Origin of the sequence: Rhodococcus kronopolitis, assembly GCF_042654025.1 — a bacterium.
GTDB lineage: Bacteria > Actinomycetota > Actinomycetes > Mycobacteriales > Mycobacteriaceae > Rhodococcus_G > Rhodococcus_G kronopolitis.
In genome coordinates this window covers 57,672-170,467 of record NZ_JBHSFO010000002.1, presented here as the reverse complement: position 1 = coordinate 170,467, position 112,796 = coordinate 57,672, and the positions used below count along the sequence as shown (strand labels likewise).

General features: G+C 70.4%; 106 protein-coding genes, 7 tRNA genes and 2 pseudogenes (1 of these 115 only partly in view). 60 read left to right on the top strand and 55 right to left on the bottom strand.

From position 1 onward, the window contains the following. Positions 1 to 362 carry the 3' end of a bifunctional acetate--CoA ligase family protein/GNAT family N-acetyltransferase gene (locus tag ACFO6S_RS03955; RefSeq protein WP_378414354.1) on the top strand. 2,320 nt of this gene lie to the left of the window's left edge, so only the last 362 of its 2,682 coding nucleotides appear in the window; the start codon falls outside the window, past its left edge; the stop codon is at positions 360 to 362. Positions 363 to 457: 95 nt separating this feature from the next. Here ACFO6S_RS03955 and ACFO6S_RS03950 read toward each other — a convergent pair whose 3' ends face one another. From ACFO6S_RS03950 to ACFO6S_RS03940, 3 genes are all read right to left on the bottom strand, one after another. After that, the gene (locus ACFO6S_RS03950) at positions 458 to 1,429 is read right to left on the bottom strand and encodes a sigma-70 family RNA polymerase sigma factor (RefSeq protein ID WP_378414352.1); all 972 of its coding nucleotides are present in this window, start codon (positions 1,427 to 1,429) and stop codon (positions 458 to 460) included. Positions 1,430 to 1,571: 142 nt separating this feature from the next. Next, the gene (locus ACFO6S_RS03945; protein WP_378414350.1) at positions 1,572 to 3,077 is read right to left on the bottom strand and encodes a DUF7782 domain-containing protein; all 1,506 of its coding nucleotides are present in this window, start codon (positions 3,075 to 3,077) and stop codon (positions 1,572 to 1,574) included. 37 nt (positions 3,078 to 3,114) lie between these two features. Continuing rightward, positions 3,115 to 3,483, bottom strand: a complete 369-nt coding sequence (locus ACFO6S_RS03940) for a DUF3099 domain-containing protein (protein ID WP_378414348.1) — start codon at positions 3,481 to 3,483, stop codon at positions 3,115 to 3,117. Between the two features lie 80 nt (positions 3,484 to 3,563). Between ACFO6S_RS03940 and ACFO6S_RS03935 the strand changes: the two genes are divergently transcribed. Continuing rightward, positions 3,564 to 3,800, top strand: coding sequence for a DUF3039 domain-containing protein (locus tag ACFO6S_RS03935; protein ID WP_378414346.1), 237 nt, complete (start codon positions 3,564 to 3,566; stop codon positions 3,798 to 3,800). On the opposite strand, the gene ACFO6S_RS03930 is transcribed toward ACFO6S_RS03935, so the two are convergent. Then, positions 3,773 to 4,846, bottom strand: a complete 1,074-nt coding sequence (locus ACFO6S_RS03930) for a YihY/virulence factor BrkB family protein (protein WP_378415209.1) — start codon at positions 4,844 to 4,846, stop codon at positions 3,773 to 3,775. The genes ACFO6S_RS03935 and ACFO6S_RS03930 overlap by 28 nt on opposite strands. A 405-nt stretch (positions 4,847 to 5,251) precedes the next feature. Here ACFO6S_RS03930 and ACFO6S_RS03925 point away from each other — a divergent pair, with 405 nt between their 5' ends. Continuing rightward, on the top strand, positions 5,252 to 6,946 hold the full coding sequence (locus tag ACFO6S_RS03925; RefSeq protein WP_378414344.1) for a DEAD/DEAH box helicase: 1,695 nt from the start codon (positions 5,252 to 5,254) through the stop codon (positions 6,944 to 6,946). A gap of 91 nt (positions 6,947 to 7,037) precedes the next feature. Here the strand turns inward: ACFO6S_RS03925 and ACFO6S_RS03920 are convergent, their stop codons facing one another. After that, positions 7,038 to 7,238 (bottom strand): DUF7455 domain-containing protein, encoded by a 201-nt coding sequence (locus ACFO6S_RS03920; RefSeq protein ID WP_378414342.1) that lies wholly within the window; start codon positions 7,236 to 7,238, stop codon positions 7,038 to 7,040. A gap of 219 nt (positions 7,239 to 7,457) precedes the next feature. On the opposite strand from ACFO6S_RS03920, the gene ACFO6S_RS03915 reads away from it, so the two are divergent. The 3 genes from ACFO6S_RS03915 (at position 7,458) to ACFO6S_RS03905 (ending at position 9,625) form a co-directional block, all read left to right on the top strand. Then, positions 7,458 to 7,814, top strand: coding sequence for a DUF952 domain-containing protein (locus ACFO6S_RS03915; RefSeq protein WP_378414341.1), 357 nt, complete (start codon positions 7,458 to 7,460; stop codon positions 7,812 to 7,814). A gap of 64 nt (positions 7,815 to 7,878) precedes the next feature. Beyond that, the gene (locus ACFO6S_RS03910; protein ID WP_378414339.1) at positions 7,879 to 8,361 is read left to right on the top strand and encodes a cation:proton antiporter regulatory subunit; all 483 of its coding nucleotides are present in this window, start codon (positions 7,879 to 7,881) and stop codon (positions 8,359 to 8,361) included. Positions 8,362 to 8,413: 52 nt separating this feature from the next. Further along, positions 8,414 to 9,625, top strand: a complete 1,212-nt coding sequence (locus ACFO6S_RS03905; RefSeq protein ID WP_378414337.1) for a cation:proton antiporter — start codon at positions 8,414 to 8,416, stop codon at positions 9,623 to 9,625. A 21-nt stretch (positions 9,626 to 9,646) separates the two neighbouring features. Here ACFO6S_RS03905 and ACFO6S_RS03900 read toward each other — a convergent pair whose 3' ends face one another. The 3 genes and pseudogenes from ACFO6S_RS03900 to ppgK form a co-directional block, all read right to left on the bottom strand. Next, positions 9,647 to 11,626, bottom strand: coding sequence for an alkaline phosphatase D family protein (locus tag ACFO6S_RS03900; RefSeq protein ID WP_378414335.1), 1,980 nt, complete (start codon positions 11,624 to 11,626; stop codon positions 9,647 to 9,649). Positions 11,627 to 11,782: 156 nt separating this feature from the next. Then, positions 11,783 to 13,222, bottom strand: a pseudogene (locus ACFO6S_RS03895) (RNA polymerase sigma factor); the annotation flags it as partial. A gap of 136 nt (positions 13,223 to 13,358) precedes the next feature. Then, positions 13,359 to 14,123, bottom strand: a complete 765-nt coding sequence (gene ppgK, locus ACFO6S_RS03890; protein WP_378414334.1) for a polyphosphate--glucose phosphotransferase — start codon at positions 14,121 to 14,123, stop codon at positions 13,359 to 13,361. 197 nt (positions 14,124 to 14,320) lie between these two features. Between ppgK and ACFO6S_RS03885 the strand changes: the two genes are divergently transcribed. Beyond that, positions 14,321 to 15,166: an inositol monophosphatase family protein gene (locus ACFO6S_RS03885; RefSeq protein WP_378415207.1), complete on the top strand. Its 846-nt coding sequence runs from the start codon at positions 14,321 to 14,323 to the stop codon at positions 15,164 to 15,166. 16 nt (positions 15,167 to 15,182) lie between these two features. On the opposite strand, the gene cei is transcribed toward ACFO6S_RS03885, so the two are convergent. Continuing rightward, positions 15,183 to 15,878, bottom strand: coding sequence for an envelope integrity protein Cei (gene cei, locus ACFO6S_RS03880; RefSeq protein ID WP_378414332.1), 696 nt, complete (start codon positions 15,876 to 15,878; stop codon positions 15,183 to 15,185). 452 nt (positions 15,879 to 16,330) lie between these two features. On the opposite strand from cei, the gene ACFO6S_RS03875 reads away from it, so the two are divergent. Then, a complete protein-coding gene (locus ACFO6S_RS03875) occupies positions 16,331 to 16,633 on the top strand; it encodes a DUF4193 domain-containing protein (RefSeq protein ID WP_072843989.1) in 303 nt (100 codons plus the stop codon). 159 nt (positions 16,634 to 16,792) lie between these two features. Here ACFO6S_RS03875 and ACFO6S_RS03870 read toward each other — a convergent pair whose 3' ends face one another. Continuing rightward, positions 16,793 to 17,326, bottom strand: coding sequence for a DUF3093 domain-containing protein (locus ACFO6S_RS03870; protein WP_378414331.1), 534 nt, complete (start codon positions 17,324 to 17,326; stop codon positions 16,793 to 16,795). Here ACFO6S_RS03870 and dut point away from each other — a divergent pair. Both dut and ACFO6S_RS03860 read left to right on the top strand, forming a co-directional pair. After that, positions 17,306 to 17,842 (top strand): dUTP diphosphatase, encoded by a 537-nt coding sequence (gene dut / locus ACFO6S_RS03865; RefSeq protein ID WP_378414329.1) that lies wholly within the window; start codon positions 17,306 to 17,308, stop codon positions 17,840 to 17,842. The two genes, ACFO6S_RS03870 and dut, sit on opposite strands and share 21 nt — an antisense overlap. Next, a complete protein-coding gene (locus tag ACFO6S_RS03860; RefSeq protein ID WP_378414328.1) occupies positions 17,842 to 18,693 on the top strand; it encodes a DUF3710 domain-containing protein in 852 nt (283 codons plus the stop codon). The genes dut and ACFO6S_RS03860 overlap by 1 nt, the downstream gene beginning before the upstream one ends. Positions 18,694 to 18,702: 9 nt before the next feature. Here ACFO6S_RS03860 and ACFO6S_RS03855 read toward each other — a convergent pair whose 3' ends face one another. Next, positions 18,703 to 19,425, bottom strand: coding sequence for an alpha/beta fold hydrolase (locus tag ACFO6S_RS03855; RefSeq protein WP_378414326.1), 723 nt, complete (start codon positions 19,423 to 19,425; stop codon positions 18,703 to 18,705). A gap of 134 nt (positions 19,426 to 19,559) precedes the next feature. Here ACFO6S_RS03855 and ACFO6S_RS03850 point away from each other — a divergent pair, with 134 nt between their 5' ends. Together ACFO6S_RS03850 and ACFO6S_RS03845 are read left to right on the top strand one after the other, a co-directional pair. After that, a complete protein-coding gene (locus tag ACFO6S_RS03850) occupies positions 19,560 to 19,937 on the top strand; it encodes an OB-fold nucleic acid binding domain-containing protein (protein ID WP_378414324.1) in 378 nt (125 codons plus the stop codon). A gap of 12 nt (positions 19,938 to 19,949) precedes the next feature. Next, entirely contained in the window at positions 19,950 to 20,705 is a 756-nt protein-coding gene (locus ACFO6S_RS03845; protein WP_378415205.1) for a DUF3159 domain-containing protein, read from the top strand. Positions 20,706 to 20,846: 141 nt separating this feature from the next. On the opposite strand, the gene ACFO6S_RS03840 is transcribed toward ACFO6S_RS03845, so the two are convergent. Together ACFO6S_RS03840 and ACFO6S_RS03835 are read right to left on the bottom strand one after the other, a co-directional pair. Continuing rightward, positions 20,847 to 21,515: a potassium channel family protein gene (locus tag ACFO6S_RS03840; RefSeq protein WP_378414322.1), complete on the bottom strand. Its 669-nt coding sequence runs from the start codon at positions 21,513 to 21,515 to the stop codon at positions 20,847 to 20,849. 61 nt (positions 21,516 to 21,576) lie between these two features. Continuing rightward, complete coding sequence (locus ACFO6S_RS03835) at positions 21,577 to 22,242, bottom strand: potassium channel family protein (protein ID WP_378414320.1); 666 nt, start codon at positions 22,240 to 22,242, stop codon at positions 21,577 to 21,579. Positions 22,243 to 22,433: 191 nt separating this feature from the next. On the opposite strand from ACFO6S_RS03835, the gene ACFO6S_RS03830 reads away from it, so the two are divergent. Both ACFO6S_RS03830 and ACFO6S_RS03825 read left to right on the top strand, forming a co-directional pair. Next, the gene (locus ACFO6S_RS03830) at positions 22,434 to 24,446 is read left to right on the top strand and encodes an APC family permease (protein ID WP_378414318.1); all 2,013 of its coding nucleotides are present in this window, start codon (positions 22,434 to 22,436) and stop codon (positions 24,444 to 24,446) included. Beyond that, positions 24,447 to 25,715: a class I SAM-dependent RNA methyltransferase gene (locus tag ACFO6S_RS03825; RefSeq protein ID WP_378414316.1), complete on the top strand. Its 1,269-nt coding sequence runs from the start codon at positions 24,447 to 24,449 to the stop codon at positions 25,713 to 25,715. Positions 25,716 to 25,779: 64 nt separating this feature from the next. On the opposite strand, the gene ACFO6S_RS03820 is transcribed toward ACFO6S_RS03825, so the two are convergent. Continuing rightward, entirely contained in the window at positions 25,780 to 26,724 is a 945-nt protein-coding gene (locus ACFO6S_RS03820; protein WP_378414314.1) for an esterase/lipase family protein, read from the bottom strand. Positions 26,725 to 26,946: 222 nt separating this feature from the next. On the opposite strand from ACFO6S_RS03820, the gene ACFO6S_RS03815 reads away from it, so the two are divergent. Both ACFO6S_RS03815 and ACFO6S_RS03810 read left to right on the top strand, forming a co-directional pair. Further along, the gene (locus tag ACFO6S_RS03815; protein WP_378414312.1) at positions 26,947 to 27,435 is read left to right on the top strand and encodes a MarR family winged helix-turn-helix transcriptional regulator; all 489 of its coding nucleotides are present in this window, start codon (positions 26,947 to 26,949) and stop codon (positions 27,433 to 27,435) included. Between the two features lie 53 nt (positions 27,436 to 27,488). Continuing rightward, the gene (locus ACFO6S_RS03810) at positions 27,489 to 29,021 is read left to right on the top strand and encodes an MDR family MFS transporter (RefSeq protein WP_378415203.1); all 1,533 of its coding nucleotides are present in this window, start codon (positions 27,489 to 27,491) and stop codon (positions 29,019 to 29,021) included. Between the two features lie 71 nt (positions 29,022 to 29,092). Here the strand turns inward: ACFO6S_RS03810 and ACFO6S_RS03805 are convergent, their stop codons facing one another. The 4 genes from ACFO6S_RS03805 to glsA form a co-directional block, all read right to left on the bottom strand. Further along, a complete protein-coding gene (locus tag ACFO6S_RS03805) occupies positions 29,093 to 29,734 on the bottom strand; it encodes an SIMPL domain-containing protein (protein ID WP_378414310.1) in 642 nt (213 codons plus the stop codon). Between the two features lie 4 nt (positions 29,735 to 29,738). Further along, entirely contained in the window at positions 29,739 to 30,578 is an 840-nt protein-coding gene (locus tag ACFO6S_RS03800; RefSeq protein WP_378414309.1) for an ABC transporter permease, read from the bottom strand. Further along, complete coding sequence (locus tag ACFO6S_RS03795; RefSeq protein ID WP_378414308.1) at positions 30,575 to 31,558, bottom strand: ATP-binding cassette domain-containing protein; 984 nt, start codon at positions 31,556 to 31,558, stop codon at positions 30,575 to 30,577. The genes ACFO6S_RS03800 and ACFO6S_RS03795 overlap by 4 nt, the downstream gene beginning before the upstream one ends. 73 nt (positions 31,559 to 31,631) lie before the next feature. Beyond that, positions 31,632 to 33,482 carry a glutaminase A gene (gene glsA / locus ACFO6S_RS03790; RefSeq protein ID WP_378415201.1) on the bottom strand — a complete coding sequence of 617 codons (1,851 nt, stop codon included), beginning with the start codon at positions 33,480 to 33,482 and terminating at the stop codon, positions 31,632 to 31,634. 218 nt (positions 33,483 to 33,700) lie between these two features. On the opposite strand from glsA, the gene dxs reads away from it, so the two are divergent. Then, a complete protein-coding gene (dxs, locus tag ACFO6S_RS03785) occupies positions 33,701 to 35,638 on the top strand; it encodes a 1-deoxy-D-xylulose-5-phosphate synthase (protein WP_378414306.1) in 1,938 nt (645 codons plus the stop codon). Positions 35,639 to 35,641: 3 nt separating this feature from the next. Here the strand turns inward: dxs and ACFO6S_RS03780 are convergent, their stop codons facing one another. The 7 genes from ACFO6S_RS03780 to ACFO6S_RS03750 all read right to left on the bottom strand — a co-directional run bounded on the left by ACFO6S_RS03780 (position 35,642) and on the right by ACFO6S_RS03750 (position 45,960). Next, the gene (locus ACFO6S_RS03780; RefSeq protein ID WP_378414305.1) at positions 35,642 to 37,087 is read right to left on the bottom strand and encodes a sugar porter family MFS transporter; all 1,446 of its coding nucleotides are present in this window, start codon (positions 37,085 to 37,087) and stop codon (positions 35,642 to 35,644) included. Between the two features lie 121 nt (positions 37,088 to 37,208). Further along, entirely contained in the window at positions 37,209 to 38,216 is a 1,008-nt protein-coding gene (locus tag ACFO6S_RS03775) for an iron-siderophore ABC transporter substrate-binding protein (RefSeq protein WP_378414303.1), read from the bottom strand. Between the two features lie 108 nt (positions 38,217 to 38,324). Beyond that, positions 38,325 to 39,389, bottom strand: coding sequence for an alpha/beta hydrolase (locus ACFO6S_RS03770; protein WP_378414301.1), 1,065 nt, complete (start codon positions 39,387 to 39,389; stop codon positions 38,325 to 38,327). Positions 39,390 to 39,678: 289 nt separating this feature from the next. Continuing rightward, positions 39,679 to 41,784 (bottom strand): 3-hydroxyacyl-CoA dehydrogenase NAD-binding domain-containing protein, encoded by a 2,106-nt coding sequence (locus tag ACFO6S_RS03765; RefSeq protein WP_378414299.1) that lies wholly within the window; start codon positions 41,782 to 41,784, stop codon positions 39,679 to 39,681. After that, positions 41,784 to 43,001: a thiolase family protein gene (locus tag ACFO6S_RS03760; protein ID WP_378414297.1), complete on the bottom strand. Its 1,218-nt coding sequence runs from the start codon at positions 42,999 to 43,001 to the stop codon at positions 41,784 to 41,786. Before ACFO6S_RS03760 ends, ACFO6S_RS03765 begins: the two co-directional genes overlap by 1 nt. A gap of 132 nt (positions 43,002 to 43,133) precedes the next feature. Further along, complete coding sequence (locus tag ACFO6S_RS03755; protein ID WP_378414294.1) at positions 43,134 to 44,393, bottom strand: HRDC domain-containing protein; 1,260 nt, start codon at positions 44,391 to 44,393, stop codon at positions 43,134 to 43,136. 124 nt (positions 44,394 to 44,517) lie between these two features. Next, positions 44,518 to 45,960, bottom strand: coding sequence for a WS/DGAT/MGAT family O-acyltransferase (locus tag ACFO6S_RS03750; protein ID WP_378414292.1), 1,443 nt, complete (start codon positions 45,958 to 45,960; stop codon positions 44,518 to 44,520). A 206-nt stretch (positions 45,961 to 46,166) separates the two neighbouring features. Here ACFO6S_RS03750 and ACFO6S_RS03745 point away from each other — a divergent pair, with 206 nt between their 5' ends. After that, positions 46,167 to 47,432: an alpha/beta hydrolase fold domain-containing protein gene (locus tag ACFO6S_RS03745; RefSeq protein WP_378414290.1), complete on the top strand. Its 1,266-nt coding sequence runs from the start codon at positions 46,167 to 46,169 to the stop codon at positions 47,430 to 47,432. On the opposite strand, the gene ACFO6S_RS03740 is transcribed toward ACFO6S_RS03745, so the two are convergent. Beyond that, positions 47,381 to 47,965, bottom strand: coding sequence for a DUF3000 domain-containing protein (locus tag ACFO6S_RS03740; protein WP_378414288.1), 585 nt, complete (start codon positions 47,963 to 47,965; stop codon positions 47,381 to 47,383). The two genes, ACFO6S_RS03745 and ACFO6S_RS03740, sit on opposite strands and share 52 nt — an antisense overlap. Positions 47,966 to 48,125: 160 nt before the next feature. On the opposite strand from ACFO6S_RS03740, the gene hemE reads away from it, so the two are divergent. The 3 genes from hemE to hemQ are packed head-to-tail and all read left to right on the top strand — an operon-like array spanning position 48,126 to position 51,266. Then, a complete protein-coding gene (hemE, locus tag ACFO6S_RS03735; protein WP_378414286.1) occupies positions 48,126 to 49,223 on the top strand; it encodes a uroporphyrinogen decarboxylase in 1,098 nt (365 codons plus the stop codon). Next, positions 49,220 to 50,566 carry a protoporphyrinogen oxidase gene (locus ACFO6S_RS03730; RefSeq protein WP_378414284.1) on the top strand — a complete coding sequence of 449 codons (1,347 nt, stop codon included), beginning with the start codon at positions 49,220 to 49,222 and terminating at the stop codon, positions 50,564 to 50,566. Before hemE ends, ACFO6S_RS03730 begins: the two co-directional genes overlap by 4 nt. 4 nt (positions 50,567 to 50,570) lie before the next feature. Further along, positions 50,571 to 51,266, top strand: coding sequence for a hydrogen peroxide-dependent heme synthase (gene hemQ / locus ACFO6S_RS03725; RefSeq protein ID WP_378414282.1), 696 nt, complete (start codon positions 50,571 to 50,573; stop codon positions 51,264 to 51,266). A gap of 32 nt (positions 51,267 to 51,298) precedes the next feature. On the opposite strand, the gene ACFO6S_RS03720 is transcribed toward hemQ, so the two are convergent. Continuing rightward, positions 51,299 to 53,791, bottom strand: coding sequence for a hypothetical protein (locus ACFO6S_RS03720; protein WP_378414280.1), 2,493 nt, complete (start codon positions 53,789 to 53,791; stop codon positions 51,299 to 51,301). A gap of 345 nt (positions 53,792 to 54,136) precedes the next feature. On the opposite strand from ACFO6S_RS03720, the gene ACFO6S_RS03715 reads away from it, so the two are divergent. After that, entirely contained in the window at positions 54,137 to 55,483 is a 1,347-nt protein-coding gene (locus ACFO6S_RS03715) for a serine hydrolase domain-containing protein (protein WP_378414278.1), read from the top strand. Between the two features lie 11 nt (positions 55,484 to 55,494). Here ACFO6S_RS03715 and msrB read toward each other — a convergent pair whose 3' ends face one another. The 4 genes from msrB to ACFO6S_RS03695 are packed head-to-tail and all read right to left on the bottom strand — an operon-like array spanning position 55,495 to position 59,564. Continuing rightward, entirely contained in the window at positions 55,495 to 55,917 is a 423-nt protein-coding gene (msrB, locus tag ACFO6S_RS03710) for a peptide-methionine (R)-S-oxide reductase MsrB (protein ID WP_378414276.1), read from the bottom strand. Further along, positions 55,914 to 57,179: a glycosyltransferase family 87 protein gene (locus tag ACFO6S_RS03705; RefSeq protein WP_378414274.1), complete on the bottom strand. Its 1,266-nt coding sequence runs from the start codon at positions 57,177 to 57,179 to the stop codon at positions 55,914 to 55,916. The genes msrB and ACFO6S_RS03705 overlap by 4 nt, the downstream gene beginning before the upstream one ends. Before the next feature lie 56 nt (positions 57,180 to 57,235). Then, entirely contained in the window at positions 57,236 to 58,786 is a 1,551-nt protein-coding gene (locus ACFO6S_RS03700; protein WP_378414271.1) for an alpha/beta hydrolase, read from the bottom strand. Between the two features lie 22 nt (positions 58,787 to 58,808). Next, the gene (locus ACFO6S_RS03695) at positions 58,809 to 59,564 is read right to left on the bottom strand and encodes a pyrimidine reductase family protein (RefSeq protein ID WP_378414269.1); all 756 of its coding nucleotides are present in this window, start codon (positions 59,562 to 59,564) and stop codon (positions 58,809 to 58,811) included. Positions 59,565 to 59,598: 34 nt separating this feature from the next. On the opposite strand from ACFO6S_RS03695, the gene zapE reads away from it, so the two are divergent. Continuing rightward, positions 59,599 to 60,612, top strand: a complete 1,014-nt coding sequence (zapE, locus tag ACFO6S_RS03690; protein ID WP_378414267.1) for a cell division protein ZapE — start codon at positions 59,599 to 59,601, stop codon at positions 60,610 to 60,612. A gap of 60 nt (positions 60,613 to 60,672) precedes the next feature. Here zapE and ACFO6S_RS03685 read toward each other — a convergent pair whose 3' ends face one another. Genes ACFO6S_RS03685 through ACFO6S_RS03675 form a run of 3 tightly spaced genes read right to left on the bottom strand, consistent with a single transcriptional unit; the run spans position 60,673 to position 62,908 of the window. Beyond that, positions 60,673 to 61,203 (bottom strand): GNAT family N-acetyltransferase, encoded by a 531-nt coding sequence (locus ACFO6S_RS03685; RefSeq protein ID WP_378414265.1) that lies wholly within the window; start codon positions 61,201 to 61,203, stop codon positions 60,673 to 60,675. Next, a complete protein-coding gene (locus ACFO6S_RS03680; protein ID WP_378414263.1) occupies positions 61,200 to 61,652 on the bottom strand; it encodes a hypothetical protein in 453 nt (150 codons plus the stop codon). The genes ACFO6S_RS03685 and ACFO6S_RS03680 overlap by 4 nt, the downstream gene beginning before the upstream one ends. Positions 61,653 to 61,681: 29 nt before the next feature. Then, positions 61,682 to 62,908, bottom strand: a complete 1,227-nt coding sequence (locus ACFO6S_RS03675) for an MFS transporter (protein WP_378414262.1) — start codon at positions 62,906 to 62,908, stop codon at positions 61,682 to 61,684. 97 nt (positions 62,909 to 63,005) lie between these two features. On the opposite strand from ACFO6S_RS03675, the gene ACFO6S_RS03670 reads away from it, so the two are divergent. After that, positions 63,006 to 64,385: a GH1 family beta-glucosidase gene (locus ACFO6S_RS03670; RefSeq protein ID WP_378414260.1), complete on the top strand. Its 1,380-nt coding sequence runs from the start codon at positions 63,006 to 63,008 to the stop codon at positions 64,383 to 64,385. A 32-nt stretch (positions 64,386 to 64,417) separates the two neighbouring features. Then, a complete protein-coding gene (locus ACFO6S_RS03665; protein WP_378414258.1) occupies positions 64,418 to 65,476 on the top strand; it encodes an alpha/beta hydrolase in 1,059 nt (352 codons plus the stop codon). A 25-nt stretch (positions 65,477 to 65,501) separates the two neighbouring features. Here the strand turns inward: ACFO6S_RS03665 and ACFO6S_RS03660 are convergent, their stop codons facing one another. The 8 genes from ACFO6S_RS03660 to ACFO6S_RS03625 form a co-directional block, all read right to left on the bottom strand. After that, on the bottom strand, positions 65,502 to 65,978 hold the full coding sequence (locus tag ACFO6S_RS03660) for an RDD family protein (protein ID WP_378414256.1): 477 nt from the start codon (positions 65,976 to 65,978) through the stop codon (positions 65,502 to 65,504). After that, positions 65,975 to 66,694, bottom strand: a complete 720-nt coding sequence (locus tag ACFO6S_RS03655; protein ID WP_378414254.1) for a hypothetical protein — start codon at positions 66,692 to 66,694, stop codon at positions 65,975 to 65,977. Before ACFO6S_RS03655 ends, ACFO6S_RS03660 begins: the two co-directional genes overlap by 4 nt. 164 nt (positions 66,695 to 66,858) lie before the next feature. Next, positions 66,859 to 66,933: transfer RNA gene (locus tag ACFO6S_RS03650), tRNA-Val, on the bottom strand. Positions 66,934 to 66,948: 15 nt separating this feature from the next. After that, positions 66,949 to 67,019, bottom strand: a tRNA-Cys gene (locus ACFO6S_RS03645). Positions 67,020 to 67,042: 23 nt separating this feature from the next. After that, positions 67,043 to 67,115: transfer RNA gene (locus tag ACFO6S_RS03640), tRNA-Gly, on the bottom strand. 370 nt (positions 67,116 to 67,485) lie between these two features. Beyond that, positions 67,486 to 67,560, bottom strand: a tRNA-Val gene (locus ACFO6S_RS03635). A gap of 17 nt (positions 67,561 to 67,577) precedes the next feature. Next, a tRNA-Cys gene (locus tag ACFO6S_RS03630) sits at positions 67,578 to 67,648 on the bottom strand. A gap of 23 nt (positions 67,649 to 67,671) precedes the next feature. After that, positions 67,672 to 67,744 (bottom strand) — tRNA-Gly (locus ACFO6S_RS03625). A 577-nt stretch (positions 67,745 to 68,321) separates the two neighbouring features. Between ACFO6S_RS03625 and ACFO6S_RS03620 the strand changes: the two genes are divergently transcribed. From ACFO6S_RS03620 to ACFO6S_RS03555, 14 genes are all read left to right on the top strand, one after another. Beyond that, positions 68,322 to 68,393, top strand: a tRNA-Val gene (locus ACFO6S_RS03620). A gap of 142 nt (positions 68,394 to 68,535) precedes the next feature. Further along, complete coding sequence (locus ACFO6S_RS03615; protein WP_378415199.1) at positions 68,536 to 68,919, top strand: TIGR02611 family protein; 384 nt, start codon at positions 68,536 to 68,538, stop codon at positions 68,917 to 68,919. Beyond that, positions 68,916 to 69,716, top strand: a complete 801-nt coding sequence (locus ACFO6S_RS03610) for a hypothetical protein (protein WP_378414253.1) — start codon at positions 68,916 to 68,918, stop codon at positions 69,714 to 69,716. The genes ACFO6S_RS03615 and ACFO6S_RS03610 overlap by 4 nt, the downstream gene beginning before the upstream one ends. Positions 69,717 to 69,805: 89 nt before the next feature. Then, entirely contained in the window at positions 69,806 to 71,857 is a 2,052-nt protein-coding gene (gene thrS / locus ACFO6S_RS03605) for a threonine--tRNA ligase (protein WP_378414252.1), read from the top strand. Next, complete coding sequence (locus ACFO6S_RS03600) at positions 71,854 to 72,420, top strand: ATP adenylyltransferase (protein ID WP_378414250.1); 567 nt, start codon at positions 71,854 to 71,856, stop codon at positions 72,418 to 72,420. The genes thrS and ACFO6S_RS03600 overlap by 4 nt, the downstream gene beginning before the upstream one ends. Next, positions 72,421 to 73,077, top strand: a complete 657-nt coding sequence (pgsA, locus tag ACFO6S_RS03595) for a phosphatidylinositol phosphate synthase (RefSeq protein ID WP_378414248.1) — start codon at positions 72,421 to 72,423, stop codon at positions 73,075 to 73,077. Next, positions 73,074 to 73,976: a phosphatidylinositol mannoside acyltransferase gene (locus ACFO6S_RS03590; RefSeq protein WP_378414247.1), complete on the top strand. Its 903-nt coding sequence runs from the start codon at positions 73,074 to 73,076 to the stop codon at positions 73,974 to 73,976. The genes pgsA and ACFO6S_RS03590 overlap by 4 nt, the downstream gene beginning before the upstream one ends. A 1-nt stretch (position 73,977) precedes the next feature. Continuing rightward, a complete protein-coding gene (locus tag ACFO6S_RS03585; protein WP_378414245.1) occupies positions 73,978 to 75,105 on the top strand; it encodes a glycosyltransferase family 4 protein in 1,128 nt (375 codons plus the stop codon). Further along, positions 75,105 to 76,160 (top strand): NUDIX hydrolase, encoded by a 1,056-nt coding sequence (locus ACFO6S_RS03580; protein WP_378415197.1) that lies wholly within the window; start codon positions 75,105 to 75,107, stop codon positions 76,158 to 76,160. Before ACFO6S_RS03585 ends, ACFO6S_RS03580 begins: the two co-directional genes overlap by 1 nt. Positions 76,161 to 76,290: 130 nt before the next feature. Beyond that, the gene (pdxS, locus tag ACFO6S_RS03575; protein WP_378414243.1) at positions 76,291 to 77,193 is read left to right on the top strand and encodes a pyridoxal 5'-phosphate synthase lyase subunit PdxS; all 903 of its coding nucleotides are present in this window, start codon (positions 76,291 to 76,293) and stop codon (positions 77,191 to 77,193) included. Positions 77,194 to 77,202: 9 nt separating this feature from the next. Beyond that, positions 77,203 to 77,877 (top strand): AzlC family ABC transporter permease, encoded by a 675-nt coding sequence (locus ACFO6S_RS03570; protein ID WP_378414241.1) that lies wholly within the window; start codon positions 77,203 to 77,205, stop codon positions 77,875 to 77,877. Further along, positions 77,874 to 78,182 (top strand): AzlD domain-containing protein, encoded by a 309-nt coding sequence (locus ACFO6S_RS03565; RefSeq protein WP_378414239.1) that lies wholly within the window; start codon positions 77,874 to 77,876, stop codon positions 78,180 to 78,182. The genes ACFO6S_RS03570 and ACFO6S_RS03565 overlap by 4 nt, the downstream gene beginning before the upstream one ends. Positions 78,183 to 78,309: 127 nt before the next feature. Next, entirely contained in the window at positions 78,310 to 79,131 is an 822-nt protein-coding gene (locus ACFO6S_RS03560) for an acyl-CoA thioesterase (RefSeq protein ID WP_378414237.1), read from the top strand. A gap of 186 nt (positions 79,132 to 79,317) precedes the next feature. Beyond that, a complete protein-coding gene (locus ACFO6S_RS03555) occupies positions 79,318 to 79,779 on the top strand; it encodes a hypothetical protein (RefSeq protein ID WP_378414235.1) in 462 nt (153 codons plus the stop codon). 140 nt (positions 79,780 to 79,919) lie between these two features. Here ACFO6S_RS03555 and ACFO6S_RS03550 read toward each other — a convergent pair whose 3' ends face one another. Then, positions 79,920 to 81,653, bottom strand: coding sequence for an APC family permease (locus ACFO6S_RS03550; protein WP_417714997.1), 1,734 nt, complete (start codon positions 81,651 to 81,653; stop codon positions 79,920 to 79,922). A gap of 257 nt (positions 81,654 to 81,910) precedes the next feature. On the opposite strand from ACFO6S_RS03550, the gene ACFO6S_RS03545 reads away from it, so the two are divergent. The 12 genes from ACFO6S_RS03545 (at position 81,911) to ACFO6S_RS03490 (ending at position 94,520) form a co-directional block, all read left to right on the top strand. Then, positions 81,911 to 82,375, top strand: coding sequence for a YbaY family lipoprotein (locus ACFO6S_RS03545; RefSeq protein WP_378414231.1), 465 nt, complete (start codon positions 81,911 to 81,913; stop codon positions 82,373 to 82,375). A gap of 65 nt (positions 82,376 to 82,440) precedes the next feature. Next, positions 82,441 to 83,064 carry a pyridoxal 5'-phosphate synthase glutaminase subunit PdxT gene (pdxT, locus tag ACFO6S_RS03540; protein WP_378415196.1) on the top strand — a complete coding sequence of 208 codons (624 nt, stop codon included), beginning with the start codon at positions 82,441 to 82,443 and terminating at the stop codon, positions 83,062 to 83,064. A gap of 80 nt (positions 83,065 to 83,144) precedes the next feature. Further along, positions 83,145 to 83,897: a YebC/PmpR family DNA-binding transcriptional regulator gene (locus ACFO6S_RS03535; RefSeq protein WP_378414229.1), complete on the top strand. Its 753-nt coding sequence runs from the start codon at positions 83,145 to 83,147 to the stop codon at positions 83,895 to 83,897. A 168-nt stretch (positions 83,898 to 84,065) separates the two neighbouring features. Further along, entirely contained in the window at positions 84,066 to 84,650 is a 585-nt protein-coding gene (ruvC, locus tag ACFO6S_RS03530; RefSeq protein ID WP_378414227.1) for a crossover junction endodeoxyribonuclease RuvC, read from the top strand. Next, entirely contained in the window at positions 84,647 to 85,258 is a 612-nt protein-coding gene (gene ruvA, locus ACFO6S_RS03525) for a Holliday junction branch migration protein RuvA (RefSeq protein ID WP_378414225.1), read from the top strand. Before ruvC ends, ruvA begins: the two co-directional genes overlap by 4 nt. A gap of 2 nt (positions 85,259 to 85,260) precedes the next feature. Next, positions 85,261 to 86,388: a Holliday junction branch migration DNA helicase RuvB gene (ruvB, locus tag ACFO6S_RS03520; protein WP_378414223.1), complete on the top strand. Its 1,128-nt coding sequence runs from the start codon at positions 85,261 to 85,263 to the stop codon at positions 86,386 to 86,388. A gap of 73 nt (positions 86,389 to 86,461) precedes the next feature. Beyond that, a complete protein-coding gene (gene yajC / locus ACFO6S_RS03515; RefSeq protein WP_378414221.1) occupies positions 86,462 to 86,875 on the top strand; it encodes a preprotein translocase subunit YajC in 414 nt (137 codons plus the stop codon). 113 nt (positions 86,876 to 86,988) lie between these two features. After that, positions 86,989 to 88,707: a protein translocase subunit SecD gene (secD, locus tag ACFO6S_RS03510; protein WP_378414219.1), complete on the top strand. Its 1,719-nt coding sequence runs from the start codon at positions 86,989 to 86,991 to the stop codon at positions 88,705 to 88,707. 3 nt (positions 88,708 to 88,710) lie between these two features. Continuing rightward, entirely contained in the window at positions 88,711 to 89,889 is a 1,179-nt protein-coding gene (secF, locus tag ACFO6S_RS03505; RefSeq protein WP_378414218.1) for a protein translocase subunit SecF, read from the top strand. 4 nt (positions 89,890 to 89,893) lie between these two features. After that, positions 89,894 to 91,585, top strand: a complete 1,692-nt coding sequence (locus ACFO6S_RS03500; protein WP_378414216.1) for an ABC transporter substrate-binding protein — start codon at positions 89,894 to 89,896, stop codon at positions 91,583 to 91,585. Further along, positions 91,567 to 92,118, top strand: a complete 552-nt coding sequence (locus ACFO6S_RS03495) for an adenine phosphoribosyltransferase (protein ID WP_378414215.1) — start codon at positions 91,567 to 91,569, stop codon at positions 92,116 to 92,118. Before ACFO6S_RS03500 ends, ACFO6S_RS03495 begins: the two co-directional genes overlap by 19 nt. Positions 92,119 to 92,189: 71 nt before the next feature. Then, the gene (locus tag ACFO6S_RS03490) at positions 92,190 to 94,520 is read left to right on the top strand and encodes a RelA/SpoT family protein (RefSeq protein ID WP_378414213.1); all 2,331 of its coding nucleotides are present in this window, start codon (positions 92,190 to 92,192) and stop codon (positions 94,518 to 94,520) included. 233 nt (positions 94,521 to 94,753) lie between these two features. Here the strand turns inward: ACFO6S_RS03490 and ACFO6S_RS03485 are convergent, their stop codons facing one another. Beyond that, positions 94,754 to 95,548, bottom strand: a complete 795-nt coding sequence (locus tag ACFO6S_RS03485; protein WP_378414211.1) for a peptidylprolyl isomerase — start codon at positions 95,546 to 95,548, stop codon at positions 94,754 to 94,756. After that, positions 95,545 to 96,399, bottom strand: a complete 855-nt coding sequence (locus ACFO6S_RS03480; RefSeq protein WP_378414209.1) for a peptidylprolyl isomerase — start codon at positions 96,397 to 96,399, stop codon at positions 95,545 to 95,547. Before ACFO6S_RS03480 ends, ACFO6S_RS03485 begins: the two co-directional genes overlap by 4 nt. 160 nt (positions 96,400 to 96,559) lie before the next feature. Between ACFO6S_RS03480 and ACFO6S_RS03475 the strand changes: the two genes are divergently transcribed. From ACFO6S_RS03475 to ACFO6S_RS03465, 3 genes are read left to right on the top strand one after another with little or no spacing between them, the layout of a single operon-like run. Continuing rightward, a complete protein-coding gene (locus ACFO6S_RS03475; protein WP_378414207.1) occupies positions 96,560 to 97,240 on the top strand; it encodes an MBL fold metallo-hydrolase in 681 nt (226 codons plus the stop codon). 34 nt (positions 97,241 to 97,274) lie between these two features. Further along, on the top strand, positions 97,275 to 98,555 hold the full coding sequence (gene hisS / locus ACFO6S_RS03470) for a histidine--tRNA ligase (protein WP_378414206.1): 1,281 nt from the start codon (positions 97,275 to 97,277) through the stop codon (positions 98,553 to 98,555). Beyond that, entirely contained in the window at positions 98,542 to 99,180 is a 639-nt protein-coding gene (locus ACFO6S_RS03465) for a hypothetical protein (protein WP_378414204.1), read from the top strand. The genes hisS and ACFO6S_RS03465 overlap by 14 nt, the downstream gene beginning before the upstream one ends. Positions 99,181 to 99,235: 55 nt before the next feature. Here the strand turns inward: ACFO6S_RS03465 and ACFO6S_RS03460 are convergent, their stop codons facing one another. Further along, the gene (locus ACFO6S_RS03460; RefSeq protein WP_378414202.1) at positions 99,236 to 99,388 is read right to left on the bottom strand and encodes a hypothetical protein; all 153 of its coding nucleotides are present in this window, start codon (positions 99,386 to 99,388) and stop codon (positions 99,236 to 99,238) included. Positions 99,389 to 99,540: 152 nt separating this feature from the next. After that, positions 99,541 to 100,986 carry an HNH endonuclease signature motif containing protein gene (locus ACFO6S_RS03455; RefSeq protein WP_378414201.1) on the bottom strand — a complete coding sequence of 482 codons (1,446 nt, stop codon included), beginning with the start codon at positions 100,984 to 100,986 and terminating at the stop codon, positions 99,541 to 99,543. A 133-nt stretch (positions 100,987 to 101,119) separates the two neighbouring features. Here ACFO6S_RS03455 and ACFO6S_RS03450 point away from each other — a divergent pair, with 133 nt between their 5' ends. Further along, a complete protein-coding gene (locus ACFO6S_RS03450) occupies positions 101,120 to 101,770 on the top strand; it encodes a class I SAM-dependent DNA methyltransferase (RefSeq protein WP_378414200.1) in 651 nt (216 codons plus the stop codon). A 33-nt stretch (positions 101,771 to 101,803) separates the two neighbouring features. Here the strand turns inward: ACFO6S_RS03450 and ACFO6S_RS03445 are convergent, their stop codons facing one another. Continuing rightward, complete coding sequence (locus ACFO6S_RS03445) at positions 101,804 to 102,226, bottom strand: HIT family protein (RefSeq protein ID WP_378414198.1); 423 nt, start codon at positions 102,224 to 102,226, stop codon at positions 101,804 to 101,806. Between the two features lie 4 nt (positions 102,227 to 102,230). Further along, the gene (locus ACFO6S_RS03440) at positions 102,231 to 102,911 is read right to left on the bottom strand and encodes a TetR/AcrR family transcriptional regulator (protein WP_378414196.1); all 681 of its coding nucleotides are present in this window, start codon (positions 102,909 to 102,911) and stop codon (positions 102,231 to 102,233) included. Between the two features lie 150 nt (positions 102,912 to 103,061). Here ACFO6S_RS03440 and ACFO6S_RS03435 point away from each other — a divergent pair, with 150 nt between their 5' ends. Both ACFO6S_RS03435 and ACFO6S_RS03430 read left to right on the top strand, forming a co-directional pair. Then, entirely contained in the window at positions 103,062 to 104,546 is a 1,485-nt protein-coding gene (locus ACFO6S_RS03435; protein WP_378415194.1) for an HD domain-containing phosphohydrolase, read from the top strand. 51 nt (positions 104,547 to 104,597) lie between these two features. Further along, positions 104,598 to 104,978: a DsrE family protein gene (locus tag ACFO6S_RS03430; protein WP_378414194.1), complete on the top strand. Its 381-nt coding sequence runs from the start codon at positions 104,598 to 104,600 to the stop codon at positions 104,976 to 104,978. Between the two features lie 137 nt (positions 104,979 to 105,115). Here ACFO6S_RS03430 and ACFO6S_RS03425 read toward each other — a convergent pair whose 3' ends face one another. Beyond that, complete coding sequence (locus tag ACFO6S_RS03425) at positions 105,116 to 105,496, bottom strand: hypothetical protein (protein WP_378414192.1); 381 nt, start codon at positions 105,494 to 105,496, stop codon at positions 105,116 to 105,118. 164 nt (positions 105,497 to 105,660) lie between these two features. Between ACFO6S_RS03425 and ACFO6S_RS03420 the strand changes: the two genes are divergently transcribed. Both ACFO6S_RS03420 and ACFO6S_RS03415 read left to right on the top strand, forming a co-directional pair. Continuing rightward, on the top strand, positions 105,661 to 106,086 hold the full coding sequence (locus ACFO6S_RS03420) for a DUF6325 family protein (protein WP_378414191.1): 426 nt from the start codon (positions 105,661 to 105,663) through the stop codon (positions 106,084 to 106,086). Positions 106,087 to 106,100: 14 nt separating this feature from the next. Continuing rightward, a complete protein-coding gene (locus ACFO6S_RS03415; protein ID WP_378414189.1) occupies positions 106,101 to 106,478 on the top strand; it encodes an SHOCT domain-containing protein in 378 nt (125 codons plus the stop codon). 25 nt (positions 106,479 to 106,503) lie between these two features. On the opposite strand, the gene ACFO6S_RS03410 is transcribed toward ACFO6S_RS03415, so the two are convergent. Then, entirely contained in the window at positions 106,504 to 106,761 is a 258-nt protein-coding gene (locus tag ACFO6S_RS03410) for a hypothetical protein (protein WP_378414187.1), read from the bottom strand. Between the two features lie 102 nt (positions 106,762 to 106,863). After that, complete coding sequence (locus ACFO6S_RS03405) at positions 106,864 to 108,537, bottom strand: hypothetical protein (RefSeq protein WP_378414185.1); 1,674 nt, start codon at positions 108,535 to 108,537, stop codon at positions 106,864 to 106,866. Positions 108,538 to 108,700: 163 nt separating this feature from the next. Between ACFO6S_RS03405 and ACFO6S_RS03400 the strand changes: the two genes are divergently transcribed. Next, positions 108,701 to 109,594: a DUF5677 domain-containing protein gene (locus ACFO6S_RS03400; RefSeq protein WP_378414183.1), complete on the top strand. Its 894-nt coding sequence runs from the start codon at positions 108,701 to 108,703 to the stop codon at positions 109,592 to 109,594. 275 nt (positions 109,595 to 109,869) lie between these two features. On the opposite strand, the gene ACFO6S_RS03395 is transcribed toward ACFO6S_RS03400, so the two are convergent. The 3 genes and pseudogenes from ACFO6S_RS03395 to ACFO6S_RS03385 form a co-directional block, all read right to left on the bottom strand. Continuing rightward, positions 109,870 to 110,403 (bottom strand): HEPN domain-containing protein, encoded by a 534-nt coding sequence (locus tag ACFO6S_RS03395; protein WP_378414181.1) that lies wholly within the window; start codon positions 110,401 to 110,403, stop codon positions 109,870 to 109,872. 51 nt (positions 110,404 to 110,454) lie between these two features. After that, positions 110,455 to 111,129: pseudogene (locus ACFO6S_RS03390) on the bottom strand (ApeA N-terminal domain 1-containing protein); the annotation flags it as partial. A 256-nt stretch (positions 111,130 to 111,385) separates the two neighbouring features. Further along, positions 111,386 to 112,348 carry a hypothetical protein gene (locus ACFO6S_RS03385; RefSeq protein WP_378414179.1) on the bottom strand — a complete coding sequence of 321 codons (963 nt, stop codon included), beginning with the start codon at positions 112,346 to 112,348 and terminating at the stop codon, positions 111,386 to 111,388. Positions 112,349 to 112,796 lie beyond the last annotated feature (448 nt).

The following is a 112,796-nucleotide window of genomic DNA, read 5'->3' as shown; positions in this document are numbered from 1 at the left end:
AGGACCCGTCCTTCGGTTCGCTGATCTCCTTCGGGCTGGCGGGCGTGATCTCGGACCTGCTCGGCGACCGGGCCTACCGGGTGCTGCCGGTGACCGAGGACGAGGCCGTCGAGCTGATCGACGCGCCGAAGGCCGCGCCGCTGCTGTCCGGGTACCGCAGCGCGCCGTCGGTGGACAAGGCCGCGCTGGTGGATCTGGTCCAGCGGATCTCCGCGCTCGGGGACGACCTGCCGGAGGTTCGTGAGCTGGTGTGCGAGCCGGTGCTCGCCAGCGCGGTGGGGGCGTCGGTCACCGACTCCCGGATCCGGCTCGCACCGGAGCCCACCAGCCGGGTGGACCTGGGGCCGCGCCGGCTGCGCTGACGCCAGGCGCCGGCGGCCGGACCGGCAGCGGGCAGGAACAAGGACGGCGGGCCGGTGACTGTGAAGTCACCGGCCCGCCGTCCTGCCGGGAGGAGTCAGCTGGCGTAGGACCGCAGCCGCTCGGCGCGCTCGCCCTGGCGCAGCTTGACCATGACCTCGCGTTCGATCTGCCGCACCCGCTCGCGCGAGAGGCCGAAGATCTTGCCGATCTGGTCGAGGGTGCGCGGCTGGCCGTCGTCGAGCCCGTACCGCAGCCGGATCACCTGCTGCTCACGCTCGTCGAGGGTGCCCAGCACGCTGCGGATGTCGCTGTGCAGCAGGCCCGCGATGACGGTGTTCTCGGCGGAGGTGGCCTCGGAGTCCTCGATGAAGTCGCCGAGCGGCGCCTCCTCGTCGCTGCCGACCGGCATGTCCAGGCTCACCGGGTCGCGGCTGTGGTCGAGCAGGTCGGCGATCTTCGCGACCGGGATGCCCGACTCGCTCGACAGCTCGTCGTCGGTGGCCTCGCGGCCGAGCTGCTGGTGCAGTTCCCGCTTGATCCGGGCCAGCTTGTTGACCTGCTCGACCAGGTGGACGGGCAGCCGGATGGTGCGGGACTGGTCGGCCATGCCGCGGGTGATCGCCTGGCGGATCCACCAGGTGGCGTACGTGGAGAACTTGAAGCCCTTGGCGTAGTCGAACTTCTCCATCGCGCGGATCAGGCCGAGGTTGCCCTCCTGGATCAGGTCCAGCAGCGGCATGCCGCGGCCGGTGTACCGCTTGGCCAGGGAGACGACCAGACGCAGGTTGGCCTCGAGCAGGTGGCTGCGGGCCGCCTGGCCCTGCCGCACGATGGTGGCGAGGTCACGCTTCTTGGCGGCCGTCAGGCGCTTGCGGGTCTCGAGCACGTGGGCCGCGAACAGCCCCGCCTCGATGCGCCTGGCCAACTCGACCTCGTCCGCCGCGGTCAGCAGTGCGGTGCGCCCGATCCCGTTCAGGTACACACGGACCAGGTCTGCGGCGGGGCTCTGGGCGTCCAGGTCCTCGGCGGTGGGCCGTGCTCGTTCGGTGGTGGTGGGGCTTGTCATGGCCTGCCTCCTCATCGGCGTCTCTCATATGGCTCAACGTCGAATGAGGAGGCAAAGTTCCCGTGAGACGTGGGTCACAATGTCTCTGACCTGCAACGATTGGGGGCCCGGCCTGAGAACTTGCTGAGAAGGCGCGCGTGCGCTATTCGGTGGGGAACCGCCCCGGTCGCAGCTCGTCCGGCAGTACCAGGCCGTGCCGCACCAACGAGTGCACGAGCGGGACGGCCGTCGCCGCGAGCTGCTCGGGGTCCTCGCCGTGGGCGGCCGCGAGCAACTCGACCAGCTCGTTCAACACGAGCCCGCCGGGCAGCATTCCGCCCAGCAGCGCCGCGGCCAGGTCGTCCACCTCGTGCTGCCAGCTGGGCCCGTCGCCGCGGTGCACCCGTGCCACCACCTGGCGCCAGCCCTCGTCGCCGGGCAGGTACACCCGTTCGAGCGCGGTCGCGTCCGCCACCACGAAGCGCTGTTCGAGGACGTCCCGGTCGTGCAGCCAGCGGACCCGGTCGAAGTAGCCGAGCGCCTCGTCGCCGAGCGGGTCGGTGAAACCGTGCCGCAGGTCCTCGGCGAGCACGTCGCTGGCCTCGTCGGTGCGCCGCAGGTAGACGAAGCCGAAGCCGATGCCCTCGACGTCGCTGTCCGCGAAGTGCGCGAGCCAGGCCTCCGCCTGGGCGGCGGTCGCGGGGTCCCGCGGGTCAAGGCCGGCGTCGCGCATCCAGGTGCCGACGTACAGCGCCGGGTCCGCGACGTCGCGCTGCACCACCCAGGCGTCGACGCCGTGCGCGGGCAGCCAGGACGCGACCCGGGCCTGCCAGTCCTGCCCGGCGACGTGCACCCAGGACGCCAGCATCGAGGCGGTGCCGCCCGGCGCGAGGTGGTCGAGGGTCCGCGAGATCATCAGCTCGCTGGCGCCGTCCAGGTCCAGCCCCGAGTCGCGGTAGGTGTGCTCGACGCGGGCCCGGCCGACCACGAACGGGGGGTTGGCGACGACGCGGTCGAAGCGCCGACCCGCGACCGGCTCGTACCAGGAACCGGCGAGCAGCTCGACGTCCACCTCGTTGAGCGCGAAGGTCGCCGCGGAGAGCTCCAGCGCCCGCAGGTTGACGTCGGTCGCGGTCACCCGCGTCGCGTACCCGGCGGCATGCAGTGCCTGGATGCCGCAGCCGGTGCCGATGTCGAGGACCGAGCCGGTCGGCGTCGTGGGGGTGCCGCGCAGCAGCGACAGCGACGCGTGCCCGACGCCGAGCACGTGGTCGGCGGCGGTCTGCCGCGGCCGCAGGGCGCCGTCCAGGTCGGAGACCACCCAGCGGTTGCCCGCGCCCAGGTCCATCGGGCGCAGGTCCAGCGCCGCCCGGACCGCGGAGCCGTCGCGTTCGAGCAGTCCCGCCGCGACGGCCTGGTCCAGGTCGACGGGCGCGAGCGCGGCCGCCACCTCGGCGGCCGGGCAGTCGTCGCCGAGCAGGAACAGCCTGGTCAGCACCCCGAGGTCGCCGGCGTCGCGGGTCGCTCGCCGGACCGGCACCGGCTCGCTGCGGCCCAGTGCCGCATGCGCCTGCTCGCCCAGCATGTCGAGCAGGGCGTCGGCGGTGTACTCGGTGCGGTGCAGGGCCTCGCGGAGCGGGCCGCACACGGAGAGCAGTTCGGGGTTCACCCGGACAGTTTCGCAGCCGCGGGCAGGCCCGAGGTGCTCAGCCCTCGATGGTGTGCCGGTCCGGGGGTTCGATCTGGGGCGGGGTCGGGGCGCGGTGGTCGTACCGGCGGGGCTCGTCCGAGCGGCGGGGCGGTCGGTCGTTCGCGACCAGCACCGCGATCCAGGGCAGCGGAATGGAGACGCCGATGATCAGCAGGCTGATCCAGCCGTTGTGCCACTCGCCGTACGCGATCGCGGCGAGGACCAGTGCGGGGATCCGGAAGGCCATCAGGATCGTGTACTTGCGGATCCGGGCGCGCTGCTGGTCCTGGAAGGACTGCGCCGCGTCGGTGATCAGGACCGGATTCTGGGCCGAGTCGTCGTCGCCGGGGTCGGTCTGTCGGAAGAATCCCGAACTCGATGCCATGGCTCCAGCCTTCCACTGCGGCGGCCCGAATGCACGACCGGGTCTCGCGGACTCGGGTGCGAATGCGTCATCATGGAGTGGTGAGCACTCAGACCAAGGAACGTCCCGACACCACCACCGACGAGTCGACCGACGACGACTCGCCCAAGGTCTTCCACTACGTGAAGAAGAACAAGATCGCCGAGAGCGCGGTCATGGGCACCCATGTCGTCGCGTTGTGCGGCGAGGTCTTCCCCGTGACGAAGTCCGCGAAGCCGGGTTCGCCGGTGTGCCCGGACTGCAAGAAGGTCTACGAGGGGTTGCGCGCCGGCGAATGAGTCGGTGACGGCGTCGCCGACGGCTCGGGCGGGTCGTCCGCGTCCGGTGCGGCGTTCGTCGGGCCGGACCCGTCGGCCCGGCTGGGCCCGGCCGCCAACCGCCAGGTGAGGTTGGTCACCGCGCCGGCCACCGGGCCTGCGGGGGTGCCCGGGGTGTTCGCCGCCGCGGCGGCCTGTCCGGCCAGCCATTCCCGCACCTGCTCGATTCGGGTGGCCCGGGCCGGCCAGAACTCCTGGATGGTGGCGTTGAACTGGGCGCCCAGCACCACCGCGAAGCCCAGGAAGAACGTGAACAGCAGGAACGCGATGGGCGCGGCCAGTGCTCCGTAGGTGTACCCGGTCCCGGTGATCCACGTCAGGTAGCGGCGCAGCAACGCGCTCGCGATCATGAAGAACACCCCGGCCAGCAGCGAGCCGCCGAGCAGTCGGTGCCAGGGCAGCGACCGGGGCAGCGCGACCTTGTAGAGCGTGGTCAGGCCGGCGATCAGCAGCAGGCCCACCGCCGGGTAGTAGAAGGTGTCGATGGCCTGCGAGCCGACCTCGTACCAGGCCTCGGGCAGCGCCCGGCCGATCAGGGTCGGGCCCAGCGCCACCAGCGGCAACACGAACATCGACACGATGAGAAACATCACGTAGAGCAGCAGCGCGAAGATTCGCTGCCACACCGGGTGGCGGGCGTCCTTCTGCCCGTGCGCCTCGACTATCGAGTCCACGAACGTCGAGATCGCCGACGACCCGGCCCACAGCGAGAGCAGGAAGCCGGCGGAGATGATCTCGGGGCGGCCGCGTCCGAGCACGTCGGTCACCGTCGGCCTGATGATCTGGTCGACCACGCTCTCGCTGAACGCGGTGCTGCTGAAGGCGATGATCTTGCCCTCGATGATGTCCACCGTGCCCGGCCCGAACCAGTCGCCGACGTAGCCGAGCATCCCCAACAGGCCGAGGAGCAGCGGTGGGAGCGAGAGCGTCTGCCAGAACGCCGCGGTCGCAGCCTTGCCGAAGATCGAGTCGCCCCAGGCCTTGACGGCGGTCCGCGAGATCACCATCCACACCAGTCGCGGCGCGCTCGCGTCGGCCACGGAGGCCGCCGCGGGTGCCCGGACCGGCGCGGCGGGCTCGGGCTCCGCGCGCTCCAGCGGGTTCGAATCGATCATGGTCGGTCCAGCATTCCCCACGGCCGGGCGGGGCCGCCGGTGCTGGCGGCCGTGTCGGAGGAATTCTGCCACCGCGGCCGCCGAGAACCCGTCAAGGGCGTGTCGGGGATGCGGGGAAGGTCGGTGCTCAGGGTTAGGCTCGTCCGCGACAGTTACGCAGCCGAGGACTGTCATGGATACGAAGAAGGAGCGGTAGCGACAGTGCTCACGGGTAACGCCGAATCGCTCACAGGCAACACCGGATCTAACACAGACAACGCAGCATCTGGGCCACCCGCCGCCGCCTCGTCGGCGCCGGTGGCCACCCTTCGAGCCTGGCAGCGTCGGGCCCTGGCGAAGTACCTCTCGACCAAGCCGCGGGACTTCCTGGCCGTCGCGACGCCCGGCGCAGGCAAGACGACCTTCGCCCTGCGGGTGGCCGCGGAACTGCTCGGTGACCGCACGGTCGACGAGATCACCGTCGTCGCGCCGACCGAGCACCTCAAGCACCAGTGGGCCGAGTCCGCCGCCCGGATGGGCATCGCGCTGGACCCCAACTTCTCCAACTCCACCGGTCAGACGTCCTCGGACTTCCACGGCGTGGTGGTGACCTACGCCCAGGTCGCCTCCCACCCGACCCGGCACCGGGTCCGGACCGAGAACCGACGCACCCTGGTGATCCTCGACGAGATCCACCACGGCGGTGACGCCAAGAGCTGGGGTGAGGCGATCCGGGAGGCCTACGACCCGGCGACCCGACGCCTCGCGCTCACCGGCACCCCGTTCCGCAGCGACGACAGCGCCATCCCGTTCATCTCCTACGAGCCGGACCGCGAGGGCCTGCTGCGGTCCAAGGCCGACCACGCGTACGGCTACTCCGACGCGCTGGCCGACGGCGTCGTGCGGCCGGTGGTGTTCCTGGCCTACTCCGGGGAGGCGCGCTGGCGCACCAACGCCGGCGAGGAGTTCACCGCCCGGCTCGGGGAACCGCTGAACGCCGAGCAGACCGCCCGCGCCTGGCGGACCGCGCTGGACCCGGCGGGGGACTGGATCCCGTCGGTGCTGACCGCCGCCAACACCAGGCTCGGCCAGCTGCGGGCCGGCGGCATGCCGGACGCAGGCGGACTGGTCATCGCCACCGATCAGACGGTGGCCCGCGCCTACGCCAAGATCATCGAGACGCTCACCGGCACGACACCGACCCTGGTGCTCTCGGACGACCCGACGGCCTCCAAGCGGATCGCCGAGTTCAGCGCCAGCACCGACGCCTGGATGGTGGCGGTGCGGATGGTGTCCGAGGGCGTCGACGTGCCCCGCCTCGCGGTCGGCGTGTACGCCACCAGCGCCTCGACGCCGCTGTACTTTGCCCAGGCCATCGGCCGGTTCGTGCGGATGCGCCGCAAGGGCGAGACGGCGAGTGTCTTCGTCCCCTCGGTCCCGGTCCTGCTCGACCTCGCCAGCCAGCTCGAGGTGCAGCGCGACCACGTGCTCGGCAAGCCGCACCGGGAGAAGGACGGTCTCGACGACGACCTGCTCGCCGACGCCAACAAGCAGAAGGACGAGGCGGGGGAGGAAGAGAAGGCCTTCACCTCGCTGGGCGCCGACGCCGAACTCGACCAGGTGATCTACGACGGTTCCTCGTTCGGCACCGCGACCTTCTCGGGCAGCGACGAGGAGGCCGACTACCTGGGTCTGCCGGGTCTGCTCGACGCCGACCAGATGCGGGCGCTGCTGCGCGAGCGTCAGGCCAGCCAGCTCGACAAGGCCGCCGCCCGCCAGGCCGCGCAGCCGGCCAGCGTGCCGGTCGCGGTGGCGGAGCGGGTGGCGTCGGCGGGGAAGCTGGCGGAGCTGCGCAAGGAGCTCAACGGGCTGGTCGGGATGGTCCACCACCGGACCGGCAAGCCGCACGGCTGGATCCACGGCGAGCTGCGTCGGGTCTGTGGCGGTCCGCCGACCGCGATCGCGACCATGGATCAGTTGACGGAACGGATCGCCGCACTGCGCAAGTGGTAGGTCACCGAATGCAGCAGGAGCCCGCACCGATCGGTGCGGGCTCCTGCTGTTGTCCTGCGGGGCCTCGGCGGCACCCGGCGGCGCTGCCGGCCTAGATAGTCGCCTCGTCGAGGACGCCGGTGACGATCGTGGCGTTCATCGAGCGGAGTCGATCTTCGTGTTCGTTGGCGTGGTGCTGGCAGAAGAGAAGCTCACCACCAGAGGAGAGCACCGCGCGCACGCGGGCTCCTGCGCTGCACCGGTCGCACCGGTCGGCAGCGGTCAACGGGGGGCTGGTCAGTGTTCCGGGCATGACTCCTCCGTACTGGCTTCCGGTCCTAGCCGGATGCCTGGGGCCTGGTCCGCCGCGTCGGGTTGGCGCGGTGAATCCACTCTGTCAGACGTTTGGCGATACGTCGTTGTTCCCGGCCCGGTTTCGCTGTGGTTTCACTAACAGGGGAAACGCGCCGTCGCGGTGTCCGACCTCACACCCCGGACCGCCCGGTCGGTGGGTCGGCGATAGCGTCGGGGGATGACGGCACCGACGGGCACCCTGGTACACATCTGCACCGACGACCAGTGGCGGGCGGCGCGGGCGGCCGGCACCCGGATTCCCGAGACCTACGACGCGGACGGCTTCGTGCACCTGTCGACCACCGAGCAGGTGCACCTGCCCGCGAACCGGTGGTACGCCGGGAGCACCGACCTGGTGCTGCTGTACCTGGACCCGTCCCGGCTGGGGGCCGAGGTCCGCTGGGAGCCGGGGGTGCCCGGCGATCCCGACGCAATGCTGTTTCCGCACCTGTACGGGCCGATCCCGGTGGCCGCGGTGACCGCGGCGCGCAGCTACCGGCCCGACGACACGGGGGTGTTCGGGCCGCCGCGATAGCCGGTGCCGACCGCGATGGGGAGTCGGCGCCCTCCGGCGGCGGGACACGGTTACCGTGGGTGTCATGAACGTGGAAGTGACCCCCCTTCCGGGGATCGGGATCCGCAAGGACTTCGAGACCACCACCGGGCGCCGCCTCGGCGTCGTCACCCATCGGGACGGCGAGACCGAGCTCATCATCTCCAAGCGGGACGACCCGGACGCCTGCATGGCGTCCATCCCGCTCACCAGCGACGAGGCGGGGGTGCTGGCGAACCTGCTCGGCGCTCCGCAGTTGGTCGCGCAGCTGCGTGAGGAACACCGCGAACTCGACGGGATCAGCACCCGGCAGCTGCCGATCGTCGACGACTCGCCCTTCGACGGCCGGACGCTGGGCGCGACGGCACTGCGGACCCGGACGGGGGTGTCCGTCGTCGCGGTGATGCGCGCCGGGCACGCGTACCCGTCGCCGAGCCCGGACTTCAACCTCACCGCCGGCGACCTGCTGGTGGCCGTCGGCACCAGCGACGGCCTGGACAGCGCGACGAAGATCCTCCATCACGGATGAGCCTCGGGTACCGACAGCACCCCGCGGGCGCCGCAACGGCCAGTAGCGCGCCGTGACCGGCACCTCGCTGGCCCTGATCCAGCTGGGCGCGGTGTTCTTCGCCCTCGGCGTGCTCGGTCGGTTGGCCGGCCGGATCGGGCTCTCCCCGATCCCGCTCTACCTGATCGGCGGCCTCTGCTTCGGCGAGGGCGGATTCCTCCAGCTCGGAGACATCGGTTCGTTCTCGCACCTGGCCAGCGAGATCGGCGTGGTGCTGCTGTTGCTGCTGCTCGGTCTCGAGTACACCGCATCCGAACTGGTCACCGGCCTGCAGAAGTCCTGGATGGGCGGCGTGCTGGACCTGGTGCTGAACGCGACCCCCGGCGCGGTGGTCGCGCTGATGCTCGGCTGGGGACCGGTCGGGGCGATGGTCCTGGCGGGCGTCACCTACATCTCCTCGTCCGGGATCGTCGCGAAGGTGCTCGGCGACCTGGGTCGGCTCGGCAACCGGGAGACCCCCGTGGTGCTGTCCATCCTGGTCTTCGAGGACCTGGCGATGGCCGTCTACCTGCCGATCCTCACCGCACTGCTCGCGGGGGTGAGCCTGCTCGGCGGCCTGAAGGCGGTCGGCATCTCGCTGTGCGTGGTCACCCTGGTGCTCGTCATCGCGCTCAGGTACGGCCACGTCGTGTCGGCGATCGTCGACAGCAGCGACAAGGAGGTGTTCCTGCTCAAGCTGCTCGGCGCCGCGCTGCTGGTCGCGGGCCTGGCCTCGGCGATGCAGGTCTCCGCGGCCGTCGGGGCGTTCCTGCTCGGCATCGCGATCTCGGGCTCGACCGCCAGGAACGCGACCAAGGTGCTCGAGCCGCTGCGGGACCTGTTCGCGGCGATGTTCTTCGTGGTGTTCGGCCTCAACACCGATCCCCGGACCATTCCGCCGGTACTGGGCTGGGCGATCGTGCTGGCGGTGGTCACGACGGTCACCAAGGTGTTGACGGGTATGTGGGCCGCGCGGCGGCAGGGGATCGCCCGGATGGGCCAGGCCCGCGCCGGGGCCGCGCTGGTGGCCCGCGGCGAGTTCTCGATCGTCATCGCGGGTCTCGCCGTCGCGGCCGGTGCCGTCGCGGGGGAGCTGGCCGCGCTGGCCACCGCCTACGTGCTGCTGATGGCGGTGCTGGGTCCGGTCGCCGCCCGGGTGGTCGAGCCGGTGACCAGGCTGGTGCTGCCGGGCCCGCCCCGCGCGCCGGGCGGCGCCGGGACCGCCGTGGTGTCGGTCCGCGACTGACGGCCGGTCCCACCCGTCGGGTCAGTCCTCCGGCGGGAACCACGGCGCCGGCGGGCCGTACGGCGCCCCGGCGGTCGGCCCGTACGGCAACCCGTGCAGCTCGACGGCGTCGATCTGGTCCCGGAACCGCGGCGGCACCGCCGCTCGGTCCTCCTCGGCGAAGGCCACCATCTGGTGGCCGAGGACGTCCGGCGAGCGCGGCGTCTGCTTGTCCTGCCACCAGAACTCGAAGACGGCGCGGTCGCGGTCGAGGTCGATGATCCCGTAGCCGTGGTCGACCCACTCGACGAACTGGGCGTTGCGGTTGAGCGTGAGGATCGCAGCCTCGGCGGCGCGCGCGATCTCGGTCGACTCCGCCCGCCCGAGGCCGGTGGCCCCGCGGATCATGTCGTCGGCGCCGCCGCGCCCCATCGAGGTGGGGGAGAACTCGACGCCGACCGACAGGCCACGGACGTCGGCGGGCTCGGCGACGCCTGCGAGCTCGGGGCCGCCGTTGCCGGTGCCCACCCGCATCGCCCCGGCGCCGTGGTTCTGCGGTTCGGCACCGTTGCGGGTGTTGCGGCCGGGGATTCCGGAGAGATACCCGTCGCCGAGGTAGGCCGTGGAGATGACGTCGGACGCGAAATTCCCGTGTGCGTCGCCGGTCACCATGACGTTTCGCCAGATCCGTTCGCCGCGGGCGCCCCGGAGGTGGTCGACGATCGCGTCGCGCTCGGCTGGGTACCGGCCCCAGCGGCCGATACCGAGCTTCGGCATCGCCACACCCTGCACGACCTCCGGGATGTCGGTCGGCGCGAACCATGCCTGGTTGCCGATGACCCGCCACCGGGTCCCCCGGTGCGACGAGTCGGTCAGTGTGGCCGTGAGCCACTCGTACTGCCGCCGGCCGAGGAGACTCGGCTGCCCGGGCGGCAGGTGCGAGGAGTCGACGGAGAGCCCGTGCCCGGCGTGCGACTCGGCGTCGATCCCGACGACGTCGACGAGGTCGCCGTAACGCAGTGCCCGGTAGACGAGCAACGGGTCCTGCGGCGTGGGATAGGAGCCGTCGTCGACGAGCACGAACTCGCCGCTGCCGTCGGCGCGCACGGGCCGCGTCGGAGTCCACTCGTGGAACGCGCGCACCGTGTCGGGGAGGGTCGTGGTCGCCGATGCCGGGTCGGTCCGGGGCGCGGCCACCTCGTTGCCGTAGGCGACGTCGATGTCGTGGTTGTCCCACACGATCATCCACGGGTGCTGCTGGTGGGCCCGGACGAACTGGGGGTCCGAGCGCCACAGCGCGTACCGCCGGCGCACCTCGGAGAGGGTGAGCCAGTCCCGGTTGTCCGGGTGGTCCATGTCGTCGAAGCCGACGCGCGAGCGCACCAGCTCGTCCCTGTCGGGGAAGTCGTAGACGTAGTCGCCCACGTGCAGCACGAGATCGAGGTCGTCGCGGGCGGCGATGTGCTCGAACCCGCTCCAGAACGACGACCAGTACGAGCTGCACGACATCGTGGCGATGCGCACCCGGTCGACGGCGGCACCCGGACCCGGCGCGGTGCGCGTCCGCCCGGTGATCGAGTGGTCGCCTGCGTGTGTGAACCGGTAGTAGTACGTCGCGGCCGGAGCGAGGCCGGTGACGTCGACCTTCACCGTGAAGTCGTGCTCCGCCACCGGGGTCTGCTCACCGGAGCGGACGAGGGCCGTCATGCCGGGGTCGGTCGCCACCTCCCACCGCACGGGGCCGGGGGCGTCGGCCACGCGCTCGGGCATGAGCCGGGTCCAGAGGATGACGCGGTCGGGCAACGGGTCACCGCTGGCGACGCCGTTGGCGAACGGTCCGGGGCAGCACGTGGGGTAGTCGACGGGGCGGGCGGGGTCGGCGGACGGTATCGAGGCGATCGCGGGCGGGGCGGGTCGGAGACCGGCGACCGCGAGGCCGCCCGCGAGGGCAGAGCCGCGCAGGAACGTGCGGCGGGAGGGGCCGCGCGGGGAGGGCGGGGCCAGAGGGGACTGCTCACTCATGGCGGCCAGTCTCGCCGACCGTGGGGCGGGCGCAGTGTGGGTGCGGTGACGGCCGGACGTGCGCCGGGTGAACTGTCGGCGCCGGCGTCGGCCGGACACACGAATGCCCCGCCACCTTCGCGGTGACGGGGCATTCGTGCGTCTGGTCGGGACCGGCTAGTCCAGGTAGTCCCGGAGCACCTGCGAACGCGACGGGTGACGCAGCTTCGACATCGTCTTCGACTCGATCTGACGGATCCGCTCACGCGTGACGCCGTAGACCTGACCGATCTCGTCTAAAGTGCGCGGCTGGCCGTCGGTGAGACCGAAGCGCAGGCGCACCACGCCGGCCTCGCGCTCGGAGAGCGTCTCGAGCACCGATGCCAGCTGGTCCTGCAGCAGGGTGAACGAGACCGCGTCCACCGCGACCACGGCCTCGGAGTCCTCGATGAAGTCACCGAGCTGGCTGTCGCCCTCGTCGCCGATCGTCTGGTCGAGCGAGATGGGCTCACGCGCGTACTGCTGGATCTCCAGCACCTTCTCGGGCGTGATGTCCATTTCCTTGGCGAGCTCCTCCGGCGTGGGCTCGCGGCCCAGGTCCTGGAGCAGCTCACGCTGGATGCGGCCGAGCTTGTTGATGACCTCGACCATGTGCACCGGGATGCGGATGGTGCGGGCCTGGTCGGCCATGGCGCGGGTGATGGCCTGACGGATCCACCAGGTGGCGTACGTGGAGAACTTGTAGCCCTTGGTGTAGTCGAACTTCTCCACCGCGCGGATCAGACCCAGGTTGCCTTCCTGGATCAGGTCCAGGAAGGCCATGCCGCGGCCGGTGTAGCGCTTGGCAAGCGAGACCACCAGGCGCAGGTTGGCCTCGAGCAGGTGGTTCTTGGCGCGGTTGCCGTCGCGGCAGATCCAGTTCATGTCCCGACGCTGGGCGACGGGCAGCTTCTCGCCCTTCTCGGCGTGCTCGGCCATCAACTGCACGGCGTAGAGACCGGCCTCGATGCGCTTGGCGAGCTCGACCTCCTCCTCGGCGTTGAGGAGGGCGACCTTGCCGATCTGCTTGAGGTAGGCGCGGACCGAGTCGGCGGACGCGGTGAGCTCGGCGTCCTTGCGGGCCTGGCGCAGCGCCTCGGACTCCTCCTCGTCCCAGACGAAGTCGCCGGAGGCCTTGTCCTTCTCGGTCGGCTCCGCGGCGTCGGCGCTGTCGTCCTCGTCCTCGCCCACGGCGACGACCTCGACGACCTCGTCGGTCAGGTCGCCCTCGGGAACCTCGAGGTCCGCCATGTCGGCTTCGTCGACGCCCTCGTCCATCGCGTCGGGGTCGGCGGCCTTGCTGGTGGCCTTCTTGGCCGGGGCCTTCTTCGCGGCGGCCTTCTTGGCGGGCGCCTTCTTCGCGGCGGCCTTCTTGGCGGGCGCCTTCTTCGCGGCGGCCTTCTTGGCCGGGGCCTTCTTCGCGGCGGCCTTCTTGGCTGGGGCGGTGCCCGTGGTCGCCTCGGTGGACGCCGATTCGGAGCTTGCCTCGGCGGTCTGACTTGTATCGGTGGCGGCCACGTACGCCCTTTCGTGACTGAGTCGTGCGGCGTCACGCCAGAGTGATTTCCGGCGGAGAGGTCAGTTGAGTTTCGCCGGCTTCGAGCCGGGCTTCCCCATTGTAACTATGGATTGCGGTCGCGACGCGCAGATGCTGGTCGAGGCGGCGCCGACGGCGTGTGCTCCGCTGATCGGGGCCTGCGCCCGCGCCCCGTCGCTACCGGCCCGAGGACTGGTCCGCGGCGAGCGCGGCGCCCACGATGCCCGCGGTGTTGAGCAAGGTGGCCGCCACCACCGGCGTCCGGTTGGTCAGGTGCGGAATCCACTTGTGGCCCTTGCGGCTGATGCCGCCGCCTGCGATAAACAGGTCGGGCCACAGCAGGTCCTCGAACCGGGTCAGCACGCGGGAGACCTCCTTCGCCCACTCGTGGTAGGACAGGTCGTGGGTCTCCTTCGCCGCGGACGAGGCCCGGTGCTCGGCCTCCTTGCCGTCGACCTCCAGGTGCCCGAACTCGGTGTTCGGGAGCAGCACCCCGTGGTGCAGGACGGCCGACCCGATGCCGGTCCCGAAGGTGAGCAGCACGACCACGCCGTCGACGTCCCGGCCCGCCCCGTAGCGGTCCTCGGCGAGGCCCGCGGCGTCGGCGTCGTTGAGCACGGTGACCGGCCGGCCGTCCAGGGCCTCGGTGAACAGGGCGCGCGCGTCGGTGCCGATCCACGAGGCGTCGATGTTCGCCGCGGTGCGGGCGACGCCGTCGGTGACGACCGCGGGCAGCGTCAGCCCGACCGGGCCGTCCCAGCCGGCCTGCGCGAGGATCTCGCGGACGGTGGCCGCGATGGCGGCAGGGGTCGCGGGCTGCGGCGTCTCGATCTTGATCCGCTCGCCGATCAACTCGCCGGTGTCGAGGTCGACCAGGCCGCCCTTGACCCCGCTGCCGCCGACGTCCACGCCGAATCCACGCCGTCCGGGGGTGTCATTCATCGAATCCGCCATGGCCGTCACCCTAGTGGCCACCGGTCGGCTCGGCAGGCCGGGACGCCGCAGAACTCGCGCGTCCCGATCGGGGTGGGGCACCATGGGGCGTGCCACTTTTCGAGAACTATCCCGCTGTCCATGCGCTCGCCGAGGCCGGGTCCCCGGAGTTCTCCGAGGCGGCCGGTTCCGCCGACCCGGAGGTGTTGCGCGGTGTCGCGGTCCGGATCGGCGTGTCGGCGGCCGCGCACGTGCGGACCCGGCGCCCCGAGGTCTTCGGCGCGGTCGGCAGCGGCCGGCCGGGAGGTCCGGCCGACGCGGTGGTGACGAAGTCCACCCCGACCGATCCGGTCACCGTCGTCGACACCGAGACCGAGGAGTTGATCCGCGGGCTGCTGGCGCGGTGGCGTCCGGCCGACGCGATCCTCGGCGAGGAGGGCGGGGGAGCGGCCGGTCGGGTCGAGGGCGTGCAGTGGATCGTCGACCCCATCGACGGCACCGTGAACTTCCTCTACGGCATTCCCGCGTTCGCGGTCTCGATCGCCGCGCAGGTGGACGGCGTCTCGGTGGCGGGCGTGGTCGTCGACGTCGCGGCCGGCGCGGTGTACTCCGCCGCGCGGGGCCGCGGTGCGACCCTGCACGAGGCCGACGGTGCCGTGCACTCGCTGCGCTGCAACCCGATCACCGATCTGTCAATGGCGTTGCTGGCCACCGGGTTCGGCTACTCGCGCGACCGCCGGGTCCGGCAGGGCGAGCTGATCGGGGCGGTGCTGCCGCGGGTGCGCGACATTCGCAGGATCGGCTCCGCGGCCCTCGACCTGTGCATGGTCGCGACCGGCCGCGTCGATGCGCACTTCGAGCACGGACTGAGCCCGTGGGACTGGGCGGCAGGCGCGCTGATCGCGACCGAGGCGGGCGCGGTGGTGCGGCTGCCCGCCCCGGACTCGACGAGCGAGTCCGGAGCGGTGACGGTCGCGTCGGCGCCCGGCATCGCGGCCGAGCTGGACGCGATGTTCGAGGAGCTGGGGGCGCTGGCACCGATTCCCGGGTGAGCGCGCCCGGTGCGACTCAGCAGTGCGCGGTGCGCGCGGCCTTGAGCAGGTCGATGTCGACGGGCGCGGAGGCGTCGGGGCCGCCGGGTGCCGGCTCCTTGAGCGAGGCCAGCACCTCCTCGGCGTCGGTGTTCGGCTGGATGTCGCTGAAGTAGGTGCCCAGCGCCAGGTCGACGGTGTCGTCCGTACGCGTGTCCTGGATCAGCTGTACGCAGGGCTCGATCAGCCACAGCGCGCTGGCCGCGGCGAGCCCGTTGGGTCCGAACCGGATCTGACCCTGGCACTGCATGTTCTGGTCGACGTAGACGGGGTCGTTGCCGACCTGCACGTCGGGTGCGCTGGCGAATCCGTAGTCGCTCAACTGCGAGGCCACGTGGGCGGCCTGGCCGCGTTCGCCGTTGGCGTTGAACACCCGGACCCGGGTTGCCGACAGCGAGGCCGGTTCGACGTCGCGCAGCGTGGAGGCGGGGACCTTGGTGCCGAGCGGTTGCGGGCCCGGCTGGCCGGGCTCGGCCGGTGCGGCCACGGTAACCGGCGCGTTGCACTCCACCGGGGCGGAGAGTTCCTCGCCCTTGGTGAGGATGCGGAACCACAGCACCGCGCCGAGCACCGCGAGGATCGAGATCAGGGCGATGACGGGCAGCGCGCGGCGGTGCGGGAACGGCCGGCCGTTGTCGTCGGAGCTGTGCCCGTCGGTGATCAGTGAAACCACGATTCGTCCTGACCTCTCGGTGTGTCGGATGAGAAGCACAGCCTAGAGAGCGGTGTGCCGGAGGTCGGGCGGGGGTGTGGGTGCGTCGGAAGATTCCGCCCGAGTGAGCAGTCACACACCGGTGTCGGCGTGGCGGGCGGCCGTATGCCTGGAATGTCCTGCTTCTGTGGGGCGTTTATCTCGATTGTCAGACGGTTTTCGGGCCCCGGCGAATAGGACTGCGACTTTTGCGTCGAGGTCGGCTATTGTCTGGCGGCCCCATGCTGACAGAACGTGGGTGCCTGCAGTTGGGTCTCGTGTGTGAATGTGGCGGAAGTCATAATTGTGCTCACCGGCCTTTGGGCACCATGTCGCGAACTCAAGCGTTGTGCAGCCACGTGGACCGGCGGGTGTGCCGGCCGGGACGCGGTGAATTGGGATCGAATCATCAGAGAGGACGAGGGGAAGACGAGATGGCAACCGACTACGACGCACCGAGGCGTTCGGAATCCGACGAAGTATCGGAGGACTCGCTCGAGGAGTTGAAGGCGCGACGCAACGAGGCACAGTCCGCGGTCGTCGACGTCGACGAGTCGGATACGGCGGAGTCTTTCGAGCTGCCCGGCGCCGACCTGTCCGGCGAAGAGCTGTCGGTGCGTGTTGTGCCGAAGCAGGCGGACGAGTTCACCTGCTCGAGCTGCTTCCTGGTCCACCACCGGAGCCGGCTCGCGAGCGATGCAGACGGCGTGCTGATCTGCATGGACTGCGCAGCCTGACGATATAGGTCGGGTGTCGCGGGCGGGCCGTTTCGGCCCGACCGCGACCGACTGCGGTCGCATCCGGCGCGGCGAGAACCCGCCCCGGCACATCCAGACACCACGAGAGCGGTGTCCGACCTGGCTGACAGGTCGGACACCGCTCTCGTCGTCTGTCTGTCAGTCGGCCGTCGGTGCGGCCGGCTGCTGCCCCCCGAGCAGGGCCGCGAGCTGCTCCGGGTTACGGGTGCTGACCAGCCAGTACGGCGTCGGATCCTCGGGGTCGTCGAGCACGATCAGCACCATCGGCTTGATCCAGGTGCGGTGCTGGACGTAGGCGGCGGGGTCGAGCTGGCGGCCGAGGGCCGCGGACTTCGCGGTCCCGGGCACCACGGCGACCCGTGAGATGGCCTCGAGCGGCAGGCGTGCCCGGCCGACGCGGAGCTCGCCGCGGCTGCCCGGCGCGCCCGCGAACACCTCGACACGCAGGCGGCTGAGCCACAGCAGCCCCCACACCGGGAACGGGAACAGCAGCACGTACGGCAGCCAGGCGAAGATGCCCGGGGAGCCCATGTGGATCTCTGCGGCCAGCAGTCCGGCGACCGCGAGGCCGGCGATCCACCACCACAGCGGAACCCACAGGCGCTCCGAGTAGTGCGGCGTGACGGCGGGATTGCTTGTGGCTGCGGGGGCATGTTGCGGGTTCTCGGACACGTACCCAGAGTAGTCTCGGTGCGCGTGAACGATCTTCCTGCCATTGAACTGCTGCGCCTCGATCCCCAGATGCCGATTCCGGCCCGGGCACACGAGGGGGACGCCGGTGTGGACCTCTGCTCGACCGTCGACGTGACCATCGAGCCTGGTGAGCGCGTCCTCGTGGGCACCGGGATCGCCGTCGCCCTGCCCGTCGGCACCGTCGGCCTGGTCCATCCCAGGTCGGGGCTGGCGGCCAAGACCGGGTTGTCGGTGGTGAACACCCCCGGCACCATCGACGCCGGTTACCGCGGTGAGATCAAGGTATGCCTGATCAACCACGACACCCGCACCGCGGTCGACGTCCAGCGTGGCGACCGGATCGCCCAGCTTCTGGTGCAGCGGGTGGAATTGGTCACATTTGTCGAGGTCACCTCGCTCGACGAGACCGCCCGGGGTGAGGCAGGTCACGGCTCCAGCGGCGGTCATGCCATTCTGCACTCGGTGTCGGCACAGTCCCAGGAAGAGGCGCATTGATGTTCGGACGTAAGAAGAAGGACGCACAGGACGCCGCGGAGGACCGCTTCGAGGACCTGCGCGACGGTGTCGCGGCGGAGTTCGATGTCGACGCACCGACGGGTACCGAGGACCGTGGTCCGTACGACCTGTCGGACCTCGACGGCGCCGAGCCGACCGAGGGCGCGGCCGGGCCCCGGCTGGACCTCGGGTCGGTGCTGCTGCCGATGCCCGCGGGTGGTCAGATCCAGGTCGAGATGTCGCCGGACGGGACCCCACAGGCGGTGCACCTGGTGACGGCGCAGGGCCGGATCACCGTCGCCGCCTATGCCGCCCCGAAGTCGGCCGGTCAGTGGCGCGAGGTGGCCGGTGACCTGGCCGAGTCGCTGCGCGCCGACAACGCGACCGTGAGCATCGAGTCCGGTCCGTGGGGCCGCGAGCTGCACGCCGTGACCCCCGCGGCGGACCTGCGCTTCATCGGCGTGGACGGCTACCGGTGGATGATCCGGTGCGTCGTCGCGGGTCCGGCGGGCTCGTTGGCCCTGAACTCGCCGTTGGCCGAGTCCGCGCGCGAGGTGCTGCGCGACACCGTCGTCCAGCGCGGCGACGACCCGCACCCCGTGCGGACGCCGTTGCCCGTGGTGCTGCCGCAGATGCTCGCCGAGCAGCTGGCCGCGGCCCAGCAGCAGCAGCTGCAGGCACAGCACGACCAGATGCACGCCCAGGAACAGGAGCAGCGCCAGCCGACGCCACCTCCGGCACCCGCGCCTGCCCCCGAGCAGGTCGAGGCGCTGCGGCAGGAGCCGCCCGCGCGGGCACCCGAGGAGCGTCCGGGCGGCGGCGGCTCCGCCATGCAGCAGCTGGGCCAGTAGTGGCGGCGGTCAGTCGGCGTCCCGCTGGCTGACCGCGTCCGTCAGGGCGCTCAGGCAGGTTCGGCCCAGCACGCCGGCGTCGGCCCCGATCGCGTCGAGCGTGGTGGTGGCGACGGCGGAGACCGGCAGGGCCGCCGCCCATTCGAGGGCCACCCGGTGCGGGTGCACCGGGTCGTCGGTGGCCGCACATATTCCGACCGGGACGTCGAGCAACGACATCTGCGCGACGGTCAGCCCCCCGTAGCCCGAGGCCTCGTCCAGGGCCAGCGGCAGGTGCGGCCACTGCGACCGCCAGGACCGCTCCAGCTCGCCGCCGAGCCACGCCGGGCTGGTCTCGATCATCGCCGCGGTGACGGCCTCGAGTCCGTCCTCGCGGAGCCGGCTCGCGGTGTACGCGGCACTCAGGGCCGCGGGCGCGTCGACCGGGGAACCGGTCCAGGCGGGCAGCGCCGCGAGTACGCCTGCCGCCCGGGTGGGGTGCTCGGCGGCCCAGGACAGTGCCACGGCCGCGCCGATGGACACCCCGCAGGCGAGGATCGAGCCGTGTTCGGTGGCGGCGTCGCCGAGCGCGTCGAGGTAGCTGCCCACCACTCGTCGAGGGTCGGGCTCGACGGCGATCGTATGCACTCCCACCTGGGAGAATGCTTCGGTGAACGCGCGCGCGGCGAACGAGGCGTCGGACCCGGTTCCGGGGAGGACCACCGCGACGGGCGGCAACTTCAGTTCTGGCATGACTCGATACTGCCCGGTGGGTGTTGCAGCTCACTCCGGCGGTGTGTGTTGTGTCCGGGATCGGGGCTACAGTGGCGGACATAAGCCCTTCCCTGCGGCGCGACCATCGCACCGCACATGCTCAGGAGCGCGTTATGGCACTCGCGGCCACCGGCTACTTCCGTCGGCTCACCCGACGACTCACCGAGGACATCGACCAGCTCGATGCGGAGGAGATGATCGTCGAGTCCACACAGGCATCGGGCGCCCAGCGCGCCTGCGACTGCAGCCGTGGTGAGGAGGTCACCATGTACGGCAGGCTCCGCAGCGTCGAGACCTCCGCGCGGGCGTCGGCCGCAGGCATGGAGGCGGAGTTCTTCGACGGCACCGATGCGGTGACCCTGGTGTGGTTGGGACGCCGCCGGATCGCCGGCATCGAGACGGGCAAGAAGATCCTGGTCCGGGGCCGGCTCGGTGCCCGCAACGGCCTCAAGGTGATCTACAACCCGTACTACGAGCTGCAAGGCGACTAGCGGTCCGTCGGTCTGTGGCACCCTCGTGAGGTGACGGATACGCAGCGCGAACAGCAGACGATTCTCGAGCAGCTCGGCGGCATCAGCGGGTTGGTGTACTCCACGCTGCCGATCGTGCTGTTCGTGCCGGTCAACAGCCTCTGGGGTCTGACGGCCGCAATCTGGGCCGCGCTGGGCGTGGCCGCGGCCGTGCTGGTGTGGCGGTTGGTCACCGGCAGTTCCGTCCAGCCCGCGATCTCGGGATTCTTCGGGGTCGGCATCTGTGCGTTCATCGCGTACCGGACCGGCGACGCGAAGGGCTACTTCCTGTTCGGCATCTACACCAGCCTGCTCTACGCCGGGGTGTTCCTGGCGTCGATCCTGGTGCGGTGGCCGCTGGTCGGGGTGCTCTGGGGCTTCCTCAACGGGCACGGCAACACCTGGCGCCAGGCCCGGCCGGCGATCCGGGCCTACGACCTCGCCACCGCGGCGTGGGCGATCGTTTTCGGCGCCCGCTACCTGGTGCAGTCGCAGCTCTACGACACCGACCACACGGGGTGGCTCGCGGCGGCCCGGATCGGGATGGGCTGGCCGCTCACCGCGCTGGTGATGGTGGTGACGGTGTGGGCGGTCCGGCGTGCGGACCGGCTGGTCGACGAGGCCGGACTCACCGTCGACGCCGACGCGGACCCCGCCGACGGTGACCGAGGCGGCGAGGACGCGGGCGAGGGTCCCGCCCCGGCCGCCGACGCGGCCGGGCCCGAAACCGGAAATACCCACGACCGGTAGTCGGTCGTGGGCATTTCGACGACGGCCGTAATGAATTGACCGTCGGTGTTCCGGTATTGATCCGCGACATTTCTGCCACAGGTTCCAGTCAATCGCCGCGTCGTCGAAACAATGGCGAATTCGACAATGGCGGGCGGGCGGTCAGAGTTGGCTTTTCACGCCGATCGCCTGACACAGCTCGCCCTCGACCTCGTTCGACGCCACGAACACCAATTCGTCGCCGCCCTCGATCGGGTCGTCGGGCTGCGGCACGATCACCCGACCGCCGCGCAGGATGGTCACCAGGGCGGCGTCGCGGGGCAGCTGGAGCCTGCGCACCGGCTTGCCTGCGAGCGGCGTGTCGTCCGGCAGGGTGATCTCGACCAGGTTCGCCTGACCCTGGCGGAAGGTCATCAGCCGGACCAGGTCGCCGACCGAGACGGCCTCCTCGACCAGGGCGGCGAGCATCCGCGGGGTCGACACCGCGACGTCGACGCCCCACGACTCGTCGAAGAGCCACTCGTTGCGGGGGTCGTTGACCCGGGCCACCACCCGGTGCACCGCGAACTCGGTCTTGGCGAGCAGGCTGACCACGAGGTTTGCCTTGTCGTCGCCGGTCGCGGCGATCACCACGTCGTAGGACTCGAGCTTCGCGGCCTCGAGCAGCGCGAGTTCGCAGGCGTCGGCGTGCACCCACACCGCCTCCGGCAGGACCTCGGGCTCGACGTGCTCGAGCTTGCGGTCGAGCAGCATCACGTGGTGTTCGCTGCGGATCAGCTCGCGGGCGATGGACCGGCCGACCGCGCCGGCTCCTGCGATTGCGACTCTCATCGGTCCCCTCCGGGCTGGTTGGTGGAACGGTCGGTACGGGCCGCTGCCGCGGCGCTCGCGCTCACGCGTCCGCCGGCGGGGGACCGGCGGCCAGCGCGACGGCCTCGGCGGCCCGCCCCGAGACGGCGGCGACGTACACCTGGTCGTCGGCCTGGATCACGGTCTTCCGGTCCGGGAGCAGGCCGCTGCCGAACCGGATCAGGAACGCCACCCGCGATCCGGTGAACTCCTCGAGCGTGGCGACGGACTGTCCGGCCCACTCGTCGTGCAGGTCGAGCTGAACCACGACCATGGTGCCGGTGGGGTCGCGCCACTTGGTGGTGTCGGACTCCCGGGTGAGCTGGTGCAGGAACCGGTCCGTGGTCCAGGGCACGGTCGCGACCGTCGGAATCCCCAGCCGTTCGTACACGGCGGCGCGCTTGGCGTCGTAGATCCGCGCGACCACGCGCTCGACACCGAAGATCTCCCGGGCGACGCGGGCGGCGATGATGTTGGAGTTGTCGCCGGAGGACACCGCGGCGAAGGCCTCGGCCCGTTCGATGCCGGCCTTGATCAGCACGTCACGGTCGAATCCCATGCCGATCACCCGCTGCCCGCCGAACTCCGGGTCCAGCCGACGGAACGAGTCGGGGTCGCGGTCGATGATCGCGACCTCATGACCGATCCGGTCCAGACCCGCCGCCACCGCGGATCCGACTCGGCCGCACCCCATCACGACTACATACACCGCTGGCCTCCACTCGTCGGCCACCCGACGGTGACCGGTACCTCGAGACGCTACCGCCCGCGTCCCGGCGGCACAGCCGCGGAGCCGGTAATCGGGCCGGGTCGGTGGGTGACGGCGGCGAGTCGGTGGGCGACGGCGCCGAGTTGGCGTGCGATGGAGCTGTATCGGTTCCGACGGCTTAGGCTTTGCCGGTGTCAAAGCTCTCGACCGCTGCGAAGCGGCTCCTGGTGGGTAGACCGTTCCGTAGCGACAAGCTAGGGCACACGCTGCTGCCCAAACGAATCGCGCTGCCGGTCTTCGCCTCCGACGCGATGTCCTCGGTCGCCTACGCGCCCGAGGAGATCTTCCTCGTGCTGTCGGTGGCCGGGATCTCCGCGTACGCCTACACGCCGTGGATCGGTCTCGCGGTGTGCGTCGTGATGGCGGTGGTGGTGGCGAGCTACCGGCAGAACGTGCACGCCTACCCGTCCGGCGGCGGCGACTACGAGGTGGCCACGACCAACCTCGGCCCGACCGCGGGCCTGACCGTCGGCAGCGCGCTGATGGTGGACTACGTGCTCACCGTGGCGGTCTCGATCTCCGCGGCGGCGTCGAACATCGGTTCCGCGGTGCCGTTCGTGGCCACCCACAAGGTGCTGTTCGCGGTCGCGGCGATCGCGCTGCTCACCGCGATCAACCTGCGCGGGATCCGGGAGTCCGGCACCGCCTTCGCGCTCCCGACCTACGCCTTCATCGTGGGCATGTTCGTGATGCTCGGATGGGGTTTCTTTCGGATCTACGTGCTCGGCGACGACGTGCGCGCGGTCTCGTCCGGCTTCGTGCTGAACGCGGAGGACCAGCACCTGTACGGGATCGCGTTCGCCTTCCTGATCGCGCGGGCGTTCTCCTCGGGTTGCGCGGCGCTGACAGGCGTCGAGGCGATCAGCAACGGCGTGCCCGCGTTCCAGAAGCCCAAGTCCCGCAACGCCGCGACCACCCTGCTGTTGCTGGGTACCTTCGCGATCGTGCTGCTGATGAGCATCATCATCCTGGCCCAGAAGATCGGGATCGTCTACGCGCACGACCCGGCCACCCAGCTCGCAGGCGCGCCCGAGGGCTATCAGCAGAAGACGCTGATCGCGCAGCTGGCGGAGGCGGTGTTCGCCGGCTTCCCGGTCGGCTTCTACTTCATCGCGATCGTCACCGCGCTGATCCTGGTGCTGGCCGCCAACACCGCGTTCAACGGCTTCCCGGTGCTCGGCTCGATCCTGGCGCAGGACCGCTACCTGCCGCGGCAGCTGCACACCCGCGGCGACCGGCTCGCGTTCAGCAACGGCATCCTGTTCCTCTCCGGCGCGGCGATCGCGTTCGTGGTGGTGTTCGGGGCCGAGGTCACCAAGCTGATCCAGCTCTACATCGTCGGTGTGTTCGTCTCGTTCGTGCTCAGCCAGACCGGCATGATCCGGCACTGGACCCGGCACCTGAAGTCCGAGACCGACCCGGCGCAGCGCAGGCGCATGCACCGTTCCCGGGTGATCAACTCGATCGGCCTGGCCATGACCGGCGCCGTGCTGGTCATCGTGCTGATCACCAAGTTCGCCGCCGGCGCGTGGATCGCGATCGTCGCGATGATCTCGATCTTCCTGGTGATGAAGTCGATCCGACGGCACTACGACAACGTCGCGGCCGAGCTGGACGAGCAGGAGTGGGACGGCGTGCTGCCCAGCCGGACCCACTCGATCGTCCTGGTGTCCAAGCTGCACATGCCGACGATGCGCGCGCTCGCCTACGCCCGGGCCACCCGGCCGGACACCCTCGAGGCGGTGACCGTCAACGTCGACGAGCCGGACACCCGCGCCCTGGTGCGGGAGTGGGGCAAGAGTGATGTCACCGTGCCGTTGAAGGTGATCGAGTCCCCGTACCGGGAGATCACCAAGCCGATCCTCGACTACGTCCGGCGGGTGCGTCGTGACTCGCCGCGCGACGTGGTCACGGTGTTCATCCCGGAGTACGTGGTCGGGCACTGGTGGGAGCAGATCCTGCACAACCAGAGCGCGCTGCGCCTGAAGTCCCGGCTGCTGTTCCAGCCGGGTGTGATGGTCACCAGCGTGCCCTGGCAGCTCAGTTCGTCGGAGAAGGCCCGCGAGCGCGCCCGACGGGTGGAACCGTCGGCGGCGCCGGGCGCGACGCGTCGGGGATTCGACGCACCGGAAGGCAAGCAGTAGATGAGCGAGAACTGGTACGGGCAGGAATTCGAGCTGCGCCTGGGCAACCCCGGGCACGGCGGGTTCTGCGTGGCGCGTCACGAAGGCCGCGTGGTGTTCGTCCGGCACGGGCTGCCCGGCGAGCTGGTGCGCGCCCGGGTGACGGAGGACCGCGGCGGGTCGTTCTGCCGGGCCGACACCGTCGAGGTCGTCGAGGCGTCCGCCGACCGGGTGACGCCGTTGTGCCCGATCTCGGGCCCGGGCGGCGCAGGCTGCTGCGACTACTCGCATGCGACGCTGCCCGCGCAGCGGGCGATGAAGGCCTCGGTGGTGGCCGAGCAGCTGCGCCGGCTGGCCGGGGTGGAACTCGAGGTTGAGGTCGAGGACCTGCCCGGCACGGGCGACGGCACGGGTTGGCGGACGCGGCTGCGCCTGGCCGTCGACGAGCACGGCCTGGCCGGTTTCCACGGGTACCGCAGCAACCAGGTGGTCACCGAGCTGCTCTGCCCGCAGCCGGTGCTGGGCATGTACCAGTCGCTGGACGAGGGGGACTGGCGTCCCGGCGCCGAGCTGCAGGTCACCGTCGACTCCGACGGCACCCGGCACGTGGTGGAGATCGAACCGGCCCGGGTGTCGAGCACCGGCAGGCGCAGCCCCGGCCGCCGCGGCGCCACCGCCCGGCGCGCGGCCTCCGCCCGGCCGCGCCGGGAGCGGGTGGCGTCGGGCACGGGCCGGGCCGTCGAGCGGGTCGGCGACCGGACGTGGGAGCTCTCGGCGACGGGGTTCTGGCAGGCGCACCGCGGCGCGGCCGCGGCATACTCGGCGGTGGTGGGCCAGTGGTCCGGGCTGGCGCCCGGCGAGACCGCCTGGGACCTCTACGGCGGGGTCGGGGTGTTCGCGGCGGAGATGGCGAGCCAGGTCGGTGACCGGGGCCTGGTGGTCTCGGTCGAGTCCGGTCGCGGCGCGGTCGAGGACGGCAGGCGAGCGCTCGGTGACCTCGGTCAGGTGCAGTTGCGCGCGGACCGGGTCGAGGCCGTGGTGGGGGAGCTGCCCGGGCCCGTCCGGACTGTGGTGCTGGACCCGCCGCGCTCGGGTGCGGGCCGTCCGGTGGTCGAGGCGGTGGCCGCGGCCGGGGCAGACCGGGTCGTGCACATCGGCTGCGACTCGGCGGCGTTCGGCCGGGACGTGGGGTTGTACCTGCAGCAGGGCTACCGGCTCGAACAGGTGCGGGCGTTCGACGCCTTCCCGCTCACCCACCACGTGGAGTGCCTCGCGCTGTTGACCCGCTAGGACGCCGGTGCCGGCCGATGCGGGATGCACCGGCCGGCGCCGTGTACTCGGTGTGGCGTCGCGGTCAGCCGCTGAACGGCGGCACGAACATGCACGGCACCTCGCGTGCGTGCGCCGGGTCCAGGGCGTTGAGCGTCATGTAGGCCGCCCGCTTGGAGCCCGCGATCGCGGCGTGCTCGGAGTAGTCCTGCGAGCAGGTGTCCTGCACCACGATGTTCGTCACCTGGTAGCCGGGAGGTCCCGGGACCTGGCCCTGTTCGAGCCGGATTGCCTCGTCGTAGCGGGTGGAGATGTTGGTGTAGTTCACGCCCTTGACGTAGGGGGTGCCGCCGGCGTTGACCTTCTTGATCACGTCGGATTCGGCCGTCATCTCGCCACATGCCTGGCAGACGGGCACCGAGGACTCCGGCACGCCCAGCCGCTTCGCGAACGCGGGGAGTCCGTCCACCCCGAGCGCGGTCAGGCCGCGCCACGGGGGCGCGATGGAGACGTAGTTGGTGATGGTCCCCGCGCCGCCCAGTTCCTTGAGGTAGTAGGTGGGGACGAACGTGCCCTGCGAGTGGCCGACGACGTCCACGGTCTGCGCACCCGTCGACGAGCGGACCCGGTCGACGAAGGTCTTGAACTGGGCGGCGCTCTCCCCGATCGGACCCATGCCGCCGATCGCCGAGATCGGCCACGGTGCACCGGGAACGGCGCCGTAGGTCATGGCGAACACGCAGAAGCCGGCGTTCTTGAGCATCGGGACGTACGCCCCCCAGTTGGTCTGCTGCGAACCTCCGGTGCCGTGCACCAGCACCACCGGCCGTGGATGCTCCGCCGACGGCTTGCACGAGAAGTCGTTGGAGCCGGGCAGCGACCCGCCCGGGTTGGTCAGCTCGTTCGGGATGCCTGCGAAGAAGTTGTAGTTCTCGGGCAGCGGTTGCGCCGCAGCGCCGCCGGCCCCGAACGGCAACACCAACGCGAGCAGGGACAGGGCAAGGACGACGAGACGTGATGCGCGTAACACTGGGCCTCCGAATGTTGTGCGGGTCATCGAACCTAGCAACTGCTCGGTCGGTTGCACAGGGAGGGGATTGCCTCGCACGACGCGGCGGTGCGGCCGCGCCTCGTCCGTGCGGTGGCGCCTGTCGGGTTCGTCACAGTCATTTGCTTGGGTAATGCAACCAAGTTATAAATAGATAGTTGCTTACTGCATGCAACTTTAATTCCCCTTTACCTAAGGAACAACATGCCGGTACGGACGACCACCGCGGAGGACCTGGTCGAAGAGGTGTTCCTCTTCGGCCGGGTGCTGCGCGGCGTCCTGCTGGCGGACGACGAGGCCGGGCTGCCGCCTGCGCTGCTGGGGGTGCTGAACCAGCTGGCCGGCGGGGGACCGCGCCGTCAGGGCGACCTCGCCGGCAGCCTCTGCGTGAGCCAGTCCGCGCTCAGCAGGCAGATCACCGAGCTCTTCGACGCCGGCTACGTCGAGCGCCGTCCCGATCCCGCCGACGGCCGGGCCTACCTGGTCCAGGTCTCGGAGTCGGGACGACAACTGCTCGCGGCAGTCCGCGCCGACCGCGCGGGGCGGCTGAAGAACCTGCTCGACACCTGGAGCCAGGACGAGGCGGACGCCGCGCTGGCCTCGCTGCGCCTGCTCAAGAACACCTTCGTGAACCCGACGGCACGGCACTCCGTGACCGAATCCGAAACCCAACGGGGGGACCTACGCCCATGACCGTCAACACCAACACCGAGGCGCCTGCCGCGCCGCCCGGCGTCGAGACGCTGATGACGCACCGCCAGATCCTCGAGGTCCTGGCCGGTCTGCTCGCCGCGCTGTTCACCGCGCTGATCAGCTCCACCATCGTCTCGACGGCCCTGCCGACGATCATCGGCGACCTGAACGGCAGCCAGACCCAGTACGCCTGGGTCATCACCACCGCCCTGCTGGCGACCGCCGCGTCGACGCCGATCTGGGGCAAGCTCGCCGACCTGTACAACAAGAAGGTCCTGGTCCAGAGCTCGATCGTGATCTTCGTGGTCGGTTCCGTGATTGCGGGCCTCTCCCACAACGTGCCGGTCCTGCTGGGCGCCCGGGTGATTCAGGGCGTCGGCATGGGCGGCCTGACCGCGCTGGTCGTCGCGATCATCGGCACCATCATCCCGCCGCGTGAACGTGGCCGGTACTCGGGCTACATGGGCGCGGTCATGGCCGTCGCCATGGCAGGCGGACCGGTCCTGGGCGGCGTCATCGCGGACGGCCTCGGCTGGCGCTGGTGCTTCTTCGTGTGCGTCCCGCTCGCCGTGATCGCACTGTTCCTGCTGCAGAAGACCCTGCACATCCAGACCGATCGCAAGGACGACGTGTCCATCGACTGGCTCGGTGCCACCCTGCTCACCGCCGGTGTCTCCGTGCTGCTGGTGTGGGTCTCGTTCGCGGGCAAGGCCACCTACTACGACTGGATCTCCACCGAGTCGGCCCTGATGGTCGGCGCAGGCGTGGTGCTGCTGGCCCTGACGGTGCTCGTCGAGAGCCGCGCGAAGTCGCCGATCATCCCGCTGAAGATCGTCATGGAGCGCACCACCGCGCTGGCCATCATCTCCTCGGTCGCGGTCGGTGTCGGCCTGTTCGGTGCCACCACCTTCCTCGGCCAGTACTTCCAGACCGCCCGCGGGCACACCCCCACCGAGGCCGGCCTGCTCACCATCCCGATGGTCTTCGGCATGCTGGTCGGCACCGTCGGCTCCGGCCAGCTGATCACCAAGTTCGGCAAGTGGAAGGGCTTCGTCGTGGTCGGCGCCGTCCTGCAGCTCGTCGGCTTCCTGCTGCTGAGCACCATCGACCACGAGACGCACATGTGGCTGATCGGGTTGATGATCGCCTTGCTGGGCCTCGGTACCGGCATGCTGATGCAGAACGTCGTGCTCGCGGTGCAGAACACGGTGAGCGTGCACAACATCGGCGCGGCGAGCAGCGTGGTCGCGTTCTTCCGGACCTTCGGCGGCGCCATCGGCGTCTCGGTTCTCGGCTCGATCCTGGCCACCCGGGTCGCGGACCTGACCGCGTCCGGCTTCGCGAAGCTCGGCATCGACACCCACGGTCAGGGCGGCGGCGGCAACCTGAACCTGGCAGCGCTGCCCGCACCGGTGCAGGAGGTTGTCCGGGCGTCCTACGGCGACGCCACCGGGCGGATCTTCCTGGTAGCGGCGGCGGTCGCGGTGGTCACCGTGGTCGCGGTGGTCTTCCTGCCGAACAAGCCGTTGCGCACCACCATCGACCTGCAGCCGTCCGAGCTGGACGAGGAGTACGCGAAGGCGTAGTCCCGGTAGGACTCGACGATCGGCCCCGACGCGCACGCGTCGGGGCCGATCGTGTCAGGTCGTCGACCCCGTCAGATGAGGGCCCAGCAGACCCGGACGCCTGCGGAGACCGCGCTCTCGCCGCGCTCGACGGGCATCGACGCGTCGGCGGTGGCGGCCATCGCCCGCAGCATCGGGCGCGGGGAGGGCCGCGCGTCGGCGGTCTCGGTGACCTCGAGCACCGCGCCGAGCCCGCGACCGGACAGCCGCGCGTACTGCTCGGCCTTGGTCCGGGCGTCGAGGTAGGCGGCCTCCCGGGCCCGGCCGAGCAGGTCGTCCTGGTCGGCGAAGCCCAGTTCGAGGCCGCCGAGCCGGACGTCGTCCCCGCCGGCGGCGACGCAGTCCGCGATCACCCGGCCCGGGTCCGAGAGGTCCCGCAGGGTGACGGCCAGGGTGCTGGTCGCCAGGTAGCCGACCACCTGCTGCCCGTGGTTCTCCTGCCATACCGTCTCGGCCTGGACGCCGAGGCCGGTGGTCGAGAGGTCGGCGTCCGCCACGCCTGCACCTCGCAGCGCGGCCGCCACCGCGGCGGCCGCCTCGCCTGCCCGGGCGAAGGCGCCGGCCACGTCGGGCCGGCGGGCCTCGACCGACACGGTCACCCGCATCAGGTCCGGCGTCGCCGACGCGGAACCCTGGCCCTCGACGGTCACCGACGGCGTCGCGTTCGGGGTCATCGAGTCACGCCTTCCGGTTGTACAGGCGCATGGTGATCGGGCCGAAGACCAGCACGAAGCCGGCGCACCAGGCGAGCACCACCGCGAGCTGGCCGAGCTCGACGGTGCCCGCCATCAGGCCCCGGATCGCGGTGACCAGGTGGCTGATCGGGTTGGCGCCGACGAACGCCTGCAGCCAGCCCGGCATGGTCGCCGGGTCGACGAAGATGTTGCTGGCGAAGGTCAGCGGGAACAGGATGAACATCGACACGCCCATCACGGCCTGCTCGGTGCGCATCAGCATCGCGAACATCGTCCAGATCCAGGACATGCTGAACGAGAACAGCAGCAGCAGGAGCACGGATGCGACCACGCCGACGATGCCGCCCGCCGGCCGGAATCCCAGCACCAGGCCCAGGAGCAGCACGATCACCGACGCGATGGTGTACCGGACGACGTCGCCGAACAGCGCGCCGACCAGCGGGGCGGGCCGCCAGATGGGCAGCGACCGGAACCGGTCGAAGACGCCCTTCTCGATGTCCTTGTTCAGGGTGAGCCCGGTGTACATGGTGATCATCACGACCGTCTGCACCAGGATGCCGGGGATCAGGAACTGCACGTAGGCCTCGGTGGAGCCGGCCAGCGCGCCGCCGAACAGGTAGGTGAACATCAGCGTGAACATGATCGGGAACATGGTCACGTCGAACAGCTGCTCCGGCACGTGCTTGATCTTGAGCAGCGCCCGCCACCCGAAGGACAGCGCCGCCGATAGCGCGCCGGCCCGGCTCGGCCGGGGGCTGTCGATCCGCAGGACGTCGCTCACGGCCACGGCCGTGGGGTCGGTCCCCACCGTTGTCGAGGTCATGATGCGGTCTCCTCAAGTTCGTTCGGGTTGTCTTCGGCGGGCCTGCCGGTCAGGGCCAGGAACACCTCGTCGAGGCTCGGCTGGCCGAGGGCGAAGGTGGACACCGCGATTCCGGCGTCGTCGAGTGCGGGCAGGGCCAGCGAGACCCGTCGCGGGTCGGTGATCCGGGCCGTCAGCGCCGCCGGGTCGGACTCGGTGGTCACGTCCACGCCCAGCACGTCGGTCAGCAGCACCGCCGCCCGGGCCCGGTCGGCGACGTCGGCGACCCGGACGTGCAGCGCGCCCGCACCCACCGACGCCTTGAGCTCGCCGGTGGTGCCCTCGGCGATCACCTTGCCGTGGTCGATCACGGCCACCCGGTCCGCGAGCTGGTCGGCCTCGTCCAGGTACTGGGTGGTCAGCAGCACGGTGGTGCCGCCCGCGACCAGCGCGCGGATGATCTCCCACACCTGGTTGCGGCTGCGCGGGTCGAGGCCGGTCGTCGGCTCGTCGAGGAAGATCAGTTCCGGGGTGACGACGATGCTGGCGGCGATGTCGAGTCGGCGGCGCATGCCGCCGGAGAACGTCTTGACCTGACGGCCGCCGGCCTCGCTGAGGTCGAACGCGGCCAGCAACTGCGCGGCGCGGGCCCGGGCCGCGGGCCGGGAGAAGCCGAACAGCCGGGCCAGCAGCAGGAGGTTCTCGGTGCCCGTCAGGTCCTCGTCGAGCGAGGCGAACTGCCCGGTCAGGGACACCTTGCCGCGCACGGTGTCGGCCTCGCGGGACACGTCGTGCCCGAGCACTCGGGCGGTGCCGCCGTCGATCTCGAGGAGGGTGGCCAGCATCCGGATCGTGGTGGTCTTGCCGGCGCCGTTGGGCCCGAGGACGCCGTAGACCCCGCCCGCGGGGACCGCGAGGTCCACCCCGTTGACGGCGACATTGGTGCCGAAGCGTTTGACCAGGCCTTCGGTGTGAATTGCCAGTTCGGTCTGGGATTTCATGATGTCCACCTTGTCCGATCCGGCCCCCCTCGGCAACACAATTACCGGTTTGCCCGGCGGCGGTCCGGGTGGATCAGAGCACCGCGCCGCGCAGTGCCACGGATCGGCTCGCGGTGGCGAGTTGGGCGTAGGCACCGGCGGCCAGCCGCTCGAGCAACGTGGACTTGAGCTGCGGCGCCGACGCGGTCAGTGCGTCGAAGGCGGCCGGGCTCAGCACCGCGAGCCGCACCGCGGTGTCGGCCCTGATGTCGCCGAGGGCGGTGCCGCCGGTCAGCGTGGTCATCTCGCCGAAGGTCATGCCCGCCGACAGGGTGCTGATGCGGTGGGTGACGCCGGTTCCGTCGGCGATCAGGTTGCTGACCCGGCCGGCGAGGATCAGGAAGATCCCCGTCGCCGGGTCGCCGCGCCGGACGATCGTCTCGCCGCGCGCGTGGGTCCGCGGCTCGAGCGTCGCGGTGACCCGTTCCAGCTGGTCCGCGGGCAGGGCGGCGAGCAGTGGATGTGTGGTCAGGGTGACCGTTTCCGGGCTCCGCTCGTCGGTGCAGTGCCGGTCCAGCAGCACCTGCTCGCACCACTCCAGGGCGACGTCGAGGTCGGTGAACACCCGACCGGACTCGGCGGTCGGGGTGAGTGCGGAGGTGGTGTGGCCGAGCAGCCCGCCCGGGTCGACGACGGCGGCCTGGCAGCCCCGCTCGGCGAGCTCCGCGTGCTGCGCGTCGATCATCCGCCGGGCCACGTCGCTCACCTCGTCGACCCGGCGCAGGTCCACCACCAGCGCCTCGAGATCGGTCCCGTGTTCCGCGATCTCCCGCACCGCGGTCTCGGCGCCGGCGAACAGCAGGTCGCCGTGCAGTTCGTAGATTCTGGCCCGGTTGCCGTAGGTGGCCAGCGTCGCCATCTCGGCGGCGTTGCGCCGCTGCCGAGACTGCATGTCCGCCACCGTGAAGCTGGTCCGGATCGCGGACCTGCCGGCCCGGGTGACGTGCATGAAGTGCAGTTCGAGGGTGCGGGAGAGCTCTCGGCAGGCCTGCACCCCGCGCACGCTGTTGCCGTGCGAGTCCAGTCGGGGGGAGTGCACGGCGATCCCGATCTGGCCGGGCAGCACCGCGAGCACCCCGCCGCCGACCCCGCTCTTGGCGGGCAGCCCGACCTCGGCGATCCAGTCCCCGGCGCCGTCGTACATGCCGCACGAGGTCATCACGCTGAGCACGCGCTCGACCAGTTCCGGGGCCAGCGCCCGTTGCCGGGTCAGGGGGTTGACGCCGTTGTTCGCCAGCGTCGCGGCCATCAGGGCGAGGTCCCGGGAGGTGACGTTGATCGAGCACTGCCGGAAGTACAGGTCGACGGCCAGGTCCGGGTCGCCCTCGACGATGTCGAAGGAGCGCAGCATGTGCCCGATCGCCCGGTTGCGATGCCCGGTCCGGGCCTCCGAGGCGTACACGTCCTCGTTGAGGGTGAGCTCCCGGCCGGCGTAGGTCGAGTAGCAGCGCCGCAGGCGTTCGAACCGTTCCGCCTGGTCGGCGCCGCGGATGAGGGAGGCCGAGGTGATGGCGCCTGCGTTGATCATCGGGTTGCGAGGGCGTTCGGTGAGCGGGTCCAGGCTGATCTCGTTGAACGGCTCGCCCGAGGGTTCCACGTCGATCTTCCGGGCGACGGCCTCGACCCCGTGGTCGGCGAGGGCCAGGCCGTAGGTCAGCGGCTTGGATATCGACTGGATGGTGAAGACGGTGTCGGCGTTGCCTGCGCGGTAGACGTGGCCGTCGCTGGTCGCCACGCACAGCGAGAACTCGTCGGGTTCGACCGCCGCGAGTTCGGGGATGTAGTCGGCGAGTTCGCCTGCCCGGTTCTCGCGGCACAGTGTGTAGACCTCACGGATGATCCGCTCGGCGACGTTCCCCGGTTCGGTGTCCCCGATACGACCCATGTCCCCACGTTCCATGTCCGCGATACGTCCCATGGCGCTCAGCCTAGAGGCCGTGTCGGCTTGTGAAGTGGATCACGAACACGGGCATAATGAGCAGGCAGTACCGGATCGGGAGCCGGGTAGTCGGCACGCCCGGCGAGGGCCGACTCTCGCGCTCCGTAGACTGGACCGGTCCACCGACACGCGGTCGGCGGTGTTCCTCGGAGGGAGCGATCTCGTTGGGTGTCCTATCCCGAGTCCAGACGCCCGGCGATCTACGTGGGTTGAGCCTCGCCGAGATGCGTGAGCTCGCCACGGAGGTGCGCGATTTCCTGGTGCACAAGGTGTCCGCCACGGGCGGCCATCTCGGCCCGAACCTCGGCGTCGTCGAGCTGACGCTGGCCGTGCACCGGATCTTCGACTCGCCCAACGACGCGATCCTCTTCGACACCGGGCACCAGGCCTACGTGCACAAGATGGTGACCGGCCGGATGGACCAGTTCGACACGCTGCGCAAGCGCGGTGGCCTCTCCGGGTACCCGTGTCGGGCAGAGAGCGAGCACGACTGGGTCGAGTCCTCCCACGCCTCGGCCGCGCTGTCCTACGCGGACGGGCTGGCGAAGGCGTTCCAGCTGACCGGCCAGGACCGGCACGTCGTCGCGATCGTCGGCGACGGCGCGCTCACCGGCGGCATGTGCTGGGAGGCGCTGAACAACATCGCGGCCGGCAAGGACCGCTCGGTGGTCATCGTCGTCAACGACAACGGCCGCTCCTACGCCCCGACGATCGGCGGCCTCGCCGACCACCTCGCGGCGCTGCGGATGCAGCCCGGCTACGAGCGGGTCCTCGACAACAGCCGCCGGATGGTCAAGAAGGTGCCGTGGGTGGGTCGGGTCGCCTACCAGATGCTGCACGGCATGAAGGCCGGCATCAAGGACATGGTCAGCCCGCAGGTGATGTTCACCGACCTGGGCATCAAGTACCTCGGACCGGTGGACGGGCACGACCAGGCGGCGATGGAGTCGGCGTTGCGTCGTGCCAAGGACTTCGGCGGACCGGTGGTCGTGCACGCCGTGACCCGCAAGGGCATGGGCTACGCGCACGCCGAGAACCACAAGGCCGACCAGATGCACGCGACCGGGGTGATCGACCCGCGCACCGGCCGCGCGACCACGGTGTCCGCGCCGGACTGGACGTCGGTGTTCTCCAGCGAACTGATCGCCCATGCGGAGCGGCGCGAGGACATCGTCGCGATCACCGCCGCGATGGCCGGTCCCACCGGACTGGCGGCCTTCGGCGAACGGTTCCCGGACCGGATGTTCGACGTCGGCATCGCCGAGCAGCACGCGATGACCTCGGCGGCCGGCCTGGCCCTGGGCGGGCTGCACCCGGTGGTCGCGGTGTACTCGACCTTCCTCAACCGCGCCTTCGACCAACTGCTGATGGACGTCGCGCTGCTGAACCAGCCGGTGACCCTGGTCCTCGACCGGGCCGGTGTGACCGGCGCGGACGGTGCCAGCCACAACGGCGTGTGGGACTTCTCGCTGCTCGGGATCGTGCCGGGCATCCGGGTCGCCGCCCCACGGGACGCGGCCACCCTGCGCGAGGAGCTCGCGGAGGCGCTCGCCGTCGACGACGGCCCCACCGCGGTGCGGTTCCCGAAGGGCGCTGTCACGGAGGACATTCCGGCGCTGGAGCGGCTCGCCGACGGCGTCGACGTGCTGGCCAGGCCGTCCGGGTCCGGTGGCGACGTCCTGATCGTCGCGGTCGGTCCGTTCGCGACCGTCGCCCTCGAGACCGCGACGCGGCTGGGCCAGCAGGGCATCACCGCGGCCGTGTTGGACCCGCGCTGGGTGCTGCCGGTGCCGGCGTCGGTGGTCGAGCTGGCGCAGCAGTTCCGGATGGTCGTCACCCTCGAGGACAGCGGCGTGCACGGCGGCATCGGCTCGTCGGTGTCGGCCGCGATGCGCGGCGCCGGGGTCGACACCCCGACGCGCGACGCCGGGGTGCCGCAGCGGTTCCTCGATCATGCCTCCCGTGATCAGATCCTGGCCGAGATCGGCCTCACCGCACAGGATCTGGCCCGCCAGATCACCGGGTGGGTGGCAGGCATGCACACCGACGAGCAGGCGGAGTCGGGAGTGGGAACCGCCAATCCCGGGGTCGGCCAGCAGTAACGGTCAGCCCGCCTGTTCGAGGGTGCGGCCGCGGGTCTCGGTGACGAACCGCATCACCACGAACAGCGAGACGACGGCCATCACGGCGTAGCCGGCGTAGGTGAGCGAGAGGTTCCAGTCGGCCAGCGCCGGGAAGGTCGACGAGACCAGGAAATTCGCCACCCAGTTGGCGGCGGTGGCGATGCCGACCGCCGCCGCCCGCACCCGGTTGGGGAACATCTCGCTGATCAGCACCCACACCACCGGGCCCCACGAGAACGCGAAGAAGAAGACGAACGCGTTGGCCGCGATCAGGGCGACGGTGGCATTGGTGCCCTCGAGGTGGGCGACGGACTCGCCGATGTCGTTGGTGGTCACCACCGCCGAGTGGAAGCAGACGGCGGCGGTGCCCAGCGAGATGGCCATGCCGACGGAACCGATGAGCAGCAACGGCTTACGGCCGATCCGGTCGATCACCGCGATCGCGACGAAGGTGCCGACGATGTTGACCGTCGCGCTGACCACGCTGATGAACAGGGACCGGTCCTCGCCGAACCCGACGGCCTGCCACAGTGTGCTCGAGTAGTAGAAGATCACGTTGATGCCGACGAACTGCTGCAGCGCGGCGAGGGCCATGCCGACCCAGACCAGCGGCGCGACGCCGAGCTTGCGGGAGAACAGTTCGCGCACCGTGGTCTTGGTCCGGTGTTCGCTGAGCGAGTTCCGGATCTCGTCCATCCGACCGGTCACCGCGTCGTGGTCGCCGCCCTCGAGCTCGGAGATGATGGTGCGGGCGTCGTCGTCACGGCCGCGGGCGACCAGGTACCGGGGCGACTCCGGGATGGTGAACGTCATGATCAGGTAGAGCGCCGCAGGTACCGCCTCGAGCGCCAGCATCCACTGCCAGGCCTCGACGCCCGCGAGGATTCCCCGGGCGCCGCCTGCCGACGACGAGAGGGCGTAGTTGACCAGCTGGGAGATGGCGATGCCCAGCACGATGGCGAGCTGGTACATCGACCCGAGGCGGCCGCGGATGGCGGCGGGGGCGATCTCCGCGATGTAGGCGGGGGCGATCACCGACGCGACGCCGACCGCGACGCCGCCGAGGACGCGCCACGCGGTGAGGTCGTAGACGCTGAACGGGAACGCGGAGCCGAGCGCCCCGACGATGAACATCACCGAGGCGATCTGCATCACCCGGATGCGGCCCAGCCGGTCCGCCAGGGTGCCCGCGACCCAGGCGCCGAGCGCGGCGCCGAGCAGGGTCAGCGACACGGTCAGGCCGGTGCCGGCCGCACCGATGTCGTACCTGTCCCGGATGGCGCCCACCGCGCCGTTGATGACCGCGGTGTCGTAGCCGAAGAGGAAGCCGCCGAGCGCGGCGGCGGCGGCGAACATCACCGCGTGCGCGACGTCGGCCCTCGCCGCCTCTGATCCCGTCCCACCGAAGACTGTGTCGTTGTCTGACATCGTCGGCCCCTAGGGCCCCGTGGTCGACGCCCCATTGCGTCGTACAACACCCGGGACTGGATCGAACGCTACTGCTCGCCCGGTGCGGGTGCCCACATTTGCGGGCGAGGCGGCGCTACGGTCAGCCGGCCCGGCGGGCGGCGTCGGACAGTTGCGGGACGATCTGGTCCAGGACCCACGGGACGCTCAGGACGCTCACGCTGCTCAGGCCGGAGATGACCTGTTCGTCGCTCAGCACCACCGCCGAGCCCCGGCCGAAGGCCGAGAGCTGGGCGAAGGCGGTATCGGATGCGGGACCGGCGTTTCCGCTGACGAACCCGACGACGACGTCCGCATCGATGTCGCGGAGGTTCTCCAGCGAGATCGTCTTGAAGAAGTTTCCTGCCGGGTTGTCCTGGGCCAGGGCCTCGACTCCCGGCGCGTTGACGAAGCCCAGTTCGGTCAGCACCTGCACGCGGGGGTCGGTGGGGAGGTACACGTTGGCCTCGCCCGCGGCGGTGTCGAGGTTGACCACGGTGAGGGTCTTGCCCGCGAACTCGGGGTGCGCGGCAGCGGTCTCCGCCAGGGTCCGGCCGAGACCGTCGATCAGGCCACGGGCCTCCTCGGGCTTGCCGACCGCCTTGCCGACGAGGGTGGTCTGGTCCTGCCAGGTGGTCTGCCAGGCGTCGCCGGGGTAGGCGACGGTCGGTGCGAGCGCGCTGAGCTGGTCGTAGTAGGCCTCGTCGAAGCCCTCGTACGGCGCGAGGATCGCGTCCGGCGCCAGGTTGGCGATCGCCTCGATGGAGGGCTCGCCGGTCGCCGGGTCCTCGTACAGGGTGGTCTTGTCCGGGTCGAAGTACGGCTCGGTCCACGGCATGATGCCGGCCGCGGTGGCGCCGTAGGTGTACCTCGGCTGGCCGACGGGCGCGAGCCCGAGCGCGTACAGCACGTCCTGCGCGTTCCAGCCCATGGTGACGAGGCGATCCGGGGCGCTGTCGATGGTGGTGGTGCCGAAGGTGTTCTCGATGCTCACCGGGAAGGCGCCGTCGGCGCCCGGGGTCGTGCCGTCGGAGCTGCCGGTGTCGGCGGAACAGCCGACCAGCGTGGTGAGGGCGAGGGCGGCGATACCGAGACGCAGAGGAAGCTTCACGAAGGGAAGCCTAACCTACTGATGCAGGTAGCGTAAAACGGATCCGCGCCCCGGGCGTGGTGCCAGGGGCGCGGATCCGTGGGGGACGCCGAGCGTCCGCCGACCGTGTCAGCCGATGTTGGCAGACAGGTCGGGGATCATCCGGTTGACCTGGTCCTCCCAGTTCTTCCAGTTGTGCACGCCGGTGGCCGGGTAGTCGTAGTGGGCGTTGCGGGCCCCGACGGTGGCCATCCGGACCTCGAAGGCGCGGGTGTTGGCCAGCGCCAGTGCCTCCAGCGGCACGGCCTGCACCACTCCGATGGCGCTGGTGACGTCCCCGTTCCCGGGAACGGCGCTACCGGAGGAGATCCACAGGCGGGTGTTGTTGTCCCGCAGGCGCGGCGCGAACACGAACGGGTCCATCCGCAGCCACTTCGGGTCCCACGGCGCGGCCATCGCGTCGATGTTGAAGCCGCCGGCGGAGATCATCGCGACGCGCAGGGCCTCGCGCATACCGGGCGCCGAGTTGTTGAGGAAGCCCGAGAACGAGCCGGCGAAGCTGAACTGGTCCGGGTAGTACGCGGCCATGGTCAGCGCCGCGCTGCCGCCCATGGACAGGCCGAAGACGCCGTTGTCGTGCCGGCTGAATCCCTTCCTGTCCTTCAGGGCCTGCGGGAGCTGGGAGGTCAGGAACGTCTCCCACTTGTAGGTGTCCCGCTTGCCTGCGACGGTGGTGTCGGCGGCCGCCGAACCCACCTCCGACGAGCCCACCGACCCCACCGAGCCCTCGCCCGAGCCGGTGTCCGGTCCGAAGGTGCTCGGCGCGTTCCAGTCCGCGTAGAAGCTGGACTGGCCGCCGACCGGCATCACCACGTTGATGTTCGCCCTGGTCAGTGACCGCGCGACCTCGGTCTCGATCTCCCAGCCGTTGAGGTCGTCCTGGGCCCGCATGCCGTCGAGGGCGTAGACCACGCGGTGGGTGTTGCCGTCCACGGCACGGAAGATCCGTGACTTGATCGGTCCCATCGCGGAGTCCACCCAGAAGTCCTCACCGGACGCGTTGAACGCGGCTGAAGCGGTGCCCACCGGACCTGCTACCGACACCCCGAGCGGTAGCAGCATCGCCATGGACACCAACATCGAGCGTTTGAGCCGGTCGCCGGCCCTCCCGCCATTTGACCGTCTTAATCGCATACTGCTTCCGACCTTTCCTCGTAGCGGCCATGCACAGCCGCTTGTTCGCGGGCCGCCGCCCGTCAGGGGGCCGCCGCTTGTTAACTGGGCCCAAGCACCATAGCGCGGCGGCGATGAGACGGGCATCACGAACGCGCCGGACGGTGCGGTGCGGCACAGTGCGGGACCGGCCGGAAAGGCGCCGCGAGCTGCACGGACGGTGGGTGACGAGGTCGTTCGGCCGTGGACACACCCGTGGCCCGGTGCGCGGGGAGCGCACCGGGCCACGGGTGTGTGGGATTCGTCCCGATCAGATGCTGGCGACGCCCTCGGCCAGGAAACGCCTGCCGTTCACGGCCTCCGAGGTGCCGGTGCGGTCCAGGTACGGGGTGATGCCGCCGTTCCAGAAGCCGAACCCGCCGCCCAGGATCAGGCAGAGGTCGATGTCCTCGGCCGCCGCGACGACGCCCTCGTCGAGCATGATCGCGATCTCCTCGGCGAACGCGCGACGCGTCCGCTCGAGCACCTCCTCGGCGGTGGAGGCCTTGTCGCCCTGCGGCCAGAGCGCGGCCACCTCGGGGTCGACGGCCTGGCCCTCGGGGCCCCAGGTCCACACGCCGGGCTTGCGGGCCTCGACGAGGGCCTCGAGTCCGGGGGAGGACTTGAACCGCTCCGGGTACGACTCCTGCAGCGTCTCGCCGGTGTGCAGCGCGACCGCCGGTCCGACGAGGGCGAGCAGGGTGAACGGGCTCATCGGCATGCCGAGCTCGGCGATGGCGTTGTCCGCCACGTCGAACGGGGTGCCCTCGTCCACCGCGGACATGACCTCGCCCAGGGTGCGGGTGACGAGCCGGTTGAACACGAAGCCGGCCTTGTCGCCGCACAGCACGGCGGACTTCTTCAGTGCCTTGGCGGTCGCGAAGGCCGTCGCCAGGGTGGCGTCGTCGGTCTTCTCGCCCTTGATGATCTCGAGCAGCGGCAGCACGGCGACGGGGTTGAAGAAGTGGAACCCGACCACGCGCTCCGGGTGCTTGAGCTCGGACGCCATCTCGGTGATGGACAGCGACGAGGTGTTGGTCGCGAGGATGGTCTCGGGCGCGATGAACTGCTCGAGCTCCGCGAACACCTCCTTCTTGACGTCCATGTTCTCGAAGACGGCCTCGATGACGAAGTCGGTCCTGGCGAACGCGGACTTGTCCAGCGAGCCCGACACCAGCGCCTTGAGGCGGTTGGTGGCGTCGGGGGAGAGCCGGCCCTTGGCGGCGAGCTTGTCGATCTCGGCGTGCACGTAGCCCACGCCCTTGTCGATGCGCTCCTGGTCGATGTCGGTGAGGATCACCGGCACCTTGAGCTGCTTGACGAACAGCAGCGCCAGCTGGCTGGCCATCAGGCCGGCGCCGACGATGCCGACCCCGGACACCTTGCGCGCCAACGACCTGTCCGGCGCACCTGCGGGACGCTTGGCCCGCCGGTTCACCAGGTCGAAGGCGTACAGGCCGGCGCGCAGCTCGTCGGTCATGAGCAGGTCCGCCAGTGCCTCGTCCTCGGCGGCGAATCCGGCGTCCAGCGAGGCGGAGTCGGTGAGGTCGGTGCCCCGGGCCAGGTCGAGCAGCTCGACGGTGCGCACGGCGCCGAGGGCATTGCCCTTGGTCTTGCCGTCGACGATCGCCCGGGCGCGGGCGATGGCCTCGTCCCAGCCGGCGCCGCGGTCGATCTCCGGGCGGGCCGGGGTGATCGTGCCTGCGAGAACCTGTGCGGCCCAGGCGAGGGACTGCTCGACGAAGTCGGCGGAGCCGAGCACCACGTCGGCGATGCCGAGTTCGAGCGCCTTCTTCGCGTTGACGACCTTGCCGTTGTTGAGCGGGTTCTCGATGGCCACCGTCACGGCATTGGACGGCCCGATCAGGTTGGGCAGCAACTGCGTTCCGCCCCAGCCGGGCACCAGGCCCAGCATCGCCTCGGGCAGGCCGAGGGCGCCGACGTTGTCGGCGACGGTGCGGTAGTGGCAGTGCAGCCCCACCTCGAGGCCGCCGCCGAGGGCGACGCCGTTGACGAACGCGAAGGTGGGTACCGCGGACTCGCGCAGCCGGCGGAACACCCGGTGGCCCAGGCGGCCGAGCTCGAGGCCCTGCTCGCGGGTGGTGATGGCAGGCACGCCCTTGAGGTCGGCGCCGGCGGCGAAGATGAACGGCTTGCCGGTCACCGCGATCGCGGCCGGGTTCGCGGCGAACGCCTCGTCGATGGCCTTGTCGAAGGACAACAGCCCGGCCGGGCCGAAGGAGTTCGGCTTGGTGTGGTCGAAGCCGTTGTCCAGGGTGATCAGCGCGACCGGTCCCTCGATGCCGGGGACGGCGATGATGCGGGTGTAGGCGTTCGTCACGACCTCGTCGGCGAATGCGGTTGCAATGTCAGTCATTACGCGACTCCGGCTTCGTAATCGGCGTGGTTCGGGTTCTCCCAGATGACGGTTCCGCCCATGCCCAGACCGATGCACATGGTGGTCAGGCCGTAGCGGACGTCCGGGTTCTGGGCGAACTGGTGGCTGAGCTGGGTCATCAGGCGCACGCCCGAGGAGGCGAGCGGGTGGCCGCACGCGATGGCGCCGCCCCACTGGTTGACCCGCGGGTCGTCGTCGGCGATGCCGAAGTGCTCGAGGAAGGCGAGCACCTGCACGGCGAATGCCTCGTTGATCTCGAACAGCCCGATGTCCTCGATCTTGAGGCCGGTGCGGGCCAGCAGCTTCTCGGTCGCCGGGACCGGGCCGATGCCCATGACGGCGGGGTCGACGCCCTGGTAGGCGAAGCCGACCATCCGCATGCCGACCGGCAGGCCGAGCTCGCGGGCGGTGTCCTCGCCGGCGAGCAGTGCCGCGGTGGCACCGTCGTTGAGGCCGGCGGCGTTGCCTGCGGTGATCCGGCCTGCCGGGCGGAACGGCGTCTTGAGCTTGGCGAGGTCCTCCGTGGTGGTGCCGGGGCGCGGCGGCTCGTCCGCGGTGGCCAGGCCCCAGCCCGCGGCGGAGCGGGTGGCGACGGGCACCAGGGTGTCGGCGATGAGGCCGGCCTTCCTGGCGGCCTCGTACTTGTCCTGGCTCGCGACGGCGTAGGCGTCGGTGCGCTCCTTGGTGATGGTCGGGAACCGGTCGTGCAGGTTCTCCGCGGTGTTGCCCATCACCAGGGCGCTCGGGTCGACCAGGCGGTCGGTGAGGAAGCGCGGGTTGGGATCGGCGCCCTCGCCCATCGGGTGGTGACCCATGTGCTCGACGCCGCCTGCGATCACGACGTCGTACTGGCCGAAGCCGATGCCCGACGCGGTCGTGGTGACGGCGGTCATCGCGCCGGCACACATCCGGTCGACGGCGAAGCCGGGCACGGTCTCAGGCAGGCCCGCGAGGATCGCGGCGGTGCGGCCGATGGTCAGGCCCTGGTCCCCGGTCTGGGTGGTGGCGGCGACCGCGACCTCGTCGACGCGCTCGGGCGGCAACTGGGGGTTTCGGCGGAGCAGCTCGCGGATCGCCTTGACGACCAGGTCGTCGGCGCGGGTGTCGGCGTACATGCCCTTCGGGCCGGCCTTGCCGAACGGGGTACGGATGCCGTCGACGAAGACGACGTTTCGCGGTGATGTGGATGCGGCCACGCTGGATTCCTCCTGGCGGGAGTGTGGAGCGGTCTGCCGAGCTTTGGCCCGGCAGACTCCACTCTAGCGCTAATTACCCGCCGGTAACATAGCGGCCGCCCCGGCCGCGGAATCCCGGCGCGGCCGCCCCGCTCAGTCGGCCGCGGTCGCGGTCGTGGGGGTGGACATGGCCGCGGCCAGCACCGGCACGGTGAGCTGGCGTTGCCACGGGCGCGCACCGCCCGCCGTGAGGACGGCGTCCACCCGGGCCTCGGTCGCGTCGGCCGGTCCGGACGTCCAGTCCCAGACCAGCCTGCGGACCAGGTCCGGGGTCAGCAGGTTCTCCACCGGGACCCGCACCCGCTCGCTGAGCTCGGTCATCGCGGCCCGGGCGACGGCGAACCGGTCCGCGGCCTCGGGGTTGCGACGCTGCCACTTGCCGATCGGCGGCGGTCCGGTGAACGGCTGCGCCAGCGGCGGCAGTTCCGAGTCGGGGAGGGAACGGGCCTCGGCGAGGGCCTGCAGCCAGGTCCGGGACATCCGTCGCTGGCGGGGTCCGCCGAAGACGGGCAGCGCCTGCAGCGCGTCGACGGTGCGCGGGTCGTTGGCGGCGGCGTCGACGATCGCCTTGTCCGGCAGGATCCGGCCCGGCGCGATGTCGCGGGAGCTGGCGATCTCGTCGCGGGCGGTCCACAGCGCCTGGACGGCCGCCAACTGGCGCCGGGACTTGAGCGCGTGGATGCCGGAGGTGCGGCGCCACCGGTCGGGCTTCGGCTTGGGCGGCCCCGCCAGCCGGATGTGCTCGAATTCCTGTGCCGCCCAGTCGGTCTTGCCCTGCGACTCGAGCTCGGCGGCCATCGCCGCGTGCAGTTCCAGCAGCACCTCGACATCGAGGGCGGCGTAGTTCAGCCAGGTGTCGGGCAGCGGCCGCGAGGACCAGTCGGCCGCGCCGTGCCCCTTCACCAGCCCCAGCCCCAGGGTCCGCTCGACGATCGCGGCGAGGCCCACGCGTTCGAAGCCGGCGAGGCGGCCGGCCAGTTCGGTGTCGTAGAGCGCGGCCGGGCGCAGGCCCAGCTCGTCGAGGCCGGGCAGGTCCTGGTCGGCCGAGTGCAGCACCCACTCGAGCGGGTTGATCACCTCGGCGAGCGCGCCCATCCGGTCGGCCACGGGGATCGGGTCGATCAGCACGGTGCCGGACCCGGCGCGGCGGAACTGCAGCAGGTAGGCCCGGGCTGAGTAGCGGAACCCGGACGCCCGCTCGGCGTCGACGGCCAGCGGGCCGGTACCGCCGGCGAGCTGTGCAACGGCCTCGTCGAGCATTCGGGGGGAGTCGACGACGTCGGGGACGCCGTCGGCGGGGGCGAGGAGCGGCACCACGGTGCGCTCGGGTTGCTGGTCGCTGGCCTCTGACATGTTCAGTGACCTTACGACCCGAGGCGGTCCGGACCGCGCATCTGCCTGGCCGGGCGGCCTGTCTCCGTCGATTCCCCCCGGCGTTCTCGGCCCCGGTCGGTTCGCGACGGTGGCCCGGCGGCGCCTACGTCGGATCGGCGGCGGGCGTGCGCTTGCGCGACCGCGCGCGCTTGCGGGTCTCGGCCCGCGCGGCCGTGACCAGTTCGTCGAGCGCCGGACCGAATCCGTCCGCCAGGTCCCACAGCGCGGGCGCCAGCTCGGGGCAGGACACCAGGCCCACGTTGAGCCTGCCTGCGAGCGACATCGCGGTCACGTTCAGCCCGGCGCCGTGGAAGATCGGCCCGAGCGGGTACATGGCCGAGATCCGGGCGCCGAGCAGGTACAGCGGGATCGGTGGTCCGGGGACGTTGGAGACCACCAGGTTGTGCACCACGGGGTGCCGCTCGGCGAGCTTGAGGTTCGAGTAGACCCGCATCGCGCCGCCGAACGCGGTGGGCGCGGCGAACTGGGACCAGTCCTGCAGCAGGCTGGCGCCGAGGGAGGCGTTGTGCGACTTGACCATCGAGTTGTGCACGTTGGTCTGCCGCAGTCGCTCGACGGGGTCGGCGATCTGCGTGCCGAGCTGGGTGAACATCCCGGAGATCTGGTTGGTGCCCGGCCGGTCCGAGGTCTCGTGCACCGAGACCGGCACCATCGCCACCAGCGACGAGTCGGGCAGTTCGTCGCGGGCACTCAGGTAGCCACGCAGCGCGCCGGCGACCGTCGCCATCACCACGTCGTTGACCTTGACCCCGAAGACGTCCTTGACGAGCTTGACCTTGTCGAGGTCGAGCTGCGAGTACGCGATGTTCCGATGCCCGGTGATCGCGCCGTTGAGCGAGGTGCGGGGCGCGCTGAACGGGGCGGGCATCGCCTCGCCGCGTCGGGCCCGGCGAATCCACCGGGGCAGCAGCGCGGCGCCGCTGGGCAGCACCTTCGCCATCTTCAGCGGGCGACTGGCGAAGCTGAGCAGCCCGCCGACGGCCAGCTCCAGGGTGTCGGCGCGGCCGGCGCCCTGCTGGTCCGGATCCAGCTCGGGGCGGGGCGCGTCCGGGGAGAGGCTGCACAGCGTCGCGATCATGCCTGCGCCGGTGACGCCGTCCACGTTGGCGTGATGCATCTTCGACATGATCGCCACCGAGCCGTCCTCGAGGCCCTCGATCACCCACATCTCCCACAGCGGGATGGTCCGGTCCATCTGCTGGCTGGCGAGGTGGCCGCAGAGTTCGGCCAACTCGGCGCGGCCACCGGGCGCGGGCACCGCGATCCGGTGCAGGTGCCGGTCCACGTCGAAGTCCGGGTCCTCCACCCACGCCGGATGGTCGAGGTTGAACCTGGAGTCGAAGAGCTTGCGCCGGAACGCGGGCATCGCGCGCACCCGGGCCGACAGCTCGGTCTTGAACGCGGGATAGCTGTACCCGCCCGGAATCGTCGAGACGTCGAGCACGATCAGGCCGCACACGTGGAGCAGCTGCGTCGGTGTCTCGAGATACAGGAATGTCGAATCCAGACCGCTTAGTCTCTCCATTGGACAATGCTAGAACCTGCAGACTGTTGCGGCCGGGATTCGCCGATCCGACTCCCCGGCGGACGGTCGGTGAGAGACGACACATAACGCTTCCCGCGTGCGGGACCCGCAACTTTCGAGACCCATTGGAGGGCCGTCGTGCCGAGTACCGGTGAGAAGTCGAGGCCGTGTCCGGGCCGCGCCGAGGCGTGCCGGAGCGCCGCCCGATGACGCGGGGGTTCCTGGTCCGGCAGGGCGTGAACCTGGTGCTGACGGCGAACGCGCTGCGGCCGGTCCCGGGCATGCCTGCCTCGGTCGGCGCCTTCTTCTCCGGCTGGCTCAGCTCCGAGTTGGCCCCGCAGCAACTCGGCGTGACCGTGCTCGACGCGGCGGTCCAGGTGGCCCGGGGGCGGGTCCGCACCCGCGGCGAGCGGGCCGGTCTGGCGCTCGCCGCCGCGTCCGTCGCGGGACTGACGGTGAGCATCGCCGCGGCTCGGCGGGCGGGTGGCGAGATGGCGGCGGCACTGGCCGAGGTCGGCGTCACCGAAGACGAGTTCCGGCGACCGACGGACTGGCGGTCGCTCGCGCGACCGTTCCGGATGCGCCGGGCCGGGGTGCGCCGGGTGCGCAACCTGGCGTACGCGCCCGGCGGCGCCCGGTTCCTGGTCGACGTCTACCACCACCGCGACACCCCGCCGAACGCCCCGATGCTGCTGCAGATCCACGGCGGCGGCTGGGTCATCGGCAGCAAGGACCATCAGGGTCTGCCGCTGATGGCGGAGATGGCCTCGCGGGGGTGGGTGTGCGCTGCCGTCAACTACCCGCTCTCGCCGAAGGCGAAGTGGCCGGCGCACCTGGTCGCGCTCAAGCAGGCGGTCGGGTGGATGCGCGAGAACGCGGAACGGTTCGGCGGCGACCCCGACTTCCTCGCCGTGACCGGGGGTTCCGCGGGTGGTCACCTGGCGACGATGGTCGCGCTGACCGAGCACGACCCGGCCTTCCAGCCGGGTTTCGAGGACGTCGACACCACGGTGGCGGCATGCGTGCCGTTCTACGGCGCCTACGACTTCGCCGCCGAGTCCGGCATCAAGGCGGTGCGTCAGCGGGTCGAGTCCCGGCTGAGCGCGATGGTCCTGGGCAGGCGTGCGCGGTTCCCGCAGGACTACCTGGCGGCGTCGCCGCTGGCGCGGCTGACGGCGGACGCGCCGCCGTTCCTGGTGATCCACGGGACCAACGACTCGCTGATCCCGGTCGCCGAGGCGCGGGTGTTCGTCGATCGGCTACGCGAGGTGTCGGAGAACCCGGTCGCGTACGCCGAGCTGCGCGGCGCCCAGCACGCGTTCGACATCTTCCACTCGATCCGCAGCGATCAGGTCACCGCCGGGGTGGCGGCGTTCCTCGAGGCCGTCCGCCGTGGGTCGCTCGCGCGGGTCCCGGTGGCTCAGCGGGCGCCGAGCGTGGTCACCCCGGCAGGCGGCAGTCCCGCGGCGTAGGCGAGCACCTCGCAGAACGCCTCCACGTGCCCGGCCAGATCGGGGGTGGTGGCGGTCCACGACGCGCGCAGTTCGAGCTGGTGGGCGCGGGGCGGACCGGCGATGTCGCCGTACCGGACCGAACTGGTCGCGGTGACGGTGCCGCCCAGCGCAGTCAGCGGCTCGTGCCGTGCCTCGAGCGCGTCGACGAGCCAGCTCCACGCGACCTCGGGCAGCAGCGGGTCCGAGGCGAGCCCCTCGTCGACCTCGGCCTGGATGTAGGCGACCAGGCGCAGGGTGCCGTTCCAGGCCTCGTCCCCGGCGGGGTCGTGCAGCAGGATCAACCGGCCGAATGCGTCGCCCTCGGAGTCCTGGCTGACCGTCTCGGAGTCCGGTTGGGTGACCTCGGCGCCGATCGCGTAGCTGAACGGCGCGAGCCGTTGCGGCGGTCGGATCGGACCGATTTCGATCTGCGGGTGCACCGCGGCCGCGAGCATCGATTCGACGGCGGCGCGGAACGGGGCAGGCTCGGGGGTGGGTCCGGACGTGGTCACAATCCGGACGGTAGACGGGCGCCGATCGTCGAGGGTGGAGGCGCGCCGGTCGGGCCCGGGCGCCCGGGCCTCGGCGGCCGTCGCGCTTGGCTTCGGCACCGGTCCGTCTGGCAGCATGGCCACCAGGACGTACACGAGCGGGCGACGAGCGTTGGGACACATGAGCGACTTGGAAGACACGAATGCGGCGATGGCGACCGGTACGAAGTACCCGTTCCGGCGGTTGATCCCGGAGGCGCCGCTGCTCGCGGCGGCGACCGGCAGGCGGCCCTCGCACCGTCCGGTGTGGTTCATGCGGCAGGCAGGCCGCTCGTTGCCCGAGTACCGGGAGGTGCGTGCCGGGATCGGGATGCTCGAGTCCTGCTTCAACCCGGAACTGGTCTGCGAGATCACCATGCAGCCGGTGCGCCGGCACAAGGTGGACGCGGCAATCCTGTTCTCCGACATCGTGGTTCCGCTCAAGGCTGCGGGCATCGACCTCGACATCGTGGCCGGCGTCGGCCCGGTGGTGGCGAACCCGGTGCGCACCGTCGCCGATGTCGCGGTGCTGCCGCGGCTGCGGCCGGAGCAGGTCGGGGCCGTCGGTGAGGCAGTCTCGCTGCTCACCCGTGAGCTCGGCGACACCCCGCTGATCGGTTTCGCCGGGGCGCCGTTCACCCTCGCCTCGTACCTGGTCGAGGGCGGGCCGAGCCGCAACCACGAGCGCACCAAGGCGCTCATGCACTCGGACCCCAAGACCTGGCACGCGCTGCTCGGCACGATCGCCGACACCACCATCGCGTTCCTGCAGGCGCAGCTGCACGCAGGCGTCGACGCGATCCAGCTGTTCGACTCCTGGGCCGGGACGCTCTCGCTCGCCGAGTACCGCCAGTTCGTCCTGCCGCACTCCGAGCGGGTGCTGGCCGAGGTGGCCGACGCCGGGGTGCCGCGGATCCACTTCGGGGTGGGCACCGGCGAGCTGCTCGGCGTGATGGGCGAGGTCGGCGCCGACGTGGTCGGCGTGGACTGGCGGATCCCGCTGGACGAGGCCGCCCGACGCGTCGGCCCGGGCAAGGCGCTGCAGGGCAACCTGGACCCGGCCGTGCTCTTCGGCGGCTGGGACGCCATCGAGCGTGAGGTCCGGCGGATCGCCGCCGAGGCCGACCGGGCGCTGGCCGCCGGCGCCACCGGACACATCTTCAACCTCGGGCACGGCGTGCTGCCGGACACCGATCCGGCCGTGCTGACCGCGGTGGTGGAGCTGGTGCACTCGCTGTGACCACCGTCGCCGTGGTCGGTGGCGGCATCTCCGGTCTGGTCGCCGCCTACCGGCTGCGCGGCCTGCTCGGCCCCGACGCCGAGATCGTCCTGGTCGAGGAGTCCGGCCGGCTCGGTGGCAAACTGCGCACGGTCACGCTGGCCGACGGTGCCGTCGACGTCGGCGCGGAGGCGTTCATCGCCCGGCGTCCGGAGGTGCCGGCGCTGCTCGACGAGCTGGGCCTGTCCGACCAGGTGGTCACGCCGTCCGGCGCCCGGCCGCTGATCTGGTCCGGTGCCGCGCTGCACCCGCTGCCCGCAGGCACCCTGATGGGCATCCCGGCCTCGTCGGCCTCGCTTGCCGGGCTGGTCGACGACGCCACCCTGGCCCGGATCGACGCGGAGCCGCGCTCGCCGCTGTCCTGGCGCCCCGGCGCGGACGTCGACGTCGCGACGCTGGTCGGTGAGCGGTTCGGCGAGCAGGTGGTCCGGCGCTCGGTGGACCCGCTGCTCGGCGGCGTGTACTCCGGGCTCTCGGACTCCATCGGCGTCCGCGCGGCGCTGCCGACGCTGGCCGCCGCCCTCGACCGTGGCGCGAGCAGCCTGACCGCGGCGGTGGCCGAGGCGCTGCCGGCGCCGCAGCCGGGCCCGGTGTTCGGCGGACTGCGCGACGGCTACGGCGTGCTGCTCGACGCCTTGCTCGACGCGGCTCGTCCCACCGTGATCGCGGCTTCAGCGTCCGGGCTGCGTCGGGACGGCGACGGCTGGTGGCTGGACCCGGTGGGCCGCGTCGACGGCGTGGCGCTGGCGGTGCCCGCGCCGCGGCTGGCCGAACTGTTGGCAGGCGTCGCGCCGGAGGCGAGCGCCGCGGCCGCCCGCATCCCGCTGGCGTCGTCGGTGGTGGTCGCGTTGGCGTTGCCGCTCGGGGCGGCGCTGCCGGAGAACTCCGGGATCCTGGTCGCGACGGGGGAGTCGTTGCGCGCCAAGGCTTTCACTCTGTCCAGCCGCAAGTGGCCGCACCTGGCACGGCGCGGTGCCGCCCTGGTGCGCGCGTCCTTCGGCAGGTTCGGCGACGCCGCGCTGGTCGAGGCGAGCGACGCTGAGCTGGTCGCGCTGGCCCGGGCGGACCTCGAGACGGTCACCGGGGTCTCGGTCGATCCGGCCGACGCGGTGGTGCAGCGCTGGCGCGGCGGACTGCCGCAGTACGGGCCGGGGCACCTCGACGCGGTCGCGGAGATCGAGGCCGGGGTGGCGCAGTTGCCGGGCCTGGCGGTGGCGGGCGCGCTGCTGCACGGGGTGGGCGTGCCCGCCTGTGTGGCGTCGGCGACGGCGGCGGCACGGACCGTTGCGCGGGTGGCAGGATAGGGCCATGGCACGCCTCGATTACGAAAAGCTCAATTCCACGCTCCGGTACGCGATGTTCTCGGTGTTCCGGGTGCAGCCCGGTGTCCTCGACGAGGACCGCACCAAGGCGATCGCCGACGCGACGGCGTTCTTCGCGTCGTTCGACGACACCGACGTCGAGATCCGCGGCGTCTACGACGTCGCCGGGTTGCGCGCCGATGCGGACTTCATGATCTGGACCCATGCGGAGCGGTTGGAGGACCTGCAGAAGCTCTACGCCGACTTCCGTCGCACCACCATCGTCGGCCGCGCCAGCGAGCCGGTGTGGTCGAACGTCGCGCTGCACCGTCCCGCGGAGTTCAACAAGAGCCACCTGCCTGCGTTCGTCGCCGGCGAGGCGCCGGGCGCCTACATCTGCGTCTACCCGTTCGTCCGGTCCCTCGAGTGGTACCTGCTCCCGGACGAGGACCGTCGCAAGATGCTCGCCGACCACGGCATGGCCGCCCGCGGCTACCCGGACGTGCGGGCCAACACGGTGCCTGCCTTCGCGCTCGGCGACTACGAGTGGCTGCTGGCCTTCGAGGCACCCGCGATGGACCGCATCGTCGACCTGATGCGCGACCTGCGCGCCACCGAGGCCCGGATGCACGTGCGCGAGGAGACCCCGTTCTTCAGCGGGCCCCGCGTCTCCGTCGACACCCTCGTCGCCGCCCTGCCCTGATCGCCCTCACCACCTCGGCGTGAACGGACCGTTCAGGTTTCACCGGAACCCGCGCGGTCCGTTCCCGCGCCGGGGCTTGGTCCTCCGGGGCCGATCCGGCGCCGCAGGGCGTCGAGTGCGGTCCGGTACTGCGCGGTGCGGGGATACCCGCTGTGGCTGCCGACGGTCGGCAGGTAGCCCGACCTGTCGATCTCGTCGGCCCGCAGGTCGACAGGGTTCTCGTGTCGGGAGTAGGCGGGAAACCCCAGATAGTCCGTCGGGCGCCAGAGGTTGACCCACCTGCAGTCGCCGGTCGGGTTGCTCAACAGCCGCATCAGGGTGCCCTCGTCGGGTGTGCCGGTGGCATCGGCGGTGTCGCCGCGGAACTCGTCGGCCGCGAACGGGCGCGCGCTCGTCGCAGGCGCGTTCGCAACGACTTCGGCACCGAACAGTTCCGGGAAGATCCGCCCGAAGTAGGCGCGCAGCTGCGATCCGTAGCTGAGCAGGGCGCCGCGCTCGACCAGCAGCCGCGACCGCGGGTCGAGGATCGCGGCGGCCGCGAGGACGGACCCCATCGAGTGGGCGGACAGCACGACGCGCCGCGAATCGTCCGCCCCGAGCCAGGCGTGACAGCGCATGACGAGCTCGGGGACGGCCCGCTCCGAATAGCTCGGTGGGCCGAACGGGTGCGCGGCCCGCGGCACCACACACAGCAGGTCCCAGACGATGCCCAGCGGTCGTCCGGTCCCGGGCTGCAACACCAGGCCGCCCGCCAGCAGCACGGCGAGGGCTGCGGCGAACGTCGCGCCCCACGCGGTGAGGGTGAGCAGGGGCGCAGGCGTCGCGCCGTCGGCGGCCCACGGGCGCAGCGGCAGGATCACGCAGGGGAGCAGGGCCACGAGGGCGAGCACGGCGAGTCCGCCGACCGCCGGCTCGGCCCGGTGCGCGGCATTGGCGAGCCGCCGGGCCCGGAGGGTGCTCGGGTCGGCGAGGACGATGTCCGGGTCGACGGGGCGGCCGGGCGCCGCGGTCTTCCGGAGGACGCCCGACCACCGACCCGCGAAGTACATCACCACCGGCAGCGCGAGCAGCGCGGCGCCGGCGGCGAGGACCAGGCCGACACCGAACCAGGCGAAGATCGCCGGGGCACGGAGTCCCGTGGGGTCGCCCGCGGCGGTGGCGCCGACCTGGTTCGAGAACAGGCCCGCGGCGGATCCCGACCGGTTCAGCCAGTCGCCGACGCCGACGACCACCAGGTTGGACAGCAGCATCGCGCCGCCGAGCGCCAGCAGCAGGAAGACGCCGACACCCCGTCCCCGCCACGCCTGAAAGTCGTTGCCGGGCAGCGCAAGCACGAGCAGCGCGACGAGCACCGCGGCGCCGACCGCGACCGCGAGCGGCGCCCGCCCGCCGAGGTACAGCAACGCGGCCCCCGCGAGCAGCGCCGGCAGCCCGACCGACCACCACGGCGAGACCCGCCGGATCGAGAGTCCGGCCAGGGCGAGTGCCAGCAGGAGCAGGACGAGCACCGTCGGGACGGCGATCAACCCGTCGAGCCGCGCGGCTGGCGAGGGGCACCCCGACCCCGGCCCGAAGAACAGCAACAGCAGCTGGGCGAGGAAGAGTGCCACACATCCCCACACGGTTGCCCGGGTCCCGCCGGTCACCGTGTCCTCGGGCCGCGCGACCGGCACGTCCGAGCCCCGACTGCTCGTCGCGGCCAGCCTGCCCGCGGCGACGAGCACCGCTCCAGCCGAGGCGATTCCGGTCGCGGTGAGCACCCAGCCGAACGCCTGCCCACGCGGCGGGGCGAAGAGTGTGGTCATCGCGGCGACGGTCGCCAGGCCCGCGCCGACGTGGATCAACGCGGTCTCGGTGGCGTGCGCGCGGTTGTTCCAGAATCCCTCTCGTCGCAGGATCGGGGTGTCCTTCGCGGTTCGTTCGGACTGCGCCGGGGTGTCCACGTCGTAGCGCACGCGCGAGGTCCACGACACCAGCCACAGCACCGCCAGCGCGGCGACCGGGACGAGCATGGACACGGCCAGGCGACGCTGCGGCGTCAGGCGAGCCAGCGGGGCGAGCTGGGACGGCAGTGCGTCGGTGTCGCCTGCCAGGTACTGCAGTGCCACCAGATCAGACGCGACGGTGACGACGGTCGTGACGAACAGCAGCGTCAGGCCGAGCCCGAACAGTCGGACCACGGTGGCGGTCCGGCGCACCCGTGCCGCGCTCGCGCCGAGGTCCCGCGCCCAGTACGCCAGATTGGTCAGGCCGTACGGCAGCACCAGGCACCACGCCGCCCGGACGACCGCGGCGACAAGTTTCTGGCCGAACGGTGTGCCGCCCCCGATCGTCGTGCGGTCGAGTCCACCCCAGGAGTAGGCCTCCCGCCGGATCTGCGGCGGCGTGTACGCGGGTCGGTCGGGGGTCAGTGCGTCGGCGACGTCGGCATTCACCATCCAGAAGCCGGCGAGCCGGTCACCGGCGACCTCGTGGACCTGGTCGGCCCGGACGTCGAGCATGGCGTGCGGCGGGGTGTTGCTCACCCCGTGAATCCGCAGTTCGAGAACGGCGGGCGCCGGCCCGGACGATTCCGTCGCTGCCGCGGGCCGTGCGAGTTCGCCGTTGCGACTCATCGTTCAGGCATACACCCGGCGGCGGCCGGGCGGGCCGGTTTCCGGGTGGCCGTCCGACGACGACCCGCCCCGCTCCCGTAAGGCCCGCCCCGCTCCCGAATGAACGGAAGCGTTCATTCGATCTGATCGAATGAACGTGCCGTTCACTCGGGGCGGAACGGCGTCGTCGAGGGCATCCGCGGTGCGGCGGACGGGTCCGATGCGCGGCCGGTTTCGCCGCGACAGGCCCACCGACCCGGCGTACCGTCAGACGCCATGGACCGTCTCGCGGGTACCAGGGCAGCTTCCACGGATTCGGCGCGCAGGATCGGGGCGCACCGCCGACGTGGCCGGTACCTACGGGCGGCGTGTGCCGCGGCGGCGGTGACGCTGGCGGTGGGCGCCTGCTCGTCCTCCGACGACGGATCCGGATCCTCGACGGCCGCCTCGTCCTCCGGCACCAGCGTCGCGGCGTCGTCGACCGGGATGTTGCCGATCGGAAACGCGGACCTGCAGTCCCTCGTCGAGTCCACGGCCAAGGAGCTGATGCTCCCGGGGGTGGTGGTGCTGCTGCGCACCCCGACCGGCGACCAGACCGTCACCTACGGCACCACCGAACGCGACGGCGGCGCGCCCGTCTCCCTCGACGACCACATCCGGGTCGGGTCCAACACCAAGACCTGGACCGGGACGGTGATCCTGCAGCAGGTGCAGGAGGGCAAGATCGCGCTCGCCGACCCGGTCTCGAAGTACCGGCCGGACGTCCCGGGCGGCGACGGCATCACGATCGAGCAGTTGCTGAACATGCGCAGCGGGCTGTTCAACTACAGCGAGACGCTCGAGCTCAACGAGGCCCTCGACCAGGACCCGCAGAAGGTCTGGACCCCGGACCAGTTGCTGGCGTTGGCGTTCGCGCATCCGCCGTACTTCCCGCCGGGCCAGGGTTACCACTACTCGAACACCAACTTCGTGCTGCTCGGGCTGATCGCCGAGCAGCTCGACGGCAAGCCGCTGCAGCAGGTGTTCGAGCAGCGACTGTTCGGCCCGCTCGGCCTGGCGAACACGCTCTTCCCCGACACGAACGCGCTGCCCGCGCCGAACTCGCACGGCTACATGTTCGGGACCAACGTGCAGACCATGACCGACCCCGCCCTCCCCGCGGAGATGCAGGCGGCGGCGAAGGCCGGCACCCTCGCGCCCAACGACGTCACCGACGACAACCCGTCCTGGGCCTGGTCGGCGGGCTCGGGCATCTCCACCGCGAACGATCTGGCGACGTGGGTGCAGGACCTGGCAGGCGGCAAGGCCCTCGACGCGCAGATGCAGGCCGTGCGGATGGCCGCCTTCCAGCCGACCGACCCGAGCAAGCCGGACGGGCCGGAGTACGGACTGGCGATGGCGAAGATGGGCCCGCTCTACGGGCACACGGGGGAGCTGCCCGGCTACAACTCGTTCATGGGCAGCGACCCCGACAGCGGGGTGACGCTGGTGGTGTGGGCCAACCTGGCCCCGGCCGCGAACGGTCAGGACCCGGCCAGCGGCATCGCGAAGACGATCGTCGACGAGATGTTCCCGCCGGCGTCCGCGCCCTCGCCGACATCGGCGCCCACGCCGACCAGCTGACAGGCGCCCGCTCAGTCCTTCGGCGTCAGGCGCAGCGAGATGCTGTTGATGCAGTACCGCTGGTCGGTCGGGGTGGGGTAGCCCTCACCCTCGAAGACGTGGCCGAGGTGGCTGTGGCAGCTCGCGCACAGCACCTCGACGCGGCGCATGCCGAGCGAGACGTCCTCGCGCAGGATCACCGCGTCGGACTCGGCCGGATCGAAGAACGACGGCCAACCGCAGTGCGACTCGAACTTCTCGGTGGAGGTGAACAGCAGCGCATCGCAGGCCCGGCAGTGGTACTCGCCGAGGGTGGTGGTGTCGGTGTACTCGCCCACGTGCGGACGTTCGGTACCGGCCTGACGCAGCACCGCGAACTCCTCGGGGCTGAGCCGTTCACGCCACTGCGCCTCGGTGAGCTGGACTCGGGGGGTGGGATCGGATGCGGAACTCATGCCACCACGCTAGCCCTGGGCTTCTCGGCAGGCTCGTCCGCGGGGAACACGGGATCGATGCCGCCGTCGAGCCGGCCCTCCCGCTTGGCGGTCAGGTACCGCACCACCAGGACGCCGCAGATGACGAGCAGCAGCAGGCTCCAGCCGAAGGTGGTCTTCATGTACTCGGCGGCCCGCCCGGCGGCCGGGAACCGAACCGACAGCCAGCTGTCGTAGGACATGAATCCGTACACCGCGAGCCAGGCCGGCCAGTTCCGCATCACCGAATTCCGCAGCACCACGCTCATCAGCAGCGGGAACAGCATCATCGAGTAGTACCCCTGGCCGAGCGAGCCGAGCAGGAACGATCCCGCCATCAGCACCCCGGACGCGGTGGTGAAGAAGAACAGCCGGTCCTCGCGGTAGTAGCGGTAGAGCAGCCACAGCGACACCAGCACGACCACGGCGAACAGCACCCGCAGCAGCAGGATCAGGGGTGTGGGCAGGCCGTAGTAGGCGCCGTTGCCGACGATCGCGCTGTTGAAGTAGTCGCGCGACTCCGTCAGGTACGGCAGCGTGTGGTTGATGAACTCCATCGGGTCCGCAGCCAGCGGCCAGGCGACGGCGGTCAGGATCAGCGGGATGCCGACGGCGGTGACGAAGACCCGCCACTGCTTGGACACCAGCGGCAGCAGCAGCAGCGGCGCCAGGATCGGCTTGACCGCGAGCGTCAGGCCGATGGCCACGCCGGCCCAGGCGTCCTTGCGTCGGAGCAGCAGGTAGAGGAACGCGATCTCGCCGAGCAGCACCAGCCCGTTGACGTTGGTGAACACCAGCGTGTTGGTGACCGTCTCGCTGGCGAACATGCCCAGCAACAGGATCGGCGCGGCGACCGAGGAGAGCGTCAGGTCGAACATCTTGAGCAGCAGCCAGCCCGCGACGATCACGGCGGCCGCGTTGGTGCCGATGAACAGCCAGCGCGAGAGCTCCGGCTCGACTACCGCGATCGGGGACAGCAGCAGCGTGCCGCTCGGGGCGTACAGGTAGTGCGGGTCCACGGTGCCGAAGTTCGCGGTGTAGACCGGTTCGCCGTTGAGGAAGGCCAGCGCGGCGCGGTAGACCGGCGCGAAGTCATCGGTGCGGAACCCGTTCACGGCCTTGACCAGCACTCGGTGCAGGACGGTCATGATCGCGAGCGGCCACAACGCGACCTTCACAACCTCGGCGGTCGTGCGTGCGGTGCGGGGTTCGAGGCGTTGTAGGAACACCGTGGCACGGTACACCGGCCGGGTGTCCACCCGGGCGCAGACACTCGGGCCCCCGCCGGCGCACGGCCCGGTCAGCCGGGGCAGGCGCCGCCGTCCGCAGGCAGCACGCCGGTGTCGAGGTACCTCGCGACCGCCTGCTGGCCGCAGTCCGAGTGCGTGGTCACCGGGTGCCCGCTGCCGAGCCACGCCCGGGTCGAGGTGCGGGCCCCGGCGGCGGCCGCGGCACCCGTCGCGGAGGTGACGCCTGCCTTGCCGACCACCGGGTCCGCGGCGCCGGCGAGGGTGAGCACCCCGACGTCGAGGCCGGTCGGCAGGGGCGGCGGAGGCGTCGTTGGCCAGGACGCACACAGCAGCAGGGACAGCGCGGCGTCCGAGCCGAACACCGGGAACCTCTCGCCCCAGTCCTGCCGCAGCTCCCGGGCGCGGCTCGGCGTCGGCCACCCGGTGCCGTCGGAGCAACGGGCGACGAACTGGCCGGAGCCCGCGGCCTCGACCCCGGCGTCGATCAGCCGCTCCAGGTCCGCCGTCTCGCCCCGCCCGGCCGCAGCCAGCACGTCGGCGAACTCGCGGGTCCGGGACTGCCGGTCGCCGCGCGGTGACCCGAGGAACTCCGTCAGCACGGTCGCCAGCCCGTTGCTCGAGACCGGGCCGAGTTCGCCTGCCGCGGCGCGTCGGGCCAGGTCGGCGACCGCGGTGTGCGGGTCGGCGCCGAGCGAGCAGGCCAGCGCCGCGCAGGACCGGGCGAAGGCGGACAGCGCCGCCTCGCGGCCCGCCAGGATTCCCTCGGTGGCGGTGACCACGTCGGTGCGGGCGGCGCCGGGGGAGTCCATGACCAGCCGGCCGACGGCGTCCGGGTAGGCGGCGGCGTAGGCCAGGCCGACGTCCGCGCCGGTCCCGACGGTCAGCAGGCCGATCCGGTCCACGTCCCAGGTCGAGCGCAGCTGCTCGAGGTCGTCGGCGGCGTGGGCGGCGTCGAACGCGAGCTCCTGCGGTTCGAGGAAGTCGGTGCACGCGGTGGTGGCGTCGCGTCCCAGCGTCATCACCGCGTCCACGGCGTCGCCGCCGGCGGCGGGCGTGGAGAACTGGCCGAGATCGGTCATGGCGCGTCGCAACGCGGGGGTGAGGCAGTCGATGGGGGTGGAGGTGCCGATGCCGCGGCGATCGAGCGCGACCACCGGCCGGGTCGCGAGCAGGCTGCCGATCGGTCCGGCGGCGAGCGCCGCGAGGGTGGCGGTCGAGGAGCCCTCGGCGCCGGTGGTCAGCACCAGCGGCGCGCTGTCGGCGGGGGTCTGCGGCCCCCGGGCCCGCAGGGCGCCGAGGGTGAAGGTGCCGGGGATCGCCCCGCCTGCGTCGATGGGCGCGGCCAGCTGCGCGCATTCGAGCACAAGTCCTGCCGGGCCGGGCGCGAGTCCGAGGGTGTCCAGTGTGGTGCCGGTGCAGTCGCGCCAGTTCAGGTCCTGCGCGGGCACCGGCAGCGGCTCGGGCGCGTCGGCCGTCGCCGTGGACGTGGCCGGGGTGCCCTCGTGGTGCTCGACGACCGCGACGTCGGGTCGCATGCTCGGCCCGGCCCCGCACGCGCAGCAGAGCGCGAGAACCAATGCCAGCAGTGCAGTTCGGCGCATGCCCGACAGCCTGCCAGGTCGGTCAGTGATCCCGGTCGCGTACCCACCGGGTCAACAGCGTGCCGTCGTCGTCGCCGAGCAGGTGGGCCCGCCGCATCGGCGTGAGGGCTGCCAGCGGGGAGGTCGCGATGCGTCCGGAGCGTCCGCCGACCAGCACCGGCGAGGTGGTCAGGCACAGCTCGTCGACCGCGTCGTCGGCGAGCAGCTGACCGAACAGTGTCGGCCCGCCCTCGCACAGCACCCGGCGCAGCCCGAGGCCGTCGAGGGCGTCGAGGATCGCGGCGGTGGAGACTGCCCGGTCGCCGAGCTCGAGCACCCGGGCGCCTGCCCCGGCCAGGGCGTCGCGATTCTCGGTGGGCGCGGCTCCGCACGTCAGGATCAACGGCGCGACGGCGGTGTCGGTGAGCAGCCTCGACCGGGGGTCGACGCGGGCGCCGGCGGTGACCACGGCGATCGGCGGTGCGTCGGACTGCCCGCGCGCCCTACGCCGCGCCCGGGCCGCGTCGTCGAACCTGGCGCCGCCGTAGTCCTCCGCCCGGACGGTGCCTGCGCCGACCAGCACCACGTCGGCGAGCTCGCGCAGGGTCGCGAACACCCGTCGGTCGGCGGGCGTGCCGAGTCGACCCGAGGTGCCGTCCGCGGTCACCGCGCCGTCGATGCTCGAGACGAAGTTGACCCGGACCCAGGGCCGGTCGAGGTCGGCCGGACCGCGGTAGAGTTCGCGTAGGCCGCCGTCGTCGACCGGTGTGAGGTGTGTCCCAAAATCGAGGTGGCGCATAGGTCAGATAACAGCACGTCGATAGGCTGATTGCATGCCGCAACGTCTTGTTGATCGCAGTCCGGTGGTCCTCGCCGACCAGTTGATCGCGCAAATGGTCCCGCCCGCGATGTTCGACGACGTGAGCTTCGGCTCCTACATTCCCGATCCCGAGCAGCCCAGCCAGGCCGCCGCGGTCCGCGCCGCCGAGGAGTTCGCCGGCAAGGTCGCGAAGATCCGCGCCGGCGGCCGACGCGGCCTGTTCGGCAAGAAGACCCAGGCCAGCGGCGCCGGGCTGTACCTCGACGGCGGCTTCGGCGTCGGCAAGACCCACCTGCTGGCGTCGATCTTCCACAGCTCGCCCAGCCCCAAGGCCTTCGGCACCTTCGTCGAGCTCACCCACGTGGTCGGCGCGCTCGGCTTCAACAACGCCGTCGAGCAGCTCTCCGCGCACAGCGTGCTGTGCATCGACGAGTTCGAGCTCGACGATCCGGGCGACACGATGCTGGTCTCGCGGCTGCTGACCGAGCTGTCGGCCCGCGGGGTCTCGATCGTCGCGACGTCCAACACCCTGCCCGGCCAGCTCGGCGAGGGCCGCTTCGCCGCGCAGGACTTCCTGCGCGAGATCAAGAAGCTCGGCTCGATCTTCGAGACCCTCCGCGTCGACGGCCCGGACTACCGGCACCGGGACCTGCCGCCCGCGCCCGAGCCCATCTCGGAGGAGTCGCTCGTCGAGCGGGCCGAGGCGACCCCCGGGTCCACCCTCGACGACTTCGACGCCCTCTGTGCGCACCTGAGCACGCTGCACCCGTCCCGCTACAACAAGCTGATCGCGGACGTGTCGGCGGTGTACATCAGCGGCGTGCACGCGGCCAGCGACCAGTCCGTGGCGCTGCGACTGGTGGTCCTCGCGGACCGGCTGTACGACGCCAACATCCCCGTGACGGTCTCCGGCGCGAAGCTCGACGAGATCTTCACCCCCGAGATGCTGGCAGGCGGGTACCGCAAGAAGTACCTGCGGGCCACCTCCCGGCTGCTGGCCCTCTCGCGCTTCGAGGTCGCGGCCTAGACCCTGCCTGTCGCGGCGCCCGCGGGTCACGGCCCGTGGGCGCCGCGACGGCGGGCGTCCCTACAGCGGGCGCTCCAGCACGAAGTCGTGGCACAGTTCGCTGCCGACCCGGAACCGCTTCGTGCCGACCTGTTGGAAGCCGGACTTCGCGTAGAAGCGTCGGGCGCGCAGGTTCTCCTGGCTGACCCCCAGCCACACCCCGGTCGCCCCCGCGGTCCGGGCGTGGTCGAGGGCGGTCTCCATCAGTCGATGCGCGACGTCGCCGCCGTGCCGATCCGGCAGCACGTACAGCTTGCTGATCTCGACGGTGGGCAACAGCGTGACCGCGGCCCGGACCGCGGCGTCCTCGGGCGGCCCGGCCACCAGCATCGAGTAGCCGACCATGCCGTCGGCGTCGACGGCCTTGAGTACCGTCCGCTCGGGTGCCCGGAGGTACTCGGTGAACCGCTCCTCCGACAGCACCGCGGCGACGAAACCCGCGATATCCGACTCGGTGACTGCCGGTGGGCAGGCGAGCGGGAAGGTCGCGGCCGCAACGGCGGCCAGCTCCGCGGCGTCGGCGGTGTCCGCGCGGGTCACCGTCAGGCTCACAGCCGCTCGACCGCCTGCGTCGCCTCCTGCAGTCCCATGCCGGTGGAGTCGCGCAGGATGGCGATCGCCTTCGCGGCCTTGCCCTCGTTCTTGAGGGTGCGCAGCGTCGGCTCGAGGTCCGACCACTTGCCGGTGCGGGCGCCGGGGGTCGGCGGACCGGCATCGGGTCCGGCGGTCGGCTTCCACTCGCCGCGGACGACGGCGTCGATCGCGGCCTTCGCGTCGGACAGCCCGAGACCGCTGCGTTCCTGCAGGACGCGGATCGCGTGCATCCGCTGGTGGTCGGCGACGAGCCGTTCGATTCGGTCGCGGGTCTCGTAGTCGAGTCCGGCCACCCAGGTGGTCGGGGTGCGGGCGCTGCGTGGCCGGCGTCTGGCGATGAACCAGGTGGTCAGCACGGCGAGGTCGATGAGGATCAGCGCGGCTATCAGCCAGCCCCAGTTTGGCATGACCTCAGTCAACCACTAACCGCGAACTCTCAGCCGACGTGGTCGACCTCGCTCGCCGCCTCCGTCGCGCGCTCCGGGTGGAACGCCGGCGCCAGGAGGATCAGCCCGACGGCGAACACCAGTGGGATCGCGAATCCGATCCGCATGTCGGTCACCGCCGCGATGCCGCCGACGACTCCGCCGCCGATGATCGTGCCCGCGTAGTTGAACAGGTTCAGGCGCGCGATGACCGCGTCCGTCTGCTCCGGCGGGGCCAGTCGTCCGGCGGCACTGAAGCACAGCGGCGCGATGACGGGGGCGCCGAGTCCGATGACGAGGAAGCCGACGATGGCGACCACCGGGCTGTGCGCGAACACCACGACGACAAAGCCGAGGACGGCGATCGCGGCGCCCACCCGCACCACGGCGACCTCGCCGTGGCGACGCACCCAGTGGTCGCCGGTGAACCGGGAGATCAGGCCCGCGCCCTGGTACGCGGCGACGGCCAGGGCCGCGGTGCTCGAACTCGCGAACAGCACGTCCTTGAGGTAGAGCGCCGACCAGTTCCCGACGCTGAAGTCGATGGCGAAGAACAGCGCCATCGCGATGCCGAGCGCGAGGAACGGCCGCCACGGGATGACCAGCGGCGTGGCCCCGGCCCCGAGTCCGGCCTCGACCTCGGGTCCGGTGGCGAGGAGACGGGGGCCGATTGCCGCGGTGGCACCGGCCACGACCAGGCTGGCCAGCGCGATCGACACCAGCAGGCTGACGTCGACCGCTTCACACAGCGAAACGAACAGCGCGCCGATGATCGCGCCGACGCTCCAGATGGCGTGGAAGGAGGACAGGATCGAGCGGCCGTAGCAGCGCTGAATGGCGACGGCCTGCATGTTGGTGCCCGCGTCGACCATGCCGAGACCGATCCCGTACACCGCGAAACCGACGAAGAACGGGATCGTGCTGGGCGAGAGCGCAATGCCCAGCCCGGCCACGGCGATCACCGCGAGCCCCGCGCGCAGCGCAGTCTTGCTGTTGGCGCGGGTCGCGACGTACTCGGCCAGCACGCTGCCGCCGCCCGCGACCACCGAGGCCATCACCACGACGAGGGCGATGGTGGTGTCGTCGAAGCCGTACTTGTCCTTGAACTGGGGGAGCTGGGTGAGCAGCACCGCCAGGAAGAAGCCCTGCAGGCCGAACCCCACCGAGGCGGACACGCGGGCGGTGCGCTGGGCGGGTGTCGGTGGCGTCGTGCCACGGTCGGGCGTGGGAAGCGTCATCAGTGGGGGTGCTTTCGCCGGGGCCCGTGCGGGCGTTGTGTAGTCGAATTGAAACACCGGGCTGGACGCCTGTCCAAGAATTAGGCAGACTCGCCGCATGCGAAATGCCGAGCCGAATCCGTCCTTCCCGCAAGACTTCCTGTGGGGCGTCGCCGCAGCCTCGTTTCAGGTGGAGGGCGCGGTCGACGTGGGCGGCCGCGGACGGTCGATCTGGGACGAGTTCTGCGAGCGCCCCGGCGCGGTGGTCCGCGGTGAGCACGCGAACGTGGCGATCGACCACTACCACCGCTACCGCGAGGACGTCGCGCTGATGCGTGAGCTCGGGGTGGACTCGTACCGGCTGTCGGTCTCGTGGCCGCGGGTGCAGCCGACGGGTAGCGGCGCCGTCAACGAGGCAGGCCTGGACTTCTACGACCGGGTCGTCGACGAGCTGTGCGAGGCCGGCATCAAGCCGGCGGTCACGCTCTTCCACTGGGACCTCCCGCAGGTGCTGCAGGACGCCGGGGGCTGGCTCAACCGTGACACCGCCCTGCGCCTTGCCGAGTACGCGGACATCGTAGGACGGCGGCTCGCGGACCGGGTCGACATGTGGATGCCGCTCAACGAACCGGTGGTGCACACGCTCTACGGGCACGCGCTCGGCGTGCACGCGCCGGGACTCGAACTCGGCTTCGGCGCCCTGCAGGCCGCCCACCACCAGCTGCTCGGGCACGGGCTGTCCGTGCAGGCGCTGCGGGCGGCCGGGTGCGGCAACATCGGCATCGCGTCGAACCACGCGCCGGTGCACGCGGCCAGCGATTCCGACGCCGACGTCGAGGCCGCGGACATCTACGACCACATCGTGAACTGGACCTTCGCGGATCCGGTGTTGCGCGGCAGCTACCCCGCCGAGGAGCTGGCGGCGATCCTGCAGGGCCCGGTCGAGGACGACCTCAAGATCATCTCGCAGCCGCTGGACTGGTTCGGGATCAACTACTACGAGCCGACGGTGATCGCGGCGCCGACGTCGGACGAGGGCAGTGCCGGCGTGCTCGAGGTGGACCTGCCGCCGGGCATGCCGTTCCAGCCGGTCGCGCTCGAGGGCTACGAGCGCACCGACTTCGGCTGGCCGATCGTGCCCGCAGGCCTGCGCGAGATCGTCGGGATCTTCGCCGACCGCTACGGCGACGCGCTGCCGCCGATCTACATCACCGAGTCCGGCGCCTCGTTCCACGACGCCGCACCGGACGCGGACGGTCGGGTGCGGGACGCCAAGCGCATCGACTACCACCGCGATCACCTGGTCGAACTGCGCGGGGCGATCGACGACGGCGTCGACGTGCGGGGCTACTTCGTGTGGTCGATTTTCGACAACTTCGAGTGGGCCGCCGGGTACCAGGAACGCTTCGGTCTGGTGCACGTGGACTACGAGACCCTTGCGCGAACGCCGAAGGACTCGTACTACTGGTATCGGGACCTGATCGCGGCGCAGCGCTGAGTTTCGCCCGCGAGGAGCCGAAAGGTGCGGGCATGAGAACTCGACGAGGTGGACCCGGCCGGGTGGCATCGGCGGTACTGACGGTGTCGGTGTTGCCGACGCTGCTGACCCCCGCGATCGCGGCGGCCGGGGACCATCCGCCGGGCCCCGGCGCCGGCGCCGTCACCCAGGCGGTGTCCGGGTCCCACCTCGCGGAGGTGACGAGGAGCGGTGACCGGACGGTGACCGCCGAGGTCTACTCCGCGGCGATGGACCGCACCATCCCGATCCAGGTCATCCTGCCTGCGGACACCAGCGCCCCACGGCCCACGCTCTACCTGCTCAACGGTGCCGGCGGCGGCGAGGACACCGCGACCTGGCAGGACCGGACCGACGTGTTGTCCTTCTTCCAGGACAAGAACGTCAACGTCGTGACACCGCTCGAGGGTGCGTTCAGCTACTACACCGACTGGATCAAGGACGACCCGGTCCTGGGCCGCAACAAGTGGCAGACGTTCCTGACCGAGGAGCTGCCGCCGATCGTCGACGCCGAGTTCGGAACCAACGGCGTCAACGCGATCGCGGCGATCTCGATGACCGCGACCTCCGTGCTCAACCTGGCGATCGCGGCGCCCGGCCTGTACCGGAGCGTGGGCGCCTACAGCGGGTGCGCCGAGACCAGTACCCCGGAGGGACAGGCCTTCATCGAGCTCGTCGTGGACGGGCGCGGCGGGGGAGACGTCACCAACATGTGGGGCCCGCTCGACGGTCCGGGATGGGTCGCCAACGATCCCGTCGTCAACGCCGAGAAGCTGAGGGGCACACAGCTGTACGTGGCCACGGGGTCGGGCCTGCCCGGTCCCCACGAGACGCTCGACGCGCCCGGGGTCGGCGGCAGCCCGGTGGCGCTCGCAAACCAGGTGATCGTCGGCGGCGTCATCGAGGCGGCCGTGAACATGTGTACCCACAACCTGGCGAACCGGTTGGCGGAGTTGAAGATCCCGGCGACGTTCGACTTCAAGCCGGCGGGCACCCACTCGTGGGGCTACTGGCAGGACGACCTGCACAACTCCTGGCCGATGCTCGCCGGCTCGATGGGTATGCAGCCGTAGGTGATTCGGCAGGCCTGCGCCGACGTCACCCGCCGACGAGTTCGGGGTTCTGGTCCCAGTCGTAGACGACGCGGGTGCGCAGCACGATGTCCTGCAGGGACCGGCGTTGCGGGTCCACGGCCACCCACGCCAGCCCGATCCCGAAGAACACGCACAGTGCGGCGCGGGCGGCGGCAACGGCCCAGCGCAGCTTGCGATTTCGGGTGGTGACCACCCGCAGTCCCATCGCGATGGCGCCGACCGTCCGCCCCGTCGTGGCCCAGCAGACCGTCAGGTAGAGCATCGCCAGCACCAGGGAGGTGCTCACGGACAGCAGCGCGTGCGGTTCGGGGAAGGTGAAGTTCTGCGGGGAGAACAGCAACCGGGCGAAGGTCAGACCCAGGTAGATGGCGCCGACAATCGTGAGCACCACAGCCCCGTCGACGGCCGCGCACAGCAGCCGGGTGACGATGCCGGCCGCACGTTGTTCGGGACCGTGGGGGTGTGGGTGCGGCCCGGTCACCGCGCACCCGGTTCGGGATCGTCGTGTCCGGTGTCGCTGTGCGGCAAGGCATCCGGTCCGGGGTCCCGGCCGAAGAGTCGGCCGACGAAGCCCGCGACGGCGTCGTCGGCCTGCATGCCCTGGCTCCGGACACCGCGGACCGCCTCGGAGGACAGCGATCCGGTGGACTCGCGAATGATGTCCGGCAGGTCCACGCCTTCGATGATGTTGCCGGCGAGCTCGATCAGGTCCATGCGGGCGATCACGGCTTCGATGTCGAGCCGGCGTGCGATCTCGTCGATGTCGACGCGGTCCACCTGGCGGGCGAGGTCGACGGTGTCGACAATCGCGTCGAGGTCGAGGCGGCGCACGATCGCGTCCAGGTCGATTCGTCCGGCGATGGCGTCGACGTCGATGCCCTCCGCGATCAGGTCGAGGTCCACGTACTCCCGGACGATCCGCGTCAGGTCAACCTCGAGGAGGGCGGCGGCCACCACCTCGCGCACGACGACGCGCAGCGTGGCGCGGGCCAGTTCGGCGGTCGCCCGGACCGCCTGTTCGCCGCGGGCGAGCGTGCTCTCGGCGACGGCGTCGACGCGGGGGCCGAGGACGGGCACCGATCGGACGGCGCCGCGGGCCGCGCGGCCGACGGCGCCGGCGGCGTCGAGGGTTCGGGCCGCGACGCCGAAGGTCAGCAACAGGAGGGGCGGTGGTTCGGCACCAGGTGCAGTGGACATGGGACCCTCCTAGTCGGACGCTCTTGTCTACCAGTCTGGGCCCGTCGCGGGCGGGGGATACCCGATGTGGGGCGCAGAACTTCCGTGAAATGGGAATCGGGGGACCAGCGTGCCCCGGAGAAACAGAAAAGGACCCCCGCGGACGGGGGCCCTGCCTGTATTCGTGGTGCGCGATACTGGGATTGAACCAGTGACCTCTTCCGTGTCAGGGAAGCGCTCTCCCGCTGAGCTAATCGCGCAAGTTCTCAAAAGCGAGGTGGAGACGGGAATCGAACCCGTGTGCACGGCTTTGCAGGCCGTTGCCTCACCACTCGGCCACTCCACCGTGAGGCTCGATTCAACCTCTCGAGCGGATGACGGGATTCGAACCCGCGACCCCAACCTTGGCAAGGTTGTGCGCTACCAGCTGCGCCACATCCGCATCGCACTTCCGGAGGCGGGCTGTGCCTGTCTCCGTGGTGCGAGGAAAACATTAGCGCACGGATCTCGTGGTGTGAAATCGCCTGGTCAACGATGCTTTTTGTGGTTCTGTCGGGTTCGTTGGCGGTACGGGACTCGGTCGTTGAGGCGGTTTGGCGGCCCGAAACGGGGGATTCGACCCGAAGCGAGGGGATTCGGTGCCCTGCCCGTGAAGGCGTGCGGACGAGGGGTGGCGGGTAGCGGCTCGGCGGTGCCCACGCACGGGCCGGCGGCGGAAGCGGTCCCGGACGGGTGGCGCCCGGAACGGCGCAAGGTGAAGGGGTCGGAAACGAGAAAAGGCAGGACCCGAAGTTTCGGGTCCTGCCTTTTCCTGGTGCGCGATACTGGGATTGAACCAGTGACCTCTTCCGTGTCAGGGAAGCGCTCTCCCGCTGAGCTAATCGCGCAGGTTTCCTCACAAGAGAGGTGGAGACGGGAATCGAACCCGTGTGCACGGCTTTGCAGGCCGTTGCCTCACCACTCGGCCACTCCACCGCAAGGTTGAGTCCAACCTCTCGAGCGGATGACGGGATTCGAACCCGCGACCCCAACCTTGGCAAGGTTGTGCGCTACCAGCTGCGCCACATCCGCACTGCATCTCTGGAAGGCGTTGCCGCTTTCCTCGGTGCCAGGAGAACATTAGCCGAACGCGTGTTCCGTGCCAAATCGACTGGTCAGACGTCGTGGATGGGTCAAATCCTGCGTGCCCCGGCGAGGTCTCCGGGGGTGGCAGTGGCGCGGCGCCGGCGACGGTGCCCCGGCCGGGCGAAATCGGGCGCCCTCCCTGCCGGTGCGCGCCACTTCTCGCCGTCACGCAGGCATTGGGCGCGCAGTGCCTGTGTGATCGCGTCAGCGGGTGTGTGCGGGCGGGTGCGGCAGCCGAACGCTCGGCGGTGCCGCGTTGAACTCCTGACGGGTGGCGGCCGGCGACGCCGTGTGGTGGCTGTGAACGCGTCGCGGCACCGCACCCCCTCTCCTGTCGTCACACGCCACTTCGTGCCGTCACACAAGGGATTGGACGCGGAATGCGGGTGTGATCGCGTCAAACGGGTGGGCGCGGTCGTCGAACGCGCGCCCGAACCGTGGCGTTGACCTGGCGATTTTTGACTGGATGGGGAGAGTGCTACTGTTCCATCTCGTTCGGCCGCAAGAGTTCGAGAGCGGCTGAGGTCCCGTGGCTCAGTGGAAGAGCGTCCCGTTCACACCGGGAAGGTCGCTGGTTCGATCCCAGCCGGGACCACAACAAGAAGGCCCGTTGCGAAGTACTTCGCAACGGGCCTTCTTTTGTCGTTGCCGTTTTGGCACTCGCGTGCCGTAGCCAGTCCGGGCCCGATCCGTGCGTCAGTAATGTGTCTGGTGTGCCGACCACCGAAAGTCGATGGATGCTGTGGCGTCGTCGCATTGCAGCGAATGTTGGGCTCAACCTTGCCTACCGGACCGCGGTGGGCGCGGTCGGCGGATTGGTGTTGATCGTCGGCGTCATCGCGATTCCCTATCCCGGTCCCGGCTGGCTGATCGTCTTCGCCGGGCTCGGCATCCTATCGACGGAGTTCACGTGGGCGAACCGGCTGCAGCGGTTCGTGCGCACCCACTACGACCGCTTCATGGTGTGGTTCGGACGGCAGTCCGCGGCGGTGAAGGCGATCGGCGTGGTGATGACCTGTGTGGTCGTGCTCGTCACGCTCTGGCTGCTCGGCACGTTCGCCATGGTCGGTGGCTGGTTCGGCCTCGACGCCGCCGTGTTGCAGAGCCCGGTACTCGGATGACCGGTGCGGACCCGGCCGAGGACTACCGCCGCGTGTCCGTGGCGCTGCCGGCGGTGCGCATGCTGGTCGAGCCGAGCCCGAATGCGCGGGTGGTGAGCGGTGCGACGATCGTCGACCCGTCGTGGCTCGCTGCCCGGGTCGCGCAGACCGCGCGGGTCTGGCGGTGCGAGGACTCCCGGGTGTCGGCGACCCTGTGGTGGTACTCGGCGAGTTCGGCGCTGCTGGCGGTGCCGACCGCGATGTTGCTGTCCATCGGTACCGCGCCGGATCCGTCACCGGAGCGGATGACCTTCACCCTGCGCCCGGACGGCTCCTTCGCCACGACGCGCTCGACCACCGTGCTGCCCGGCCCGGCGGAGTTCGCGGTGGCACTGCGCGCGACGTTCGAGGCGATGATCGGTCCGCTCGCCGAGATCGGCGGGGTCGGCGAGCGGTCGCTGTGGGCGATCGCCGCCGACGGGCTCGGCAACCGGGCCCTCGACGCGGGTTCCGCACTGGCAGGCCCGGCGGCGGGCAGCGCCATGGCGGTCCGGCTCGCGGAGCTGGTGGGCGAGCCGATGCTGACGCCCCGGTTCGTCGACGTCCGGGCCGGGGTCCAGCTGCCCGCCGACCCGACGGCAGACCCGGCCGCGGGTGCCCGGCGGTTTGTCCGGCGGTCGTCGTGCTGCCTGCTCTACCTGACCGGGGCGGCGGCCGACCCCGGCGACAGCGATGCCGCCGACCGAGCGAAGTGCATCAGCTGTCCGAACCAGTTGCCGGCGGTGCGGCTGGCGCGGCTCGGCGCTCTGGTCGGGTGAGGCGGAAGATTCGATCCGCGTGCCGATAGCATGAGGGCTCACCGAGAGCCGTCGCCGATGGCGGCTCACACATCGAGGAGCACATCGCCGTGACCACGCCTGCATCAGTAGTCCCAGCCGCCCACGTCCGGGTGCCTGCGGGGACTACCGCCGGTACGGCGGTTCGTGAGGCGGGACTGTCCGGCAAGGGGCCCGACGCGATCGTCGTCGTCCGTGACGCCGAGGGCCAGCTCAAGGACCTGTCGTGGATTCCCGACACCGACACCGAGGTCGAGGCCGTCGCGGCCGACACCGACGACGGCCGCATGGTGATCCGGCACTCGTGCGCGCACGTGCTGGCGCAGGCCGTGCAGGCCGAGTTCCCGGCCGCGAAGCTGGGCATCGGCCCGCCGATCAAGGACGGCTTCTACTACGACTTCCGGGTCGCCGAGCCCTTCACCCCCGAGGACCTGACCCGCCTCGAGAAGCGGATGAAGCAGATCATCAAGGGCTCGCAGCGCTTTTCGCGTCGCGTGGTCGACTCGATCGAGGACGCCCGCGTCGAACTGGCCGACGAGCCGTTCAAGCTCGAGCTGATCGACGACAAGTCCGGCGTCGACGACCCCGAGGTGATGGAGGTCGGCGGCAACGAGCTGTCGATCTACGACAACCTCGACCCGCGCACCGGCGAGAAGGTCTGGAGCGACCTGTGCCGCGGCCCGCACATCCCCACCACCAAGCACATCCCCGCGTTCAAGCTCACCCGCAGCTCCGCCGCGTACTGGCGCGGCGACCAGTCGCGTGAGGACCTGCAGCGCGTCTACGGCACCGCCTGGGAGTCCTCGGAGGCGCTCGACACGCACATGGAGCTCTTGGCCGAGGCGGAGCGCCGCGACCATCGCAAGCTGGGCGCGGAGCTGGACCTGTTCAGCTTCCCCGACGAGCTGGGCTCCGGCCTGCCGGTGTTCCACCCCAAGGGCGGCATCATCCGGCAGGAGCTGGAGAACTACTCCCGCGAGCGGCATGTGAAGGAGGGCTACGAGTTCGTCTACTCCCCGCACATCACCAAGGGTCATCTCTACGAGGTCTCCGGCCACCTGGACTGGTACCGCGACGGCATGTTCCCGGCGATGCACATCGACGAGGAGCTCAACGAGGACGGCACGGTGCGCAAGCCCGGCCAGGAGTACTACCTCAAGCCGATGAACTGCCCGATGCACAACCTGGTGTTCCGCTCCCGCGGACGCTCGTACCGCGAACTCCCGTTGCGCCTGTTCGAGTTCGGCTCGGTCTACCGCTACGAGAAGTCCGGTGTCGTGCACGGCCTGACCCGGGTGCGCGGCATGACCCAGGACGACGCGCACATCTACTGCACCCGCGAGCAGATGCGTGACGAGCTGACCACCACCCTGAACTTCGTGCTCGGGCTGCTCAAGGACTACGGACTCGACGACTTCTACCTCGAGCTGTCCACCAAGAACCCGGACAAGTTCGTCGGCGACGACGCCACCTGGGAAGAGGCCACCAACACCCTCGCCGAGGTGGCGGAGGCGTCGGGCCTGACCCTGGTCCCGGACCCGGGTGGAGCCGCGTTCTACGGACCGAAGATCTCCGTGCAGGTGCAGGACGCCCTCGGACGGACCTGGCAGATGTCGACGATCCAGCTGGACTTCAACCTGCCGGAGCGATTCGAACTCGAGTACACCGGCACCGATGGCGCCAAGCACCGCCCGGTGATGATCCACCGCGCGCTGTTCGGTTCGATCGAGCGGTTCTTCGGCGTGCTCACCGAGCACTACGCGGGCGCGTTCCCGGGCTGGCTGGCGCCCGTGCAGGTGGTCGGCATCCCGGTCGCGGAGGCGTTCGAGGAGCACCTGTTCGGCGTCGTCGGCAAGCTCAAGGAAGCCGGGATCCGCGCCGAGGTGGACGTCAGCGACGACCGGATGCAGAAGAAGATCCGCAACCACACCACCCAGAAGGTGCCGTTCATGCTGCTGGCAGGCGAGCGGGACGTCGAAGCAGGCGCGGTGAGCTTCCGGTTCCGCGACGGCACCCAGGTCAACGGCATCCCGGTCGACCGCGCGGTCGAGGCCATCACCGGCTGGATTGCCCGGCGGGACAACGCCTCACCGACGGCGGAGCTCTTCGGCGGTCTGGCGTGAGCGACGACTCGGCAGTGCCGCAGGAGACCTCGCTGACCGACACCGGCCCGGGCGATCCGGACCGGCTGCAGCGGCTGTGGTCCCCGCACCGGATGTCGTACATCGCGGAGGCGCCCAAGACGTCGACGCCGGGCGAGGGCCCGTTCACGTTCATTCCCAAGATGAGCGACGAGGAGGGGCTGATCGTCGCGCGCGGCGAGCACGTGTACGCGGTGCTGAACCTCTACCCGTACAACCCCGGTCACATGATGGTGGTCCCGTACCGCCGGGTGGCCGCGCTCGAGGACCTCACCGACGACGAGTCCACCGAACTGATGCGCTTCACCCAGCAGGCGATCCGCGTCATCAAGCAGGTCTCGCGGCCCGACGGCTTCAACGTCGGCCTCAATCTCGGTGCGGCGGCGGGTGGTTCGCTGGCCGAGCACCTGCACCAGCACATCGTGCCGCGCTGGGGTGGCGACGCGAACTTCATCACGGTGATCGGCAACGCGAAGGTCATGCCGCAGCTGCTCCGCGAGACCCGCGCGTTGCTGTCCGCGGCGTGGAACGACGGGGGTCGCTGAGTGCTCAGCATCCTCGGACGCGCATCGGTCTCGAAGGTGACCGCGCCCCTCGGGCGGGCGCTGATCCGGACCGGGCTGACGCCGGACGCGGTGACCGTGTTCGGCACGGTCGCGACGGTTGCCGGTGCGTTGACGCTGTACCCGTCGGGGCACCTGTTCTGGGGCACGATCCTGATCTGGTTCTTCGTCATGTTCGACATGCTCGACGGGGCGATGGCCCGGGCCCGCGGCGGCGGCACCCGCTACGGGGCGGTGCTGGACGCGACCTGCGACCGGATCGCCGACGGTGCGATCTTCGCCGGTCTCGCGTGGTGGGCCGTCTACCACGAGAACAGCAAGTCGCTGCTGGCCGCGACGCTGGTCTGCCTGGTCACCTCGCAGGTCATCTCCTACGCCAAGGCGCGCGCGGAGGCCAGTGGCCTGTCCGCGGACGGCGGCCTGATCGAGCGCCCGGACCGGTTGGTCATCGTGCTCGCCGGTGCCGGCCTGACCGGGATCGCCGGCCACTTCGGCATCGGCTGGCTCGAGTGGGCCGTGTACGTCGCGATGTGGCTGCTCGCGGTCGCCAGCGTCGTCACCGTGTTCCAGCGGGTGCTCGCCGTCCGCAACTCCGCGGGCGCGCGGGAACTGCTGCCGGTCAAGGACCCGCAGCAGTGACCTGGGCCCAACGGGCGACCGACCTCGGCTACGCGGCCGGCTGGCGGCTGGTGCGGGCCCTGCCCGAGCCGGTCGCCACCGGTCTGTTCGACTTCGGCGCCGACATGGTCGCCCGGCGCGGCGGCGGCCCGGACCAGTTGCGACGCAACCTGGCCCGGGTGCTCGGGGTACCGGCGGCCGAGGTTCCGGACGAGCTGATCCGGGCCTCGCTGCGGTCCTACGCGCGGTACTGGCGGGAGGCGTTCCGGCTGCCCTCGATGGACCAGGACGAGCTGCGGCGTCGCCTGGACTCGAAGGTCCAGGGCCAGGAACACCTCGAGGCCGGGCTCGCCGCAGGCAACGGCGTGGTGGTGGCCCTGCCGCACACCGGAAACTGGGACATGGCCGGGGTCTGGCTGGCGAAGAGCCACGGCCGGTTCTCGACCGTCGCGGAACGACTCGAGCCGGAGTCGCTGTACCAGCGGTTCGTCGACTACCGGGAGGGCCTCGGCTTCGAGATCTTCCCGCTCAGCGGCGGGGAGGTGCCGCCGTTCGGGCAGCTCGCGGACCGGCTGCGCGAGAACCGGGTGGTGTGCCTGCTCGGCGAGCGCGACCTCGCCAAGCACGGTGTCCCGGTGACCTTCTTCGGCGAGCCGACGCGGATGCCCGCCGGGCCTGCGAAGCTGGCGATCGAGACCGGTGCGGTGCTGCTGCCCGCGCACTGCTGGTTCGACGGCGACGACTGGGGCTTCTCGGTCCACTCCGCGATCGACACCGCAGGCGGGGTCGGGCCGGCGACCCAGGCCCTGGCCGACAAGTTCGCCGAGAACATCGCCGCGCATCCCGCGGACTGGCACATGCTGCAGCCGCTGTGGCGGGCGGACCTGTCGGCGGCCCGCCTGGCTCGAATGGAGTCGTGACGTGAAGATCGGCATGGTCTGCCCGTACTCCTTCGACGTGCCCGGGGGAGTGCAGGCGCACGTCGTCGAACTCGCCCAGGTGCTGATCGAACGCGGTCACAAGGTCAGCGTGCTGGCGCCCGCCGCGGAAACCACCGTGCTCCCGGACTTCGTGGTCTCGGCCGGACGGGCCGTGGCGATCCCGTACAACGGGTCGGTGGCGCGGCTGAGCTTCGGGCCCGTCGCGTACGCCCGGGTGCGCCGCTGGATCAGCGAGAACGACTTCGACGTGCTGCACATCCACGAGCCGAACGCGCCGAGCCTGTCGATGCTGGCGATGAAGATCGCGCAGGGCCCGATCGTCGCGACGTTCCACACCTCCACCACGAAGTCGTTGGTGCTCAGCACGTTTCAGGGCGTCCTGCAGCCGTACCTGGAGAAGATCTCCGGTCGCATCGCGGTGTCCGAACTGGCGCGGCGCTGGCAGGTGGAGTCGCTCGGCTCCGACGCGGTGGAGATCCCCAACGGCGTCGACGTGTCCGCCTTCGCCGACGCCCGGCCCCTCGACGGGTACCCGCGCGCGGGCGGCACCGTGCTGTTCCTCGGCCGGTACGACGAGCCCCGCAAGGGCATGGACACCCTGCTCGGTGCGCTGCCCGAGCTCGCGGCCCGGCACCCCGACCTCGAGGTGCTGGTGGTCGGCCGCGGCGACGAGGACCGGCTCCGCAAGGAGGCCGGCCGCTACGCGAAGCACCTGCGTCTGCTCGGTCAGGTGACCGACGCGGAGAAGGCGTCCGCGATGCGCAGCGCCGACGTGTACTGCGCGCCGAACCTCGGCGGGGAGAGCTTCGGCATCGTGCTGGTCGAGGCGCTGGCCGCCGGCACCGCGGTGGTGGCCAGCGAACTCGACGCCTTCCGGCGGGTGCTGCGGGACGGAGCCGCCGGGATACTCGTCCCGATCGGTGACTCGGCCGCGCTGGCCGAGGCGCTGGACACCGTGCTCAGCGACCCGGAGCGGCGTCGCGAACTCGTCACCACCGGTACCGCGGTGGTCGCGGAGTACGACTGGCCGGTGGTGGCCGAACAGATCCTGAGGGTCTACGAGACCGTCACCCTCGGGGCCCAGGGAGTGCGGGTGGAGACGCGATGATGACCTTCTCGGCGACGACCGTGCTGGTGCTCGTGCTGGTCGTGGCGGTGCTGCTCGTCGTCGGGGCGTGGGCGTACGCCACCGCGAACCGGCTGGACCGGCTGCACGTGCGTTCGGACCTGTCCTGGCAGGCGCTGGACGCCGCGCTGGCGCGCCGCGCGGTGGTCGCCCGGGCGGTCGCGGTGGGGCTCGAGCCTGCGGGGTACTCGTTCGGCGGGCCGGTCTCGGACGCGGTGGACGGCCGGATCCTGACCGAGCTGGCGGACAAGGCCGAACAGGCCGACCGCGGGCACCGGGAGACCGCGGAGAACGCGCTGTCCGCCGAACTCGGCGCGGTGCCGACGGATTCGCTGGCCCCGCAGCTGGTGGCCGAGCTGGCCGACGCGGAGGCACGGGTGCTGATCGCCCGCCGATTCCACAACGACGCGGTCCGCGACACCCTCGCGTTGCGTACCCGGCGGCCGGTCCGCTGGTTGCACCTCGGTGGCACCGCGCCGCTGCCCAGTTACTTCGAGATCGCCGAACGCACCGCGGGTGCCACCACGGCCGGGCTGACCGTCGACGAGATGCGGACGTCCGCGCGGGTGGTGCTGCTCGACGAGCGGGGCCGGGTGCTGTTGCTGCGCGGGCACGACCCGCAGACGCCGGACGTGCACTTCTGGTTCACCATCGGCGGCGGCGTCGAGTCGGGCGAGAACCTGCGGGCCACCGCCGCGCGCGAGGTCGCCGAGGAGACGGGGCTCGAGGTGGACCCCGCGGCACTGCGCGGGCCGATGTGGCGTCGGGTCGCGGTGTTCCCGTACGACGGCGAGCTGATCCGCTCGGAGGAGCTGTTCTTCGCGCTGCAGACCACCGGATTCACTCCGCAGCGGGGCGGTTTCACCGAACTCGAACGCCGTGCGATCACCGGGTTCCGGTGGTGCACGGGGACGGAGATGCGGGCCATCGCCGCTGCCGGTGAGGTGGTCTATCCGGAGGAGTTGCCGGACCTCCTCGGTGAGGCCCGGACGGTGGTCGCGAGGGCCGTCGACCCCGAGGTCCGCTCGATTCGCTGACCGGCCGATCGGCGGGCAGGCGCATCGTCATAGAATTGGGGCACGCCCGGGCACGGTCCCGCTGGGTCCCTGACCCGACGGATCGTGGCGCGTGCGTTCCCCGTACAGGTCACTACCGATGGAGTTTGCCGTGAGCACCGCAGAAACCGCCCCGACCACCGGCACGGCGCGCGTCAAGCGCGGAATGGCCGAGATGCTCAAGGGCGGGGTCATCATGGACGTCGTCACCGCGGACCAGGCCAAGATCGCCGAAGACGCAGGCGCCGTCGCCGTGATGGCCCTCGAGCGGGTGCCCGCGGACATCCGCGCCCAGGGCGGCGTGTCCCGGATGTCCGACCCCGACATGATCGACAGCATCATCTCCGCGGTCAGCATCCCGGTGATGGCCAAGGCCCGCATCGGCCACTTCGTCGAGGCGCAGATCCTGCAGTCCCTCGGCGTCGACTACATCGACGAGTCGGAGGTGCTGACCCCCGCCGACTACGCCAACCACATCGACAAGTGGAAGTTCACCGCTCCCTTCGTCTGTGGCGCCACCAACCTCGGTGAGGCGCTGCGCCGCATCACCGAGGGCGCGGCGATGATCCGCTCGAAGGGCGAGGCCGGCACCGGCGACGTCTCCAACGCCACCACCCACATGCGCACCATCCTCGGCGAGATCCGCCGGCTGAGCTCGCTCAGCGAGGACGAGCTGTACGTCGCGGCCAAGGAGCTGCAGGCGCCGTACGAGCTGGTCGTCGAGGTCGCCACCGCAGGCAAGCTGCCCGTCACGATGTTCACCGCCGGTGGCATCGCCACCCCGGCCGACGCCGCGATGATGATGCAGCTCGGCGCCGAGGGCGTCTTCGTCGGTTCCGGAATCTTCAAGTCCGGCAACCCGGCCCAGCGCGCCGCGGCCATCGTCAAGGCCACCACGTTCCACGACGACCCGGACGTGCTCGCCAAGGTCTCGCGTGGCCTGGGCGAGGCCATGGTCGGCATCAACGTCGACGACCTGCCGGTGGGCCACCGGTTGGCCGAGCGCGGCTGGTGACCCAGCTCGTTGCGTAGCAGCGGCTCCGCCTCGGCGCTGCTGCCGCTGGCACTGGCGATGCTCCTGGTGGGGGCGTCGTTCGGTGCGGTGGCGGTGGCCGCCGGGGTGTCGGTGCCGCAGACAGTCGCGCTGTCCGCCCTGGTGTATGCGGGCGGCGCGCAATTCCTCGTCGTCGCGGCGGTGGCGGCCGGTGCCGCCCCCGCCGCGATTGCGTTCGGTGGCCTGCTGCTCAACGCCCGGCACCTGCCGTACGGGTTGGTGCTGGCGGAGGTGCTCGCAGGCCGACGGTGGGCGAGCCTGCTCGGTGCGCACCTGCTGACCGACGAGGTGACGGCGTTCACCACCGCGGAGCTGGCCGGACACGGCGACCCCGCGCGGGCCCGGCGCACCTACTTCGCGGCCGGCCTGACGCTGTTCCTGGCCTTCAACCTCGGCACCGCGTTCGGCGCGGTGGGCGGCGAGCTGATCGGAGACCCCGCCGCGCTCGGCGTCGACGCGGCCTTCCCGGCGGCGCTGCTGGCACTGACCGCCGGTGTGTGGCGGTACCGGACGGACCGCCGCGTGGCCCTGCTGGGCGCCGTGATCGCGGTGCTGCTCACCCCGGTGCTGCCCGCCGGACTCGGGGTGATCGCCGGGCTCGGGGGACTGGTGGCCGCCGGCCGGGCCGGGGAGGCGTCCGCGTGAGCTGGGGGCTGATCGCGGTGCTGGCCGTCGGCACGTTCGCGCTGCGGATCGCCGGTCCGGTGTTGCGTGCCCGGATCCACCTGAGCCCGAACGCGGTTCGGCTGCTCGGGTTGGCCGCGACGGCGCTGCTGGTCGCGCTCGCGGTGACCCAGACGGTGTACGCGGGCGACGGGTTCGCCGGCTGGGCGCGGGTGCTCGGGGTCGGCGTTGCCGGACTGCTGATCTGGCGTCGGGCGCCGTTCGTGGTGGTGGTCGTCGGGGCCGCCGCGGCCACGGCGCTGCTGCGGGTCGCCGGGATCTCCTGACGTCCGGGGCCGGTGGCCGGGCTCGCGTCCCCTCCTGCCGACGGCGCGGCGGACGTCCGACGGTCCCCGGGGCCGGGCAGAGCTGTTGCTAGCCTGACGAAGTCGGGTCGCCGGAAGAGGGAGCGCCATGTCGTCCATCGAAGAGATTCTCGAGCTCGAACGCCTGGAGAAGGACATCTTCCGGGGCATCGTCGCCGACACCATCCTCACCCGGACCTTCGGCGGTCAGGTGGCAGGCCAGGCGCTGGTCTCGGCGGTGCGGACCGTCGACGAGCGGTACCGGGTGCACTCGCTGCACGGCTACTTCCTGCGGCCGGGTAACCCGACGATCCCCACCGTGTTCCTGGTCGACCGGATCCGTGACGGCCGGTCGTTCTGCACCCGCCGGGTCACCGGGGTCCAGGACGGGCAGGCGATCTTCACCATGTCCGCGTCGTTCCACATCGGGGACGTGGGCATCGAACACGAGGACCGGATGCCACCGGTGCCGGACCCGGAAGACCTTCCGGACACCGCCGACATCGCCAGCGACGAACTGTCCTGGGAGTTTCGCGAGTGGGCGAACTGGGACCTTCGCTTCGTCCCGGAGGACCAGGTGACGCGGCGCGAGGGGGTGCCTGCCCAGCAGCAGGTGTGGTTCCGCTACCGCGGGAGCCTGCCCGACGACCCGGTCTTCCACGTGTGCACCCTGGCGTACATGAGCGACATGACCCTGCTCGGTTCCGCGCAGGTTCCGCATCCGGACGTGCGGGTGCAGCAGGCCTCGCTCGACCACGCGCTGTGGTTCATGCGGCCGTTCCGCGCCGACGAGTGGCTGCTCTACGACCAGTCGTCGCCGTCGGCCGGATTCGGCCGGGCGCTGACCCAGGGTCGGATCTTCGACCGGCAGGGGCACCTGGTGGCCGCGGTGGTGCAGGAGGGGCTGACCCGGTTGGTCCGCGAGGACTGACCGCTCCCGGGACGCACGGCCGGGAACCGCCGCTGTGCCCCTGGGCAGGTTCGGGTCCGACACGCGGGATTTGCCCGGAATCGGGACACGGTCGTTGCTCTAGGGAAACATGCCATTCGGAACACCATCGATCCCCTTGTTTGAGCACGGCCCAACCCCGGGCACACGCGAAGATTAGGACGGACTATGAAGGCATTTTCCACGAGGATTCTCACGCGCGCCGGCGCGGTCGCGGCAGTCGCCGCCGCGGCGGCGATCGCCGGCCCGGCCATCGGTTCCGCGGCGGTCGCGGGCAACGTCACCGTCGAGACCGACGTCAACGTCATCATCGCGAGATTCCACCAGGTCAACTCGCCCACCCTGGTGAACTGCTTCGCCGACGTGCGCGCCGAGTCCAACGGCGCGGTCGTCGCGAGGGACATCGATGTCGACATCAACGGGGCAGGCGCAGGTGTCTTTGCCACCCAGTACCTGCCGCACGGTACCTACCTGCTCGAGGCCGGATGCGTCGACGGGAGTGGCACGACCCTGTTCACCCCGGTCGGCGGCAAGGTCGTGGACATCGTCGACGAAGGTACGGGCAGTGCCGGAAGCAGCGGCAGCGCGAGTGGAAGTGCCGGCAGTACCGGCGGGTTCTTCGGCAGCTAGCCGACGGGAGGAGAGCACCGGATCACGCGGTCGGCGGTCGTGGAGTTCGTGTTCCGACTTCGGCCGTGATCGCGTCCGCGTGATCCGCGGCTCTCCTTCCGGGGGTATGCCTTCGGGTGTCAGGTCGAGGGTTCACGCGCTCATGGCGTGCCGACCCGACGCGTCCGGTCTTCGGGGACCGACCGACCGACTCGCAGCCGGACCCGGCAGATGACCGCGTCGGTCTCGCGGCGCAGCGCACGGTCGAGTTCGTCGCCCCGGCGGTTCGGCAGGATCCGCTGCCAGGCGGTGCCCGGTTCGACCTCGCCGATCACCACGACCACCCTTCTGCCCTCGAACGTCTCGGTGACGTACCGCGTCAGGGTGGGCGCGAGGCCGGCGTCGGCGTCGTCCAGCAGTACCAGCGGCACCCCGGGATGCCAGGCCTCCCAGGCCTTCGTGAATGCGCGTGGGGACTCGCCGACCGGGCAGACCCGGACCGCGACCACGTCGCTGCCGAGGGACAGCGCGGTCTCGATCGCCTCGCGGCTGAGCGCGGAGACCTCGGCGACCGGGACCACGACGACGGTGCCGTTCGCGGCGGGGACGGCGGGCACCTCGCCGAGGTGCAGGCTGCCGCCGATCGCCGAGTACGCGGCGCGCACCCGCTCCATCAGGAAGACCAGCAGCGGCAGGGCGACCACGATCAGCCAGGCGCCTTCGGTGAACTTCATGGCGGTGGTGACCAGGGCGGCAACCGCGGTCAGGGTGGCGCCGAAGCCGTTGAGCGCCGCCCGCCACCGCCAGCCGGTGCCGCGGGTGACTCGCCAGTGCCGGACCAGGCCGACCTGGGCGATGGTGAACCCGACGAAGACGCCGATGGCGAAGAGCGGCACCAGGGTGTTCATGTTTCCGCGTGAACCGATCAGCAGGATGCCCGCGAAGACGCCCAGCGTCAGCACCCCGTGGCGGTAGACCTGGCGTGAGGAACGCAGTGCGAACCGGTGCGGCAGGCAGTTGTCGTCGGCCAGCAGGCGCATCAGCGTCGGCAGCCCGCCGTAGGAGGTGTTCGCGGCCAGGGCGAGCAGCACGACGGTGGCGAACTGCACCACGTAGTAGCCGATTCCGTGTCCGAGCGAGGCCTCGGTGAGCTGGGAGAGCACGGTGGTGCCCTCGACCGGGTGCAGCGCGAACTTGCCGATCAGCACGGCGAGTCCGATCAGCATGGTGCCCAACAGGATTCCCAGCGCCACCTCCGCTCGCTGCGCGGTGCGTACCCGCGGTTCCCGGAAGCTCGGCACGGCGTTGGCGATGGCCTCCACGCCGGTCAGGGCTGCGCAGCCGCTGGCGAACGCCTTCAGGAGCAGGAGCACCCCGACCGTCTGCACGTTGACGGCGACGGCGGTGCCCTCGGCGACGCTCAGCGGCTCGCTGCGCAGCAGCCCGGCGATGATCACCGTGAAGATGCCGACCACGAACACGGCTGTCGGGATCATGAACGCGCGGGCACTGCTCGCGATGCCGCGCAGGTTCAGGGCGGTGACGCCCACCAGCACCGCCAGGCAGATCCATACGGCGTAGGGCAGCAGCGCGGGAAAGGCCGAGGTGAGGGCGGCGACGCCGGCGGCGATGGAGACCGCCACGTTGAGGACGTAGTCGACCACGAGGGAGGCGGCCGCGACCAGTCCGGTGCGGTGGCCCAGCCGCGCGCGTGCCACCGCGTAGGCGCCGCCGCCGTTGGGGTAGGCCGCGATCAGCTGACGGTAGGACGCCACCAGGACGGCGAGCAGTGCCGCGATCGCGAGCGTGACCGGCAGGGTGAACCCGAGCCCCGCGCCACCCGCGACGGCGAGCACCAGGACGATGGCCTCCGGTCCGTAGGACACCGAGGCCATCGCGTCCAGCGACAGGCCGGCCAGGCCGGTCGACACCGAGAGTTTGCGCCTGTCGGCGGTCCCGGACGAGCGGCCGGGCCGGGGCGTCCGGATGAGCAGTGTGTTGGTCACGGCTGCGAGTGTGGGCGCGAGGTTCGTCGCCGACCGCGGCCTTGACGGATCCCTGACGGCGCGCGGTGCCGTCTTGGCGCGGTGGGTGCGGCGGCGGGCGTTCCTCCGCCCGGCGTCGCCGCGGCGGGCATCCGTATCCTCGTTGCGTGCAGAGGAGACGAATTCTGGAACTGACGCTGGGCGGTGCCGCACTGGTCGCGGTGGCCGTTGCGGTGGGCATCTCGCTCGGCTCGTCGGGTGGCGACGCGTCGTCGTCCGCCGAGGGCTCCGCCGCGGATGCCCTGACCGTCGCGGGGGACGTCGCCTATCGCGAACGTATCGCCTGGCCGGCAGGGGCGGTCGTCACGGTCAGGATCGAGGACGTCTCGCGCGCCGACGCGCCGTCGACGGTGCTCGCGGAGCAGCAGATCGTCGACGCCACCGGAATCCCGGTGCCGTTCGAGCTCTCGGTCCCGCGCGCGCAGGTGCCCCCGCACGCCCGGCTCGCGATCCGGGCCCAGATCACGGTCGACGGCGCGCTGCGCTGGACCACCGACACCTTCCTGCCGGTGCCCACCGACACGCCGGTGCCGCCCCAGCACCTGCTGCTGGTGGGGGTGCGTCAGCCGTGACCGTCGTCAGCAGCCCCGAGATCGAGGAATCAGTGTCCATCACGTCAACGACAGGCGAATCAGTCATCAGCACAACACAACCCACCATCGGCGTACTCGCCCTGCAGGGCGACGTCCGCGAACACCTGGCCGCGCTCGAGGCCTCGGGCGCGCACGCCGTGACCGTCCGCCGACAGTCCGAGCTCGACGCCGTGGACGGACTGGTCATCCCCGGCGGCGAGTCCACCACGATGAGCCGACTTCTCACGGTCTTCGACCTGCTCGAGCCGCTGCGGGCCCGCCTGCGGGACGGGATGCCGGCCTACGGGTCCTGTGCCGGCATGATCATGCTCGCGAACGAGGTGCTCGACACCCGGCCGGACGCCCAGTGCCTGTCCGGACTGGACATCACCGTGCGCCGCAACGCGTTCGGTCGCCAGGTGGACTCCTTCGAGGAGGACCTCGACTTCGTGGGCATCGAGGGCGACCCGATCCGCGCGGTGTTCATCCGCGCACCCTGGGTCGAGCGGGTCGGCCCCGACGTCGAGGTGCTGGCCACCGTGCCGGACGGCCCCGCCGCCGGGCGGGTGGTCGCGGTGCGCCAGGGCGGCGTGCTGGCGACCTCCTTTCATCCCGAGGTCACCGGCGACAGGCGGGTCCATCAGCTCTTTGTCGGCATGGTGCGGGGGCTGGCCCCGACGCCCGCGTAAACTCAGCGGTACTGTGTGCTCCCCGCTGCAGCGTGCACCGCTGTTGTGCGGGTATCTAACAACGGGAAGAGGGACTACGCATGAGCGGCCACTCCAAATGGGCCACCACCAAGCACAAGAAGGCCGCGATCGACGCCAAACGCGGTAAGTCCTTCGCGAAGCTTGTCAAGAACATCGAGGTGGCGGCGCGTACGGGTGGCGGCGATCCTGCGGGAAACCCGACCCTCTACGACGCCATCCAGAAGGCCAAGAAGAGTTCCGTCCCGAACGACAACATCGAGCGCGCGCGCAAGCGTGGTGCCGGTGAAGAGGCGGGCGGCGCCGACTGGCAGACCATCATGTACGAGGGCTACGGCCCCAACGGTGTTGCGCTGCTCGTCGAGTGCCTCACCGACAACCGCAACCGCGCCGCCGGTGAGGTGCGCACCGCGATGACCCGCAACGGCGGCAACCTCGCCGATCCCGGCTCGGTGTCGTACCTGTTCACCCGCAAGGGTGTCGTGCTGCTCGAGAAGGGCGGCCGCAGCGAGGACGAGATCCTCGAGGTGGTCCTCGAGGCCGGCGCCGAGGAGATCAACGACCTCGGCGACACCTTCGAGATCGTCTCGGAGGCAGCCGACATGATCGCCGTGCGGACCGCACTGGTGGACGCCGGCATCGACTACGAGTCCGCCGACCCGGACTTCCGCGCCTCCGTCGAGGTGCCGGTCGACGCGGACGGCGCGCGCAAGGTCTTCAAGCTCGTCGACGCCCTCGAGGAGTCCGACGACGTGCAGAACGTGTACACCAATGTGGACCTGTCCGACGAGGTCCTGGCCGAGCTCGACGCCTGACCGCCCGGTCGCGTCGGCCCCGCGGCCGGCGCGACCGCGTGTTGGTCTTCCTGCCTGTCGTACCCTCGACATATACTCTCGAACAGCTGTTCGCAGCGCTGTCCGTGTCGGCACAGTCGCCGGTGGGGTCGGTGCCGATCGAGTGTCATGGTGTCGAGAGGTGAGTGGATGCGCGTCCTGGGAGTGGACCCCGGGCTGACCCGGTGCGGCTTCGGAGTCGTCGACGCCGGCCGCGGCCGCACGGTGACCCCGGTGGCGGTGGACGTGATCCGCACCCCGCCCGAGATGGACCTGGCGCGGCGACTGCTCGGCATCTCGGAGGCGGCCGAACAGTGGCTCGACCGCTACCAGCCGACCGTCGTCGCGGTCGAAAGGGTCTTCTCCCAACACAACGTGCGCACCGCGATGGCGACCGCACAGGCCGGTGGCGTGGTCGCCCTGGCCGCCGCCCGCCGCGGCATCGACGTCTGCTTCCACACCCCGAGCCAGGTGAAGTCCGCGGTCACCGGCAACGGCGACGCGGACAAGAAGCAGGTCACCGCGATGGTGACCAAGATTCTCGGGCTGTCCGTCGCCCCCAAACCGGCCGATGCCGCCGACGCCCTCGCGTTGGCGATCTGTCACTGCTGGCGGGCCCCGATGCTCGCCAGGATGGCCCAGGCGGAGCAGGCGGCCGCCGAACAGAAGCTGCGCTACGCGGCGAAACTCGCGGCAGCTACCGACTCCAGGCTCAAGAAGGCAGGTACCCGATGATCGCCTCCGTTCGCGGTGAGGTGCTCGAGATCGCGCTCGACCACGTGGTGCTCGAGGCGGCAGGCGTCGGCTACCGCCTCAACGCCACCCCGGCGACGCTGTCCACGCTCTCGCGCGGCGCCGACGTGCGGCTGGTGACGGCGATGATCGTCCGCGAGGACTCGATGACGCTGTACGGCTTCCACGACACCGAGTCCCGGGACCTGTTCGGGCTGTTGCAGACGGTCTCCGGGGTGGGGCCGCGGCTGGCGATGGCGACGCTCGCCGTGCTCGAACCGACCGCACTGCGCAAGGCTCTCGCCGAGGGCAACGTCACCGCGCTGACCCGGGTGCCCGGGATCGGCAAGCGGGGCGCCGAACGGATGGTCGTCGAACTGCGGGACAAGGTCGAGGCCGTGCCGACCTCGCCCGACCGGCTGGCGGACGGTGCGCTGCCTGCCGTCGTCCCGGGCCTGGTCCGGGAGCAGATCGTCGAGGCGTTGGTGGGCCTCGGCTTCCCGCTCAAGCAGGCCGAGCCGGCCACCGACTCGGTGCTCGCGGCCAACCCCGACGCCGACACCTCCACCGCGCTGCGCGCGGCGCTCAGTCAGCTGGGTAAGACGCGGTGACCATGCCCGCCAACGGTTTCGGCGACGACGGCGCGTTCGACGACGGCGCCTTCGGTGACGGTGCCTTCGACGTCGAGGAGTCGGCCGTCACCGCCAGCTTGGTCGCCGGGGACGGCGACATCGAGGCGAGCCTGCGGCCGACCTCGCTGGACGACTTCATCGGTCAGCCCCGGGTGCGCGAGCAGCTGCAACTGGTGCTCACCGGTGCCAAGATGCGCGGCGGCACCCCGGACCACATCCTGCTCTCCGGTCCGCCCGGACTGGGCAAGACCAGCATGGCGATGATCATCGCCACCGAGCTCGGCACGTCCCTGCGGCTCACCTCGGGGCCTGCGCTGGAACGGGCGGGCGACCTCGCGGCGATGCTGAGCAACCTCGTCGAGGGCGACGTGCTGTTCATCGACGAGATCCACCGGATCGCGCGCCCCGCGGAGGAGATGCTGTACCTGGCGATGGAGGACTTCCGGGTCGACGTCATCGTCGGCAAGGGGCCGGGGGCCACCTCGATTCCGCTGGAGGTGGCGCCGTTCACCCTGGTCGGCGCCACCACCCGGTCCGGTGCGCTGACCGGTCCGCTGCGCGACCGCTTCGGATTCACCGCGCACATGGACTTCTACGACCCGCCGGAGCTGCAACGGATTCTCATCCGGTCCGCCGGGATCCTCGGTGTCGAACTCTCCGAGGACGCCGGCGCCGAGATCGCCCGACGCTCCCGGGGCACACCGCGCATCGCCAACAGGCTGCTGCGCCGGGTCCGCGACTTCGCCGAGGTCCGGGCCGACGGCGTGATCACCCGCGAGATCGCCCGCGCGGCGCTGGCCGTCTACGACGTGGACGAGCTGGGTCTGGACCGACTGGACCGGGCGGTGCTCAGCGCGCTGATCCGCAGTTTCGGCGGCGGTCCGGTCGGCGTCTCGACCCTCGCCGTCGCGGTGGGGGAGGAACCGAGCACCGTCGAGGAGGTCTGCGAGCCGTTCCTGGTGCGTGCGGGCATGATTGCGCGCACCCCGCGGGGCCGGGTGGCCACCGCGGCGGCCTGGCAGCAGCTCGGCCTGACACCCCCGCCGGAGGCCGCGGCGGGCGGCATCGAGGTCCGAGTTAACGAACCTCCGCAGTCTTCGCGGGACTAGTGGCACACTGGGGTACGGCGGCGGTCCGACCTGGTCCGGCCGCACGGACAAACGTTTAGGACTGACTTCAACAATGGAACTGCTGTTTCCGCTCCTTATTCTCGCCCTGCTCGTGCCGATGTTCCTCGGCATCCGCCGCCAGAAGAAGGAAATGGCGAAGACCGCCGAGATGCAGGATTCGCTGACCGTTGGCAATCGTGTGCTCACCACCTCAGGCCTGCACGGCACCATCGTCGAGCTCGATGACGACACCGTCGAGCTGGAGATCGCGCCGGGCGTCGTGACCACCTGGTCGCGCCTGGTGATCCGCGAGCTGATCGTGGACGACGCGGACCTCGACGAGGACGACCTCGACGACGACGACGACCTCGACGAGGACGTTGCCGACGAGGCTGTCGCCGACGAGAGCGTCGCAGACAAGGTGATCGACGAAACCCCCGAGGAGACCCAGATTCGCCTCGACAAGGGTCGCCCCGACAAGGAGTGAGCTAGATACATTTCCGCTGCCGAGTGCCCTCGCTCGGCAGCGGTCGTGTCTCGGGCGGCCTTCCTCCGTCCGGGCACGGCACCCCATACGCACTTCTAGGAGAACAACGGATCGTGGCACCTTCTACTGGAGCCGTACGACCAGCGCGTTCGCTCGTGATATTCGGGCTGATCGTTGCGGCGCTGTACGCGCTCGTCTTCTTCACGGGGGACAAGTCCCCGACGCCTAAGCTCGGTATCGACCTGCAGGGCGGCACCCGTGTCACCCTGACCGCGCGGACCCCGGACGGCAGTCAGCCGAGCCAGGACTCGCTGCGTCGCGCCCAGGAGATCATCGAGACCCGTGTCAACGGTCTCGGCGTCTCCGGGTCCGAGGTCGTGATCGACGGTGACAACCTGGTCATCACGGTCCCCGGCGACGACAGTTCGCAGGCCCGCACCCTCGGCCAGACCGCACGGCTGTACATCCGGCCGGTCATCGGTTCGCAGGTCTCCGCGAACACACAGGCGCAGGCCCCCGTGACGCAGACGCCGGCTCCGGCCCCCGCTCCCGAGCCGGCACCGGCTCCCGAGCAGGCACCGGCTGAGGCCCCCGCGTCCGAGCCGCAGAACCGTCCGTTCCCCGCACAGGCCCCCGAGCCGACCACGGCGCCTGCGCCGGAGGCCCCCGCGCCGCCGAGCGGTGACATGTCGGACGCGGACAAGGCCGCCGCCGAGATCGCGGCGGCGAAGGCGACCCGGCAGAGCACCGATCCGGCAGTGCAGCAGCAGGCCATGGCCTCGCTGGACTGCAACGCCCCGGACCCGTTGCAGGGCAACGACGACCCGGCGCTGCCGCTGGTGGCCTGCTCCACCGACGGCACCACCGTGTACGTGCTCGGCCCGAGCATCATCGACGGCCAGGAGATCGCCGACGCCACGTCCGCGTTCAACTCGCAGCAGTCCCGCCACGAGGTCAGCCTGACCTTCAAGTCCGACGGCAGCAGCACGTGGGCGCAGTTCACCGCCGCCAACATCGGCAAGCAGGCCGCGTTCACGCTCGACTCGAAGGTGGTCAGCGCGCCGGTCGTGCAGGGCGCGACCCCCGCGGGCAGCGCCACCTCGATCACCGGTGACTTCACCGCGTCCTCGGCCAAGGAACTGGCCAACACCCTCAAGTACGGTTCGCTGCCGCTGTCCTTCCAGGCGTCCGAGGCCGAGACGGTCTCCGCGACCCTGGGCCTGGCGTCGCTGCAGGCAGGCCTGATCGCCGGCCTCGTCGGCCTGATCCTGGTGCTGATCTACTGCCTGGTCTACTACCGCATGCTCGGTGTGCTCACGGCGCTGTCGCTGATCCTCTCCGGGCTGATGGTCTACGCGATCCTGGTGCTGCTGGGCCGGTACATCGGCTTCACCCTGGACCTGGCGGGTATCGCCGGTCTGATCATCGGTATCGGCATGACCGCCGACTCGTTCGTCGTGTACTTCGAGCGGATCAAGGACGAGATGCGGGAGGGCCGCAGCTTCCGCTCGGCCGTGCCGCGCGGTTGGGCGCGTGCGCGCCGGACCATCCTGTCCGGCAACGCGGTCAGCTTCATCGCCGCCGCCGTGCTCTACGTCCTGGCGGTCGGGCAGGTGCGCGGCTTCGCGTTCACCCTCGGCCTGACCACCATCCTCGACGTGATCGTGGTGTTCCTGGTGACCCACCCGCTGGTCCACCTGGCATCGAAGTCCGACTTCTGGTCGAAGCCGAGCGTCAACGGCCTCGGTGCCGTCACGCAGGTCGCCCGGGAACGTAAGACCGCTGCCGCCGGGGCGCACAACGCCGTCGGCGCGCAGTCGAAGGAGGCCTGACAAGTGAGCAACACCACCGGGGACACGTCCCCCGAGAACACGGCCGCAGGCCAGGCGATCCTGCCGCACCACAGCCTGCTGTCCCGGCTGTACACCGGAACCGGCGCCTTCGAGATCGTCGGCAAGCGCAGGATGTACTACGCGATCATCTCGGTGATCGTGCTGATCTCGATCGCCAGCATCGTCTTCCGCGGCTTCACGCTGGGCATCGACTTCGAGGGCGGGTCGCGCATCCAGATGCCCGCCGCCGACAACGTCACCACCGAGCAGGTGGAGGCGGTCTACACGGAGACCATCGGGACCGAGCCGGTCTCGGTGCAGACCGTGGGATCCGGATCCGCGGCCACCATCCAGATCCGTTCCGAGGCACTGGACATCAGTCAGGTCGCCGAGCTGCAGACCGCGTTGTACGACGAGTTCCAGCCGGAGGACAAGGACGGCGTCCCGAGCAAGAACGCGATCTCCGTCGCGGACGTCAGTGAGACCTGGGGCAGCCAGATCACCAAGAAGGCGCTGATCGCGCTGGCGGTGTTCCTGGTGATCGTGGGCATCTACATCGCGATCCGGTTCGAGCGGGACATGGCGATCGCAGGCCTGGTCGCGCTGTTCTTCGACATGGTCGTCACCGCGGGTGTGTACTCGCTCATCGGGCTGGAGGTCACCCCGGCGACGGTGATCGGCTTCCTGACCATCCTGGGTTTCTCGCTCTACGACACCGTCGTGGTGTTCGACAAGGTCGAGGAGAACACCCGGGGCATCCTGCACCTGACCCGCCGCACCTACGCCGAACAGGCGAACCTCGCGGTGAACCAGACGCTGATGCGTTCGATCAACACCACGGTGATCTCGATCCTGCCGGTGATCGGCCTGCTGGTCGTCGCGGTCGGCCTGCTCGGCGTCGGCACCCTGAAGGACCTCGCGGTCGTCCAGCTCGTCGGCATCATCGTCGGCGCGGTGTCGTCGATCTTCTTCGCCACCCCGATGCTGGTGTCGATCAAGGAGCGCTGGGGTCCGGTGGCCGCGCACACCAGGAAGGTGCTCGCGCGTCGCGCGGAGCGGTCCGGCGGGGCGGCTGGGATCTCGGACGCCGCCCTGGCAGGCTCGACGTCGGTCCCTCGGCGGGCGGCCGCCGCGCCGCAGCCGGGATCCCGGCCGACGGGGAAGCGCGACAAGAAGAGGTAGTGGGATGAGTTGGCGTAGACGGATCGGTGCCGCCGGTGCGGGCGCGATCGTGACGGTCGCGGCGGTCACCGGTTGCGCGAAGAGCGAGGACCAGGTCCCGTCCATCGGCTACGCCATCGACAACGTCCTCACCACCTACAACGCGAACACGGTGGACGGCGCCGCGTCGGGTGCCCGGCAGGCGTTCGGGCGGGTGCTCCCGGGGCTGAGTTATCTCGGCCCCGAGGGCATCGCCCTCGCCGACGGCGACGTCGGCACCGCTGCCACCGCACCGGGCGACGCGTTGACCATCTCGTACAAGATCAACCCGGCCGCCGTGTACTCCGACGGCGTGCCGGTCACCTGCGACGACCTCGTGCTGGCCTGGGCGGCCGGCAGCGGCCGGTTCACCGGGCCCGACGGGCAGCAGCTGTTCGACTCGGCCTCCCGGGCGGGCTACTCGGACATCGACCGGGTCGACTGCGCGCCCGGCGCGAAGGACGCCACCGCCGTGTTCGCGCCGGGCCGGGCGTTCGCCGAGTGGCGCGGCCTGTTCGGCGCGACCGCGCTGATGCCTGCCCACGTGGCGGCCCGCGCCGCCGGGGTGCCCGACGTGGCGACCGCGGTGCGCGGCGACGACCCGGCTGCGCTGTCCCGGGTCGCGGACTTCTGGAACAACGGGTGGAAGCTGCCCGTCGGCGAGTTGGACCCGGCGCTGTTCCCGTCCGCCGGGCCGTACCGGGCGGCCTCCTACTCCCCGGAGGACGGTCTGGTCCTCGTCGCGAACGAGAAGTGGTGGGGCAACAAGCCCGGCACCGACCGGATCGTGGTGTGGCCCAAGGGCACCGACCTGGAGGAGAAGATGGCCTCCGGCGACGTCGACATCCTCGACGTCGGCGCGGGTTCCGTCGAGGGACTCGATCCGGGCGAGGGGTACGACACCGTGACCGAGCCGTCGCGCAGCAGCGAACAGCTGGTGCTCGCCACCGGCGGGGCGCTCGGGTCCGCCGAGGCCCGGCGCGCGTTCGCCTCCTGCGTGCCGCGTCAGGCGTTGTTCGACACCCTGGGCCACCCCGGGTACGCCCCGCAGTCCGGGCTCGGATCGGGGGTCCTGAACTCGCGGATCGTGCAGCCGGACACCCTGCTGTACGGACCGGTCGCCGGTGTCGCCGGCAACCGCTACCTGCAGGCGGACACCGGTGCCGCGTCCGGGCACGGGCCGCTCACGGTGCGGGTCGGCTACCTCGCGCCCGACGCGCGCCGCGCCGCCACCGTCGCCGCGATCGCCACGGCCTGTGAGCCCGCCGGGATCACCGTGCAGGACGCGGGGACGGCGGACTTCGCCCCGTCCGCACTGGCCGCGGGGCAGGTGGACGCCCTGCTCGGCGGCACCGCGTCGGCGCCGGGCGCGGCGGGCAGCGACTCCCTGGTGCCGCCGGTGTACTCGCTGGCCGAGGGCAACAGGAACAACGTCGGACAGTTCCGCAACGGCCGGGTCACCGAGATCGCGGGCCAGCTCGCCGTCGAGACCGCCCAGGACCGGCAGCTCGGGCTGGCCGTCGAGGCCGAGAACATCCTGTGGGGGGAGATGCCGTCGCTGCCGCTGTTCAACGAACCGCGGACGACGGCCGTCGCCAACGGCATGCACGCCGCGGTGCCGAATCCCACGGCCGCGGGTGCGGGCTGGAACATGGACAGGTGGATACTGCTCAGGTGAACTACGAGCAGTCCCTGGCCGCCGACGACATCGCCCGCCTCACCCGGTGGGCCGACGACTTCCCCGAGCCCGGCGTCCGGTTCGCCGACCTGACCCCGGTGTTCGCCGACGCCAAGGCGTTTCGCGACATCATCGCGGCGATGGTCGCGGTCGGCTCCGAGGCTGACCTGGTGGCCGGCATCGACGCCCGCGGGTTCCTGATCGGCGGCGGCGTCGCGCTGGCGCTGGACGCGGGGGTGCTCGCGGTCCGCAAGGCGGGCAAGCTGCCGCCGCCGGTGCGCAGCCAGTCCTACGACCTCGAGTACGGGTCGGCGACGCTGGAGGTGCCCGCCGACGGCATCGAACTGCACGGCCGTCGGGTCCTGGTGATCGACGACGTCCTGGCCACCGGCGGAACGCTGCGCGCCACAGCGGAACTGCTCACCGCGGCGGGCGCCGAGGTGGTCGGCATCGCCGTCGTGCTCGAGATCGCCGCGCTCGGTGGCCGGGACCGGCTCGCGGAGTACCCGGTGACGTCCCTGCTGCAGGTCTGAGGACTAAAGTTGTCGCTGGCAGCGTTGTGCCGGCAGCTGAGCAGTTGCGAATCAGTGGGAGGTGACTTCGGATGACCCAGAACCTCGACAGGTCGCGGTCCGGAACGGGCGGGCAGGGGTCGGCCCCCGACGGTCAGGCGCCCGCGGTGCCCACGTCGGCGTCGCGGCGGGTGCGGGCCCGGCTCGCGCGTCGGATCACCGCGCAGCGCAACACGATGATCAAGCCGGTGCTCGAGCCGCTGGTGACCGTGCACCGCGACCTCTACCCGAAGGCGAACCTGGCGCTGCTGCAGCGCGCCTACGACGTCGCCGAGGAGCGGCACGAGGGGCAGACGCGGCGCTCCGGCGACCCGTACATCACCCACCCGCTGGCCGTCGCGACCATCCTCGCCGAGCTGGGCATGGACACCACGACGCTGGTGGCGGCGCTGCTGCACGACACCGTCGAGGACACCGGTTACAGCCTCGAACAGCTCACCGCGGACTTCGGCGACGAGGTCGCGCACCTGGTCGACGGCGTCACCAAGTTGGACAAGGTGGTGCTCGGCACCGCGGCCGAGGGCGAGACCATCCGCAAGATGATCATCGCCATGGCGCGGGACCCCCGGGTGCTGGTGATCAAGGTCGCGGACCGGCTGCACAACATGCGCACCATGCGCTTCCTGCCGCCGGAGAAGCAGACGCGCAAGGCCCGCGAGACACTGGAAGTCATTGCGCCGCTTGCCCATCGGCTGGGAATGGCCACGGTCAAGTGGGAGCTCGAGGACCTCTCGTTCGCGATCCTGCATCCGAAGAAGTACGAGGAGATCGTCCGTCTGGTCGCGGACCGGGCGCCGTCACGCGACACCTACCTGGCGAAGGTGCGGGCCGAGATCAACGCCACCCTCTCGGCGTCGCGGATCAGCGCGGTGGTCGAGGGCAGGCCCAAGCACTACTGGTCGATCTACCAGAAGATGATCGTCAAGGGCCGCGACTTCGACGACATCCACGACCTGGTGGGCGTGCGGATCCTGTGCGACGAGGTTCGCGACTGCTATGCCGCCGTCGGCGTCGTGCACTCGCTGTGGCAGCCGATGGCCGGGCGGTTCAAGGACTACATCGCCCAGCCCCGGTACGGGGTGTACCAGTCGCTGCACACCACGGTGGTGGGCCCGGAGGGCAAGCCGCTGGAGGTGCAGATCCGGACCCGCGAGATGCACCGCACCGCCGAGTTCGGCATCGCGGCGCACTGGCGTTACAAGGAGACCAAGGGCAAGCACTCCAGCGACGTCGCCGAGGTCGACGACATGGCGTGGATGCGTCAGCTCCTGGACTGGCAGCGGGAGGCGGCCGACCCGGGAGAGTTCCTGGAGTCGCTGCGCTACGACCTCGCGGTCAAGGAGATCTTCGTCTTCACCCCGAAGGGCGACGTGGTCACGCTGCCCGCCGGGTCGACTCCGGTGGACTTCGCGTACGCCGTGCACACCGAGGTCGGGCACCGCTGTATCGGCGCCCGGGTCAACGGCCGGTTGGTGGCGCTGGAGCGGACGCTCGAGAACGGCGAGGTGGTGGAGGTGTTCACCTCCAAGGCCGCCAACGCCGGTCCGAGCCGGGACTGGCAGAGCTTCGTCGTCTCGCCGCGCGCCAAGTCCAAGATCAGGCAGTGGTTCGCGAAGGAGCGTCGCGAGGAGGCGCTGGAGGCAGGCAAGGACGCCATCGCCAAGGAGGTGCGGCGCGGCGGGCTGCCGTTGCAGCGCCTGCTCAGCGCCGAGTCGATGGCGGCCATCGCGCACGAGCTGCGGTACGTGGACGTGTCCGCGCTGTACGCGGCGGTGGGGGAGCACAACGTCTCCGCGCAGCACGTGGTGCAGCGACTGGTCGCGCAGCTCGGCGGCGTCGGTGACGTCGAGGAGGAGCTGGCCGCGCGGGCCACGCCGTCGACGATCCCGACGACGTCGCGTCGGGCCACCGACTCCGGCGTGCTGGTGCCCGGCGCCGAGGGGACCGTCGCCAAGCTGGCCAAGTGCTGTACCCCGGTGCCGGGCGACGAGATCATGGGCTTCGTGACCCGGGGCGGCGCGGTCAGCGTGCACCGGGTGGACTGCACCAACGCGTCCTCGTTGCAGGAGCAGTCCGAGCGGATCATCGAGGTGGAGTGGTCGCCGTCGGCGTCGTCGGTGTTCCTGGTGGCCATCCAGATCGAGGCGTTGGACCGGCACCGGCTGCTCTCCGACGTGACCAAGGCCCTCGCGGACGAGAAGGTGAACATCCTCTCCGCCTCGGTGGCCACCTCCGGCGACCGCGTCGCGATCAGCAGGTTCACCTTCGAGATGGGTGACCCGAAGCATCTCGGCCACGTGCTGAACGTGGTGCGCAACGTCGAGGGCGTCTACGACGTGTACCGGATGACCTCCGCCGCCTGACCGAGTGAACGGAAGCGTTCATTCGATTGGATCGAATGAACGTGCCGTTCACTCGGCGAGTTCGGCCGCCGGATCGAGGGCGGCAGGCGGCTCGAACGACCCGGAACGATGGGTACGGCGGCCGGAACGACGTGGGGTTCGGTCGCCGTCCGGTGCGTGCCTTCCGTCAGACGAGTCCGGCCGCGCCGCCCGGTGGCTGGGCGGCGCGGCCGGACTGTCCGGTTCCGTCGGGACTAGCTGACGGTGACGGTCTCGATCTGCACCGCGGAGTTCGGCCTGCCGTCGCCGGCGCCGCGGGAGCTCGCGGTGCCGCCCGCCGCGACCTTGTCCAGGGTGGCCAGGCCGGCCTCGTCGATGGTGCCGAAGACGGTGTACTGCGGGGGCAGCACCGAGTCCGCGTAGACCAGGAAGAACTGGCTGCCGTTCGTGCCGCCCGGGCCGGAGTTGGCCATCGCGACGGTGCCGCGGGGGTAGACCATGCCCTCCTCGACGGCGGGGTCACCGTCCGCGAACGCGGTGGTCGGGTACTCGTTGGCGAAGCGGTAGCCGGGGCCGCCGGTACCGACGCCGGCGGGGTCGCCGCACTGCAGCACCTTGAGGCTGGAACCGGTGGTCAGGCGGTGGCACGGGGTGTCATTGAAGTAGCCCTGCTCGGCGAGGCTGACGAAGCTGTTCACCGTGCACGGCGCCTCGGCGCGGTCCAGGGTCAGCCCGATCGCGCCCTGCGAGGTGGCCATCGCGACGGTCGCGGTCCCGGCGGTCGACACGTCGGCGGTGGCCGGGGCGTTCGCCGGCTTGCTGGCCTGGCCCGCGGCCGGGTACTCGCACGAGACGGTTGCGGCGGCCGCGGCCGGCACGGCGGGCAGCGCCGCGAAGGACGACATGTCCATGGTGGGCGCGGGCGCCGCGGACGCGGTCGTCGTCTTCGACGTCGAACCGGGCGTGGACGCCGCGTCGTCGCCGGAGGAACAGCCGGCCACGACCAGGGCCAACCCGACGCCGGCCGTCACGATCATCGACCGCTTCATGCCGCCACGCTCGCGGTGGTGATCTGGATCGGGGTGTTCGGCTTGCCGCCGCCCGCGGACATCGAGCCGTCGTCGCCGGCCGCGGCGACCTTCTCGATGGTGGCCAGTCCCTCGTCCGAGATGGTGCCGAAGACGGTGTACATCGGCGGCAGCGGGGAGTCGTCGTAGACCAGGAAGAACTGGCTGCCGTTGGTGCCGGGTGCGCCGGTGTTCGCCATCGCGATGGTGCCGCGGGGGTAGGTCACCGTCTCGCCGAGATTCGGGTCGTCGGGGTTGTACTGGTCGGTCGGGAACTCGTTCTCGAAGCCGTATCCGGGTCCGCCGTTGCCCTGGCCCGTCGGGTCACCGCACTGCAGGATCTTCAGGCCGGTGGTGCTCAGGCGGTGGCACGGGGTGTCGTTGTAGTAGCCCTGCTCGGTCAGGCTCACCAGGCTGTTGACCGTGCACGGCGACTCCGCGCGATCGAGGTTCAGGCCGATCGGGCCCTGCGTGGTGTCCAGGTTGACCGTCACGGTGCCCTCGGCCGAGACGCCGGCGCCGTTCGGCGCGGTGACGGGCTTGGCGGCGGGCTGGCCGTCGGGGGTGTACGTGCAGTCGACGGTGGCGGGCAGCGCTTCGCTACGGGCGGTCGGCATTACGCCAGCCTCCTGCGCCGTCGTCGCCGTGTCCGCGGTGTCGTCGCTCTTGGTCAGGTTGTAGACGACCGCACCGGCCGCGACCACGAGGACGACGCCGAACACCGATGCGCCGATCGTCATCTGCTTGCGCTTGCGGTTCTGCTCCGCACGACGTTCGAGCTGTCGTTCCAGCTTCCGTTTCGCGGTCTGGCGACGCTGCTCATTGCTGGGCACTACTGCATACCTCCGATAGCCGGTTGGGCGTGGCGCCCACTGGTAAGTCGCTGGCAAAGTCTGCCAGTAGAACCTGTGAGCATCCTGACGGGATGGGAGCCTAGGCTGTATCCGGCCCCTCGGGGCCACCAACACTCATTGCGAACTAGGAGCGATTGCCGTGCTCGTCACCGGATTCCCCGCCGGAGCCTTCCAGACGAACTGCTACATCCTGGCGCAGGACGACGCGACGGAGTGCGTCGTCGTCGATCCCGGGCAGGAAGCCACCGAGCCGTTGGTCGAGTTCCTCGACAAGACGGGGCTGACGCCGACCGCGGTGCTGCTGACCCACGGGCACCTGGACCACACCTGGTCGGTGGCGCCGGTGTGCGCGAAGTACTCGATCCCGGCCTACATCCACCCCGAGGACCGGTACATGCTCAGCGACCCGCTGCGGGGCACCGGTGCCGCCCTGGCCGCGATGATCGGCGACGCGACCTTCACCGAGCCCGCCGAGGTGATCGAGCTCGCCGACGGCGACGTGCTCGAGCTGGCAGGCATCCGGTTCGAGGTGGACCACACCCCCGGCCACACCCAGGGCTCGGTGGTGCTGCGGACCATGGCCGCCACCGAGGACGGCCCGGTGCAGGTCGCGCTGACCGGCGACACGCTGTTCGCCGGGTCGATCGGTCGTACCGACCTGCCGGGCGGCGACCACGAGCAGCTGCTGCGCTCGATCGCGGCGAAGTTGCTGGTGCTGGGGGACGACACCGCGGTGCTCCCCGGCCACGGCGGCGCGAGCTCGATCGGGCAGGAGCGGGCGTCCAACCCGTTCCTCGTCGGACTGGACGGATCCAGGTAGGGCCTCGAGTTTTCCGATAGGAGAGACTAGACCGGTGAGCAAGCCCAGTAACACCGCATTCTCGGCCCCCAAGGGCGTTCCCGACTACGTGCCGCCGGCGTCGGCGGAGTTCGTCGCGGTCCGCGACGGACTCACCCGCGCAGCCCGGCTCGCCGGATACGGTCACATCGAGCTGCCGATCTTTGAGGACACCGGGCTGTTCGCCCGCGGCGTCGGTGAGTCCACGGACGTGGTCAGCAAGGAGATGTACACCTTCGCGGACCGCGGCGACCGCTCGGTCACGCTGCGCCCGGAGGGCACCGCCGGCGTGATGCGGGCCGTCATCGAGCACAGCCTCGACCGTGGCCAGCTGCCCGTCAAGCTCAGCTACTCGGGGCCGTTCTTCCGCTACGAGCGTCCGCAGGCCGGCCGCTACCGGCAGCTGCAGCAGGTGGGCATCGAGGCGATCGGCGTCGACGACCCGGCCCTCGACGCGGAGGTCATCGCGATCGCCGACGCCGGGTTCCGGTCCCTCGGCCTGGACGGGTTCCGCCTGGAGATCACCTCGCTCGGCGACGACACCTGCCGACCGCAGTACCGAGAGCTGTTGCAGGAGTTCCTCTTCGGCCTCGACCTCGACGAGGACACCCGGCGGCGCGCCGAGATCAACCCGCTGCGCGTGCTCGACGACAAGCGCCCGCACGTCAAGGAGATGACGGCCGGCGCACCCCTGATGCTCGACCACCTCTCCGAGGAGGCGAAGGCGCACTTCGACGAGGTGCTCGCGCACCTCGACGCGCTCGGCGTCCCGTACGTGGTGAACCCGCGGATGGTGCGCGGGCTCGACTACTACACGAAGACCACCTTCGAGTTCGTGCACGACGGACTGGGCGCGCAGTCGGGGATCGGCGGCGGCGGACGCTACGACGGACTGATGGAACAGCTCGGCGGTCAGCCGCTGTCCGGCATCGGGTTCGGCATCGGCGTCGACCGCACGGTGCTCGCGCTCGCGGCGGAGGGCAAGACGGTCGCGAGCCCGGCGCGCTGTGAGGTGTTCGGCGTGCCGCTCGGCGACGAGGCGCGGGCCCGCATGGTGGTGGTGGCCGCGCAGCTGCGGCAGGCCGGTATCCGGACGGACATCGCCTACGGCGGCCGCGGACTCAAGGGCGCGATGAAGGCCGCCGACCGCTCCGGCGCCCGGTTGGCGCTGGTGCTCGGCGAGCGGGACCTCGAGGAGGGCGTGGTCGGGCTCAAGGACCTGGCGACCGGAGACCAGCGGTCGGTGCCGCTCGACGACGTGGTTGCGCAGGTCGGGGCGTTCCTTGGCGAAGGGTGACGCGGCGGCCGGTTCGGTGTCCCTGGACCTGATACCGGCGTCGCTGCTCGCGCCGCGACTGCGTCGGGTGGCCGCGGTCGCGGTCGGACTCGGTGTGCTGGTCGGTGTCGGCGTCGGGTTCTTCACCTCGGCGGGGATGGCGGTGCTGGTCGGTGCGGTGATCGCACTGCCGACTGCGGTGTCGTCGCTGCTGACGATGCGGCGGCGGATCTGGCTTGCCGGCAACGTCCTTCACACCCGCACCGCGGTGCGGTCGCGGTCGGTCGACATCAGTGCCGTGGTGAGCACCGAGCTGGTGGTCCGGGCGGCGCGGGTCAGCCAGGTGCTCCTGCGGGTCGGCGACGGCCGGACCCTGGTGACGGTGCCGCTGGCGCTCTACACCGAGAGCGGCGGACGCGAACTCGAGGTGCTCGCGCTGCGGTCGCTGGCCGACGCCCTCGCGTCGAGCGAGCTGGCGCCGGCGCTGGCCATGTCGACGGTGCTCGTCGGTCAGCTGCGCGCGGAGGCCCGTGGCGCGGGGCTCGAGGAGCGGCCGCTGTACCGGGCCGTGCGCCTGGCGAAGGATGCCGGTCGGGTGCCGCAGACCGTGCTCACCGACCAGGAGGTCGTCGGTCTCACCGACTGACCGGTCAGGTTGGCCCGGCGGGGCCGGTGGGGGCAGGTCGCTAGTCGGATTCGCCTCATACGTAGCGGGCGGAGGCCAGCACGGCCTCCATGTCGATCTCCAGCTCGGGGTGGCGTTCCGCCATTTCGCGGAACTCGGCGATCGCGTCGGCGTGGGTCGGCGGGCGAACGGCCTTGTCGGTGCTGGGGAGCTCGTGTACAGCAGGCATGCGCGCCACCCTAGCGGCGATGCCGTAGCTGCGGAGTCCGCCATCTGTGCGACGCAGACCGGTTGCGGCCGAGTGTGTCTCGGCCGCAACCGGTCCGGTTGTCGGTGGTGCAGGTCTTGGCTGGGTGACGGTGTGGGGCCTGCGCCCGCGGGTCAGGCCGTGTCGATCGCGCGCCGGTTGTGAGCCGGCCGGGGTCTTCGCGCCGGGTCGACCCAGGCCGGGGGTGTGAACCACGGGTGGCCGTCGTCGCCGATGGCCACTGCCCAGTGGTTTCTGTGGATGATCGTGTGGTGCTTCTTGCACAGCAGCACCAGGTTCGACAGTGCGGTTTTGCCGTCGTCGGACCAGTGGATGATGTGGTGGGCGTCGGTCCAGGCGGCGGGGCGTCCGCAGCCGGGGAACGCGCATCCGCAGTCCCGGGCGACGAGCGCTTTCCGCAGGCTTGGTGTGACGAAGCGGGTGCTGCGGCCGACGTCGAGGGGGTTGCCTTCCTTGTCGACGAACACCGCGGTGACTTGGGCGTCGCAGGACAGGCGTGCGGCGATGGCGGCGGAGACGGGTCCGGCCCACGGCATGCTGGCGTGCCGGACGCGGCGGTAGTGCCGAGGCGGCCGGACGTCTGAGCAGCTCTCGCCATGTGTGGATCTGGTTGCACCGACGGGTCCGGTTGCGTTGCCGGAGTGGTAGTCCCAGCCGTTCTTCGTCCAGGCCCCGGTCGCCGGCGTCGGCGCGGTCTTGGTGACGGCGTCCTTGAGGGCGTCGAGGTCGATGGTGACGGTGACGTGTGGTTGTTCGCCGCCCTCGACCGGGCCTCGGGCGTTGTCGAGGTGCCCGCGGATGATCTGCTCCAACGCGTCCGCTCGGCGCTTCGCAGCCGAACGCGGGTCGCGGATCGGGTTTCCGTCGTCGTCGGTGCTCGGGTGCGGCTTGGACAGGCCGGACAGCGCGGTGTTCAGGGCCTCGCCGACCTCGGCGTCAAAACTGCCCTTCACGTGCACTCGTCCGCCCAACGTGGCGGAGGCGTGGAACTCGTTGAGTTCGGGGTTCTCCCCGTCCGGTGGCACAGTCCCGTCGAGCTGCAGCAGCAACTCCAACGCGCGGGCGCGTCTGCGTAGGACGGTGGCGTTCTCGAGTTGGGCGGCGATGAGGAGGTAGGCCTGGCAGTCGTCGGGTCGCCCGGTTTCGGGGTCGGGGTGGTCCCAGTCCGTCTCCACCAACGGGCCAGGCTGGCCGACGGTGAGGCGTTCGAGTCGGGCGAGGAAGTCGACGATCACCTGGACGTGTCCGAGTTCGATCCGTCCGGCGTCGAGCGCGGCGGCCATTCGCGGGCGCAGGGGCAGTTCCCGTCCCAAACGGACGATCTTGCCGGCGTGGCCTGCGGTCATGCGTGTTGTGTCGGAGAGCCAGGAGGTGGTGTCGGCGGCGCCGAGATGATTCGGGACGCAGCGTTGGTCGGCCTCGTGGACCATCCGGACCCGCAGTGCTTCCAACTCGAGGATCTTCTCCGACAGCTCGGGAACAGTCGCGGCCAATTCGGTTTCGTCGAGTCGCCATGCTTCGACCCCGGTGGGGTCGGTGAGCATGGCGTCGAGTTCCATACATCACACGGTACTCGTACATACATTCGATGACAATGATGTTTCGCCAGGTGAACGGTGCATGAGATGTATGACGCCGACCGGGAATGGCCAGCCGACGAGGATGTCGGTCGCTAGGAATATGGTCCTCCGCATGACGGGACCTTCCTACTTGGAGATGACGCGCGCGGCGTACGACACAGTCGCCGCGGACTACGCCGAGCTCGTTCGCGGCATGCTCGCGGATCAGCCGTTCGACCGGGCCATGCTGGCAGCGTTCGCGGAGTTCGTGCACGACGGGGGAGACGGTCCGGTCGCGGACCTGGGCTGCGGGCCGGGCCGGGTGACGGCGCACCTGCGGTCCCTGGGGCTCAGTGCGTTCGGGATCGATCTCTCGCCCGAGATGGTCGCAGTGGCCCGTCGCGACCATCCGGGGCTTCGGTTCGAGGTGGGCTCGATGACGGAACTGGACCTGGAAGACGGTGTCCTCGCGGGAATTGTGGCCTGGTACTCGATCATCCACACCCCGCCGGAGCTGTTGCCGACGGTCTTCGCCGAGTTCCACCGAACGCTGCGGCCCGGCGGCCACCTGATGCTCGCATTCCAGGTCGGCGACGAACGTGTCCGGCTCGAGGAGGCGTACGGGCACACGGTGTCCTACGACGTGTACCGACTCTCGCCCGACCGGATCCTCGGGTTGCTTCGGGAGGCCGGCTTCGACGTGCAGGCGCAGCTCGTGCGGGAACGCACGCCTTCCGAGAAGCAACGTCAGGCGTACCTGATGGCCGACAAGCGTGCCGAGTAGTCGAACGAGTACCCGACCAGCGGCGGACGAAGCTCATCCGGCGCGCATCGCGGCACCGAGCCGCGCCGCGTAGCCGGCCGCCTCGGCCTCGTCGGCGTACTTCGTGCGGGGCCAGAAGAATCCGCGCAGTCCGTCGCCCTTGGCGCGCGGCACCACGTGGACGTGCAGGTGCGGCACGCTCTGCGAGACCACGTTGTTGACGGCGACGAACGAACCCTGCGCGCCGAGCCCGTCGACCACCGCCCGCGAGAGCCGTTGGGCGACAGTGAACAGCGGTGCGACCAGCTCGGGCGGGAGGTCCGCCAGGACGGCGACGTGCCGACGCGGCACCAGCAGCACGTGCCCCTTGAACACCGGACGCCGGTCGAGGAACGCGAGGGTGTCCGGATCCTCGAAGACGAGGTGGGCCGGCGCCGCGCGATCGACGACGTCGCAGAAGGTGCACCCGGCGGGCACCGGTTCAGTCGCCGTCCGCGCACTCGGCCAGCACCGCACCGGCCGCGGCCCGCAGGGACTCCACATCGGTCCAGCCCAGCACCCGCAGTCCGGCGTCGGCCAGCAGCGTCGGGGAGCCGAGCCCTGGGCACGGTGCCTCGCCGCCCTCGACGTCGCTCCGCACGCTGATCACGGTCTCGACGATCCGGAACGGCAGACCTGCCCGCTCGGTCCCGTCGGCGTCGAGCTGTCGCAGCACCGCGGCGGCCAGCGTGGCGTACCGCTCACGCAGGAGCTGACGTTCTCCTCGGAACTGGGTGAACCGATCGGTACGCAGTTCGGGGAGCAGGTAGAGCGCTCCGAGATTCCACCGACCGGACATCAACTGACCGGCGTCGAACAGGATCAACGCGTACAGCCGTACCGCGGCCGGCTCGCCTCGCTCGAGCAGTCGGGTCGCCAGGTCCATCGGCGCGGAGACCGTCTTGTCCAGCAGTGCCGCGAGGATGTCGTCCTTGGTGGCGAAATGGTGGTAGAGCGAGGCCTGGCGCATCCCGACCATCTCCGCGATCTGGCGCGTCGAGGTCGACGAAAACCCCTTGGTGGTGAACAACTCCGCCGCCGCATCGAGGATCTCGGCCTGGGCGGTCGCACCCGGTCGACGACGCGTGGTCAGCCGGGGACGGCCCGGTCCGGCGGTGGTCACCATCCCATCCTGTCAGAGTCGAACCGCACACCGCGGGACCGCGGGGAGGAGGATGGATCCGTGACCCACGAGGTGTTCACGACCGGACCGCGGCGGGCGGAGCTGCTCGCCGCACTCTCGCTCGCCATCGACCTCGGGTTGGGACAGCCGATGGAGCACATGCTGCGCTCCTCCCTGATCGCGGTGCGGCTGGCCGATCGGTGCGGCCTGGACGAGGCGGAGCGCGGCGCGGTCTACTACGGGACGCTGATCGCCTGGATCGGCTGTCACGCCGACTCGCCCGAGATCGCGGCCGCGTTCGGTGACGACATCGAGTTCCGGGCGGACACCTACCGCGTCGACCGCGCCGGCCTGCCGTTCCTGCGCCTGATGCTCAGCCACACCGGCGCCGGCCTGCCCACCTGGGAACGAACCGCGCGGCGGGTGGCATTCGCGTGCACCGCCCGCGCCCGGATGTCGGAGCTGATCAGCTCGCACTGCGCGTCGGCGGGCACCCTCGCGGTACGGGTTGGGCTGGGCCCGGACGTGGCCGCGGTGGTGGCCGCGATCTTCGAACGCTGGGACGGTGGCGGCATGCCGACCGGGGCCCGCGGCCCGGAACTGCCGACGGCTGCGTGCGTGGTGCAGGTGGCCGAGGCCGCCGAGGTGCACCTGCGCGCAGGCGGGGTCACGCAGGCGGTCGCGGTGGTGCGGGAGCGGGCCGGTGGGGCGTTCAGCCCGTCGGTGGCGGAGGTGTTCGCCGAGCACGCGGACGAGATCGTCGACGGCCTGGTCTCCGATGACGTGTGGGCGGCGGCGCTCGCGCAGGCGCCGGACGGGGTCCGAGTGCTCTCGGCCACCGAGGTGGACGCGCAGCTGCGCGAACTCGGGACGTTCGTCGACCTCAAGTGCCCGACGATGGTCGGGCACGCCACGGCGGTGGCGGAACTGGCGGCCGCGGCGGCCGGACGGATGGGCATGGCGCCGAACGAGATCCGGGACCTCCGCCGCGCCGGCCTGGTGCACGGCCTCGGACGGATCGGGGTGTCGAACTCGATCTGGGACAAGCCCGGACCGCTGACCGCCGCGGAGTTCGAGCGGCTCCGGCTCTACCCGTACCTGACGGGACGGATCCTGGGCCGGGTCTCCGGGCTCGAGCCGATCGTCGCGATCGCGTCGGCGCACCGCGAGCGCCTCGACGGGTCCGGGTTCCCCCGCGGGGTGGGCGGCGCCGACCTGTCGGCACCGGCGCGCGTGCTCGCTGCGGCCGAGGCGTACCGGTCCTGGCTGGAACCACGTCCTTACCGCCCGGCGCTGGCAACGGATCGGGCCGCGGACCGGTTGCGGGCCGAGGCGCGGGCGGGGCGGCTGGATCCCGAGGCGGTGGACGCGGTGCTCGCGGTCGCCGGTCACCGCGGCGACCGGGCGCGACCCTGGCCCGCGGGGTTGACGGACCGGGAGGTGGAGGTGCTGCGACTGCTGGCGTACGGCCGGTCCAACCGGGAGATCGCCGACGACCTGTCGATCGCGGCGAAGACCGCCCGCAACCACGTCGAGCACATCTACCTCAAGCTCGGGGTCGGGAACCGGACGCAGGCCAGCCTGGCCGCGATCGACCAGGGCCTGGTCCGGCCCCCGGTGACCCTGCGCGGCTGATGGGGCAGTTGCCCCATGTCGATCCGGCCGCGGCGGCGCAGAGTCGGGGTCATGACGAACAACGGAGGACGGCACAAGGCCGTGATCAGCCTGTCGACCGGGCTGGAGGATGCGGAGAAGGTGACGGTGGCCTTCCTGGTCGCCGTCGGTGCGGCCGAGGACGGCCGCGAGACGTTGATGTTCCTGACCAAGGAGGCGGTGCGCCTGGCGCTGCGCGGGACCCTGCACGGAGTCGCGTGCGACGGCTGCCCGCCGCTGCCGGACCTGGCGGCCCGCTACGAGGCCGCGGGTGGGAGGTACCTGGTGTGCCCGATCTGTCTGGACGCCAAGCACCTGGACCGGGACGAACTGCTGCCCAACTCGGAGGCGGGCGGCACCGTGGTGATGTGGAAGTGGATCGACACCGACGCGGCGGTGACCTTCAGCTACTGATCCGCCTGGCTTGCCCCTCGGTCGACGCCCTCGGCCGCCCGCAGCGCCCGCGGATCCGGGCGACGGCCTCGCGGCCGGGGGAGCGTGTGGTGTTGTCCCAGGTCAGTGCGGCCTCGCTGCGGTGGGGAGCGCGACGGCTACGGCAAGGTCAGCGACTTCGTGTGCGACACGACCGCGTCCAGCAGCTCCCGGCGCGAGAGGGTGCGCGCGCCGCAGGCGCAGCTGGCCGGCAGCTCGTCGTCCTCGTATCTGCTCGCCGCGAGCAGGTCGACGAACTCGCTTCCGCTGTGGTCGCCGTGGTGAGCGGTGTCGACGAAGTCGCGTGAACCGTGACTGCGGGGGCCGAGCCCGGCGACGACGGCGGATCCTTCCGCGGTGCGGTAGACGGTCGCCACGTGGTGACTGGCCGGGCAGGTGACCCGGACGAGCGCGTGATCGCTGCGCTGCGGACCCAGGGCATCCACCGCGATCCGTGCAATCCGGCGGCGTTCGGACGGGGTGACTTCCAAGGTGTTCATCTATCCATTGCACACCCGATGCGCGCCGTGCCCAAGGGTGAATCTGCCGGGATCTCGGCGATCGCTGCCGGTCGGCGCGGCCGCAGGCCGGAACCTGCCGGGAGGCACGATTCATCCCTGAAAGGTGAGGCCGAGTCGGGGTGCGGCGTGGCATGCTCGCCACCATGAGCGACTCATTGAACATCGGTCCGGTGGAACTGGTCGTACTGGCATTTCCCGGCACCGTGGTGGATCCGGCGACCATCGCCGCGCTGCACGAGGTGGTCGAGAAGGGGCATGTCACCCTGCTCGATCTCGTCTACATCTCCAAGGACGCGGCGGGCAACCTCACCGAGGTCGACGTGGACGGCGATCTCGAGGACGTCGGCCTCGCGGCGTTGTCCGTCGAGGCGAAGGAAGTGATCAGCGACGCGGATCTCGACATCGTCCGCGAGTCGCTCGAGCCGGGGACATCGGCGGCGGTCATCGTCTACGAGGAGACGTGGGCCCGCAAGATTGCCGCGTCGGTCCGCGACGCGGGCGGCGAGGTCGCCCTGCACGTACAGATCCCCCGCGACGCGGTGGTTGCCGCGATCACGGCCGCACACTAGATCAGGAGATTCAGATGCCGCTTGGAAGAGGCCGTGTCGGCCGCCCCGGACTGCTCGGCACGATGGCGCGGACCGCGGTGATCACGGGCACGGCGAAGGCCACGTCCAACGCGATGAACCGGAGCTCGCAGCGACGCGGCGCCGAACAGCAGGCATATGCGGACCAGCAGGCCGCCGCGCAGCAGCAGGCGTACGCGGACCAGCAGGCTGCCGCGCAGCAGCAGGCGTTCGCGGCTCAGCAGGCCGCAGCCCAGCAGGCCGCAGCCCAGCAGGCGCAGGCCGCGCCCGCCGACGACCTGATCTCCAAGCTGCAGCAGCTCGGGACCCTGCATGAGAACGGCGTGCTCTCCGATCAGGAGTTCGCGGCCGCCAAGGCGAAGCTGCTCGGGTAGAGACCGTCGAGGTCTTTCGACGACCTCACCGACGCGGCACCAGCGCGCCGGTCAGCAGCGGGATCAGCGGCCGGGGCGAGGGCGCACCGGTGCGCCGGAACGGTGCCGAGTCACGCGAGGCGCCAACCCATTCCGCGGCGGTGACGCCGGCGAGGTCCAGTCGGTAGCCGGTCGACTCGGTGAGCTGGTGCAGCAGCAGTGTCCCGGTGCGCCCGTTCCCCTCGCTGAAATTATCTGCAGTCGGGTTGGTGCTGATGTGGTGTGTACTCGATGTCCGTGTCATGGACAGCGTCGCCGACGTGCCAGTAGGTTCGTCGGTTGCAGGATGCGAGAGACATGTGTCAATCCGACCGATGACGGGATCGATGCGTCAAGGCGCAGCGCATCAGAATCCCAGGAGGATCCTGCGGCTGCGCAGCCTGGATTCTGACTCGTCCGTTAGGTGTGGGCTTTCGAGCACTGCGCGGAATGCGGCAATCCCCAGAGAGACTGTTTGTTGAGCTTGTTCTGCAGCGTCGGTCTGGGTGAACTTTCTTGCGCCAACCTCGACGGAGCCGTGGACGACTTGGCTGCGTCTGCCGTAGATATCGCCGAGGACCTTATAGAGCGACTGGCGCTTCTCCATGTCGCTGGGCTCAAGGAGAACGGACATCGCTCCTGTTACCTGAAACTTGATCTCCGGGTTCGCGCCGAACAAACCTTCCCAGCACACGACCGCATCGACCAAGGAATCGACCGGGTCGTCTCGCTCCGCGGCAGCTCGTAGAAGCCTTCGCATGGGGAGGGATAGATGTTCGGGCATGGCCATGACCCTCGGTAACCAGGTGCTCAACGAATCTGCAATCTCCCGACTGAGTTCGTGGGCTGATGAGTTGTGTGGCCGGGTGCTTCGGGCGGGCGTCGCCGTGCCGGTCATAGGGTTCGCCGTCGTCGAGAACGTCGCAGTCGTGGCGAGTGCGTCCTCGACACCGGATGACAGGAGCACCGAAAAACGAAGGCGTTCGAGTTGGGAGGCCAGGAATTTGTGGTGTGCTTCGATTATTTCGGTGTGCTCGGCCGAACGCTCAACGAACGCGAAACTGGGCGGGTCACCGGGGCGGGAAGACTCTTGAACCTTGTTGTCTAGGCAGCGCAGCGCGGTGTCGATCTCCGCAATCGTCCAGACCTGGGATGTCCCGTTTAGGCATCCTGGGTCGAGGGGTGTTGACCGACGAAGTCGGATACGCTCGAAACCGATCTCCTGGACCTCATCCTCCAACCTTAGTCCGGCCAACCCGACATAGGTTGTTGCTGTGACCGTTTCGCCGGCAGATAGGCAGCGAGCCAGGTCTAGGAGTGCGATGGTCGACTCCTGTACTGCCTCAACGACATCGATCGTCGCATACTTGGTCACCACCGCACTGTTCAAGATGTCGCCCGGGATGGTGTGGAACTGGAGTGTCGAGTGATTTCCGTCCGACCACAATGGAAAGAGCGCGGCCCATCGCGGACACTCCGCGTTCATTAGTGCCTCGGGTCCGGTCGCTGCAGAGCCCGCCACGGCCTCTTCGAACAGTCTCCCGAGCGGCTCGTCATCGGTGAATCGGCTGAATAGTGACTTGGCGACGGGATGCCCATCGAGGACTGCGGAGATGTGTGTGGTTCCGAGTAGGCGAAATCCCAGGAAGTCGCGTGCCAGAATCCGGAAGGCGGCCTCAACGGTGCTGTCGTCGGCAGTTTCCGGCACGCGGCCACCGCAGCGCACGTGCCAATCGGTGGCCCGCGACGTGCCGAGGTCGCTTACATACCCACCAAACTGCTGCGCAATAGCGATCCGCCGGCGATCGCTGTCGGCGATCTCCAACAGAGGCGTCATCAAGGCAGTGGCTTCCGCGATTACTGCCCGCTGCACATCTGTGGGTACGGCGTTGTGCATACCCCACTTGCCGTCGAATGCGCAGATGAAGTCGAGGAAGTCTGTTCCACACGCGCGAGTGAGCTCCAAGTGGGCGAGACGGAAGTCGAGCCCCTGGGATTCGAGGAAGTCGTCCCAGTTGGCAAAGTCCGACGGGTGTGTCATGGCCATACATTGTCACGCCGCGGCTCCTCATCGTCACGCGAGTGGCCTCGAGCGGCTTGTTGGTGCCAAATCTTTCACTGAGCTTCGGACGAGTACCTGACGAGCTAACGGTTTGCACCATCCCAGGCCGGGCGGTGTCGCCCGCCCTCTTTATGCTGCGAGGATGACAGATGCGCTGGATACAGCCTTGGCTAGCCTCCCTACGTACGACGTGCGGTTCGCAGAGTTGGAGGCGGCCACCAGTGAAGTCCCATTTGTCGAGGCGGGATTCGGACTCCTCGGTCAGTCGCTGAAGTACCTCTACCTGACTGCCTGCATGTACAAGGTGGAGCGTCCCGACGGAATGGACCGAAATGAGGCAATCGTTGTCGGCCAACTTGTTCGGATGTACAAGCTAGTACACGCGATCCTCGGGAAAGCGCAGCAGGACCGCGGCGGCGATCAGCACACCGCCGTTGCCCGACAGTTCCTTGAGGGCGTGTCGGTCATTGAGTACCTGACTCAGGACATCGCTGATGGCATGAGATTTGACGCGTACGTGCAAGACGGACTAATAGCGGAGAAGGAGTTCGCCAAGGTCGTGGCCACTGAGGTGGCAGAACGGGACGGAAAGCGATGGGAGATCGAGGATCGTTTGGATACGTCGATCAACGGTACGTTCAGACGCGCTGGAGTGGACAAGGATGCTCTCCCGGGTCGAAAGAGGATCGCGTTTCCTAACGTGGAAACCCGCCTCAATCTGATTGGCCCCACGATGTACGGACTCTACCGGGCATCGTCCGGTGGAATCCATGGAACTTGGAACGACATTGGAAACAATCATCTGACGATGAACGGCGATAAGTTCCATCCAGATTTCGAGCCGAATGCTGTTCGCCCCCAGATCTTTACGTCGATGGCTTTATGGGGGACTCGGGCCTGTCTGGTGTATGTCAAGTCCTACCTACCTGACTGCTACTCACGGCTACAGCCGAGGATGGGTAGCCAGATCGAGACGGTTGCCAAGGTCGACGAACTTCATGAGAAGTGGCTCAATTCTCGTGAGTCCATGGGGTAGTTCAGGGATGCTCGGCCTGGGCGGGAGGGCGGCAGGAGTGTTCCGCGGCAATAGACACCATGTGAGTCTCACCACGCGATTAGAAGCCGACGAGATGCTGCTCGCTGAGAGTCGACCGACGGCAGCCCAGGCGATCGATTTCGAGGTGGGTTGACGGGGCTTCCTGTGTCTCTGCCAACCCACTGATCGTCGAACAAAGCCTGCACCGGTGTGGTGCGGCCGGAAGGGAAACGATCCGGGGCAAGGAATATCGGACTGCGGTCGCGTATCAATCCCTACCGAGCATGGCTGCAACGGCGTAGGCCACCGATCTTCACTGCGCGTCGCTGAATCTCTGGTGGCAAACCTAACTCGGCCATTAGAACCAATGCAAGCACCGCCCTGCATCCATCCTTGAGCGCGTACCACACCCCGGCAGGCGTCTTTCGTTCATCTGGCGGGTAACCGTGTGCGAGGTCGTTGCGCGCCTTCTTCATGTCAGTTGCCCATTGGTCTGGATCGCCGACCAACATTCGCACCGCTTCTGGATCGGGAATCGCAATTAGCTTCGCGCACCTCGCCGCGTAGCTAGGCCCCCGGCCGCCGAGGCCGTGGTCTCCGTGCAGGCCTCGGTCGAGTGCTTCGAGTGCACTAGACGCGGCAATCAGCTTGTTTTCGTAGTAGGTCGATGACTCACGCCACAGTGCCACCACGGAATCGACTCCGTACGGCGCACGAGCGATCAGTGCTGACCAGCGACCCATCAATTGGTCGAAGTCGTCAACGTCCGAGAGCCTGAACAGGACGTCATGTTGATCTTCGGAGGTCAAGACAACAGTGCCGACCTCGTGCGATAGCTCGGTTTGGGACCACAGCTCAAACTAGTCGTCCTCAACGCGCAGCCTGATCCGGCCGCGTAGAGGTGAGTGCCGATTCATCGACAGCGTAACGAGATCAGACAGCCTTCTCGCGATCGCGAGAAGACGTCGAACCGAAACAGCGCCCGTGCCGTCGATGGCGAACACTGTCTCGAACTTCGCCGCGATACGGACTTGGTTGTCACGATATTCACCGACCGCAGGGACGTCCCACCGGCTGCGAGTGGCGACGGTTACCTCCTCGTACTCGGCGGACCTCTCGGGCGCTAGGACAACTTCAAATTGGAATCTCTGCGCGGATACCCTTGGTTTGCTGAGCGGCGAGGTTCCCGATATCTGAGTGATCTGCGTGCGGCCATCCCAGAAATGCAAGTTGTCGATCGCAACGAGTGCGCCGGTGAATGCCTCCACCTCATAGCCGCCTACGTGCCTACCCGCACCGTCGGGAACCAGAGCGCCACCAAACGCTAGGAGTGTCGACTCGACAACTGACGATCCGTCTGAGGTCGCCGCATGACCCTGCGACGTTGTTCTCACCTGAAGCAGCGTCACCTCGCGACCGCCCGTTTCGCCGTGGACAGTGCAGGCATCGTCTTCGCTAATCGAAACCAATGAGCCATGCATCTCAAGCCGTGGGTACTCGCCGACAGCCAGGTGAAGTAGCCCGTCGATTCTTCTATCGGGAGCGTCCTTGCGTCACCAAGTGCCCCACAATTCGTCCGTCGCCTTCACGCAATCACCGCTCCTGGGATCTACTGCTGTCCGTGACGCGTCGTCGCGCCAAATCCGTTGGCATGGCATCGAATTCGTGATTTGTCACTGCACGGGCTACTGGGTCTGCCCAGCTCTCCGACCCTAGGTCAACATGACGCATCCGGAATGGGTGATCAGCGTTCCCCTGCCGGAACTGGGCCAACGACGAGGGGTTCGGGGTTCATTCCAAGGGCGACGGTTGCTCGTCTGCGGGAGCTCCCAACTCATCCATCGTCTTCCTGGGCGGGCTCCACGTGCCGGTGTGGTAGCCAATGTACCGTTCCAGTCGATCGTGCTCCCACTGCTGGTAGTTGCGTTCCGATTGCCACCCGCACGCAAGGCAGACATCCCACTCTTCTGAGCCAAAGTTGCCATTGCGTTCGATTAGACCTGTGCTTTCTTCCATGAGTCGGCGGGAATCGCACCGTGGGCATTGCTCAGGGGACTCATTCTCGCGACGTATCCGCAAGAGCGTGAACGTATTTAGCAGCTGGCCTGTGGCGTCAAGCACCAGTTGCGCGTCCCACTCGGTCGCACCTGAGTAATGCTGAAGCCAGTTAGTGAGGTCCCAGGTCTTCTCGGCCAACGCCCGGATGTACGCACGTGGCCGATCCACGGTCAGGCTGTCGGCGTAGATACGCATCCAGCCCTTCACGTCGGACCCCTTCGGCAGTTCCTCCGGCAGGTGAACCCAGTCAGCATCAACAGAGTCCTTGGCGAGGGCGATCAACGCCTCGCGGCAGCGCATGCCGACGGACTGGTAGTCCTCGGTCTCCGCAGCATCGTTCATGGCCTCCTGCGCACGTGCGAATCGACGCCACGGTTTGCTGACGAACTCCTCCTGATCTTCGTCGGGCTCCACCCTGAACTGTTCGTGGAGTACCGCACGCAGACCGATGTGGTAGCAGAGAACCTGGTCGAGGCTCTTGAAGTCTGTTTGGTCGTAGAAGTTGGTGGGGTTCGTGATCACCCACAGTCGCGTACCGCTCGACATGTGCACGTCGTACAGGTCGTAGGTAGAGCCTGCGACTCGCCGCCGACCGACCCTTTGCACGAGGGATACCTCGTCATCTTGCTGGGGAGCAAATTGAGAGATGATGTAGTTCCGGATGTCACGCTCTTCGAACTCAGGCATAGCAGTCAAGTCGCAGGATCCTTATCTCCGGGCTTGTAGCGGACAAATTCTACAGCTAGCCGGGCGGCCGTTCGGCGTATGCCGCGCTCGTGAATCCGCCGCTGATTCGCAGGCTTCCGCGACCAGTTCGCGGCAGCCTGATGGCGATCGTCCGGTACGTTCAAGACCATGCCATGACCGAGGGCCTCCACCGGTGGGGAACGGCTGCGCCAGGAAACGGCTTCAACGGCATCCGCAGCGACGTCGCCTCAAACGATGAAACCAGCACACGAGATGAGGGCCGCTCGCTGCTCACGGCTGCTTGTAGCAGGTATGCCATTGCTCTCCTCGCAACCAAGAGCGGCACTATGAGCCCCAGTCGCGACTGCACCCTGGACTGGAATATCACCCCCGACCCGCCTGGAGCTGAGGAGGCGGGTCGGATACTCGGTCATACCGACAGGCGATCGTCGATCGT

Bases quoted from the DNA above. Each gene is read 5' to 3' on its own strand.
- ACFO6S_RS03680 (WP_378414263.1), bottom strand. From the start codon at position 61,652: ATGCCAAACTGGGGCTGGCTGATAGCCGCGCTGATCCTCATCGACCTC.
- ACFO6S_RS03610 (WP_378414253.1), top strand. From the start codon at position 68,916: ATGACCGGTGCGGACCCGGCCGAGGACTACCGCCGCGTGTCCGTGGCG.
- ACFO6S_RS03950 (WP_378414352.1), bottom strand. From the start codon at position 1,429: ATGACAAGCCCCACCACCACCGAACGAGCACGGCCCACCGCCGAGGAC.
- yajC (WP_378414221.1), top strand. From the start codon at position 86,462: ATGGAACTGCTGTTTCCGCTCCTTATTCTCGCCCTGCTCGTGCCGATG.
- ACFO6S_RS03715 (WP_378414278.1), top strand. From the start codon at position 54,137: ATGGACCGTCTCGCGGGTACCAGGGCAGCTTCCACGGATTCGGCGCGC.
- ACFO6S_RS03810 (WP_378415203.1), top strand. From the start codon at position 27,489: ATGACGCACCGCCAGATCCTCGAGGTCCTGGCCGGTCTGCTCGCCGCG.
- ACFO6S_RS03850 (WP_378414324.1), top strand. From the start codon at position 19,560: ATGGCACTCGCGGCCACCGGCTACTTCCGTCGGCTCACCCGACGACTC.
- ACFO6S_RS03795 (WP_378414308.1), bottom strand. From the start codon at position 31,558: ATGAAATCCCAGACCGAACTGGCAATTCACACCGAAGGCCTGGTCAAA.
- ruvA (WP_378414225.1), top strand. From the start codon at position 84,647: ATGATCGCCTCCGTTCGCGGTGAGGTGCTCGAGATCGCGCTCGACCAC.
- dut (WP_378414329.1), top strand. From the start codon at position 17,306: ATGTTGCGGGTTCTCGGACACGTACCCAGAGTAGTCTCGGTGCGCGTG.
- ACFO6S_RS03435 (WP_378415194.1), top strand. From the start codon at position 103,062: ATGGAGCACATGCTGCGCTCCTCCCTGATCGCGGTGCGGCTGGCCGAT.
- ACFO6S_RS03655 (WP_378414254.1), bottom strand. From the start codon at position 66,694: ATGTCCACTGCACCTGGTGCCGAACCACCGCCCCTCCTGTTGCTGACC.
- ruvB (WP_378414223.1), top strand. From the start codon at position 85,261: ATGCCCGCCAACGGTTTCGGCGACGACGGCGCGTTCGACGACGGCGCC.
- ACFO6S_RS03765 (WP_378414299.1), bottom strand. From the start codon at position 41,784: ATGACTGACATTGCAACCGCATTCGCCGACGAGGTCGTGACGAACGCC.
- ACFO6S_RS03855 (WP_378414326.1), bottom strand. From the start codon at position 19,425: ATGCCAGAACTGAAGTTGCCGCCCGTCGCGGTGGTCCTCCCCGGAACC.
- ACFO6S_RS03825 (WP_378414316.1), top strand. From the start codon at position 24,447: ATGAGCGAGAACTGGTACGGGCAGGAATTCGAGCTGCGCCTGGGCAAC.
- zapE (WP_378414267.1), top strand. From the start codon at position 59,599: ATGCCGCAACGTCTTGTTGATCGCAGTCCGGTGGTCCTCGCCGACCAG.
- ACFO6S_RS03805 (WP_378414310.1), bottom strand. From the start codon at position 29,734: ATGACCCCGAACGCGACGCCGTCGGTGACCGTCGAGGGCCAGGGTTCC.
- ACFO6S_RS03400 (WP_378414183.1), top strand. From the start codon at position 108,701: ATGACAGATGCGCTGGATACAGCCTTGGCTAGCCTCCCTACGTACGAC.
- ACFO6S_RS03555 (WP_378414235.1), top strand. From the start codon at position 79,318: ATGAAGGCATTTTCCACGAGGATTCTCACGCGCGCCGGCGCGGTCGCG.
- ACFO6S_RS03750 (WP_378414292.1), bottom strand. From the start codon at position 45,960: ATGGAGAGACTAAGCGGTCTGGATTCGACATTCCTGTATCTCGAGACA.
- ACFO6S_RS03490 (WP_378414213.1), top strand. From the start codon at position 92,190: ATGACCCAGAACCTCGACAGGTCGCGGTCCGGAACGGGCGGGCAGGGG.
- ACFO6S_RS03675 (WP_378414262.1), bottom strand. From the start codon at position 62,908: ATGACGCTTCCCACGCCCGACCGTGGCACGACGCCACCGACACCCGCC.
- ACFO6S_RS03500 (WP_378414216.1), top strand. From the start codon at position 89,894: ATGAGTTGGCGTAGACGGATCGGTGCCGCCGGTGCGGGCGCGATCGTG.
- ACFO6S_RS03560 (WP_378414237.1), top strand. From the start codon at position 78,310: ATGTCGTCCATCGAAGAGATTCTCGAGCTCGAACGCCTGGAGAAGGAC.
- ACFO6S_RS03665 (WP_378414258.1), top strand. From the start codon at position 64,418: ATGAGAACTCGACGAGGTGGACCCGGCCGGGTGGCATCGGCGGTACTG.
- ACFO6S_RS03550 (WP_417714997.1), bottom strand. From the start codon at position 81,653: ATGGCCTCGGTGTCCTACGGACCGGAGGCCATCGTCCTGGTGCTCGCC.
- ACFO6S_RS03800 (WP_378414309.1), bottom strand. From the start codon at position 30,578: ATGACCTCGACAACGGTGGGGACCGACCCCACGGCCGTGGCCGTGAGC.
- ACFO6S_RS03460 (WP_378414202.1), bottom strand. From the start codon at position 99,388: ATGCCTGCTGTACACGAGCTCCCCAGCACCGACAAGGCCGTTCGCCCG.
- ACFO6S_RS03535 (WP_378414229.1), top strand. From the start codon at position 83,145: ATGAGCGGCCACTCCAAATGGGCCACCACCAAGCACAAGAAGGCCGCG.
- ACFO6S_RS03840 (WP_378414322.1), bottom strand. From the start codon at position 21,515: ATGAGAGTCGCAATCGCAGGAGCCGGCGCGGTCGGCCGGTCCATCGCC.
- glsA (WP_378415201.1), bottom strand. From the start codon at position 33,482: ATGGGTCGTATCGGGGACACCGAACCGGGGAACGTCGCCGAGCGGATC.
- ACFO6S_RS03755 (WP_378414294.1), bottom strand. From the start codon at position 44,393: ATGTCAGAGGCCAGCGACCAGCAACCCGAGCGCACCGTGGTGCCGCTC.
- ACFO6S_RS03770 (WP_378414301.1), bottom strand. From the start codon at position 39,389: ATGCGATTAAGACGGTCAAATGGCGGGAGGGCCGGCGACCGGCTCAAA.
- ACFO6S_RS03920 (WP_378414342.1), bottom strand. From the start codon at position 7,238: ATGCCCGGAACACTGACCAGCCCCCCGTTGACCGCTGCCGACCGGTGC.
- ACFO6S_RS03695 (WP_378414269.1), bottom strand. From the start codon at position 59,564: ATGCGCCACCTCGATTTTGGGACACACCTCACACCGGTCGACGACGGC.
- ACFO6S_RS03580 (WP_378415197.1), top strand. From the start codon at position 75,105: ATGACCTTCTCGGCGACGACCGTGCTGGTGCTCGTGCTGGTCGTGGCG.
- ACFO6S_RS03930 (WP_378415209.1), bottom strand. From the start codon at position 4,846: ATGGTGATCTCGCGGACCGCCGTCAAGGCCTGGGGCGACTCGATCTTC.
- ACFO6S_RS03940 (WP_378414348.1), bottom strand. From the start codon at position 3,483: ATGGCATCGAGTTCGGGATTCTTCCGACAGACCGACCCCGGCGACGAC.
- ACFO6S_RS03415 (WP_378414189.1), top strand. From the start codon at position 106,101: ATGCCGCTTGGAAGAGGCCGTGTCGGCCGCCCCGGACTGCTCGGCACG.
- ACFO6S_RS03410 (WP_378414187.1), bottom strand. From the start codon at position 106,761: ATGACACGGACATCGAGTACACACCACATCAGCACCAACCCGACTGCA.
- ACFO6S_RS03455 (WP_378414201.1), bottom strand. From the start codon at position 100,986: ATGGAACTCGACGCCATGCTCACCGACCCCACCGGGGTCGAAGCATGG.
- ACFO6S_RS03425 (WP_378414192.1), bottom strand. From the start codon at position 105,496: ATGAACACCTTGGAAGTCACCCCGTCCGAACGCCGCCGGATTGCACGG.
- ACFO6S_RS03915 (WP_378414341.1), top strand. From the start codon at position 7,458: ATGACGGCACCGACGGGCACCCTGGTACACATCTGCACCGACGACCAG.
- ACFO6S_RS03670 (WP_378414260.1), top strand. From the start codon at position 63,006: ATGCGAAATGCCGAGCCGAATCCGTCCTTCCCGCAAGACTTCCTGTGG.
- ACFO6S_RS03815 (WP_378414312.1), top strand. From the start codon at position 26,947: ATGCCGGTACGGACGACCACCGCGGAGGACCTGGTCGAAGAGGTGTTC.
- ACFO6S_RS03420 (WP_378414191.1), top strand. From the start codon at position 105,661: ATGAGCGACTCATTGAACATCGGTCCGGTGGAACTGGTCGTACTGGCA.
- ACFO6S_RS03910 (WP_378414339.1), top strand. From the start codon at position 7,879: ATGAACGTGGAAGTGACCCCCCTTCCGGGGATCGGGATCCGCAAGGAC.
- ACFO6S_RS03900 (WP_378414335.1), bottom strand. From the start codon at position 11,626: ATGAGTGAGCAGTCCCCTCTGGCCCCGCCCTCCCCGCGCGGCCCCTCC.
- ACFO6S_RS03745 (WP_378414290.1), top strand. From the start codon at position 46,167: ATGACGCGGGGGTTCCTGGTCCGGCAGGGCGTGAACCTGGTGCTGACG.
- ruvC (WP_378414227.1), top strand. From the start codon at position 84,066: ATGCGCGTCCTGGGAGTGGACCCCGGGCTGACCCGGTGCGGCTTCGGA.
- ACFO6S_RS03450 (WP_378414200.1), top strand. From the start codon at position 101,120: ATGACGGGACCTTCCTACTTGGAGATGACGCGCGCGGCGTACGACACA.
- hemQ (WP_378414282.1), top strand. From the start codon at position 50,571: ATGGCACGCCTCGATTACGAAAAGCTCAATTCCACGCTCCGGTACGCG.
- ACFO6S_RS03860 (WP_378414328.1), top strand. From the start codon at position 17,842: ATGTTCGGACGTAAGAAGAAGGACGCACAGGACGCCGCGGAGGACCGC.
- ACFO6S_RS03700 (WP_378414271.1), bottom strand. From the start codon at position 58,786: ATGCGCCGAACTGCACTGCTGGCATTGGTTCTCGCGCTCTGCTGCGCG.
- ACFO6S_RS03780 (WP_378414305.1), bottom strand. From the start codon at position 37,087: ATGTCAGACAACGACACAGTCTTCGGTGGGACGGGATCAGAGGCGGCG.
- msrB (WP_378414276.1), bottom strand. From the start codon at position 55,917: ATGAGTTCCGCATCCGATCCCACCCCCCGAGTCCAGCTCACCGAGGCG.
- ACFO6S_RS03875 (WP_072843989.1), top strand. From the start codon at position 16,331: ATGGCAACCGACTACGACGCACCGAGGCGTTCGGAATCCGACGAAGTA.
- ACFO6S_RS03405 (WP_378414185.1), bottom strand. From the start codon at position 108,537: ATGACACACCCGTCGGACTTTGCCAACTGGGACGACTTCCTCGAATCC.
- ppgK (WP_378414334.1), bottom strand. From the start codon at position 14,123: ATGAATGACACCCCCGGACGGCGTGGATTCGGCGTGGACGTCGGCGGC.
- hemE (WP_378414286.1), top strand. From the start codon at position 48,126: ATGAGCGACTTGGAAGACACGAATGCGGCGATGGCGACCGGTACGAAG.
- ACFO6S_RS03485 (WP_378414211.1), bottom strand. From the start codon at position 95,548: ATGAAGCGGTCGATGATCGTGACGGCCGGCGTCGGGTTGGCCCTGGTC.
- ACFO6S_RS03430 (WP_378414194.1), top strand. From the start codon at position 104,598: ATGACGAACAACGGAGGACGGCACAAGGCCGTGATCAGCCTGTCGACC.
- ACFO6S_RS03615 (WP_378415199.1), top strand. From the start codon at position 68,536: ATGCTGTGGCGTCGTCGCATTGCAGCGAATGTTGGGCTCAACCTTGCC.